The following is a 114,633-nucleotide window of genomic DNA, read 5'->3' on the forward strand; positions in this document are numbered from 1 at the left end:
AACGGTCTGCATGGGAATCACGGGGACGTGGACTGTTTGGTGACAACCACGATGCTCGCCCATGCAGACGTCTTCAAGCCCAAGCGTTTGAGCCACCACGGATTTTTGTGGGGATCACTCAGACTCCGACCCCTATGTCTAATGCGCAGAGAGCGCAACAAAAGGAAAGTGGTAGCAAGCAGCGTGAGTATTGTTTGGTGGAACTTTTCAACTGTCCGGGCTCAGAGCAGTCGAGAGAGCAAGAGCATATACATTCTTATAGTGACGGAGGGGGGAACGGCGAGGAAAATACAGCGCAAGCCTGCCGGTCCTGCAATCGTTTGAAAAGCAATATGCTGCCGAAAGATTTTCGATTGTTTGTCGCTGGAATTTGTGCGAGCGTTAATATTACAGCTTTTTTTGAAGATAGGCGGAGAGGCGGACGATGAGCAGAGAATTTCCAGAAGAATATTCAGATATGATTGATAAGTATGGGTATATGGTGATGAAGGTTGCGCCGTATCCTGAAATCCATAACATACATTTTGCCTACTCTATAGGGCTCTGGGAGAATTTTGGTCATCCGGAAATTGTTGTATTTGCATTTGGGGACTCTCTCTCTCACGCTATTGTTCATGCGATTTCTAAATTCGTCTCGAAAGGTGGGCGAGTAGAAATTGACACGCCTTTGCACGGCATCGCTCCAAGTCCATATATTTTTAAAGAGGTTTCTAAAGAGAATTTTGAAGAGTATCTTGGGTTCGCTTGCTTAAGGTATTCCTCTGACTTTAAGTGTTATCAATGTTTCTATCCCGATCGGAATGGATTTTTTCCTTGGGACTCCCAATATGTGGATGAGAGCGACCCTCAAGATGGATCTCAACCCAGCTTGGAATTCCCTTTACTTCCCAGTAGCGAAATTGATTAACATTAGATGTGATAATATTTTTTGATCTACTGTGTTTTTTGATCGTTCCCACGCGTCGGGTGGGAACGCCGTTTGTAACAGCTGCGCATCACATCTTGTATTCAGCCGAAGTGTAGGGCGTGTTACGTCTGGTAAAGAGCCCGGTGTTCCGGGCGGTTATAAGATTTGGCGAGTTGCAGCTCGTCCTGGGTATCGTTGGTTTAGTTTCGGTGGGCTTTTTGCCCGCCATCGGGGAGTTGGGGAATGATGTTCAAGCAATGGATGGTCGGTCTGCTGGCGCTGTGGAGTGCCGGGGCCTGGGCCCAGGATTTGTGCGCGGTGGTGGTGATCGAGATCGTCCAGGAATTGACCCTGGAGCGGCAGGGCTTCGAGGCCACCATGCGCATCAACAACGGCTTGGACACCATTGCCCTGGACGAGCTGGAGGTGGCCATCCAGTTCGAGGACGAGAGCGGCAACCTGATCAAGGCCAGCTCCGACCCGGATGCCGAGGACGCGGCGTTTTTTATTCGCCTGGACGACAGCCAGGATGTCGAGGCGGTCCAGACCGGCGCAGCCGGCGCGATCACCCACGGCTAAAAAGGGTCGTAGTGATTTATCTTTGATCTGCTGTATTTTATTCCCCTCGGGCTGATTCTCACGCACCGCTTGGGGTTTTAATGCGTAACGCGATACTCCAGGCGTTGCGGTAGGCATCCAGGGCAAGTCACTAACATTTGACTAGGTTGCCGCGGTCTGAACGACTGAAGGCCTGCCAGCGCGGGCCTAAATTCCCTTATCATTCAGTGCTGTACTTCAAGCTCTGGGTGGAATTCGTCGCATGCTGGCTGCCGTCAAACGCTACAAGGGGCTGCTGTCCGGGGCGCTGGCGCGTTACTTTCCGCGCACCACGGCTTACTTGCAGGCCGAGCGCGAGGCGCAGCAGCGCCAGGTGACGCCCGTGCCTGTGACCCAAGGCAAGACGCGAGGGCGGGCGCAGCCAGGCGCGCCAGCGGCTAAACGCAAAAAGCCCGACGGGGGTGAGGGCCCGTCCAAGGCCAAGGAGAAGCCGTCGGCGCGCGCGGGTGTCTACGGACCGGCAGCGATGGCGGTGGCCGCCCCGCAGGTGGCCGCCATGCGCGCCCAGGTGGCTCGGGCGGTGACGGCCGGGGTGGTCAGCCCACCCTCCGAGGAGCAATGGGCGATGATCCTCACCGGCAGCCCCTTGACCCGTATCTTCGCCGGGGCCGGTTCCGGCAAATCCACCAGTCTGGTGCTGCGGGTGGTCTTTATGCTCTGTCATCTGGGCCTCGATCCGGCACGTGTCACGGTGATCTCCTTTACCAATGCTTCCTGCCAGCAGCTGCGCGAACAGCTGCTCAAAGTGCTGGCCTTTTGGCAGTTTCCCTTCGATGCCAGCCAGGCACAGCAGTGCGTGCGCACCTTTCACTCGGCCATGGGCCAGCAGGCGAAGGAGCTGCTGGCCAACCCCGTTTGGTTCGAACAGCTCGACGACCGCCGTGCCGGCGAGCTGGACAACCCCCTGGGTGGCGGACGGTTGCGTCCGGCCCAGCGACGGTTACTGGAGCAGGCGTACCAGCGTTGTTACGCCGAGGACGGGGATTTTCGCCAGTGCATCCATCAGCTATTGGACTTGCCCGCACCCGCCAAGGCCGAAGAGGGCGAGGCGCTCCAGGCTCCTCAAGGCACCTATAAACTCGTCGGGGAGTTGGCCGCGCTGCCGCTGGTGGAAGCCTTTTATGGCCAGGCGGGGTTTATCCAGAGCATCGGTATCCGCCTCGATCGGCTGGATCCCCAGGCGCTGGATTGCGCCGAGACGGAGCGGCTGTTTTGCCAGGCGCTGGTGCCGTTCTGGGCATGCTTCGAGGCGGGCCTGGCCGAGCAGGGCCTGCGCACTTTCGATGGCGCCTTTCAGGCGCTGACCGAACAGCTGACGGTGCCTGGTCAGGCACTGCCGGACGCGGCCCTGGCGCCGCTGAGCCATCTGTTGATCGATGAATTCCAGGATATCTCGCCGCAGATCCTGCAGTGGGTGCAAGCGGTGCAACGCGCCCTGGCAGCGCAGCGCCAGTCGGTCAGCCTGATGGCCATCGGTGATGACTGGCAGTCGATCTATGGCTGGCGTGGCAGTTCGCCGGAGCTGTTTATGGACTTCGACCGGCACTTTCCCTGTCGCGGCAAAGGCCATAAAAGCGCCGTGCTGTTGCTGACGACCAACTACCGCAGCATCGAGCCGGTGGTGCGTGACGGCGAGGCGGTGTTGACGGGCGTGGCGTTCAAGCAGGCCAAGACCTGCACGGCGGTCAAGCCGTTGCAGCCGGGCGACCATGGGGTCAAGTTGGTCAGCGGTTTCGACCTCAAACGCGACCTGCCGCACCTGCTGGAGCAGATTCGCCGTCAATGCGCGGAGGCCCGTGCCCGCCCGGGCGGCGAATCGACCGCGGTGCTGTTGCTCAGTCGGCGCAACGAACCGCTCAAGCTGATCCAGGCGCAGTTGGAGCCGCAGTTGCCGGTCAAGGCCATGACCATCCACCGCGCCAAGGGGCTGCAGGCCGAGGTGGCGATCGTTCTCGACGATGGCCTGCCAAGCGAACCGCACCCGCTGCGCAATGCGCTCTACGCCCATTCGGGTTTTTTCCGTAACAGCTACGACCAGGCGATGGCCGATGAAAGCTTGCGCCTGGCCTATGTCGCCATCACCCGCGGCGTGCGCCGGGTATTTTGGTACACCCGCAAGGTACAGGGCGCCACGCTCGCGCTGGCCAAGCACACCACCGCGCGGACGTAGGGCGGCCTCGGCGCGTTGTGTAGCGACAGCCCGCCGGATTGCAGTCTTGGCGCGTTGTTTAGCGACATCTCGCCGGGGGTGGTTTCGGTACGCCGTTCAGTGCCAGCCCACCAGGTGCCTGTACGGCTTATTGCCTTCGGCGCACTACGGTGGGTCGGCGGTGGTGGCGGCGGCGTTGGGACGCGGGAGCGCCCCGAGTTGCATTCCCACGCGGGAGCGTGGGAACGATCAACGCGGGAGCGTGGGAACGATCAAACGCGGGAGCGTGGGAACGATCAGCGCGGGAGTGTGGGAACGATCAAACGCGGGAGCGTGGGAACGATCAACGCGGGAGTGTGGGAACGATCGGCGTTGGGACGGTGGTGACGGCGGCGTTGGGACGCGGGAGCGTCCGAGGTGGCATTCCCACGCGGGAGCGTGAGAACGATCGGTGTGCCGGCCGGCGGTGGCGGTGGGACGCGGGAGCGTCCCGCGTGGCGTTCCCACGGGGGAGCTTGGGAACGATCGGTGTGCGGGACGTTGGCGGCTGTGGGACGCGGGAGCGTCCGAGGTGGCATTCCCACGCGGAGCGTGGGAACGATCATCAACGTAGGGCGGCATCGGCGCGTTGTTCAGCGCCAGCCCGCAGGATGACGGCCTCGGTGTTTCGTCCAGCACCTGCCCGCCGGACGGCTTACTTCTCCCAGGACCCGTACATGGGGTTGGGCAGCAGGATCAGGCGGCGGCCGATTTTTCTCAGCAACTGCTCGGGTACCGCGCCGGCCTGGGTGACGCCGGCGAAGTCCTGCACGTTGTCACCCACTTCCAGGACGATGTCCAGCGGGCGGTTCCAGGCGTGGCGCGCGGCCCAGCCATGGTCTTTCCAGCACTGCTGGGCGATGCCCTCACGCAGCAGGCGCCGGCGCCGGTCCTTGTCGTTGGCGTAGCCGTACTTGGCCCATTCCTCGGTATTGGTCTTTTTATCCAGCGCCGCGTCGATGCCCAGCAGGCAGATGGCGCTGCGGTCGTCCGGCATGCCGAGGGCGACCAGATTGGCCCAGGTCTCGGGTTCGCGGGCGCGCTCGCGGTTGGTGACGATGGCCAGCTTGCCACCGGCATCGACCACCGCACGGACGAAGTCGAAGGCCCCGGGAATAGCACCGGCCTGCTGCTTGACCACCCATTCGTCCCAGGTCTTGGGGTCGAAGCCGACCCCCAACTGATCGTTGACCTGGTTGTACAGGCTGTTGTCGATCAGGGTCTCGTCGGCGTCGCTGACCACCACCCAGTTACGGTCGTAGCGGGTTTCGGCGATGGCTTCCAGGCGCCGGGTGGCGCTGCGAAAGGCCTCCAGGGCGAGAATCCGGTACTCGGCGGATTTGCGAAACCACTTGGTGCCGTTCTGCACGGTGCCGCTGGCCAGCGGATCGCTGGTCGGCGCGGGCGCTTGGGAGGTCGATGCCGCGGGCGCTGCCAGGGTGCTGGCCGTGACCAGGCTGAGCAGTACAAAGGAGCTAAGTGATGCGATCAGTGGGCGCATGGCCGGGTTTCCTTGGGTCCGTTTCCGAGGGCCTGTTATTCACGGGCGGGGTCTGTGCGGGACACGGCGAGGGTGTTGGATAATTCCGACGCTAGGGACGGGATCGATCCTGCTTGCCGTGGCGGGCCATTCTGGCCGTTGCCGAGTTTAGCTGTCTGTCGAGACAGTTTCCCCGGTCTGAAGGTGGGTCGTGGGGGCACGGATGCCGGAGCGCCAGGCCGCCGCGTGACGAGGGTCGCACTTTTACGCGCAGGGCTTTCTCTAAAGCCCAGGTCCCAGGGTTGCGGTCCTGGCGGGCGGTGGATGCACCCGCCCCCGGCTCCCGGACCGCCCATTCCTGACCTGGAGGATCCGCCCATGAAAGCCCTGTGCTGGCACGGCAAAAAGGATATCCGTTACGACACCGTTCCCGATCCCGTTATCGAGGAGCCCCGCGACGCCATTATCAAGGTCAGCAGTTGCGCGATCTGTGGCTCCGACCTGCATCTCTACGATGGCTTTATGCCCGGTATGAAACAGGGTGACATCCTGGGTCACGAGTTTATGGGCGAGGTGGTGGAGGTCGGGCCTTACAACAACAGGCTCAAGGTGGGGGATAGGGTGGTGGTGCCCTTTACCATCGCCTGTGGCGAATGCGAGCAATGCCGGCGTGGCAATTTTTCGGTCTGCGAGCGCAGCAACCGCCACAAGGACGTCGCCGACAGGGTCTTTGGCCACACCACCGCCGGCCTGTTTGGCTACACCCAGCTCACCGGCGGTTATCCGGGCGGACAGGCCGAATATGTACGTGTGCCCTTCGCCGACGTGGCGCCGGTGGTGATCCCCGCGGGCCTGAGCGACGAGCAGGTGCTGTTTCTCGGCGATATCCTGCCCACCGGCTGGCAAGCGGCGGCGCAGTGCCAGATCGAGCCGAGCGACACGGTGGCGATCTGGGGCGCCGGGCCGGTCGGCCAGTTCAGCATCCGCAGCGCGGTACTGATGGGCGCCGAGCAGGTGATCGCCATCGACAACGTGCCCGAGCGCCTGGCCATGGCCCGTGCCGGCGGCGCCATTACCCTCAATTTCGACGACGAGAGCGTGGTCGAGCGCCTGGCCGAACTGACCCGTGGCAAGGGGCCGGAAAAATGCATCGACGCGGTCGGCATGGAAGCCCATGCCAGCGGTACGCTGGACGCGCTCTACGACCGCGCCAAGCAGGCGCTGATGCTCGAAACCGACCGCGCCCATGTGCTGCGCGAGATGATCTATGTCTGCCGCCCGGCCGGCACCCTGTCGATTCCGGGCGTCTATGGCGGCGTGATCGACAAGCTGCCGTTCGGCGCGGCGATGAACAAGGGGCTGACGTTCCGCATGGGCCAGACCCACGTCAACCGCTGGACCGACGACCTGCTGCAGCGTATCCAGGACGGCCAGATCGATCCCTCGTTTGTCATCACTCACCAGGTCTCCCTGGAGCAGGGGCCCGAGATGTACAAGACCTTTCGCGACAAGCAGGACGGTTGCATCAAGGTCATGCTCAAGCCTTAAGGCGGGCCTGGCGCGAGGCGCGGAAAAATAAAATTCGGCGGCCTGTCGATTTGACCGTCATCGGCTCGACTAGGGTGTGAAGACTCACTCAACCAGGGAGCGTAACGATGAAAGTGATGGTGATCGTCAAGGGCAGCGCGGAGTCGGAGGCCGGGGTGATGCCCAGCGAAGAACTGCTGACTGCCATGGGCCGGTTCAACGAAGAGCTGGTGCAGGCCGGGATCATGCTGGCCGGGGAGGGCTTGCACCCGAGCGCGCGCGGTGTGCGGGTGGCCTTTAGCGGCGCGCAGCGGCAGGTCAGCCAGGGCCCGTTCGGGCGTCCCCAGGACCTGGTCGCCGGCTTCTGGCTGTGGCAGGTCGAGTCCATGGAACAGGCCATCGACTGGCTCAAGCGTTGCCCCAATCCCTCGTCCGGCGACTGCGAGATCGAGATCCGCCCGCTGTTCGACGCGGCGGATTTCGGCGACAGCCTGACCCCCGAACTGCAGGAACAGGAAGCCCGTCTGCGGGCGCAGATGGGTCAATCATCTTAAAAGGAGAACATCATGCAGATCACCCCCTACCTGACCTTCAACGGTCAGTGCGAAGCGGCGTTTACTTTCTATGCCGGCTGCCTGGGCATCCCACTGGAGGCCTTGATGCGGTTTAGCGATGCGCCGGACAGCGAGCAAATGCCACCCCACAACCCGGAGCACATCATGCACGCCCGCCTGGCCCTGGGCGAGCAGGCGCTGATGGGCTCGGACACCTGCGCCGGCCAGCCCTACGAGGGCGTGCGCGGCTGTTCGGTGTCCTTGAACGTCGACAGCGTCGCCGAGGCCGAGCGGCTGTTCTCGGCCCTGGGCGAGGGCGGCAGCGTGCAGATGCCCCTGCAACAGACCTTCTGGGCGGCGCGCTTCGGCATGCTGGTCGACCGCTTCGGGGTGCCGTGGATGGTCAACTGCGAGCAGGATCACTGAAGCCCAGTCGCACCCAAGGGTTCATTTAACCGCACCGATCTGCCAGACATAGGGCGGTTCGGTGCCGTTGATTTCCCAGTCGCCGATGATGCGTTCCTTGTAGATCAGCGGGTTGTGCGAGGCGGCGGTGCGGGCATTGCGCCAGTGCCGGTCGAGCGCCTTGGTTTCGCTGACCGCCGAGGCGCCCAGGGCATTGAACAGGTCCGAGCTGGCGCGTAACACCAGCTCGGCGATGATCACCTGGGCCTTGGCCGACTCGATTTCCGCCGCCACATTGGCTGCTCGCTCGGCCTCGGCATCCCCGCCAAAGCGCGCCTCGTAGGCCTGCTGGGCCGGTTGCGCGGCCCGCACGGCAGTGGCTTCGGCGGCGTACACGCGGGCGGCGATCTGCCCGACCACCTGCTGCACCTGGCTGTCCTGGCTGACCCGGGGCGCGTTGCCATGGCTGTAGACCCGGGTGCGTTGGCTCACCTGCTCGCTGATGTCTCGCAGCACCGCGCGGCCGGTGCCCGCCAGCACCGCCAGCAGCACCAACTGATAGAACGCGGTCTGGTATTTGAAACGCTCGGCGAAGTCGATCAGGTGTTCCGCCTCGACCCGCGCCTGCTCGAACACCGAGGTGCCACTGCCGGTGGTGCGTTGGCCAAAACCATCCCAGTCGTCCTGCTGGCGCACCCCGGGTTGCTGGGTGCGGACCACCGCGATCACATCGGCACCGTTATCCTCGCGTTGCGCATAGACGTCGATCCAGTCGGCGAAGATGCTGCCGGTGCTGTAGTACTTGCTGCCGCTGAGGTGCCAATGGTCCTCATGGCGGCGCACCCGGGTGATCACGTCACCCAGTTTCACGCCGCCGACTTCGGTCCAGGCATTGCCCACCAGCTGGCCGTCGACAAAACGTTGCAGCCAGGCGTCGCGACCGGGCCCGGGCGCGGCGTTCAAACGGTCCTCGACAAAGGCGAAATGCCCGCGCAGGGCCTGGGGCAGGGCCGAGTCGGCTTCGGCCAGTTCGATCAGCAACTGCACCAGTTGTGGTAGCGAGGCGCCGGCGCCGCCGAATTCGCGGGGCACGCGCACGGCGCCAAAGCCGGCCTGCTTGAGCCAGTCGATGGCTTCATGGGGCAGGCTGCGGCTGCGTTCGCGGGCCAGCGCGCCTTCGGCGATACGGGCGAACAAGGGTCGGAAGCGTTGCGCCAACGCCTCGTAGTCGGTGCCGGTGGACAGGGGGTTGAGCGGCTGCGGTTGGCGTTGGGCGGTCATATCGGCGTGCTCCAGTAAGGATGGCAACGGCCGTCCGGCCGTTTCCAGCAGCGTTGCACAGCCCGTGCCCAGTGCCCCACGCCTTCTGTTCCGGGCCTGTGCAGGCCCAACAGGGCGTTGCCGCTGTTGCCGGGCGAACAGCCTGCTGTGGCGCTGTTGGCCAGGCAACAGCGACGCCCACGGGCTCGTCCCCGCTGTTGCTCCAGCCACTGTCCGCCCAGCAACAGCGAATCAGCACCGCTGTGTCCGGGCCAGCACGGCCGACTCCGTTAATTTATCGCAACCATATGAAAAATAACGAAAAAAAATAGTGGCACGGTTGCTGCTCTAAGCCTTGTACCGGTGCCAGTTCGGCATAGGGACGGAGGATGGTTATGAGCAGGTTACTGAGGGTGGTCGCCGTGTCCGGCAGTGTGCAGCAGCCGTCGCGGACCCGGGTGCTGGTCGAGGCCCTGCTGGCGCGCTTGCAGCAGGTGCTGCCGGTCGAGACGCGGTTGGTCGACCTGGCCCGCAGTGGCCCGCAGTTCGCCGGCGTGCTGCAACGTGAGCAGCTGCCCGAGCGTCTGCGCGAGGAGATCGCCGCCATCGAGGGCGCGGACCTGCTGATCGCCGCCAGCCCGGTCTACCGGGCGTCCTACACCGGCTTGTTCAAGCACCTGTTCGACTTCGTCGACCACCGTGCCCTGGTCGGGGTGCCGGTGCTGTTGGCAGCCACCGGCGGCAGCGAGCGGCACAGCTTGATGATCGATCACCAGCTGCGCCCGCTTTTCGGTTTCTTCCAGGCCCAGAGCCTGGCCACCGCCCTGTATGCCAGCGAAGCGGATTTTTCCGACTACCGCATCGACAACCCGGCCTTGCAGGCCCGCATCGAGCTGGCCATCGAACACGCATTGCCCCAGCTGGCTTCCCGCCGGCCGGACGCCTTTTCCTTACGTTCCCACTCGCCTTCGGAGACAGCAGCATGAGCCAGCAACCCATCAAATTCGCCTATTGGGTCCCCAACGTCAGTGGCGGCCTGGTCGTCAGCAAGATCGAGCAGCGCACCAGCTGGGATATCGACTACAACCGCACCCTGGCGCAGATCGCCGAACGCGCGGGCTTCGAGTACGCGCTGTCGCAGATCCGCTTCACCGCCGGTTATGGCGCCGAATACCAGCACGAGTCCGTGGCCTTCAGCCACGCGTTGCTGGCCGCCACCACCACCCTCAAGGTGATCGCCGCGATCCTGCCTGGCCCCTGGCAACCGGCCCTGGCGGCCAAGCAACTGGCGACCATCGACCAGCTGACCAATGGCCGCATCGCGGTGAATATCGTCAGCGGCTGGTTCAAGGGCGAGTTCACCGCCATCGGCGAACACTGGCTGGAGCATGACGAGCGTTATCGCCGTTCCGAGGAATTTATCCGCACCCTGAAGGGCATCTGGACCCAGGACCATTTCACCTTCAAGGGCGATTTCTACCGGTTCAACGACTACAGCCTCAAGCCCAAGCCCCTGGGCCAGCCGCACCCGGAAATCTTCCAGGGTGGCAGCTCGCGGGCGGCGCGGGACATGGCGGCGCGGGTTTCGGACTGGTACTTCACCAATGGCAACACGCCCCAGGCCATTGCCCTGCAAGTCGACGACCTGCGCGCCAAGGCCGCGGCCAACGGCCATTCGGTGAAGGTCGGGGTGAATGCCTTTGTCATCGCCCGCGACACCGAGGAAGAAGCCCGCGCGGTACTGGCGCAGATCATCGAGCAGGCCGATCCGGAAGCGGTGCACGCCTTCGGCGATGCGGCCAAGCAGGCCGGCAAGTCGAGCCCGGAAGGCGAGGGCAATTGGGCCAAGTCCAGTTTCGAGGACCTGGTGCAGTACAACGACGGCTTCAAGACCAACCTGATCGGCACGCCGCAGCAGATCGCCGAGCGAATCGTCGCGCTCAAGGCGGTCGGGGTCGACCTGATCCTCACCGGCTTCCTGCACTTCCAGGAAGAGGTCGCCTATTTTGGCGAACGGGTGCTGCCCCTGGTTCGGGCCCTGGAAGCCCAGAACGCTGCCGCGCAAGCGGCGGCCTGAGGAAGGCGAGCATGGCAGTGTCCAACCCTGGCCAGGCCGATCGGCCCACCTGCCTGCCGCAGTGGCTGCTGTGGCAGGCCCGGCACCAACCCCGGGGCGTCGCCCTGCGCCACAAGCGCCTGGGCATCTGGCAGGTTCGTAGCTGGCAGCAGGCGGCGGAGGAAATGCTGGGGCTCGCCGCCGGCCTGCAGGCGCGGGGTTTCACCGCGGAAGACAGCCTGTTGCTGCTCAGTCGGCCACGCCCGGAAGCACTGCTGCTGACCCTGGCGGCGCAGTGGCTGGGCGGCGTCGCGACCCTGCTCGACCCGCTGGACGAGCATGCCACGCAGGTGGCCGGGTTGCGGCTAGTGGCGCCGCACTTCGTGTTCGCCGAAGGGCCGGACGAACTGCAGCGGCTGCAGACCGCCGAGCTGGCACCGGTCTTGTTGCTCTACGCCGACGAGCGCGTGCGGCTGGGCAACGGGGTTCCGGCGCTGGCCTACGACCGCCTGCTCGGGGTCTCCCAGGGGTTGGCGCGTCCGGCCAGCGTGGCGAACCGCGAGGCGCTGGTGTTTTACCGGTCGGCGGCCGCAGGCGGGCTCGAGTCGCAGCGTATCGAGCACGCCGACCTGCTGCGCGAGGGCCGGCGCCTGGTGCGCGCCGAACGGCTCGGCAACCGTGAGGAAGCCCTGGCTGCCCGGGCCTTTGCCGCCGGTGGTCAGGCGCGTTACCTGCTGGCGCCCTGGCTGATCGCCGGGTTTCGATTGAATTTTCCGGAAAGCCTGGCCACCCGCGACAGCGATCGCCGGGCGTTGGGCCCTACCCTGGTGCTGGGCACCCGGGAGACCTACGGCCGCCTGTACGCGCGGGTGCAACAGCGCCTGCCGGCGGTGGGCAGCTGGCGCCGCCGTTGGCTGGAGGCGGCGCTGGTGGCGCAACCGCGCGGACTGGCCGGCGGCTTCGGCCATCTGCTGTTTCGCCGGCCCTTGCGCGACCTGCTGGGCTTGAGCCGGACCCGGGTCCCCTTGTTGGTGGGCGAGCCGCTGGACGAGCCGGTACGGGCGTTTTTCAGCGCGCTGGGCATCGAGGTGCGTACCTGGCCGGAGGCCGACCGCTGGCAGGCCAGCGCGCCCACGGCGCCCACGGCGCGCGTCGCACCGCCACCCTGGGTCGACAGCCTGGCTCGGCCGGGCTGGAAGGAGCACGCGCATGTCTGATCAAACCACCCCCGCACCCCTGTTGGAACTGGTGGATATCGGCCTGGCCTTTCGCGGTGTGCAGGCCCTCAGCGGCATCGGTTTCGCAGTGGCGCAGGGGGAGATCTGCGCCCTGATCGGGCCCAACGGCGCCGGCAAGAGTTCGTTGCTCAACCTGATCAATGGCGTCTACCAGCCGCAGCAGGGGCAGATCCGCTTCGCCGGCGAGTCGCGCCGCCGCATGCAGCCCCAGGACGCCGCGGCCCATGGCATCGCCCGTACCTTCCAGAACATCGCCTTGTTCAAGGGCATGAGCGTGCTGGACAACGTGCTCTGTGGCCGCACCCTCAAACGCCGCAGCAGCTGGCTGGAACAGGCGCTGCGGGTCGGTCGCGCGCCGCGCGAGGATGACCGCCAGCGCGAAGCGGCCGAGCGGGTGCTGGCCTTTCTGCAAATCCAGCCCTGGCGCGACGCGCGGGTCGGCACCTTGCCCTATGGCTTGCAGAAACGCGTCGAACTCGCCCGGGCGCTGGCCGCCGAACCGCGCCTGCTGCTGCTGGACGAGCCCATGGCGGGGATGAACGCCGAGGAAAAGCAGGACATGAGCCGGTATATCCGGGACATCAACCGCGAATTCGCCACCACCGTGGTGCTGATCGAGCACGACATCGGGGTGGTGATGGCGCTGGCCCAGCACGTGGTGGTGCTGGACCACGGCCACAAGATCGGCGACGGCACGCCGGACGCCGTGCGGCGCAACCCCGAGGTAATTGCCGCCTACCTCGGCAGTCGCGCGGCCTCCTAACCATTGGCAACAGGCACAACAGGCAGGACCGGTGTATGGCGTTTTTTTTCGAAGTACTGCTAGGCGGGCTGATGGCGGGGCTGATGTACGCCCTGGTCGCCATTGGCTTCGTGCTGATCTACAAGGCCTCGGGGGTGTTCAATTTCGCCCAGGGCGCCATGGTGCTGTTCGCCGCGCTGACCTTCGTCAGCCTGGTGGAGCGCGGCCTGCCGTTCTGGCTGGCCTTTGCCATCACCCTGGCGGTGATGCTGGCGCTGGCGGTGATGGTCGAGCGGATGGTGCTGCGGCCGCTGGTCAACAGGCCGCCGATCACCCTGTTTCTCGCCACGCTGGGGCTGTCCTACCTGCTCGAGGGCGCCGCCCAGGCGGTCTGGGGCACCCAGGTGCACGGCCTCGAGCTGGGCATCAGCGATGCGCCCCTGGAGTTGGGCGAGCTGTTGCTGTCGCCGCTCGACCTGTTCTCGGCCGCCACCGCCGGCGGGCTGGTACTGGTGCTGTCGCTGCTGTTCAACCGCACCCGGGTCGGGCTGTCGCTGCGCGCGGTGGCGGACGATCCGCTGGCTGCCCTGGCGGTGGGCATCCGCCTGGAACGCATCTGGGTGTTGGTATGGGCGGTCGCCGGGTTTGTCGGCCTGGTCGCCGGCCTGCTCTGGGGCGCGCGTCTGGGAGTGCAGTTCTCCCTGTCGCTGGTGGTGCTCAAGGCCTTGCCGGTGCTGATCATCGGCGGCTTTTCCTCGATTGGCGGGGCGATCGTCGGCGGGCTGATCGTCGGCGCCGCGGAGAAACTCGCCGAGGTCTATCTCGGTCCGCTGATCGGCAGCGGCCTGGAAAACTGGTTTCCCTACGCCCTCGCGCTGCTGTTCCTGCTGGTACGCCCCGCGGGGCTGTTCGGCGAACGGCCCATCGAACGGGTCTGAATTTCCGCTGCACGATCCAGGGCCGCAGGGCCCCCAAGGAGCACTCGATGTTGTACACCGAAAGCGGCCAGTTCAGCTGCCGCTATGCCCAGGACCGGCGCCTGTTTCGCCTGCGCCAGGATCGCCTGGGCCTGTACCTGTTGCTGCTGTTCGCCGCGCTGGGGGTGCCCTGGCTGGGCAACGATTATTGGCTCAGCGCCATCCTGATTCCCTTTCTGGTGCTGTCCCTGGCCGGCCTGGGGCTTAACCTGCTGAGCGGCTACGCCGGGCAGCTGTCCCTCGGTTCGGCGGCCTTCATGGCCGTGGGCGCGTTTACCACCTACAACCTCGAGGTCCGGGTGGCGGAGCTGCCGTTGCTGCTCAGCCTGCTGCTGGGCGGGTTGCTGACGGCGCTGGTGGCGCTGCTGTTCGGCCTGCCGAGCCTGCGGATCAAGGGCTTTTACCTGCTGGCTTCGACCCTCGCCGCGCAGTTTTTCATCCCCTGGCTATTGACCCGGTTCAGCTGGTTTTCCAACGGCAACGCCTCCGGGGTGATCAGCGCACCGCCCCTGGAACTGTTCGGCCAGGATTTCAGCACGCCGGTGGGCCGTTACCTGCTGACCCTGGGCGTGGTCGCCGCCCTGTTCTGGCTGGCCAACAACCTGGTGCGCAGTGCCCTGGGCCGCAACTGGATGGCGGTGCGCGACATGGACACCGCGGCGGCGGTGATCGGCATCGGCGTGCTCAAAAGCAAGTTGCTGGCCTTCGCCATCAGCGGCTTTTACCTGGGCATCGCCGGGGCGCTCTGGGCCTTCACCTACCTGGGCACGGTGGAGCCCCAGGGGTTCGACCTGAACCGCTCTTTCCAGGTGCTGTTTATCGTCATCCTCGGTGGCCTGGGCAGCTTGCTCGGCAACTTCCTGGGCGCCGCCTTTATCGTGCTGTTCCCGCTGTTGTTGTCGAACCTGGCCGGCCTGTTGCCGCCCGGCCTGATCGATTCCGGGCAACTGGAAAACCTGCAAAAAATGCTCTTTGGCGCGCTGATCATCCTGGTTCTGATCAAGGAACCGGAGGGCCTGGCGCGCCTCTGGCAAGGCCTTCGCGAACGGGCGCGGCGCTGGCCGCTGCGCTCGTGAAACGACCGGTCTTGCCCCCTGTTTATCCATGACCCCAGTGCTTCGATAAGGAACCGTGCAATGTTAAAACACCGCTTCAGCCAGCTGGCCTTGCTCTTGAGCCTGACCTCGGGCGCAGTCCAGGCGGACCCCGCGCAATACTTTCCGCTGCAGAGTTACCGGGTCGGCCCCTATGCTGCCGGCGGCAGCGGATTTTTCGGCGGCTTTATCGATTACCTGCAGTACGTCAATGCCAACGGCGGGGTCAACGGGGTCAAGCTGACCTGGAGTGAGTGCGAAACCGAATACGTGGTCGAGCGTGGCGTGGAATGCTACGAGCGCCTGAAAAAGGGCTTGGACGGGGCCCCTGCCGCGGCGACCAACCCACTCTCGGTGGGCATCGCCTACGCCACCCTGGAGCGTTCCACCGCGGACAAGTTGCCGCTGATCACCATTAACCACGGCCGCACCGATTCCACCGACGGCCGGGTCTTTCCTTATGCCTTCCCCCTGCAGCTGAACCCCTATTCCGAGGTCTCGGCCATCGTCAATTACATCGGCCAGCGGGCCGGTGGCCTGGAGAAACTCAAGGGCCAGAAGATCGTCACCCTCTACCACGGCTCGCCCTACGGCAAGGAAACCAACGAGGTGCTGCAAACCCTGGCCGACCGCTACGGTTTCGAGCTGACCCTGCTGGAAGTGCCGCACCCGGGGAACGAACAGCAATCGCAATGGCTGAATATCCGCCGGGCCAAGCCGGACTGGGTGATCCTGCGCGGCTGGGGCGTGATGAACCCGGTGGCGCTGAAAACCGCGCAGAAGGTCGGTTTCCCGGCCGATCACATCATCGGCAATATCTGGAGCAACTCCGAGGATGACGCCGCCCCGGCTGGCGCCGCGGCCAAGGGTTTTATCGCCATCACCACCCATCCCTCGGGCACCGAGTTCCCGGTGCTGCAGGGTATCCGCAGCGCCGTGATCGATGCCGGCAAGGGCGACCTGGCCGATCCCAAGCGTTTTGGTACCGTGTATTACAACCTCGGGGTGGTCAACGGCATCCTTAACGTCGAGGCCGTGCGCATCGCCCAGGCCAAGTACGGTCAGCAGCCGCTGACCGGCGAACAGGTGCGCTGGGGCTTCGAGCACCTCAAGCTGGACGAGGCGCGGCTGAAGGAGCTGGGTGCCCTGGGCCTGGTGCAACCGTTGCAGCTGTCCTGCGCCGACCACGAGGGCGGCGGCGCGGTGCGCTTCCAGCAGTGGGACGGTCAGCAATGGCAGCTGATCAGCGATTGGGTACAGGCCGATCGGGCGCTGCTGCGGCCGATCATCGAGGCCTCGTCGCTGCGTTATGCCAAGGAAAAGGGCATCACCCCGCGTGATTGCAGCCAGGAAGGCTGATCCCCTGGACCCTGGCGCCGCACTCGACGCGGTGCCAGGGCTTTGCCGACTACCGAGGGAAGCGCCATGCCCCACTCTGCCATTTTGCGCCTCGAGCAGGTCGAGGTGTTGTACGAAGGTATTATCCTGGCCGTGCGCGGCCTGTCCCTGGAGGTCCGCGAGGGCCAGGTGGTGGCGCTGATCGGCGCCAATGGCGCCGGCAAGAGCAGCTGCCTGAAAGCCATCTCCAACCTGGTCACCAGCGAGCGTGGTGAGGTGGCGAGCGGACGGATTTTCTACCGTGGTCAATCGATCGGTGCTACGCCGCCCAGCCAGCTGGCCGCGCTCGGCCTGGTGCAGGTGCTGGAGGGGCGGCGCTGTTTTGCCCAACTGACGGTGGAGGAAAACCTGCTGGTCGGAGCATTTGTCCGGCGCCCGTCGCGGCGCACCCTGAAGGTCGAACTGGAGCGCATCTACGGATTGTTCCCGCGCTTGCGCGAGCGTCGTAGCAGCCTGGCGGGTTATACCTCCGGCGGCGAGCAGCAGATGATCGCCCTCGGTCGGGCGCTGATGGCCAGACCCCGCCTGGTGCTGCTCGATGAGCCGTCCATGGGCCTGGCGCCGCAGATGGTCGAGGAAATCTTCGAGATCGTCGGGCGGCTCAACCGCCAGGAGGGGGTCAGTTTTCTGATCGCCGAACAGAACCTCAGGGTGGCCCTGGGGCATGCGCACTATGCCTACGTGCTGGAGAACGGGCGAGTCGCCGGCCAGGGCGAGGCCGCCGCGCTGGCCGCCCAGGGCGACCTGGCGGCCTTTTACCTGGGCCGCGCGGCGGACTGACCGAATGCCTCAGATCGACAGGTTGTACAAACGGCTGCCCTGGACATCCGGCACCGTCGGCACCGGGCGGCGTTTGTTCACCACCAGTTCGCCGATGCGGATCAACTGGCTGCGAGTGACGTTGCGGCTCAGGCCCAGCAGCTGGGCGGTGTGCACCTGGTTGTAGTGGCAGAAGCGGTAGGCCGCGCGCAGCAGGGCCTCCTCGACTTTCTCGTGGACGCCGCCGCCCTGTTCCTCGAACAACCGCTGGAAGGCTTGGGCCAGCAGGGCCTGGGCCGAATTATCGGGACGCCCGGGATCCTCCCGGCGCTCCAGCCGCAGGCTGGACAGGTGCAGGTCATGGGCCTGGATCAGGTTGTCGCGGCACAGCAGCAGGGTGTGGTGAATGACGTTTTCCAGCTCGCGGATATTGCCCGGCCAGGCGTAGCTGATCAGTTTCTGCTGGGCCGCCTGGTCCAGGGCGATCTCGGCGTAGCCCAGGCGCCGGCTGTATTCGGCGACGAAGTGCCGGGTCAGCGGCAGGATATCGCCCGGCCGTTCGCGCAGCGGGTTGAGCGTCAGGCTGACGACGTTCAGCCGGTAATACAGGTCCTCGCGGAAGTTGCCGGCGTTGATCGCCTTTTCCAGCTGCACGTTGGTGGCGGCCAGCACCCGCACGTTGATCGGGATGCTCTTGCGTGACCCCAGGCGGACCACCTCGCGCTCCTGCAACACCCGCAGCAGCTTGACCTGCATTTCCAGTGGCAGGTCGCCGATCTCGTCGAGAAACAGGGTGCCGCCGTTGGCCTCCTCGAACCAACCGGCCTTGGCGCCGAAGGCGCCGGTAAAGGCGCCTTTTTCATGGCCGAACAGCTCGGCTTCCACCAGGTTGGCGGAAAACGCGCCGCAGTTCACCGCGACAAAGGGGCCGTTGCGGCGACCACTGAGGTTGTGCACATGGCGCGCCACCAGCTCCTTGCCGGTGCCGGTTTCGCCGATGATCAGCACGCTGGCGTCGCTCGGCGCCACCTGCTGCAGGTGCGCCAGCAGGGCTTGGGATTTGGGGTCCTCGAACACCTGGGCGGTGGCCCGGATGGACGTGGCGAGGGCGGGCGAGGGGGGCAGGGTCAGCAGATGCATAGGAGGGCTACGAATAGAAGGTGGGGGTGGGCAGCGATCGGTTCAGGGCCCAATCGCCAAGTTCATGCAGCTTGTAATCCAGCGGGTCGTGCAGGGTCTGGGTGCGCAGGTTGCGCCAGTAGCGGTCCAGGCGCAGGGCGGCGTGGGTGGCCCGCGCGCCACCGACCTCGAACAGTCGACTGGTCAGGTCCAGGCCCGTACGGCTGGCCGCGACCTTGGCCGTGGCGATTGCCAGCGCCAGTTCGCCGCGGGTCTCGGCACTCAGATCCTGCTGTTGCTGCCAGGCGCGGTCGAGCAGGGCATTGGCCCGTTCGGTGAGCAGGCGTACACCTTCGAGCCCGACCCAGAACTCGCCGTAGTGGCGCAGGATGTAGGGGTCTGCGGCGACCGAGTCGGCCGGGGATTTGAACCAGGGACGGGCCTGATGAAGGCTGTACTGGCGGGCGTCCTCGAACGCCCCTTCGCTGATGCCGAGGAACAGGTTGACGAAGATCAGCTGGGCGATCAGTGGCCGCAGGCAGGCGAACGGCGTGCTCAGTGGCCCCGGATCGAGCAGCAGCTCGTTTTCCTCGACGCGCACCCGTTCGAAGGTGGCGCTGCCGCTGTCGGTCTGCCGCTGGCCCATATTGTCCCAGTCGTCGTGCAGGGTGATGCCGCTGCGGCCGCTGGGAATAGCGGCGATCAGCAGCTTGCCGCCGGCGCTTTCGTCCACCGCCGAGGCGATCAGCATCTGCGAATCGCTGGCGCCGGAACAGAAGCTCTTCTTGCCGGAGAACTCTCGCCAGCCGTCGCGGCGGGTGACCCGGGTTCGGGTGTCCAGGGGGTTCAGGGCATTGCCCCAGAACCAGCGTTTGCTCGCGGTCAGCTCGAACCAGGGCTCCCATTGGTCCGGTCGGGAAAACAAGCGGACCGTGGCCAGCATCAGGTGATGGAAGCCGAAGACATGGGCGATGGAACTGTCGGCCCGGGCGAATTCGCGGACGATGTCCAGGGTCTCCTGCCAGCTGGCGCCCAGGCCGCCGTATTGCGGGTCGATGCTCAGGGCCAGCAGGCCGCTGCGTCGCAGCGCGTCGCGTTCGGCCTTCGGCGTGCCGCCTTGCAGGTCGCGCTCGGCTGCCGTCTCGGCGAAGCTGGCGGCCAGCGCGCGGGCGATCTGCAGGGACGACAATGGGGTGGTTAAGGGGTGTACGCTCACGAACCGTTCCTCGTGGGAAGCTGGAAAAGGGCCAGGCAAGGGGTGGCCCCGCTCAGGCGCTAACAGGCTGTTTGGCCTGCGGCAGTTGGTCGTTGGCGATCATCTCGCCGAAGGGACCGGTCAGGTTGCTGATCCCGCGGCCGGCCAGGCTGGCATAGGGTTCGGGCAACAGCGGAAAGACCAGTTCGGCGAAGCGATAGGCTTCCTCCAGGTGCGGGTAGCCGGAAAAGATAAAGGTGTCGATACCCAGGTCGGCGTATTGCCGGATCAGTCCGGCCACCTGCTGTGGATTGCCCACCAGCGCGGTGCCGGCGCCGCCGCGCACCAGGCCGACCCCGGCCCACAGATGGGGGTAAACCTCCAGCTGATCGCGCCGGCCGCCGTGCAGCGCCGCCATGCGCCGCTGGCCTTCTGAGTCGAAGCGGGCGAACGCCTGCTGCGCCGAGGCGATGGTCGCGTCGGAAATGCGTTCGATCAGGCGATCGGCGGCCTGCCAGGCCTGCTCTTCGGTTTCCCGTACGATGACGTGCAGGCGGATGCCGAACTTCAGGTTCCGCCCTTGGCGGGCAGCACGGGCCCGGATGTCGGCGATCTTCGCGGCGACCGCGGCCGGCGGTTCGCCCCAGGTCAGGTAGACGTCGACCTGCTCGGCGGCCAGGTCGTGGGCGGCCTCGGAGGAACCGCCAAAATACAGCGGCGGATAGGGTCGCTGTACGGGCGGGTAGAGTGCCTTGGCGTTTTTGACCTGCAGGTGTTGGCCGGCGTAGTCCACGGCCTCACCTTGCAGCACCCGGCGCCAGATATGCAGGAACTCGGCGCTCAACTCATAGCGCTGGTCGTGGCTCAGGTGCAGGCCGTCACCGCTGTTTTCGTCCGGGTCGCCGCCGGTTACCACGTTGATCAACAAGCGTCCGTTGGACAAGCGATCGAGGGTGGCCGCCATGCGCGCCGACACCGTGGGCGAAATGATGCCCGGGCGGATCGCCACCAGAAAACGCAGGCGTTCGGTCAAGGGTACCAGGGCCGAGGCGACTACCCAGGAATCCTCGCAGGAGCGTCCGGTGGGAATCAGCACGCCGTGGTACCCCAGGCTGTCCGCCGCCTGGGCCACCTGCTTGAGGTAGGGCAGGGTGACCGGGCGGGCGCCCTGGCTGGTGCCGAGGTAATGGCCGTCGCCATGGGTGGGGAGAAACCAGAAGACATTCATCGGCACCTCCTCAGGCGGTTTTCAGCAGGCGTGGGACGGGGGCCGCAAAGAGCGCGGCGGTACGGGCGGCGGCCAGGCGGATGCGGGTCTGCAGCGCCTCGTTGCTGACGCGGTAGTCGCTGAAATCGGCTTCGCTGGCGTAGACGCCAATGGGCAGGGTCATGGCCTGGAAGAAACTGAACAGCGGACGTAACTGGTGATCGATCACCAGGGCATGGCGTTGGCTGCCGCCCGTGGCGGCCAGCAGCACCGGCTTGTCGACCAGGGCGTCGACGCCGATCAGGTCGAACAGGTGCTTCAGGTGGCCCGGGTAGGAGCCGCGGTAAACCGGGGTGGCGACGACCAGCAGGTCCGCGTTCTCGATGGCCTGCAACTGCGCCTCCACCTGCGCGGGCAGCTCCTGGCGCGACAAGGCGCCGCCCAAGGGTCGGGCAATGTCGCCCAGCTCGATGATCCGCGGGGTCAATGGCAGGTGCTGCTGCAGGGCCACGATCAGGGCCTCGGTCAGCGCCAGCGTGCGGGAGGGACGGTAGGCGCCGCCGGAAATGGCGACGAGGTTCAACGGGGTGGACATGGCAAGGGTTCCTGTTGGAAGTAGGGTGTCCGATCCGTGGAGCAAAACCTGTACCATGAATACAAACCTTTATAATCAATAGCCTATGTTTTTCGGAGAACATTTGCCGTGTTGCCAGGCAGGGCAACTGTTGATTCGCTGTTGCCTGGGCAGCAGTGGCCCGCTGTTGCGGGCGCGACAGTTCGCAGGGCAACACCGTCTCGACAGCGCCGGTGTTGCGCTGACTTAAAGCTAAATGATCTAGATCATCTAAAATAAATACTTTTTAGTTATTACTTTAGGGCGTTTTGACTGGGCCATGGCGCCGCGGCGGGATGGCGTTTGTTACCCAGGCCACAGTGCGGCGCGGTTGTCGCTGTCGCGTGCGCCGAGCAGGCTTTACCATCGGCGATCACCCCGTCGTCCGCGCCCGCGCGGTGGAAGTGCCATGAGCGAACCCGCCCTGTTAAAGGACATCTTCAACCCCGCGCGCTTTCGGCAGGTCGCCGAGCAGTTGCGAGTGATCCATCCGGGCTTCGATGCCGCGGCGTTCGTCGCCCAGGGGTTGGAGGGCCTCGAGGGCTTGTCACTGATGCAGCGCCTGCGCCGCATGAGCCTGTGCCTGCGGGCCGGGCTGCCGGACGATTTTGCCGAGGCCTTGGTGATCCTGCGCCAGCTGGCGCCGCGCATCGAGCATGGTTTTGTTACCCTGGTGCTGCCCGATTACGTGGCGCTGTACGGGCTGGAACACTTCGACGAATCGATGGCCGCGCTGAAGTTCTTCACGGTCTTCGGTTCCGCGGAGTTCGCCATCCGCGAATTTCTGCGCCGCGAACCTGAGCGCACCCTGGCCGTCATGCACGCCTGGGCACTGGACGAAACGCCGGCCGTGCGCCGTCTGGCCAGTGAAGGCTGCCGACCGCGATTGCCCTGGTCGTTCCGCCTGACCGCCTTGGTCGAGGACCCCGGCCCGGTGGCGGGAATCCTCGAGCGGCTGCGCCATGACTCCGATCGCTCGGTGCGCACCTCGGTGGCCAATCACCTCAACGACATCGCCAAGGACCACCCTGACTGGGTGTTGAACCGGCTCGAGGCCTGGCCGCTGGACGATTCGGCCTGCGCCTGGATCGCGCGCCATGCCTTGCGCACGTTGATCAAACAGGGCGACCGGCGGGCGCTGACGTTGATCGGCGCCGGGGCCACCGCCCAGGTCGCCCTGCACAGCTTCAGCTTGCAGCCCGGCGAACTGCTGCTGGGCGAACACCTGCAGCTGAATGTCGTCCTGCAGTCGACCGCAAGCACCGCCCAGCGCCTGGTGCTGGATTACCGGCTGCACTATGTGAAGAAGTCCGGGGGTACCTCGGGCAAGGTATTCAAGCTCAAGGAAGTGACCCTGGCGGCGGGCGACACCCTGGCGATCCAGCACCGCCAACACCTGCGCAACCTGACCACCCGGGTGCATTACGCCGGCCGCCACCGGGTGGAGTTGCTGGTCAATGGCGACAGTCTCGCTCAGGGCTTTTTTCAGCTGGCGCTCTAACGCCTGTGGACACTATGCGCATGAGCCACACGCAAAAGGGTGCCATGCAGTATCGCGGGGCTTGGCAAGGGATGAGCTCTAACCCCTTGTAGGAGGCTCGCCCTCGGGCCGAAGCCGTGGTGGGGTGATCCATGGGCAACAGCCAGGTAACCCGGCCCCCTTCGGCGCGAGGGCGCGCCTCCCACAGGTTGTACCGCCACGGAGGCTGGGTACCTGTGTCCCGCGGCTGGCCTGGGGCCATTTTTCGCGGCAACGCGACTCGCAATGGTGATGTCCACAGGCCTTAACGTGGGTCGGCTGAAGGCGTCTTATTGCGGTGCCGGAATGCGTGCAAATTTTTATTCGCGAGGGCTTGCCGAACCCTCGTGAAAGGGAATTAATAGCGAGCTTTTTTCGCGGACGGAAAAAGCCTGGAGTACCCGGTTCCGGGGCTCCTTCTCATGTCGAGTGTCCGAAACCTCCCTGCGCATCCCTTCACGAAAAAGGACGTTCTCCATGCCGTTTTACCGCTGCCGTGTGGCTGCTGCCCTGCTGTGGATCTGTGGGCTGGCGAGCCTGCCTGCCCAGGCGTCGGTTGCCGCGCCCGAGGCCCCTGCCAGCCCAGCGGCCGAGACTCCAAGAGAGGCGGCGCTGGAACTGTTCACCCCACAGGGCGAGATGCGCACGGTGCGCCAAGTTCAGGTGCGGTTTTCGGAAAACATGGTGCGTTTTGGCGACCCGCGTCTAAGCGATCCCTTTACCCTGGCTTGCTCGGTCCCCGGCAAGGGCCGCTGGTTGGACACCCGCAACTGGGTCTACGACTTCGATAAGGACTTGCCGTCGGGTATCCGCTGCGAGGCCTTGGTTGCACCGGGCCTGCAGACGCTGAGCGGCGGGCGGGTGCGGACAGAGGCGACTTACAGTTTCACCACCGGCGGGCCGCAGATCAGCGACAGCTGGCCGGTTGCTGGCATCAGCTACTCCAAGGATCCAACGTTGTTGCTGATCAAGCGCAACCGCGAGGTCGCGCTGGGGCAAGTGCCGGCCGACAGTGGCATCGAAGAGAGTCAACGCTTCATGCTCAAGTTCGACGGGGTGATCGATCGTGCCTCAGTGCAGGCAAACGCCTATTGCCTGGTGCAGGGCGTCAACGAACGCATCCCCGCGCGGCTGCTCGATGCAAAAGAAGAGGCCGGCTATCTGGCAACGCTTAAGGAGGGTTACCGTTCCTGGTGGCGCTCGGTGCATGCCAGCGGCTGGAGCGAGATCCGCCGCACGCCGTACAGCAAGGCCATCCTGGCCTGTCAACGAAGTTTTCCTAACGACAGTCGGGTGACCCTGGTCTGGGGACGGGACATCGCCTCGACCGATGGCATCGCCAACGCCGAGGAAACCCTGCTGGGCTACCGCGTGCGACCGGAGTTCACCGCGCGGTTTTCCTGCTACCGCGAATCGGCGCGCAAACCCTGCAATCCTCTGACCAGCATGACCCTTGAGTTCAGCGAAGAGGTCAGCGAGGAGGTTATTCAGAATGTCCAGTTGGTATCGGCCAGCGGTGTCCAGCAAGCCGCGCCCAACAGCTACGGCGACGGCTATGGCCCCGGTCGTTATGTGCAATTTAACGGGCCTTTTGTGGCCAACGAGCAATTCACCCTGCGGTTGCCAGACGCGATAAAAGGGTACAAAAGCGCCCGCCCCCTGAAAAATGCCGGTCGTTTTCCCCTCAGGGTAGAGACCGGTGAGCTGCCGCCGCTGGCCAAGTTCAGCGCGTTGTTCGGCATTATCGAGGCCCGTGTGGGCGCCGTCCCCTTGACCCTGCGTAACCTTGAGCCGCCCCAAGGGGAAGGCCGACAGGAGCGCCTGCGAGCGCTTCGTTTACCCCATCGTGGCGCCGCCCTGCGCCAATGGTTGGGCCGTCTGCCCTCGGTAATCGACCTGGGTGGGCCATTCGGCCATCTGCTGATGTGGGACGCGGTTTCAAATGCGGTGCCTTTTGCAGTGGCGCAACTGGCATCGATACCGGGCGAAACGGTCAAGGCGCAGTTGTTGACGCTGCGCCTGCCGGACGACGAGGCCGCCCTGATCGGCTGGTTGAAAAAAGCCCAGGCCTTCGAACAGCAGCCCTGGGATTTTTCCTATCAGTCGACTGGCCGCCAACCGACGGCGTCAGACAAGCCCAAGCCGGTCGATCCGCGCAGCGTTTCGCTGATCGCCGGCGAGCCTGGTGTGCAACGCAGCCCCCTGCCGCGGGTACTTGGCGCCAAGGCGTTCGAGGTGATAGGTATCCCGGTGCCGACCCCGGGGCTCTATGTGCATGAAGTGGAGAGTACCTACCTGGGCCGCTCACTGCTGCAGCAAGAGCGGCCGATGTATGTGCACAGCACGAGCCTGGTCACCGACCTGGCAGTGCATCTCAAGCGCGGCGCGAGCAATTCGCTGGTTTGGGTGACGTCGTTGGACCAAGGGACTCCGATAGCCGATGCCAGGGTCACGGTGCATGACTGCAATGCAGGCGAGCTGCTCTGGAGCGGCACCACCGACGCCCAGGGGCTGGCCAGAGTGGACGCGCAATTGCCCGCCACTCAGCGTAGTGATCAGAGTTGGGTGCAGGGCTCGGTAGCGCAGCAAAGCTGCGGGGGGGCCAGCATGCTGGTCAGCGCCCGCAAAGGGTTGGACCGCGGATTTGTGCTGTCCAGTTGGGACGAAGGTATCGCGCCCTGGCGCTATGACCTTGCATCCTTGTATGGGACGCCTGGCACCGGTAGCCAGCGAGCCCATAGCGTCCTCGACCGCAGTTTGCTGCGCCCCGGCGAAACCCTGCATATGCGCCATGTGCTGCGTGGTACGACGCCGACGGGATTCAAGGCGCCGGAGCAGGTGCCGGTCAAGGTGATCATCCGCCATCAGGGCAGCGGCGACGCTTACGAGCTGCCGACCCCGTTCGACCGGCACGGCAATGCCGAAGGGGAGTGGCGTATCCCGCCTGCGGCCAAACTGGGGGATTACAGCCTTTACCTGCAGATGGCCCCTGGCAGTGAATTGTACAGCGGCCATTTCAAGATCGCCCAATTCCGCCTGCCCTTGCTCAAGGCGCGCCTGCAATTGCCCGGCGGTCCCTTGGCGTACCAGCCCAGTCTGGACGCGGACATGAACTTGGCTTACCTCAATGGCGGTGCTTTTCCCGAGGCGCCGGTGACGCTGCGCGGAGTGGTGGACGAGGCGTTTCTGAGTTTCCCCGATTATGCGGACTATTCGTTCCGCACCTGTGTCGATGAAGAGGGTAACGACCTCTGTCCGCCCATGTCGGACTTCGAGTCCCGCGCGCTGCTGGACGAAACCAGTAGCACGCTCGACGAGCAAGGCGGCGGTCGAGAGTCCATCTCGATTCCGTCGCGGGTGAATCCGGCGGATGTGCGCATCGAGATGGAGTTCGCTGACCCCAGCGGCGAGACTCAGACCGTGGCGGCCAGCAGTCAGTACTGGCCGGCCGATTACATGCCAGGGCTCAAGGTGCAGGCCTGGGGCAAAACCAGCGACCGCCTAGGGGTCGACGTCATAGTCCTGGATACCCAGGGCAAGGTGGTGAAGGACGCCGCGGTGCGGGTCGATCTTTTCCTTAACGAGACCATCAGCACCCGCGAAAAAACCGCTGGGGGTTTCTATAGCTACAACTCCCGTTCCGAGCTCAAGGGCCTGGACGCCCAGTGCCAGGGTCGTAGCGACGCCCAGGGGCGCCTGCATTGTGATATTGCCACCACCGCCTCGGGGCAGTTGCGTTTGCGGGCGGTGGTGACCGACAGTCAGGGGCGTTCAGGCACATCATCCAGTGATACCTGGATCAGCGGCAGCGAGCCCTGGATGTTCGCTCAACAAGACAACGACCGCATCGACCTGATTCCCGAGAAAAAACACTACGCGCCCGGTGAGCCGATGCAGTTCCAGGTGCGCATGCCGTTCCAGCAGGCCACGGCGCTGGTCACGGTCGAACGCGAAGGCATTATCGAGGCGCGGGTGCAGCAGTTGACCAGCCGCTCACCGGTGATCGTCCTGCCGTCGCGGGGGGACTATGCGCCCAATGTGTTCGTATCCGCGCTGTTGGTGCGTGGGCGGGATGCGTCGGTGGCCCCCACCGCCACCATCGACCTGGGTAAACCGGCCTTTAAAATGGGCCTGACCGAAGTGCGGGTTGGCTGGGATGCCTTTCGCCTGGGGGTCAAGGTCGAGAGCGACAAACCGCGTTACCGGATCCGCGAAACCGCGGCGGTAGGAGTCAAGGTCAGCGCGCCCAAAGGCGAGGTATTGCCGGTCGATACCGAAGTGACCCTGGCCCTGGTCGACGAAGCGCTGCTGGAGCTGGCGTCCAACGACAGCTGGGACCTGTTGAGCCGCATGATGGTGGAGCGCACTCTGGAAGTGGGGACTTCGACCTCGCAATTGCAGGTGGTCGGCAAGCGTCATTTTGGCCGCAAGGCCGTGCCCTCGGGAGGCGGGGGCGGAAAAGGCGGGGCGACCCGGGAGCTGTTCGACACCCTGGTCTATTGGAAGGCCCGCGCCACAGTGAACAGTCAGGGCACCGCGACTTTCAATGCGCCGTTGAACGACTCCTTGTCGGGCTTTCGCCTGGTCGCCATCGCCTCGTCGACCGAGCGGTTCGGCACCGGTCAGAACAGCATCCAGACCTACCAGGACCTGCAACTGATCAGCGGCCTGCCGCCGCTGGTTCGCGACGGCGATCGCTTCACGGCTGGCTTTACCCTGCGTAATGCCAGCGCGCAGTCCCAGACCGTCGACTTCAGTGCCCAGGCACCGGCATTGGCGATAGCCCCCTTGCAACAACGGGTGGTGCTCAAGGCCGGCGAGTCGCGCATCCTGGGATTCGATATCGAGGTGCCCAAGGGCTTGCAGCGCATCGCCTGGACCCTGTCGGCCACAACTGAACTGGCCAGCGACCAAATCAAGGTCGAGCAGCGGGTCGAGTCGCTGGTCCCCGAACAGGTGGTCCAGGGCACCCTGGCTCAACTGAGCGGTGTCGAACCCTTTGTCCTGCCGCTGAAAAAACCGACCGACGCTTTGGATGGCGGGGGGGTGGAGATCCGCCTGAACGCCCATCTGGGTGACAGCCTGGGCGCGGTGCAGCGCTATTTCCGCGACTATGCCTACAACTGCCTGGAGCAGCAGACCTCGCGAGCCATCGCCCTGAACGACCCAGCGGCCTGGCAGAAGGTTGTCGACTACTTGCCCACTTACCTGGACGACGATGGCTTCGCCAAGCTGTTCAGCACCTTGCAGCGAGGCGATCCCCTGGTGACCGCCTATGTGCTGGAAATCATCCATGAAAGCGGCCGGGAACTGCCAGCCGCAACCCGCGACCGCATGCTGGGCGCGTTGGCGGGGTTCGTCAGCGGTCGGCTGGCGCCACCGGTGTGGAATTTTTCACCCCTGGACGATTCGGCGCGCAAACTCAAGGCCATGAGCGTACTGGCCCGCTACCAGCGCTTTGACCCGGTCAGCCTGGACAGCCTGAGCCTGCAGCCGCAGCTCTGGCCCACCGCCATGTTGCTCGATTGGCTGACGTTGCTGCAATTACAGCCGCAGCTGCCGCAACAGGTGGAGCATCTGCAGCAGGTCAGCGGCATCTTGCGCACACGCCTGAGCCAACAGGGTACCGCGTTGCAACTGAGTCAAAATGAAAGTAACCAGTGGTGGCTCTACAGCAGCACCGACGCCGCCGCGGCAAAGCTGTTTCTCGCTGCGCAGACGTTGCCGGGCTGGCAGGACGACCTGCCCAAGCTGCTCAACGGGCTGAACCTGCGCAGTCACAATGGCGTCTGGGACACTACCCTGGCCAATGCCTGGGTGACCCTGGCGATGCGCAAGTTCAGCGAACGCTTCGAACAGCAGCCGATCACCGGCAGTACCCGGCTGAGTCTGGCTACCCAGCAGCATGAGCTGCCCTGGCCGGCGGCGCAGGACAAGCCCCATCGCCTGGATTGGCCGGCGACGGACAGCGCGTTGAGCGTCCGCCAGGACGGCAGCGGCAAGCCTTGGGTGAACGTGCTCAGCGTGGCGCGCATCCCGATCCTGAAGCCCTGGTCCAGCGGCTATCAGGTCAGCAAACGGCTGATTCCCCTGCAGCAGAAACAAGACGATCAGTGGTCGGTGGGCGATGTGGCCCTGGTGTTCGTCGAAATCGATGCGCAGACCGACATGGGCTGGGTGGTGGTCAATGACCCGATTCCCGCCGGCGCTTCGTTATTGGGCCGTGGGCTGAGTCGCGACTCGGCCCTGTTGCAAAATAAAATCTCCGAGCTGGGGTATTTTGATTATCTGCGTGAACCGGACTTCGCCGAATACCTGCAGGACAGCTACCGCGGCTACTACGCGCGGGTCGGCAAGGGAAGGCTGGTCGCGGCCTATGTGCTGCGGTTGAATCAGGCGGGCAACTTTTCCTTGCCACCCACCCGGGTCGAAGCCATGTATGCCCCGGAGATGTTCGGCCTGCTACCCAATGAGCCTTTTGTGGTGAAGCCCTGATATGCGGCGCAGGGGCATCGGTTACCTAGGGCTGTCGTTGCTGGCATCGGTACTGCTGGCGCTTGGCTTTTGGCCAAGTGTCGAGGTTCCGGAGTTCACCCGCGTGCGCGACAGCAATGCCTCGTCCTATGCGGTCATGCTGGATCGACAGGGCCGTCCCCTGGTGCGTCGACGCGTCGATTTCGACACCAACAGGTTGGACTGGCTGCCCTTGCAGAACATGTCGCCCGCCTTGCTCGAGGCCGTGCAGTTCGCCGAGGACCGGGACTTTCAGCAGCACGCGGGCATCGACTGGGCGGCCACCGCGCAAGCGGCTTGGCAGCTGCTGCAGGGTGACCGATCGCGGGGTGCCAGCACTCTCAGCATGCAGTTGGCCGGTTTGCTCGAGCCCGACCTGGGCTGGCGCACCGGCGGCCGCAGCCTGCTCGGCAAGTGGCGGCAGATGCGCTACGCAAAAGGCCTGGAGGCGCGCTGGTCGAAGGCGCAGATACTCGAGGCCTATCTCAACCTGGTGCCCTTTCGCGGCGACCTGACCGGTGCCGAGGCAGCCAGTGCGGCGCTGTACGGCAAACCGGCATTGACCCTGGACAACGACGAGGCCTTGCTTTTGGCGGCCCTGCTCGCCGCGCCAGCGGCCAGCGTCGAACGCGTGGCCCGGCGTGCTTGTGTGCTGGCCGCCCATGGTTTCGCCAATGCCAGCTGCGAACACCTCGAGTACCTGGCAGCGACCCGTTTGCAACGGCGGCGCATCCCTCTGGATGAAACCCCCGAATTGGCGGGATTGGCGCATCGCCATTTGTCCAGTGCCCAGCGACGGGTTGCCACCACCCTGGACGCTGATGTGCAGGCCCATACCTTGGCGCGGGTGCGGGCACAGCTAGCGGCGTTGCAGGGCCGTGAAGTCAACGCTGCCGCTGCGTTGGTGCTGGATAACGCCAGCGGCGATGTGCTGGCCTATGTGGCCAATGTCAGCAACCAGGATGATGGTCGTCTGGTCGATGCCATCACGGCGTTGCGTCAGGCCGGCTCGACGCTCAAGCCCTTTCTCTATCAACTGGCGTTCGAGAAGCGCCTGCTGACCGCCGCATCGCTGTTGGACGACAGCGCCATTCGCCTGCCGACGCCCCAGGGGCTGTATATCCCGCAAAATTATGAAAAGGATTTCAAGGGCCTGGTCACGGCCCGCACGGCATTGGCCAGCTCGCTGAACGTCCCCGCGGTGCGGGTGCAGTTGTTGGTCGGGGTCGAGGATTTCTGGGCGCGGTTACGGGCGTTGGGCTTTGACAGCCTGACCGAGGAACCGGGCTTTTATGGGCATGCACTGGCGCTGGGTGATGGCGACGTCAGCCTCTGGATGTTGGCCAATGCATACCGCAGCCTGGCGCAGGGCGGGGTGTGGAGCCCCGCGCACCTGTTGCCCTCGGTGCCACCCGGCGTTGCCATCGGGGTGATGGACCCGGGCGCCAGTTTTATCGTGGCCGATATCCTCCAGGACCGCCGGGCCCGCGCCCTGACCTTCGACTTCGAGAATGCGCTGGCCACGCCCTTCTGGAGCGCGGTAAAAACCGGTACCAGCAAGGACATGCGTGACAACTGGTGCATCGGCTTCTCAGCGCGCTACACCGTGGCGGTATGGGTCGGCAACCTGGATGGCGCGCCGATGCGCGACGTATCCGGTATCAGCGGAGCGGCACCGATCTGGGCGGATATCATGGACTACCTGGAAGGCAACCGGTGGCAGGTACAAACACCCACGCCCCCGGCGGGGCTGGTGACCCAACAGGTGCACTTTTCAGGGCTCGATGAGCCCGATCGTCGCGAATGGTTCCTGCCGGGCACGTCGATGAGCGAGGTCCGTTACGCCCTCGCCGATGGCCTGCGGATCGCCTATCCGGCGAATGAAACCCTGTTTGCCATCGACCCCGACATCCCGGCGGACCGTCAGTCGATCCATTTCACCAGCAATGTTCCCAACCTGGGCACCTCGTGGAAGCTCAATGGTCAGTGGCTCGCAAACGGCCATAGCGTGCAATGGAGCCCTGCACCTGGACGTTTTCGCTTGAGCCTGCACGACGACCAGGGTGAGGAACAGGATGCGGTGGTATTCACTGTCCGTGGGCACGCGCGCGAACACCTCAGAGTGCCAGCTGGCGACTGACATAGTCGAGAAAACAGCTGATGCGCGCGGCCAGCGCGGTGTTGCGGTAGTAGACGGCGTGGATCGGTTGCCGCACTTCCAGGGTGTCACGCACCAGCAGTTGCACCAGGTCGCCGCGCTGGCGATCGGCTTGGGTCATAAAGTCCGCCAGGCAGGCGATGCCGGCGCCTGCCAGGGCCAGCTGGCGCAGGGTCTCGCCGCTGGAGGCCAACAGCGTCGGGCGGATCGGCCAGCGGTCGCCGAGCGGGTGGCGCAGCGGCCAGTGGTTGAGGCTGTCGGGCTGGGTAAAGCCCAGCAGGCTGTGCTGCCGCAGGTCCTCGGGGGTTTTCGGTTTGCCGTGGGCCTTCAGGTAGGCCGGGCTGGCCAGGACCCGCAGGCGATTGCTGCCCAGTGGCCGCGCATGCAGGCTCGAGTCACGCAGCGCGCCGATGCGAATGGCGACATCGGTGCGCTGTTCCAGCAGGTCGATCAACTGGTCGTCGCTGTTGAGCTCCAGTTCGATCTGCGGATAAAGCGCCCGGAACCCGGCGATCAGCGGCACGATGACATGCAGCATAAAGGGCGCGGCAGCGTTGACCCGCAGCTTGCCGGCCGGTGTCTGCCGACGCAGCGCCAGCTGCTCCTCGGCCTGCTCCACGGCTTCGAGAATCTGCCGGGCCTGGGTGAGGAACAGCCGGCCTTCCTCGGTCAGCTCCAGGCGTCGGGTGGTGCGGCGCAGCAACGTGGTTTCGAGTTTTTCCTCGAGCCGGCTGAGGGCCCGGCTGATGCCGGAGACGGTTTGCTCCAGCTGTTCGGCGGCGGCGGTGATGGAGCCGGCGTCGACCACGCGGACAAAGGCCAGCAGTTCGTCGAGGGTCGTTTTCATTGTTGAATATTAGTCAATTATCTTTGCCAGGTAACCGTATTTTTCCTCAAGGATGGCCGGGGCACACTGCAGCGCTTACCCTCCTGGAGTGCGTTCCATGCCCCTTGCCCTGTTGGCGCTGACCCTTAGCGCCTTTGCCATCGGTACCACCGAGTTCGTCATAGTCGGGCTGTTGCCCACCATCGCCCAGGATCTGGGCGTCGACCTGCCGTCCGCCGGCTTGCTGGTCAGCCTCTACGCCTTGGGCGTGGCGATCGGCGCGCCGGTGCTGACCGCGCTGTCGGCGCGGATGCCGCGCAAGCTGTTGCTGTTGGCCCTGATGCTGTTGTTCACCCTGGGCAACTTGCTGGCCTGGCAAGCGCCCGGCTACGAGTCGCTGGTGATCGCCCGGATCGTCACCGGCCTGGCCCACGGGGTGTTTTTCTCCATCGGCTCGACCATTGCCACCAGCCTGGTGCCCCGGGAAAAGGCCGCCAGCGCCATTGCCATCATGTTCACCGGCCTGACCGTGGCGCTGGTCACCGGGGTGCCGCTGGGCACCTTTATCGGCCAGCATTTCGGTTGGCGCGAGACCTTCCTGGCGGTCTCCGGGCTTGGGCTGGTGGCGTTTGTCGGCAGCCTGGTGTTTGTGCCCGCGACCATCGCCCACGCCGCGCCGGCGGCCTTGCTGCAGCAGCTGCAGGTGCTCAAGCAACCCCGCCTGCTGCTGGTCTACGCGATGACCGCGGTGGGCTACGGCGGCACCTTCGTCGCCTTCACCTACCTGGCGCCCATCCTGCAGGACATCTCCGGCTTCGCCGCCGGCAGCGTCAGCGGGGTGCTGCTGGTGTATGGCATCTCGGTGGCGGTGGGCAACCTCTGGGGCGGCAAGCTGGCGGATCAACAGGGTCCGGTCAGGGCGTTGAAGCTGATCTTCCTGTTGCTGGCCGCCGTGCTCCTGTTGTTGACCTTCACCGCCAGCCATCCCTGGCTGGCGGTGGGCACGGTACTGCTGTGGGGCGCGGTGGCCTTCGGCAACGTGCCGGGGCTGCAAGTCTATGTGGTGCAGCAGGCCGAACGCGTGGCACCCCAGGCGGTGGACGTCGCCTCGGGGCTGAATATCGCCGCGTTCAACCTCGGCATCGCCGCCGGTGCCTGGGGCGGTGGCCAGATCGTCGAGCACCTGGGGTTGATCCATACCACCTGGATCGGTGCGTTGGTGGTGCTGCTGGCCTGGGCCCTGACGGCCTGGAGCGGGCGCCTGGACCGTCAGCAGGCCCCGCCCGTAGCCGCTGCGGCGGGCCTGGTCCGCGGCCAGCCGGCCTGAGGCCTGGCCCGGCGCGGTGGCGGCCCGACCAAACTTCAGGCGTCAGCAGTGGCGTCCTAGCGTTTCCAGGGGCGCTTTATGCGTTTGAACTGCTTCCAGCGCTGGCGCAGCGGTTTGATCTCGTCGGCCTGCAGTGCGACGAGTCGCTCCTTCAGCCAGTCGACGTCCGGCTGCAAGGCCGGTTGCTCGGGCAGCAGCCGGTCCAGCAAGGCTTCGGCGACGTGGGCGTCGTTCAGTTTACCGAGTTCATCCTGCAAGCCGGACAGCGCCTCGACGTAGTTACACAGCCTTCTCTTCGGGTACAGGGACTGAAAGAATTCGCAGGCATAGCGCAGGCGCTTGGCCGCGATACGCAAGCGGTGCAGGCGCTGCGGCTCGGCCTGCTTCAGGCCTCGGGCGCGTCGCAGCAAGCGCCCGTGGGCCTGCTTCAGACGCTTGTCGGCGAAACTGTCCAGGGCCTTGTCCAGCCGCCGCGGGTCGCCGTCGGGGGCGTCGCGCCAGGGCCGCTCCTCGAGCCAGGCGCCGAAGGCCAGCAGCAACTCACTGTAGGCGGGCGACGTTACTGCGCGGGAGGCCGCCTGATGGGCCTGGGTGGCCTGCTCGGCCAGGGCGTGGCGCAGCGCCGTGAGGTCACGGGGATCGTCGCGCCGGGTGCTGGCCCAGGGCAGGGTCGAGCCCAGCAGCACATCCCAATCCCGTGCCACCCCCAGTTGGGCGGTCAGCTCCTCCAACTGTGTCTGCAGGGAGGCAGGGCAGGGGATGGCCCGCTCGAACAGGCGCAAGGCGCTGCGCAGCCGCCGCAACCCGACCCGCATCTGGTGCAGGCTGTCGGGCGCGCGGGATTTGGCCACCCCGGGCTCATTGGCCTGGACCTGGGCCAGGCAATTGCTGATCACCGCCCGGAAAGCCTGTTCAACCCGACTATCGGCGCTCAAGCTAAGCGCTGTCGCCTTGACCGCCGGGTGGGTCTGGCGGGCCAGCAGGGCGTAACCCAGGTCGGGTTTGCTGCGGTTGTCCAGGCGCAGCGGTAGCACCTTTATCAGCTCGAGAGCCAGTCGGAACAAACTGGCCGGTTGCCCGGAGCGCAGCTCCAGCTCCAGCTCGCCGATCGGTAGCGACAGGTCGCCGCAGGTCAGGCTGCCCTCGTCCAGAGCGGCCTCGACTTCCTCGCCGGTCGGCAGGTGCAGGTTCCAGACCGTACGACTGACCTGGGTGCTGAACAGCGGTTGCAGGTCGAGCTGTTGTTCCAGGTGCTGCAACAAGGGCTGCCAGTGGACATGGCAGCCGATCTGTTGCCGTAACTGCTCGAGGTCGGGCTCAGGGCCGTCCACGAAGGTCTCCCATTCCTCGCGCCGGTGCAGTCCCGCCAGGGTACTGAGCTCGGCCTTGAAGGTCTGACGCCAGCGCTGATGGCTCTGGCGCACCCGCAGGTGGGCCTTTGCCTGGCGGATCAGCAGGTCCGGCGTGTCGTAGTAGGTCGCCGTCATGTCCGTCTGCTGCGGGGGCTGGCGGCAGTATTGGGCCAAGAGCGGGTGGTCTTTCAGGCGGCCCACATTGTCCGGTTCGACGCGCAGTTTGAGTTCGCTTTCCATGTCCAAGGGTCTCCCTGAAGTGCGCTCTAGGGCGCTGTGTCCAGCAGATGACCCGACAAAAACGAAATCAATGGCGGACCGGACGACCGGTCGTCGCTCCTTGCCACGCAGGCGAGGCTTAATCGGTGAGGCGGCGTACCTGACGCGCCGGTTTCGGCCCGTTGGCCAGCAAGCGGTCGGTTTCCTTTTTGACCACCGCATAACACTCGCAGCTCAGCTGTTCGAGCAACGGCCGGTCCAAAATGGCGATACGCCCGCGGGCATACTGGATGGCACCCAGACGCTGCAGTTTGCCGGCCGCTTCGGTCACGCCTTCGCGCCGTACCCCGAGCATGCTGGCGATCGACTCCTGGGTCATGTTCAGCTCATTGCTGGAGAGCCGGTCAAGGGACAGCAGCAGCCAGCGGCAGAGCTGCTGGTCCACTGAATGGTAGCGGTTGCAGACCGCGTTCTGCGCCATCTGCGTCAACAACGACTGGGTATAGAGCAGCAACATCTGCAGGCAATCGCCGTGACGGTTGAACTCCTGTTTCAGGCGTTGGCCGGGCAAGCGAAATGCGTGCCCCGCAGTCTGTACCAGGGCTCGGCTGGGGGTGGTCTCGCCGCCCATGAACAGCGCGACACCGATGACCCCCTCGTGACCGACCACGGCAATTTCCGCCGAGGCACCGCTTTCCATGACGTACATCAGTGACACTATGGCATCGGTGGGAAAATACACGTGGCCCATGCTTTCGCCAGATTCGTGGAGGACTTTGCCCGACGGCAGATAAACCAGATCCAAATAAGGAGTTAGACGTTCAAGCACCGGGGGTGGCAGGGCGGCAAGTAGATGATTGTCTTGTGGAATCGGCGTAGTGGGCATAGATTCGACCGTTTTTATGATCTCCGAAAGAGGCCTTGTTCCATTCAGAATAATCAACCGACCGACAGGCTGTATGTACGCTAACGCACACAGGCGCAAGCGCTAACGACCGGTAGGAAGCGCCGTTGTTATCGAATTTTTTGCGCCACCGACGGTTGACTCAGGCGGTTCGCCAACGGGCCTGCGCAAGTCGCTGGATCGCTCTGGAATGCGGCTTGCAGCCATTATGGATCCGTGTTTCACTCCGTCGCTGCCACCCTCTGCATGGCCGTAAGAGCAAAGCGGGCCTCGTAACCCATCAAGAAGTTCGCTGCAATAAGCTGACAAAGTGCCATCTTTTGCTATGGTGATTTCGTTATGAGAGCAAGTGCCTACTAAAGGCCCAACGCTTCTGTGCAATATGAGTACGACAGGGAGCAATGATTGGCGCGATATGTTCGCCAACGTACAGAGCGCGCACACTTTTACGTCTAAGGTCACGTGACAGGGGCTGTATAGGCAAGGTTGTCAATTGCTCGTACAGGGAGTGTATGTGCGAGCCGCATGGGCCCAGGCGCTGAGTCCTTGGTGCAGCTTGCAAACCGGACAGGTAACAGTGCCATGGATAGCAACTTTCACACCGGTTTTTCCAAAGACCCTGCTTTTTCGATCCAGCCGCCCCGGGTGGGCCACCTGCTCGGGTCCCTGCTGCTGATTGCCCTGTTGCCCGCCCTGGCCGCGGCCTATGAGGCGGTGCCGGGCGAGCCGTTGTCGAGGCCGGCGACTGCGCTGGTCGCGGTTCAGGATGACGCCATGTGGGTGCTGCTGATGGAGGAACCCTCGTCCTATATGCAACGCACCCACGAGCGGCTGGTGAACCGCGATTTCCAGGCGGCCGCCGGTGACCTGCGCCGGGTCGGCGCATACTTGCGCCTGGCCGCAGGCAATGCCGGTGAGCACTACCGCAGCGGCTTGCAGGCCGCTGCGGTGGAGTTGGACGCGGGCGCCGAACGCCTGATTCAGCGGCCTGCCGAGAGGGGGGACGAGCCGCAGGCGCTGCACGCGGTGTTCGCCCGCGCGGAAAATGCGATTGCCGCCGATCAGCATGCCAAGGCGTCGACCGCACTGGCGGCGCACAGGCCGGACGTGGCGGGTCGTTACCTGTCGGCGTCCTTGCAACACCTGGAGAACGCCGGTCGCTGGGCCGGAGCGCAGGCCGCCACCTCAGCCAGCGGCGACGGTCAGGCCGTGCGGGCGCTGGCTGACCAGATGCTGCGCGGCCACGTCGACGCCGGACAGCAGGCTCACGACGGGCTCAACTGGGTGCGCGACGAAGTGCAGAAGCTCGAGCAGGTGTTGAGCCCCCGCACGCCCACGGCCTTCGGCGACTGGGCGCCAATGCCGCAGGCGGTCCAGCGCCTGCGCTTCTGACTCGTGGCCTGTTTGGTGAGTTGGTTAACTTAAGTTCGGATGCCTGGGGGGCTGAGACAAGGCGCTGCGACGAGTCATAGCCCGCTATGGCGAAGAGCAGCAACGCCGTATCAGGACGTCAGGCGGCGAAATTATCTAATCGAACTAGGCAAACAGGCCACTAGGCCTCGCTGACCGGCGTTTGCACCTGTTTGGCGGCGTGCCGGGCGCCCAGCCGCATGGCTGCTGTGACCAGCCGTTGATACAGGGCCGGCAGCAGGCGTTGCACGCCGTCGAGCAGGCGCGCATCGGCGCCGATCAGGATGCGCCGACGGTTGGCCAGCACCCCGCGCAGAATGACCCGTGCGGCCTGCTCGGGACTGGTGCGCAGGAACTGGTCGGTAAACTGCCGGCGGGCCTGCTCGGCATCCTGTCCGGTGATCTGCAGCAGGCTGGCGTTCATCCGGGCGGTGTTGGCGATATTGGTCTTGATCCCACCGGGGTGCACGCAACTGGCCGAGACGCCGCCGTTGGCCAGGTCCAGCTCCTGGCGCAAGGACTCGGTAAAACCGCGAACGGCGAATTTGCTGGCGTTGTAGGCGCTCATCCCCGGCTGGGCGAACAACCCGAACACGCTGGATACGTTGACCACGTGGCCGAGCCCGCTGGCCTTGAGATGCGGTAAAAACGCCTTGGTGCCGTGCACCACGCCCCAGAAATTGATCGACATTACCCACTCGTACTCGTCGTAGTCGTTGCCTTCGACGGTACCGCCCTGGGCCACGCCGGCGTTGTTGAAGATCAGATTGACGCGCCCGTGGTCATGCACCACCTGATCGGCCCAGGTCTGCATTGCCTCGCGGTCCGCGACGTCGAGGCGTTGCTCTGTGACATTTACCCCCAGGGTACGGGCCTGAGTTGCGGTCTCGGCCAGACCGTCTTGGTTGACGTCCGCCAGGGCCAGGTGGCAGCCCTGGCGCGCCAGGGCATAGGCCAGCGCCCGTCCGATACCGGAGCCGGCGCCGGTGATGGCGGCTACTTTATTTTCGAAGGATTTCATCGGGCTACCTCAGCGGTGGGAAGGGGAAGCAGGGCTGGCGTGGTACGGGTCGGGTGCGCCGCGTTGGCATGGCAGTAGTGGTAGGCCGCGGCGTCGAAATGCCGGGTCAGCCGACGAAAGCGCCAGGTGAATCCGGGCCAGACCGTGCAGTTGCGGCCGCTGACCGGGTGCAGGTACCAGCTCATGCAACCGCCGGCATTCCATACCGTCCGGCCCAGTCCCTGCTGCAGCTTGGCATTGAAGCGATCCTGCACCGGGCGCTTGACCTCCAGGCTCTGCAGGTGCCGCTCCTGCAACCAGCGCAGCGCACCGAGCACATAGTGGATCTGCGACTCGATCATATAGACCATGGAGTTGTGACCCAGCCCGGTGTTGGGCCCCATCAGGAAAAACAGGTTGGGAAAGCCGCTGGTCAAAGTGCCCTTGTAGGCGTGCGGACCCTCGGGCCAGGTGTCCAGCAGGTCGACACCGTCGCGGCCAAAAAGGGTGCCGCGGGGCAGCGGATCGCTGGGCGTGAAACCCGTACCGAAGATGATCGCGTCCACCGGATGTTCCACGCCGTCGCGGGTAAGGATGCTGTGGGCGCGGATCTCGGCGATGGCGCTGGTGGTCAGCTCGACATTGGGCTGGCAGAGCGCCGGGAAATAGTCGTTGGAGATCAATACGCGCTTGCACCCCATGGTGTAGTCCGGGGTGACCTTGGCTCTTAGCTGCGGGTCCTGGATCTGCTTGGCGATAAAACGGGTGCCGATCCACTGCGCCAGTTTCATGATCTTCGGCGCCCAGGTAAAGCCGATCACCCGGCTTTCCAGCACCGTGTACAGCAGCCCGCGCCAGGCTTTCTGCAGCAGCGGCAAACGTTTGAAGCGCTCCCGTTCGTGCTCGCTGATGGCGCGATCGGGTTTGGGCATGATCCAGGGCGCGGTGCGCTGGAATACCGTCAGCTGTTGCACCAAGGGCTGAATCTGCGGAATGAATTGGATCGCCGAGGCGCCGGTGCCGATCACGGCCACCCGCTTGCCGCGCAGGTCATAGTCGTGACGCCACTGCTGGGAGTGGAACTGCATGCCCTGGAAGTTGGCCAGGCCTTCCAGCGCGGGGATCGAGGCGGTGGACAGGGCGCCCATGCCGGACACCACGAACTGCGCGCTGTAATGCTGGCCGGCCCGATCCTCGAGGTGCCAGCGCTGCTGCGCCTCGTCCCATTGCAGGCGCACGATGTCGGTCTGCAACAGGGTTCGGTCCTGCAAGGCATATGTGTGCCAGCAGTGTTCCAGGTAACCGCGAATCTCCGGTTGACGGGCGAACATCCGCGTCCAGTTCGGATTGGGTTCGAAGGAAAACGAATACAGGTGCGATTGCACGTCGCAGCCGCAACCGGGATAGTCGTTGACGCGCCAGGTGCCGCCGACGCCAGCCTGCTTTTCGAATATTAAAAAATCCGTTTCGCCGGCCTGCTGCAAGCGAATGGCCATGCCCAGGCCGGAAAAGCCGCTGCCGACTATGGCGATCTTGCAGTGCCGGACCCTATCGGCAGGGGACAAGGGTGCATTCATGGCCAACTCCTCTTGCTCTTGTGATTATGCGGGGGTGACTGCTGGCGTATACAAGTGTCTACTTAAGGTAGGCGGTTGTATACTTCCCGGCAAGATGGCCTCCGGCAAGCCAACTTTTAGACGGGACACAGAGGAGAAGGTCGGATGGAACCCGCGATGACCGAGCCTGCATCGGTGTTGAACAACCCCAACGAGGCCCCTGGTAAACGCCTGCTGATGGCCGCGGCGTTGCGTCTGACCGCGCAGACCCGCAGCCTCAGCAGCCTGGGTTTACGCGAACTGGCGCGGGAGGCGGGGCTGAATCCCAATACCTTCTACCGGCACTTTCGCACCTTGGACGACTTGGGCCTGGCTATCATCGACGACATGGCGACCTTGCTCCGGCAACCCTTGCGCGACCTGCGTCATCAGGCGGCGCGACGTGCCGATCAGGCGGCTGCGGGCGCGGTGCAGGGCCAGTTGCTGGGCATCGACCTGGAGCGCGGCCGCCAGGTCTGCCGGGAGACGGTGCAACTGTTCTTCGATTTCGTGGGCACCCATCCCCAGGTCTTTATCGTCGGCATGCGTGAGCTGCATGGGGCTTCGCCTGTGCTGCGCGAGGCGTTGCGCCGGGTCATGGAGGATTTCGCCGAGGACATGGCGAGCGACATCGCGCAATTGCGGTTGCTGCCCAGCCTCGCGCCCGAGGCCGTTCGACAGGTGTCGGTGCTGCTCAGTCGGCAACTGTTCCAGCAGTCGCTGGACTATATCGAGCGGCCGACCCAACGCATGCTGATCTGCGCTCAGGCGCAGGCGCAGATCCTGATGATGTTCGCCGGCGCGACGCTGCTGCAGACCCTGGGGGCCCTGGAGTTGCCGCTGGCCGACGGCGGCGCGTGACCCGCCCGGGGTGTTCGCGGGCGCGGCGGCCTGGAGCTAAACGCGATCCGGGTGGGTTACGCGGCGCGGTAAGTTGATCGGGGGCTGGTTGATTCAGCGCATGCGCCGCCAACCCATCCTACGAAAGGCGATTCGCGTGGTTCGATGGCGCTCGGGTAGGGCGGGCGCGACCCGCGGGCTTTAGCGGGGTTGCGATGCTATTCCCGGCGCTATACCGCGCAGCCGGGTATCCAGGCACGGCGATCCGCGTGGGTTACGCGGCGCGGTAAGTTGATCGGGGGCTGGTTGATTTGGCGCAAGCGCCAGCGGCGGGCTGGCGCTGAACGGTGCGCCGAGACCGCCCTACGTGAGGTTTTTTGGCAATTCCGCAGGCACACCGCACTCCTTCAGTCCGTCATGCCCGCGCAGGCGGGTATCCAGGCAGGGCGGTCTGGAATCCGCCCGACATCCGCGTTTGCTTAGCTGTTGGACGGATCGATGCCTGCCAGTTGGCCAAGCACCGCTGCCATGCCCGCCAGCTCCGCCGCGGGCACGTTCTTCAGTTGTTCGTGGCTGATCTGGTCGATGATCGAGCGGGCGTTGCGCATCAGCTCCTGGCCGGTCGGGGTGACGACCGCGTAACCCACCCGGGCATCGCGCGGGTCGGGCTCGCGGCTGATCAAGCCAATTTTCTCCAGCGGCAGCAGGGTACGGGTGACACCAGACGCGGTCAGGCCCAGGCGCTCGGCCAGGTCGACCCGCCGCAAGCGTGCGGCCGGAGCGCGGCTGAGGTAGTACAACACCTGATAATCGGAAAAGCTGATGCCGTGGTAACTGCCGAGCGCACTGTCCAGCCGGCGGATCAGCACGGCATGGGCACGGGCCAGGCGCAAGCAAAAATCGGTGGTCGGGGCGCAGGCCTGAGAGGGCTCGGTGCTGAGGTGTTCAGTGGACATATATCGCTCCTGTACGTGATATGTACTTGACCAAGCAAGTATATATTGATGGGCCGTACTGGCAAGGCTTTTCTGCTGAGCCGTTCACCGACGATCACGAGGCAGGAGCGGCCAGGTCGCGCGAGCTGGATTCCCGCGCAGGCGGGAATCCAGTGGTTCGTACAGATGCCGGTACAGGCACCGCTCCATAGCTGTTCTGCCTGTGTCGAAATCGGCCGGCGCCGAAGGCGGCCATACACCGGGCGTCGACGACGACCGCGGTGGGTCATTACTCCGGTGTGGTCTGGCTGCCAGGGGCCCCGGAAGCCGTGTTCTCGTGCTTGGCCAGGGCATGGTGCTGGAAGGCCTGGGCGATGTTCAGGCGCAGTTGCTCGTCGTCCCAGGGTTTGGTCAGGAATTTGTAGATGGCACCCTGGTTGATGGCGTCGGTCACCGACTTCAGGTCGGTGTAGCCGGACAGTACGATGCGAATGGTGTCGGGATAGAGCTCCTTGACCTGGCTGAGAAACTCGGTGCCGTTCATTTCCGGCATGCGCTGGTCGGAGAGAATCACCTGCACGTCGTTCTTCGCCAGCAGGCTAAAGGCCTCCCGTGCATTGTTGGTGCTGAGGATGCGGTAACCGTCGCGACGCAGCAGGCGGGTCAGCGCACGCAGGATGTTTTCCTCGTCGTCCAGCAGCAGCAGGGTCTGCCGCTGCTCGTCCGCCCTGGGGTTGTCCAGCGGCACGTTAGCCAGGTCGGCGCGTTCGTGCAGGAACACCTGCAGCAGCGCGAACGGCATGGGTTTGGCAAAGAAATAACCCTGGAATTCGTCACACTGGTTCTTTTTCAGAAAGGCCACCTGCGCCTCGGTTTCCACGCCTTCGGCGATCACCCGCAGTTTCAGGTGATGGGCCATGGAAATGATACCGAGGGTAATGGCCGCGTCGTGGTGATCGCTGATGACCTCCTGGACAAAGGAGCGGTCGATCTTGACTTTGTTGATTGGCAGGCGCTTGAGGTAGTTGAGGCTGGAAAAACCGGTGCCGAAATCATCGATGGACACCCGGATCCCCAAGCTCTTGAGGCTGTGCAGGGTATGGATCGCGCGTTCGGCATTGTCCAGCAGCACGGTTTCGGTGATTTCCAGCTCCAGCAGGTTGGCCGGCAATTCGCTGTTTTTCAGGGCCGTCAGCACGTTCTCGATAAAACTGGCGCGCTGGAAGTGCACCGGTGAAATGTTCACCGAGACCACCAGATCACCGCGGCCCAGGTCGTTCAGGGCCTTGCCTTGCCGGCAGGCCGTCTCCAGTACCCACAGGCTCAGGGGGATGATCTGTCCGGTGTTCTCGGCGATCGGAACGAAGTGCGCCGGAGAGATGAAACCCTGATCGGCATGGTTCCAGCGCAACAGCGCCTCCATGCCGATGACCCGTCCACTGCGGGCGTCGATCTGCGGTTGGTAGTAGAGCTCAAACGCGGCGGCCTCGATCGCTTTCTGCAACTCGTTGCGCAGATTGACCCGTTCGCTGACCTTCTGGTTGAGGTCCGTGGTGTACCACTGGTAGTTGTTGCGGCCCTGTTGCTTGGCCTTATACATCGCCAGGTCCGCTTGCTGGATCAGCTGCATCGGCTCCTCGACAGCACCGTCGGTGAGGGTGATGCCCATGCTGGCGGTGATATGCAATTCCACGCCCTGGACCCGGTAGGGGCGGGCCAGGCTTTCGATCAGGCGGTCGGCCACCAGTACCGCATCTTCCTCGCGGGCCAGGTCCGGCAGCAGTACGACGAACTCATCGCCGCTCAGGCGCGCGACCGTGTCGCCTGGGCGTACCTGCTGGTTCATGCGCAGGGCCACCTCGATCAGGATCTGGTCGCCGACGGTATGCCCCATGGTGTCGTTGATCGGCTTGAAACCGTCCAGGTCGATAAACATCACCGCCAGGCTGCGCTCGTAGCGCCGGGATATCTGGCAGCCCTGGTTCAGACGGTCTTCCAGCAGCGATCGATTGGGCAGGCCCGTCAGCACATCATGGCTGGCGTTGTAGGCCAGTTCGGATTCGAAGCGGCGTTGTTCGGAGATGTCGTTCTGCACGCCGATGAAATGGGTAATCTCGCCCTGTTCGTTGGGCACTGGCGAGATGTACAGGGCGTTCCAGAACATCGAGCCGTCCCGGCGAAAATTGCGCAGCACGGCATACACTTCGCGTTGATCGTGCAGGCTCTGGCGGATCTGCAGCACCGCGTTCTGACCCCGCTCATCACCTTGCAAAAAGCGGCAATTGCGCCCCAGCACCTCGGCGGCCGGGTAGCCGGTAATGCGCTCGAAGGCGGGATTGACGTAGGTGATGGGGTGATCCGGCGCCAGTGCGTCGGTGATGATCACCCCGTTGTGGATCGCCTCCAGGCTGCGTTGCAGCAGGCGCAGGCGTTTATCGGATTCCTTGCGCTGGCCGATGTCGCGCAGCGACAGCAGGCGCATGCTGGTGCCTTCCCATTCGGTCTGCGAACACTGGATCTCGACGTCCAGGCCGCTGCCGTCGTCCAGCGTCAAGCGCCACTCGTAGAGGTTGCCCTGGTCCTCCGGCAGGTCGAAACGCTGTTCCAACAGGGTTTCCAGCGGTTGATGCAACAACTGTTTGGACGCCGGATTGGCGTAGCGCACCTGCCCAAGGGCGTCGATAACCAGGATGGCATCGCGGTTGTCGGTCAGCAGCTTGCGGAACACCTTTTCCTTGCGCCGCGCCAGCTCGCCGGCCCGCAGTTTCTCGGTGACGTCCACCGCCAGCACCAGGCGCGCCGGCAGGCCGTCGAAGTCGAAGTCATGCATCAGGATCTCGACTTGCACGCTGCTGCCGTCTTTGCGCCTGTGGGTCCAGACGCCCATGTCGCTGCGTCCCGCCGCGACCTGGGGATAGAAGTCGAGCAAGCGTTGCTGTTCGTCCGCGGCGCGGATGTCGAGCAGGGTCATGCTGAGGAATTCGGCCTGGCTGTAACCGTAGAGCCTGAGCGCCGCCTGGTTGATCGCCAGAAAGACCAGGCTGTCGCGGTGAAACACATACATGGGCTCCGGGTTGGCTTCGAACAGCAAGCGGTAGCGGGTTTCGCTGTCGGCCAGGTCCTCGACCACCTTGGCCCGGTTAAAGGCGTAGCGAATGCTGCGTGCCAGCATGCGGCTGTCGATCTGGCCCTTGACCAGGTAGTCGGCCGCGCCTTTTTCCACGGCCTGGGCGTCCAGCTCGTCGTCGCCTTGGCCGGTCAGCAGGATAATCGGCGTGCGTACCCCGGCTTGTTGCGCCTGGGCGATCAACTCCAGGCCGGATTCGGGGCCCAGCCGATAATCGATCAACACCAGGTCATGTTGCTGGCGCTGGATGGCCTGCAGGCCTTCGGCATAGTTATTCACCCAGTCCAGTTGGTAGCGCAGCGACGGCGCCTGGCTCAGCAGGTCACGGGTAATCAGGAAGTCGTCTTCGTCGTCTTCGATCAGCAACAGGCGCAGGGGCGGGTCAGCGTCGTTCATGGGCTCGGGGCGTCGTCCGGAAGGGCTACCAGGTCCAGCCAGTGGTGGCCGAGGGTCTGCATTTGATCCACCAGTTCGCTGAAACTCGTGGGTTTGCTGACGAAGGCGTTGACGCCGCTGGCATAGCAGCGACGAATGTCCTCCTGGGCCGCGGATGTGGTCAGGACGACCACCGGCATCATGCGCAGCTCGGGGTCGCTTTTGATGGCCGTGAGCGCTTCGCGACCGTCCATCAGCGGCATGTTCAGGTCCAGCAGGATCAAGCCCGGGCGCGGGTAGCGCCGGCTGTCGGTATAGGGTGCGCGGCGCTTCAGGTAATCCAGCAGTTCGACGCCGTTGTGGACAAAATGCAATGGGGTGCTGGCGCGGGTTTCGCGAAACGCTTCCTGGATCAACAGGCAATCGTCCAGGTCATCGTCGGCGACCAACACCGGGAGGGTGGATTGTTCATGCATGCGGCGGTCCTTGCTCAAGGGCTCTGAAGCGAATACGGAAGACCGTACCCTGTCCCGGAACACTGCTGGCGGTAATGCTCGCGGCGTGCCGTTCGACGATTTTCTTCACGATCGCCAGGCCGATACCCGTGCCGGGGTAGGCGTCGCGGCCGTGCAGGCGTTGAAACGGGTTGAAAATCCGGTCGAGGTATTTTTCCTCGAAGCCGATGCCCTGGTCCTCGACGCACAACAGCCAGTGCTCGGGCCCGTCCGCTTGAGCATAGATGCGAACCCGCGGCGCCACACCCGGCGCATGAAACTTCAGCGCATTGCTCAGCAGGTTCTGCAGCAATTGGCGCAGCTGGGTCGGGTCGCCCAGCACGGCGGGTAGCGGGCCGCAATCCAGTCGCGCCTGGCTGCTTTCCAGGCTGGTTTCCAGGTCCTGCAGGACCTCGTTCAACACCTGTTGGAGCTCGACCGGTACGAACGGCTGGGCGCGGCTGCTGAGCCGCGAGTACTGCAGCAGGTCGCGTATCAGCGACTGCATGCGTCCAGCGGCTGAACTCATGCGCTGCAGGTAGTCGCGTTGTTGCTCGTCGAGCCCCTGGGCGGTGCTTTGCAGGCGCTCGGCAAAGGCCTGGATCTTGCGCAGGGGTTCTTGCAGGTCATGGGAGGCGACAAAGGCGAATTCCTGCAGCTCGCGGTTGCTGCGTCCCAGTTCCAGCAGGGTGTCCTGCAGCACGTGCGCCGCCTGTTTGGCGGCGCTGATGTCGCGGGCCACGCAGTAGATCACCTGGTCCTCGCCCAAGGCGGCACTTAGCTGCAGCCAGCGCTGCTGACCCTGGAGGTCGATGGCGCGGCTTTCCAGGGCCTCGATCATCCCGGCGTTCTGCATATGCTGCAGCGCGCTTCTGAACAAGGGGCGATCCTCGGCCTGGATCAACTCCATGTAAGGCTGGCCGATCAGGCAATCCGGCGGGTAGCCGAGCACGCTGATAAAGGCCGGGTTGACCTGGATAAAACGTCCGCGCAGGTCGACCATGCAGAACATTTCCAGCGACAGAGTGAAAAATTGATCCCGCTCGCGCATGGCCTGAGTGGCCAGGCGCTGCAGGTTGATATCGCGAAACGCCAGGACCCAGCCGCCGGCTCCGTCGTTCGCCTGCAGGGGGGCGCCGGAGTAGGCCAGGAACGCGGGCTGGCCATCGCGCGGCAGCGAGAACTCGCCCTGACGTAGCGGCGTCTCGTGAACGGTCCAGGTGTCGAACGGCAGCGGTAATACCTGGTCCAGCGGCTGCCCCAGCAACTGGCTGGCGGGCTGCCCGATCAGCGCCGCTGCCGCCGGGTTGACGAAACTCAGGCGCCCCTGCAGGTCGCTGGCGATCAGGCCTTCGGCGATGCTGTCGGTGATGGCCGAGGTGAAGCCGAGCTGGGCCTGCAGCCGCTGTTCGCCGCTGACCACGGCCCGTACCAGGCGATGGTTCTCCAGCACCGCCATGGCCATCTGGGCGAATTGCAGGGCGATGGCCAGGTCATCCGCGTCGAACTCACCCTGCAGCTTGTCCGACAGCTGCAGCAGGCCGACGGCGGGCCCTGCGGGCGCCTGCAACGGAACGGCCAGGCAGCCGCGCAGCGGTGGATGGCGCAGCGGCTCGAGGGCCAGCGCGCGCCAGCGCGGATGCTCGAGCAACTGTGCTTCGGTCAGCAGCAGCGGCTGGGCCGGGCCGTCCATCAGTTCGTAAAGCCCGCCGAGGTCGAGCATGCCGGGTGCCTGAGACCAGTTCGCGTACTTTTCGGAAAACGACACCGCTGCGTTCGGCGTGGCGCTGTCATCGGCGGGGCTCAGGCTGAGCACGGCCTGGTGGGCACCGATCAGCAGGCGCATCTGCTCGACCATATGTTCCAGCAGCGTCGGGTCGTCGAGCCGGCCATTGAGGCTCACCGCACTCTCGCTCAGGCCATGCAGCAGGTGGGCGCGGTGCTGGGAATGGCGCAGCGCGTCGCGCAGGTCCCGGTGGACCCGGTTGCGTTCGCTGACATCCTTGGCGATGCCAAAGACCCCGACTATCTGGCCTTCGACCATGATCGGCAAATGGCTGACATCCAGCTCGATGCGTTCGCCACGGCGATTGCGCGCCTGCAGCTCATAGCGTTGTGCCTGGCCGGCCAACACCGCCTGGAAGTGCGCCTTGACCGCGGACAGGTCTTCGTCCACCAGCAGCAGTTCGAAACCCTGGCCTATGACTTCGTCTTCACGGTACCCGGCCAGGTCGCACGCGGCCTGGTTGAGGCTTTCGAAGCGTCCCTGACGATCCTGGGAAAAGACCGGGTCGGGGTTGAAGGTGAACAGCGAGCGATAACGTTGTTCGCTCTCCTGCAGTCGATGACGATCGAGTTCCCGTTCGATGGCGATGGCCGCTAGCTGCCCCGCGGTACCCAGCAATTGCAGCTGTTCGTCGTCCGGCTCCAGGGGGCGTCCGTGGTAGAGGGCGAAGGTGCCCAGCACGGCGCCTTGGTGGGCGATCAACGGAATTGCCCAGCAGGCCCGCAGGCCATGCTGCAGTGCCTGATCGCGCAGCGCCTCCCAGAGCGGGTCCGCGGCGATGTCGCTGACCAGCACCAGCCGTCGGCGATATACCGCGGTGCCGCAGGAGCAGGCTTGCGGGCCGATCGGCAGGCCGTCGAGCGCCTGGCGAAACGTCTCCGGCAGGCTGGGCGCGGCGCCCACGCGCAACTGCCGTTGGGTCTTGTCCATGCGCATGATGACGCTGCGCGCGCTGGGGTCGAGGGCTTCGGCCATGGCGCAGATGTGGCGGAAGATCTCCGGTAACGGTTGATCCGTGGAAATCAGGCTGAGGATGTCGCGCTGGTCCTGGGCATAACTTTCATTGCGCACCAGGGGACTGATGTCGTGGGCCACCGCGAACAGGGTACGGTCGACCGGCGACCAGCCCAGGGACCAGAGCAGGTGCACGCTGCTGCCATCCTTGCGCAGACAGCGGTTACGTATCGCTGGCTGGGTGTGGCCGGCGAGGGTCGCTTCGATATGGGCCTGGGTCCGGGACCGGTCCTGGGGCACGACCCGTTCGTAGAGGCTCTGGCCGAGCAGTTCGTCCGGCAGATAGCCCAGCACCGTCAGCACCGAGGGGCTCAGCTGGATAAAGCAGCCTTGCTCATCGATGCAGCAAATCAGGTCCAGGGAGTATTGCATGATGCGTTCGTTGAGCGCCTGCAGGCTGGCCTGGCGCAGCGCGCTGGCTTCCAGCGCCTGGTTGGCTTCGCGCAGGTGACCGGCACGTTCCATCGCCAACCCCGCCAGGCGCTGGCTGATCAACAACAACCAGCTGAAGCCCAGCCCGAGCAGCATGGCCAGGATCGGCAGCCAATGGGCGCTGCCCAGGCGGCTGCCCGGCGGCAGGTAGCTGACCAGCCGCATTGGCAGTTGTGCGGGCTGCTGCAGCCGCTGTTGGCCGACTGCCAGCAGGCTGGGCACAGTCCCGTCGCTGGAGTCGAACACGACTTGCTGGTCGGCGAACACGCGCAGGACGAATCCGTCGAAATCCGGGCCCAACTGGGCCTTCAACATCCCCGGCAGGTTCAGGCTGGCGATCAGCAGTCGTTGCCCGTCCGGGGTCTTCAGTCGTGTGGCGAGCAGCACATGCTGATCGCCCGCTACCGCGGGGCCGCTCATCTGGGGTGCCTCCTGGTCGGCGACCTCCTGCAGCCAGCGGCGCTGGCCGGCTTGGCGCAGAAAGTCGTCCAGCCAGCGGGCGGCTGCCGGGTGCCGGCTACGCACGGCCTGGGGTTGCAGGTCGGCATCGAGCACGGCGAACAGGTCGATGTTGGGGAAGTCCCGCAGGTAGCCCTGGGTTTCCTGAGTCCAGGCCAGCGCCGATGAGCCCGGGCCGAGGATCTGCCGGCGTTCGGCGATGCGTTGCAGCAGTGACAGGCGCGCCTGCAGGCTGCGCTCGATGCTCAGGTGCACATTGGCCAGCAGCAGCTCACTTTGCTGGCGGGTCGACTCCAGCGTCTGCTGCGTCAGGGCATACCAACCCAGGCAGGTCAGCAGGCTACCCAGGCAACCGCCCAACAGGCTGCGCCGGTCGAGACCCGGCAAGGCATCCGGCGTCAGCCGCGTCAGCAGCAGGCTGGCCAGCCCCAGCAACACGCTGAACAGCATGGCCACCGGACTGGTCAACGGCTCGATGCCGAGGGTCAATCCCGGCCAGCGTTGGGCCAGCAGCACCAGCACGACCATGCCCAGGCACGTCACCCCGACGGCCCAGGCGAACAGGCGGCCCGCCACGCCCCATCGAGCGCCGAACAGGGCAAGGGTCAGCAGCGCCAACGGTACCAGTGTCTCGTTGCGCAGGCCGGTCAGGCCGCTGACGGGGGACAGATCTGCGTTCAGGGCCAGGGCCGCGCCGTTACGCCACAGGCTGTAAAAAACCAGGACCAGCAGCAGCGCGCTGGCCAGGCGGAGCGAGGTCCGCCACTGGCGGGCGCTACCCAGCAGCAGCAGGCCCAGCAACTGCAGGGCGACCGCACCTGCCGGCAGCACCTGGGTATCGAAACGTGTGGCCTGTCCGCTGTAGCAAAAGCCCAGCAGGCTGATGACGCCGGTGCCCACCAAGGCAAAGGCCAGCGTGTGCAGGTAGGCTTGTATGACCACCTGCCGGGTCGGGGTAAGAGGTGCAGGCGTGATCCGCAACCGCATCAGCGCAATCAGTCCAGGTCGTCGAGCAGTACCGATCCGTCGGCGTCGCGCAGCACACGGGTCAAGCCCGGGTTCTCCGCCTCCAGGCGCATCAGCTCCTGCTGCTGACGCTCCAGCGCGCCTTGCTGCTGACGGACCTGCTTGAGCAGGCGCTGGTTCTCGCTGCGCAGCTGGTGCAGGTCGATGGCTGAGCGCAGCGCGGTGACGATTTCATAATCCTCCCAGGGCTTGGAGAGGAAGCGGTAGATCTCCGCCTGGTTGATCGCCTGCATCAGGGTCTGGCGATCGCCGTGCCCACTGAGCAGCAGGCGCATGGCGTGGGGTTGGCGCTGCTTGGCGAACTGCAGGTAGGTGATGCCGTCGAGTTGCGGCATCTTCAGGTCGGAGACTATGACCGCGTAGTCATGCTCGGTCAGCGCGGCCAGAGCCAGGTCGGGATCGGTGAACAGGTGTACATCCCAGCCCTGGGGCCGGAGCAGGCGGTGCAAGGACTTGAGCACATGCTCCTCATCGTCCAGCAATTGGATGGTGATCATCGGGTTTTCTCCTGCTGGGCGCCGCCGGCCTGCTCGGGTTGATGGACAAAAAGGGTGTACTGCGCACCTTCGGTGGCTTCGAAGGCGATTAATTTGTCGATCAGCAGGCGCGTCAGCTGTTTACCTTCGTTGAGTAGCAGCATGCCGTTGGCCGCATGAAGGTTGCGTGCCAGGACCATGCCGGGGGCCAGGCGTCGGGTGTCCAGGGAAAGGATGCTGGCATCGGCCAGCACCAGGTCGGGTGCCAGATCGGTACACAGGGTGATAAAGCGTTCGCACAGCTCCGGGTCGTAGAGGGTGCCGGCGTATTTGCGAATCAGCAGCAGGGCCTCGTCGCGGTTGAGATGACGCTCCAGGAACAGCCCGCACTGCAGCTCGATAAAATCCACCGCCAGCTTGATCAGCCGCGAGCCGAACGGAATCGCCTGCTCCTTGAGATGGTCGGGAAATCCCCGACCGTCCCAGCGTTCCTGGTGATGGCGAATCAGGTGGGCCGCGTCCTGCAGCGGCTCCAGGGTCATCAACAGGTTTTCGCCAATGGTCGGGTACTGTTGGTAGCGCTGGCGCTCTTCGCGGTACATCACGTCGGATGGCCGGCTCAGCAACTGATCGTCCCAGCTCAGCTTGCCGAGGTTGTAGAGCGCGGCGGCCATGCACAGGTCGCGGCTGGGGCCTTCGCCGAGGTGGTGGTGCTCGGCATAGGCGCGGACCAGGGCGATGATCGGTGCGTTGGTTTGTTTGTCCTTGGGCAGCCGTTGGTTGAGCAGCAGGGAAAAGACCTCGGTGGCGGTCATATAGCCGCGCTTGAGTTCCTCATAGGCGAGGTCGAGCATGTCGGCGGTTTGTTGCAGTTCGCCGGTGCGATCCCTGACCCGTTGCTCGAGGGTGGCGTTGAGCTCCTGCAGGCGCTGGTTCTGCTCCAGGTTCAGACGTTCGAGGCGTTCGCGTTCGCGTTCGACGTGTTGGTAATGCAGGGCTTGTCGAATGACCAGACGCAGCTCGTCGTCGTTCCAGGGTTTGCTGATGTAACGGTAGATCTGCCCCTGGTTGATGGCCTTGATGGTGGTGCTGATATCGGCGTAACCGGTCAGCAGGATACGCATGCAGTCCGGCCAGCGCTGCTGGATTTCACTGAGCAGGGTCGCACCGTCCATGCCGGGCATGCGTGCATCGGAAATCACCAGGTCGACCTGCTTTTCCCGCATCAGTTGCAGGGCCGGCTCGCCGCCGTTGGCCAACAGCAGGTCGTAAGGTTCGCCACGCAACACCCGGCGCAGGCTGTTGAGGATGTTTTCCTCGTCGTCGACCAACAGCAGGGTGAAGCGGCCGTTCAACTCAGTCATGGGCGCGGCCCACGAGGTGCGAGCGATGGAGATAAACCCGGCACTGGATTTGCGACACGACAGGCGCTACAACCTAAGCTGCCCGGCACAAGAGTAGGATTGCTTTCCATTGCAAGCTCCCGACTGATAGAGAGAGGGTGGAACGGGAGGGTCAGGCTGTTCACTGAGCCTAGACGAAGGTGCTGGATGGGCACCCGGTTCGTTGGCGTTCCGCGTGCAGTGCGTCGCCCGAGGTGGGTTCAAGGCGACTATTTCCCCGCTATCAGGGTAGACCATGGCGATAAATGCAGCTGATCAGCAGGTCATTCACTACGAATTCCAGTTTCCCGATGGCCGTTCCTGGGAGCATCGGGTCTTTCTGAAAGAAGCGGATGCGCCGGTGGCCGAGGGGCCCCTGCCTGACTGGACGCGCCTGGCGTTCCACCAGTGCGCACATTGCCCATTGCAGGTCGAGCAATCGCCCCATTGCCCGCTGGCGGTCGCCCTGGTGGGTCCCGTGCAAGTGCTGTCCCAGTCACCGTCTTACGAACAGGTCGACGTGATCGTGCGTTGGCGCGGTCGCGAAATTCGCCAGAGCACCTCGCTGCAGCGGGCAGTGGGCTCGTTGTTGGGCGCCCTGGGCGCGACCTCGGGGTGCCCGCACACCCGTCGGCTCAAAGCCATGGCCTGGTTCCACTGGCCCTTCAGCAGTTCCGACGAGACGCTCTACCGTTCCCTGGGCACCTACCTGCTGGGCCAGCACCTGCGGCAGCTGCGGGGACTGCCGGCGGACTGGTCGATGAATGGCTTGCGTGAGTTGTTCCGCAACCTGCGCCAGGTCAACCTGGCGATGGTGGGGCGCCTGCGCGCCGCGGCGGACGAGGACTCGAGCCTGAACGGCCTGATCCTGCTCGACCTGCTGGCCGCCGATACCCTCTATGCCCTGGACCAGTACGATGGCGAGCTGGATGGGTTTTTCCAGGAGTTTTTCGACTAGGGCCTGTGGACATAACCCTCGCGAGTCGCGTTGCCGCGAAGCAGGGTTCCAGGCAAGGCGCGACACGCAGGCAATGGCCATTCCCTTGCCCAGTTTCGCAACGCGGCATGGGGCACTTAATTCGCGCAACCCGCAGGGCCGGACCGCGCCAGGCCGGGCCTGTTTTGATGCGATAAGGGATTACCCGTTGTCCGTTCTGACGCCCACGACGTCTCGTTTCATGCTCGGTAGCCTTTCAAAACCAGGGTCGGCGCGGCCGTGCGGTAGTGTCCACAGGCCCTAGCCCCCGACAGCCGCTCGGTGGCGCTTGGTGGCGACGGTGGGCTGTTGGTGGAGAGCGCGCAGAGACCACCTTACGTCCTTACCGAACAGAGCCCGTGTTCGCCCAGGCTACAAGGTCGGCCCAACCCATTTCGCCGTGGCGGGTCGTCGCGGCGTAGGGTGGAAAACGCTGTTTGATCCACCGCGCCTCAGGGGAACACAGGCCCGAACGGCGAAAATCCAGGCGCGAGGTGCTCAGGCGTGCTGCTCCCCGTCGATGCCCAGGCGCTGCTTCCAGTGCCGCTCAAGCGCCTGGCTGTCGTGGTCGTTGGGGTGGAAGCCCGGTCGGTAATAGTCCAGGTACCGCCCCAGCAGTGGTGTGAGCAACCCGTGACGCCAGCCGAACAGTACGCCCAGGCCGTGTTTCCAGGAGCGCCAGTTGAACAACTGGCCGTCCTTGCGCAAGAGCCGGAGCTGGAAGGCCGTGACGATGCAGGTAAAGAACAGGGTACTGACCAGCATCATGGCGATCCGGGTGAAGTAACCGCCTCCAATTTGCTGGTAGGCGTCGTAGGCCACGGCCTTGTGTTCATTTTCCTCCACCGCGTGCCACATCCACATGCGGTACATCTTGGGATCGTCGATGGTGGCCGTCACGTCTTCGCGGGCGAGTAACTGGGCACCCATGGTGGCGGTGAAGTGCTCGTGGGCGCAGGTGACCGCCAGTTGCTGCTTGGTCGTCATCACCCGCTTGAACAGGCGGATGATCAGGGCCAGGCGGTTTTCCAATGTCTGCAGGTCGATGCCGTGTTCGACCGCATAGTCGTTGTAGGTCGCATGTTCCTTGGAGTGCATGGCCTCCTGGCCGATAAAGGCGCTGATTTCCTTCTGCAACTGCGGATCGCTGATGCGCCCGCGCACCGCCCTGACGCTGTCGACGAAGAATTTCTCGCCATGGGGAAAGAGTGACGACAGGGTATTCATAAAGTGCGTGCTGAACGGTTCGCCGTGCATCCAGTACTTGGGTGTCTGGGCAAAATCGAAGTCCATGCGCCGCACCGGGAAGCTGGCGCGCGGCAGGGGCAGGGTGGTGCTGGTCATAAGATAACCTCGCGGCCGCCGCCGGGGCGGCGCTTGTTGTTCTAGGGACAGCCGACAGCGTTAACTGTGCCATTGGCTGATGTCACTATTGAACAAAAGCACTGTACCGGCGAGCCCCTCGGGGCCAACTTTCGACGGGTTAAGCGGTCGATGCCACTGCGATCGACGCGCCAGGGACCGGCGCGTAGAGGGCGATTGGCAGCAGGCTCAGGTGTTGAGGTTGCCGCCGGCGAGGGCGCAGAGCTGGATGGGGTCGAGGATTTTCACATCCTTGCCTTCGGCAAGGATCAGCCCGTTTTGCTGAAAGCGGGTGAACACCCGCGAGACGGTCTCCACCGCCAGGCCCAAGTGGTTGCCAATTTCATTGCGCGACATCGCCAGGCGAAAGTGGTTGGCGGAGAAGCCGCGGGCACTGAAGCGCGCCGACAGGTTCACCAGCAGCGTGGCGATGCGCTCGTCGGCGGTTTTTTTCGACAGCAGCAGCATCATCTGCTGGTCGTCGCGAATTTCCCGGCTCATCACGCGCATCAACTGGCGACGCAATTGCGGCAGCTGCACCGTCAGTTCGTCGAGTTTGTCGAAGGGGATCTCGCAGACCGAGGTGGTTTCCAGCGCCTGGGCCGAGACCGGGTAGGTCTCGCTGTCCATGCCGGATAAACCGACCAGTTCGCTGGGCAGGTGAAAACCGGTGATCTGCTCGTCACCACTGTCCGACACGCTAAAGGTGCGCAGGCTGCCGGCGCGCACCGCGAATACGGCGGTGAAGTGATCGCCTTGGCGAAACAGGTAGTCGCCTTTTTTCAGCGGGCGCCCGCGTTTGACGATCTCATCCAGTGCATCCATGTCCTTCAAGTCCATCGACAGCGGCAAGCAGAGCCCCGACAGACTGCAGTCCTTGCAGTGTACGGGCGTGCTGGTACGGGCTTTGGGGGAGTCGGACATCGGGGTTCCTTCCTGGCGTGCATTGGGCCCAAGGATAACCCAGCGTGGCCAAACCCGGCCAGCGGCCAAACGGCGCAGGGCGTCTGGCTCAAGTTCCCGCAGGCCCGGCCGATAGGTGCCCATGGAGACCAAGGGAGCAGGGCGATGAAAGTGGCAGCGAGCGCAATGCTGGATAACCTGAGCCTGGCGGTGCAGCGCCAGGCGGGACCCAGCGCAGGTGCTTCAGCGGACGAACAGGCCGCCAAGGACAGTTTTATCGGGGACTTTCGGGTCACCCTGTCCGAGCTGGGTCGCAACCGCGCAGCGGCCAAGGACCAGGACATCGACGACAGCAGTCTGCCAGACAGCATCAAGGAAACACTCAAGCTGATCCGTGCCCTCAAGGCGCAGATCGCCGAGAAAAAGGCCGAGTTGCAGGCACTGATGCGCGATCAGTCGCTGGACGAAACGCAGCGCCTGCAGCGCGCCGATGCCCTGCAAACCGAACTGTCGTCGCTCAGCAGCGCCCTGCTTGGTGCCAATGCCACCCTGATCAAGCTGATGCGCGAATCCAACCTGAGCCCGGAGCAAGTGCAGCAAGCCGGCAGCCTGGCGATGGTCTAACCAGGCCGATTTCCGGTCTTAGATCACCCGGGAAAACCGCTCGCGGGTCTGCTCGGTCAGGTAGCGATCGAACAGCATGCACACCGAACGCACCAGCAGCCGACCCTGGGGGCGGATCTCGATGCCGTCGGGCTTCAACTCGAGCAGCCCGTCACGGGCCATGCCTTGCAACGCCGGCCAGAGCTCAACGAAATAGCCTTTGAAGTCGATGGCAAAGGCCGCCTCGATGCGGGCGAATTGCAGGCTGAACTGGCAGATCAGCTGCTGGATCACCGCGCGCCGGATCGCGTCATCCGGGCTGCACAAGACGCCGCGCCGGGTCGCCAGTTGTCCCTCGTCGAGGCAGCGTTGGTAGCGGTCCAGCTCGACTTCGTTCTGGCTGTAGAGGTTGCCGACCTGGCTGATGGCCGAGACCCCCAGGCCGATCAGGTCGCAATGGCCATGGGTGGTGTAGCCCTGGAAGTTGCGCCGCAGGCTGCCGTCTTCCTGGGCCACCGCCAGCTCGTCATCGGCCAGGGCGAAATGGTCCATGCCGATATAGCGGTAGCCGGCGGCACTCAGCTGCTCGATGCTGCGCTGCAGCATGGCCAGTTTGTCCGCCGCGCTGGGCAGCTCCTGCTCGTTGATCCGCCGTTGCGGCTTGAAGCGCTCAGGCAGGTGGGCGTAGTTGAACACCGACAGCCGATCCGGCTGCAACGCGATAATGGCCTCGACCGTGCGGGCGAAACTCGCGGGGGTCTGTTTCGGCAGGCCGTAGATCAGGTCGATATTGATCGAGCGAAACTGCAGGGTACGGGCCGCATCGACGATGGCGCGGGTCTCCTCCAGGCTCTGCAGGCGGTTGACCGCGCGCTGCACGTCCGGGTCCAGGTCCTGCACGCCGAGGCTGACGCGGTTGAAACCCAGCTCGCGCAACAGGCCCATGGTCGCCCAGTCCGCCTCGCGCGGATCGATCTCGATGCCGTAGTCACCGCTGTCGTCGTCCAGCAGTTGCAAGTGCTGGTGTAAATGGCTCAGCAGCCGCCGCAGTTCGCCGTGGCTGAGGAAGGTCGGGGTGCCGCCGCCCAAGTGCAACTGCTCGACTACCTGCCCCTTGCCCAGTTGGGCGCCGATCAGTTCGATCTCGTGCTCCAGGCGCTCGAGGTAGGGCAGGGCACGCCCGCGGTCCTTGGTGATGACCTTGTTGCAAGCGCAGTAGTAGCAAATATGCGCACAGAACGGCACATGCACATATACGGACAGGGGCCGTCTTGCCTTGTGGCTGGCGCGCAGGGCCTGGGTGAAGGCCGCGTGATCGATGCCGTCGTGAAACTGCACCGCGGTGGGGTAGGAGGTGTAACGCGGGCCGGCCTGGTCATAACGGCGGATCAGGTCAGTGTCCCAGTGCGGCGTCGGTAACATGGTGGGGTTCCCCGGTATGCATTCAGTGCCGGGAAGTCTAGGGCGTGGCGCGTTGGCGCCTGTTGATCTGGATCAGAGGAGCAGCTGCAAGCGGCAAGCCACAAGCTGCAAGTAAAAGCGCGCGGAGAGCGTCTTGCGCTTGGTGTTTCCGCTTAAAGCTTGCGGCTGCTTCTATCCCTTGCCGCTTAACGCTTGAAGCTACTGGCTGCCTCAATGCCCCATCAACCAGTGCTGGTGAGGTCCCGGCAGGGTCCAGAGGCCGAACAGCAGCACCAGCACCCCGCCGGCCACCCGCACCCCGCGGCGGCGTAGCAGGGCCGTCAGGCGCTCGGCGGCCAGGCCGGTAGCCAGCAGCACCGGCCAGGTGCCCAAGCCGAAGGCCAGCATCAACAGGGCGCTGTTCAGCGCGTTGCCCTGGCTGGCAGCCCAGAGCAGGGTGCTGTAGACCAGGCCGCAGGGCAGCCAGCCCCAGAGCGCACCGAGCAGCAGGGCCCGCGGCAGGCTGTCGACCGGCATAAAGCGCCGGGTCAGCGGCTGGATAAAGCGCCAGAGGCCACGGCCGAGGGCTTCGATGCGGGTCAGCCCGCTCCACCAGCCGGCCAGGTACAGGCCCATGGCGATCAGCAGCAGCGCCGCGATCACCCGCAGCAGCATCACCGCCGGGCTGTTGGCCAGCGCCCAACCCGCGAGCCCGAGCAACAGGCCGGCGGTGGCATAGCTGGCAATACGCCCGAGGTTATAGGCCAGCAGCAGGCGAAAGCGCCGCTGCCGCTGCTCCGCCGGAATGGCCAAAGTCAGGGCGCCCATCAGCCCGCCGCACATGCCCAGGCAATGGCCACCGCCAAGCAGGCCGAGGATCAGCGCCGACACCAGCAGCGGGGCGAGCTCAGCCATCGAGCCGGTCGTCCGTGGGCGGCTGGCCGGCCTCGCGCACGCCCGCGCGGTGTTGCGGATCCTCGTCATCGAACAGGATGCTGTGGGCCGGACCGTCCATGTCATCGTACTGGCCGCTGTCCACCGCCCAGAAGAACAGCCAGATGGCCAGCGCGACTATGACGATGGCGATCGGGATCATGATATAGAGCGCGGGCATGGGGTCTCCGTGTGGGCGGGGCTGCGTCTCGTTGGGCGAGTCAGGCGCAGCGCGTTGAGCACCACCAGCAACGAGCTGAGCGACATGCCGAGTGCCGCCCAGAGCGGGGTGACCCAGCCGAGCGCGGCGAACGGCAGCACCAGGCCATTGTACAGGCTGGCCCAGGCCAGGTTCTGGATGATGATACGCCGGGTGCGGCCGGCCATGGCGAACGCCTGCACCAGGCTGTCCAGGCGATTGGACAGCAACACCGCATCGGCGCTGGTCTTGGCCAGGTCGGTGGCCGACCCCATGGCCACGCTGATCTCGGCGGCGGCCAGCACCGGGACATCGTTGATCCCGTCGCCGAGCATCAGCACGCGCCGCCCCTGGTGCTGCAACTGGCGCAGCACCGCCAGTTTGGCGTCCGGGGTCAGGCCCGCGCGTGCATCCTCGATGCCCAGCTGGCGCGCCACCTCGGCGACCATCGGCGAGCTGTCGCCGGACAACAGCAGCACCTGCCAGCCACGGGCGCGGCAGGCGGCCAATAGGGCCGGCGCGTCCTCGCGCAGCCGGTCATCCAGCACCAGCCAGGCCAGCGGTCCTTGTTCGTCTCCCAGCAGCAGCCACTGACCCTGGATGCCGGGGATGGCGGGGGCGGGGTGATTGCCCAGCGCCGCGACGAACGCCGGCTGGCCGATGCGTAGCCGCCGCCCGTCCACCTGGCCCTCGAGGCCCAATCCGGGATGGCTGCGGACCTCGCCGGCGGCCCGCGGGGCACGGCCAAAGGCCCGCGCGATGGGGTGTTCGGAGCGGTTTTCCAGGGCCGCGGCCAGGGCCAGGCAGGCATCGGCGTCCAGCTCGCGCAGCGGCTCAATGGCGCGCAGCGTCAGGCGGCCCTCGGTGAGGGTGCCGGTCTTGTCGAAGATCACCGTGTCGATCTGGTTGAGGCCGTCCAGCACATGGCCGCGGGTCAGCAGCAGGCCCAGGCGGTGCAAGCTGCCCGTGGCGGCGGTGAGCGCCGTGGGCGTGGCCAGCGACAGCGCGCAGGGGCAGGTCGCGACCAGCAGGGCCAGCACTATCCAGAACGCGCGCTCAGGGTCCAACTGCCACCAGATCAGCCCGACGAGGGCGGCGACGCTCAGCACGATCAGCAGGAACCACTGGGCGACCCGGTCGGCCAGTTCGGCCAGGCGCGGTTTTTCGCCTTGGGCGCGCTCCAGCAGGCGCACGATCGCCGACAGCCGCGTGTCCTCGCCGAGGGCCTGGACCTGCACGGTCAACGGCCCTTCGACATTCAGGGTGCCGGCGGTGACCGGGTCGCCGATCCCGCGTGGCAGCGGCAGGTACTCGCCGGTCAGCAGGGATTCGTCGAGGCTGGAGTGGCCTTCGAGGATGCAGCCGTCGGCCGGCAGCAGTGCTCCGGGCGGCACCAGCAGGGTATCGCCGACGCGCAGCTCGCTGAGCAGAATGCGCTGGCTGTGGCCTTGCGCGTCGAGTCGCAGGCAGGAGGGTGGCAGCAATTGCACCAGATTGGCGGTGGCCGCCGCGGTGCGTTCCCGGGCACGCCGCTCCAGGTAACGACCGGCCAACAGGAACAGGGCGAACATGCCCACCGCGTCGAAGTAGAGTTCGCCGCGACCGAGCAGGGTCGACCAGATGCCGGCGCCGTAGGCCCCACCGATGGCCAGCGAGACCGAGACGTCCATGGTCAGGTGGCGGGTGCGCAGGTCGCGCAGCGCGCCCTTGAAGAAATCGCCACAGCAATAGAAGACGATCGGCGTGGTCAGGAACAAGCCGACCCAGCGCAGGATCAGGTCCAGCTCCGCGCTCAGGTCCAGGTTGAATTCCGGCCAGGTGGCCATGCTCGCCATCATCACCTGCATCCACAGCAACCCGGCGACGCCGAGCTGGCGCAAGGCGCGGCGGTTCTCCAGGACCCTGCGCTCGGCGGCCTGGTCGGGTTGGTAGGGGTGGGCGGCGTAACCGATCCGCCGCAGGCTGGCGAGCAGCTCGCTGAGGGGCAGGCGGCTGGCATCCCAGCTGACGTGCAGGCGCTGGTTGGACAGGTTGAGGTTGGCCTGGTCGACCGCGGGCAGGGCCCGCAAGTGGTGTTCGATCAGCCAGCCGCAGGCCGCGCAACTGATGCCATCGACCATCAGGCGAATGCTGGCCAGTTCGCCCTGGTGCTCGATAAAGGGCTGCTGGACGTCCGCGCGGTCGTACAGGGCCAGCTCGTCAGCCAGCGCCGCGGGCAGCGCCTCCGGGTTGCTGGCGGTTTCGCTGCGGTGGCGGTAATAGCTATCGAGTCCGCCGGCGACTATGGCCTCGGCCACCGCCAAGCAGCCCGGACAGCAGAGGGCCCGCGTCTGTCCCAGGATCGCCGTTTCGAAGCGCCGTCCGCCGGGTACCGGCAGGCCACAGTGATAACAGGGCGTCGGCTGGCTCATTGGGTGAACATCCGCCGCCCGAGCGGGTTACTGCGGCAGCGGCAAATCATAGGTCTGGCCGCTCGCCAGGGTCTGCTCCTCGAACAGCCGCCATTGCTTGCCGCCTTCCTGGCCGAGCACTTCGACAAAGCGCCGGCCCGTCACCGCGTCCTGCATCTGGCCACGGTAGCGGTTGCCATCGACGGGTTGCAGGACGATGCGACGGTCCTTTTCCGGCTGGGTCGGCGAGATCAAGTTGAGGGTCAGCTCGGTCGGGTGGCTGTTGCCGCTCAGCTCCAACTCGGCGGTGCCGGTCTCTTCATCCAGGCGCAGGCGCGCCTTGAGCTGCAGGCGCTTGGCCAGGTTCTCGCGTTCCAGCGACTGGTTGATGCCTTTGCCGGCGTCGTAGTAGTTGGTCGAGACCAGGCTGTCGGCGAACCAGATGGAGGCGGTCAGCAGGCTCAGGCCAAGCACCACGGCGAAGGCCAGGATGCCAATGATGAACCAGGGCCAGAACTGCTTGTGCCAGGGAAGAACGGGCGCTTCGGGTTGCATGGGATTCCTAGGTTAACGGACGCTGGGGCCGATAAAGCGGCTGTCGGCATCGTTGTGGATACGGGCATCGTCGACGGACTCGATGCGAAAGAGAATCTCGTTGGTGCTCGACGGCAGTTGTTCCGGGTCGATGGACAGTTCCACCGGCACCGACAGCACCTCGCCGGCCAGCGCGCGGATTTCCCGTTTGCCCTCGTAGGCCAGGCCTGGCAGGCCGCTGGCCTTGACCACGAAGGTCTGGTCGGTTTGCGCCTTATTCATGATTTTCAGCGTGTAGACGTTTTCGATCCGGCCTTGTTCGTTCTCGCGATAGAGCACCCGGTCCTTGAGCACATCGAGTTCCACCAGCGGCCGCTCGACCACCGCATACACGAATACTGAGCACATGGCGAGCAGGGCGACGGCGTAGCCGATCAGGCGCGGGCGTACGACCTGGGTCTGCTGACCCGCCAGGTTGTGCTCGGTGGTGTAGCTGATCAAGCCGCGCGGGTAGTCCATCTTGTCCATGATGGTGTCGCAGGCATCGATGCAGGCGGCGCAGCCGATGCACTCGACCTGCAGGCCGTCGCGGATGTCGATGCCGGTCGGACAGACCTGCACGCACATCAGGCAGTCGACGCAATCGCCCAGGCCCTGAGCCTGGTAGTCGGCGTTCTTCTTGCGCGGCCCACGATGTTCGCCACGCCGAGGGTCGTAGGAGACGATCAGGGTGTCCTTGTCGAACATCACACTCTGAAAGCGCGCATAGGGGCACATGTAGATGCATACCTGCTCGCGCAGGTAGCCGGCGTTGCCGTAGGTGGCGAGGGTGAAGAAACCGACCCAGAACAGCCCCCAGCCATCGAGGCGCAGGGTGAAGAGGTCGGGGATCAACTCGCGAATGGGCGTGAAGTAGCCGACGAAGGTGATCGCCGTGGCCAGCGATACCGCGACCCAGATGCCGTGCTTGGCCAGCTTGCGGCCAAACTTGGACGCGCTCATGGGCGCCTTGTCCAGTTTGATGCGCTGGTTGCGGTCGCCTTCGGTGACCTTTTCCGCCCACATGAACACCCAGGTGAAGACACTCTGCGGGCAGGTGTAACCGCACCAGATACGCCCGGCCCAGACCGTGATAAAGAACAGCCCGAAGGCGCTGATGATCAGCAGGGCGGAGAGCAGGACAAAGTCCTGGGGCCAGAAGGTGGCACCGAAGACGTGAAATTTGCGCGCCGGCAGGTCCCACCAGACGGCCTGGCGGCCGTTCCAGGTCAACCAAACGGTGCCGAAATAGAGCAGGAACAGCAGTCCGCCACCGACCACCCGCAGGTTGCGGTAGATGCCGGTGAAGGCGCGTGTGTAGATTTTTTCGCGTTTGGCGTAGAGGTCGACACTGTCGACGACCTTGACCGGGGTGATGTCTTGGACGGGAATCTTGTCGCTCATCGGGGCGTACCACTGCGGTTGGTTGGTGCCCCGGCCGATACGTGCCGACCGGGGTCAATTGACCTGCTGCGTATGGTACGCCTGACGAGAACCTGACGGCTGCGACAGGACGTCGCGGCCGCCAGCTCGGCCCTTAGGGCTTTTCGGTTCTCTGCGACAGGCTGTACACGTAGGCGGCCAGCAGGTGCACTTTGTCATTGCCCAACTGGTCTTGCTGCGCCGGCATCTGGCCGTTGCGGCCGTAACGCAGGGTCTGCTGAACCTGGGCGAAACTCGAACCGTAGAGCCAGGTGTGGTCGGTCAGGTTCGGCGCGCCGAAACCGTGCTGACCCTTGGCCTCGGGACCATGGCAGACTACACAGTTGGTCTTGAAGATCTCTTGACCTGCAGCAAGGTCCGCCTCGACACCCTCGGGGGTTTTCAGGCCGGAGAGGCTGCGCACGTAGCCGGTGACGTTCTTGATCCCGGTTTCACCGAGAATATCCTTCCAGGCCGGCATTGCCGCGATACGACCGCCCATGATGGTGGTCTTGATGGTGTCCGGCTCGCCGCCGTACAGCCAGTCGTTGTCGGTCAGGTTGGGGAAGCCATAGGCACCCTTGGCGTCGGAACCGTGGCAGACCGAGCAGTTGGAGGCGAACAGGCGGCCCCCCATCTTCAGGGCTTTCTCGTCCTGGGCGACCTGGGCGATCGGCATGCCAGCGTACTTGGCGAACAGCGGGCCGTATTGCTTGTCGGCCTTGAACATCTCCTTTTCCCACTCGTGCACGCCGGTCCATCCGGTCTTGCCGTCCGCGAAGGGTTGTTTGGTCTCGCCGTCGACATGTTCGAAACCGGGCAGAATGCCTTTCCAGTTGCCCATGCCGGGGTAGAGCACCAGGTAGCCGATGGCGAAGATCAGGGTCACCACGAACAGCATGAACCACCACTTGGGCAGCGGGTTGTCGTATTCCTCGATGCCGTCGAAGGCGTGCCCGACCGTGTCTTCGGTGGCATCCTTGCGCTGGCCTTTACGGGTGGCCAGCAATAACCATGTCAAGGCGATCAGCGTAAAGCTGGTCAGGCCAATGACGTACCAATGCCAGAAAGTGGTCATTCGCTCTTACTCCCAGAAGCTTGCTCGTCACGCTCTTCAGATTCGGTCTTGTCGGCGAAGGGCAGGTTGGCGGCATCGTCGAAGCTTTTCTGGCGCTTGCCGTTGTAGGCCCAGAGCACCAGGGCGATAAACGCGACGAACACCACCACGGTGCCCAGGCCGCGCAAAATCCCGATATCCATGAGTGCGTTACCGTTTGTTCTTGATTGAAGTGCCCAGGACCTGGAGGTAGGCGACCAGCGCATCCATCTCGGTCTTGCCGACTACCGCTTCCTTGGCACCGGCGATGTCCGCATCGCTGTAGGGCACGCCCAGGGTGCGCATGGCTTCCATGCGCTGTGCGGTGTGTTTGCCGTCGAGCTTGCGTTCGACCAGCCAGGGGTAGCCGGGCATCTTCGACTCGGGCACCACGTTGCGTGGGTTGTACAGGTGCGCGCGGTGCCATTCGTTGGAGTAACGACCGCCGACCCGGGCCAGGTCCGGACCGGTACGCTTGGAGCCCCACAGGAACGGGTGCTCCCAGACGCTTTCACCGGCGACCGAATAGTGGCCGTAACGCTCGGTCTCGGCACGGAACGGACGGATCATCTGCGAGTGGCAGCCGACACAGCCGTTGGCGATATAGATATCGCGGCCTTCCAGCTCCAGCGCGGTGTAGGGCTTGAGGCCCTCCACCGGCTCATTGACCGAGGCTTGGAAAAACAGCGGGACGATCTGCACCAGGCCGCCCAGGCTCACGGCCAGGACCATGAACAGGGCCAGCAGACCGACGTTCTTTTCGACTAATTCATGTTGCTTCACGGTCGGTCTCCTTAAGCCATCTGCGCGGCGGCGTGCATGTCAGCCGTTCGCGCGACGCGCACGGTACGCCAGGTGTTGTAGGCCATCAGCAACATGCCGGTGAGGAAGATCGCACCGCCTGCGGCACGCACGATAAAGCCGGGGTGACTGGCTTCCAGGGCTTCGACGAAGGAGTAGGTGAGGGTGCCGTCTTCGTTGACCGCACGCCACATCAGGCCCTGGGTGATGCCGTTGACCCACATCGAGGCGATGTACAGCACGGTGCCGATGGTCGCCAGCCAGAAGTGCGCGTTGATCAGGCCGATGCTGTGCATCTGCTTGCGGCCGTAGACCTTCGGGATCAGGTGGTACATGGCGCCGATGGAGATCATCGCGACCCAGCCGAGAGCACCGGCGTGTACGTGGCCGATGGTCCAGTCGGTGTAGTGGGACAGGGCGTTGACCGTCTTGATGGCCAGCATCGGACCTTCGAAGGTCGACATGCCGTAGAACGCCAGCGAGACTACCAGGAAGCGCAGGATCGGGTCGGTGCGCAGCTTATGCCAGGCGCCGGAGAGGGTCATCATGCCGTTGATCATGCCGCCCCAGCTGGGTGCCAGCAGAATGATCGACATGGCCATGCCCAGGCTCTGGGCCCAGTCCGGCAGCGCGGTGTAGTGCAGGTGGTGCGGACCGGCCCAGATATACAGGGTGATCAGCGCCCAGAAGTGCACGATGGACAGGCGATAGGAGTAGATCGGACGCTCGGCCTGCTTCGGCACGAAGTAGTACATCATCCCCAGGAAACCGGCGGTGAGCAGGAACCCCACGGCGTTGTGCCCGTACCACCACTGGATCATCGCGTCGGTCGCGCCGGCGTACATGGAGTACGACTTGAAGGCGAACACCGGGATGGCCATGCTGTTGACGATGTGCAGCATGGCCACGGTCATGATAAAACCGCCGTAGAACCAGTTGCCGACATAGATGTGCTTGACCTTGCGCTGCACCACGGTACCAAAGAAGGTAATGGCGTAACTGATCCAGACCACGGCGATCAGCAGATCGACCGGCCATTCCAGTTCGGCGTATTCCTTGGACGAGGTCAGGCCCATGGGCAGGGTGATGACCGCCAGCACCATGACCGCCTGCCAGCCCCAGAACGTGAAGGCGGCCAGGCCATCGGAAAGCAACCGCGCTTGCGAGGTGCGTTGCACCACGTAATAAGAGGTGCCGAACAGGGCGGAACCGCCGAAGCCGAAGATCACCAGGTTGGTGTGCAGAGGGCGCAGGCGACCGAAGGTCGTGTATTCCAGACCGAAATTCAGCTCGGGCCAGACCAGTTGGGAGGCGATCAGTACACCTATAGCCATCCCAATGACGCCCCAGATCACCGTCATAACGGCGAACTGGCGGACCACCTTATAGTTATAAGCAGTCGGTTTGATTGCTGTGCTCATGCTTGGGGTTCCACGGTTAATGGAGTTTTCTAGGGACAAAAAAATCGGCGGCAGTATGTAGAAAGCAAGTGGCCATTGCAAACACACACGCCTGTCCAATCAAGGTATTAGCGGCCATGGGCGGGGATACCACGCGCGAAAATTCGCGCTTGCCGGGACGCCGGGCGCCATCGAGGGCGCAGTGCAGAAGAAGGGATCGCCTTGGAATTCTGGACCGGGGGCGACTGCGGATCAGTCTAGCCCAGGTTAAGGCGTTTTGGCTGCGGGGGCATAAACGGGTGCGACACTCAGTCGCAGCGTCACCTGGCCGAAAGCTCGGTCCGGGGCGGTATTGGGCGATTGGCGGGAGCGCGGTCGGCCGTCGGGGCCAACCGCGTTTTTTCAGCTATTGGGCGGCTTGCTCGGGGTTCTGCTGCGACAGGCTCAACACATAGGCGGCCACCAAGTGGACCTTGTCGGCGCCCAGGTACTGCAGCTGCGCCGGCATCTGGCCGTTGCGGCCGTGACGAATGGTCTGTTGCAGCTGGTTCAGGCTCGCGCCATAGATCCAGCCACCGGCGTGGGTCAGGTCCGGCGCGCCCAGCAGCGGGTTGCCCTGGCCGGTGGCGCCGTGGCAGGCCTGGCAGTTGCCGCTGAACAGCTGGGCGCCGGCCGCCAGATCGGCGTTGTGGCCCTGGGGCAGGTCGAGGCCGGCCAGGTCCTTGCGCACGTAGGCGGCCACGTTTTTAACCCCGTCATCGCCGAGGATCGCCCCCCAGGCCGGCATCATCGCCATGCGACCGTTGAGGACGGTGGTCTCGATGCTGGCGGACTCGCCGCCCCAGCGCCAGTGACGGTCGGTGAGGTTGGGAAAGCCGACCGCGCCCTTGGCATCCGAGCCGTGGCACACCGAGCAGGAGGTGGCGAACAGGCGGCTGCCCATCTTCAAGGCCTGGGGATCCTTGGCCACGTCCTCCAGGGACATCGCCGCGTACTTGGCGTAGATAGGCCCGTACAGGGCATCGGCCCGGTCGACCTCGCGCTGCCACTCCTTGACCTGGGTCCAGCCGTCGTAACCGGGCAGCAGGCCTTTCCAGTTACCCAGGCCGGGGTAGAGCACCAGGTAGCCGATGGCGAACACCAGGGTGCCGAGAAACAACATAAACCACCACTTGGGCAGCGGGTTGTCGTATTCCTCGATGCCGTCGAAGCTATGGCCCATGGTTTTTTCGCTGACACCCTTGGCCTCGCCCTTGCGGGTGGCGAAGATCAGCCAGATCAGGGCCAGCAGGGTGGCGACGGTGAGCAGGGTGATATACCAGCTCCAGAAAGTGGTCATGGCTGAGGGCTCCTCACTACAGGCTGGGGTTCATCGGCAAAGGGCAGCAGGGCTGCCTCGTCGAACTGGCTGCGGCGTTTGCCGCTGTAGGCCCAGAGCACCAGGGCGCAGAAGGCCACCAGCACTACCAGAGTGCCCAGGCCGCGCCAGGTGCCGACGGAGATCGGATCGAATGGCATGGGCTTACCTCTTGTTCTTCAGCGAGGTGCCCAGCACCTGCAAGTAGGCGACCAGGGCGTCCATTTCGCTCTTACCGGCCACCGCGGCCTGGGCCCCGGCGATATCGGCATCGCTGTAGGGCACGCCCAGGGTGCGCATGGCTTCGAGCTTGGTGGCGCTGTTCAGGCCGTCCAGGTGGTTCTCCACCAGCCAGGGGTAAGCCGGCATTTTCGACTCGGGCACCACGTTGCGCGGGTTGTACAGGTGCGCGCGGTGCCAGTCGTCCGAGTAGCGGGCGCCGACCCGGGCCAGGTCCGGACCGGTGCGCTTGGAGCCCCAGAGAAAGGGGTGATCCCAGACGCTTTCGCCGGCCACCGAGTAGTGGCCGTAGCGCTCGGTCTCGGCGCGGAACGGGCGGACCATCTGCGAGTGGCAGCCGACGCAGCCTTCGCGGATATAGATATCGCGGCCTTCCAGTTGCAGCGCGGTGTAGGGTTTGAGGCCCGCCACCGGTTCGTTGACCTCGCTCTGGAAAAACAGTGGGACGATCTGCACCAGGCCGCCGATGCTCACGGCCAGCACCATAAACAGGGCCATCAGGCCGACGTTTGTCTCCAGCACTTCATGCTTTTTCATCAGTGGGCTCCCGCGACAACGAACTGCGCGGCCGTTTCGTACTCGGCCGGGTTGGCGGCACGCACGGTGCGCCAGGTGTTGTAGGCCATCAGCAGCATGCCGATCAGGAACACGGCGCCGCCGATCATGCGCACCACGAAACCGGGGTGGCTGGCTTCCAGGGCTTCGACGAAGGAGTAGGTGAGGGTGCCGTCTTCGTTGACCGCGCGCCACATCAGGCCCTGGGCGATGCCGTTGACCCACATCGAGGCGATATAGAGCACGGTGCCGATGGTCGCCAACCAGAAGTGCGCGTTGATCAGGCCGACGCTGTGCATCTGCTCGCGGCCGAAGACTTTCGGGATCATGTGGTAGAGCGAGCCGATCGAGACCATGGCCACCCAGCCGAGGGCGCCGGCGTGTACGTGGCCAATGGTCCAGTCGGTGTAATGGGACAGGGCGTTGACCGTCTTGATGGCCATCATCGGGCCTTCGAAGGTCGACATGCCGTAGAACGCCAACGAGACCACCAGGAAGCGCAGGATCGGGTCGCTGCGCAGCTTATGCCAGGCCCCCGAGAGGGTCATCATGCCGTTGATCATGCCGCCCCAGCTGGGGGCCAGCAGGATCAGCGACATGGCCATGCCCAGGCTCTGGGCCCAGTCGGGCAGGGCGGTGTAGTGCAGGTGGTGCGGACCGGCCCAGATATACACGGCGATCAGCGCCCAGAAATGCACGATGGACAGCCGATAGGAGTAGACGGGACGGCCGGCCTGCTTGGGCACGAAGTAGTACATCATCCCCAGGAAGCCGGCGGTCAGGAAGAAGCCCACGGCGTTATGGCCGTACCACCATTGCACCATGGCATCGGTCGCTCCGGCGTACACCGAGTAGGACTTGGTCAGGCTGACCGGCAGTTCCAGGTTGTTGACGATGTGCAGCAGCGCCACGGTCAGGATAAAACCGCCAAAAAACCAGTTGCCCACGTAGATGTGCTTGACCCGGCGCTTGACGATGGTGCCGAAGAAGGTGATCGCGTAGCTGACCCAGACGATGGTGATCAGGATATCGATCGGCCATTCCAGTTCCGCGTATTCCTTGGAGCTGGTGTAGCCCAGCGGCAGGCTGATCGCCGCCAGGACGATGACCAGTTGCCAGCCCCAGAAGGTGAATGCCGCCAAACCGTCGGAAATCAAGCGCGCCTGGCTGGTACGCTGCACCGCGTAGTAGGAGGTGGCGAACAGCGCGCAACCGCCAAAGGCGAAGATCACCGCATTGGTGTGCAGGGGGCGCAGACGGCCGAAACTGGTCCAGGGCAAGTCGAGGTTGAGCTCCGGCCAGACCAGTTGCGCGGCGATAAAAACGCCGAGGGCCATACCGACGATGCCCCATACCACCGTCATAATGGCGAACTGGCGGACCACCTTGTAGTTGTAGGCGGTACTGCGTGTTGTGTTCATGTCTGGGTTCCCACAGTTACGGGCCGATTTTTTTTCTGATTGAGCGGCGTTCGACGCCCAGGCTTCTCTCACCGTCTAGCGCGGTGGTTCGAGGACCGGGGACGAACCCTTCGAAAGCGAGGCAAGCATGCGTAAAGCACCGATCTCCGGTATTGACGAGGATCAATACCCGCACACTCTGCAGGGGCAGTCTCCGCCACTGTGGGAGCGCCCCTCCACGCCGGCGCACGCCACCCTGATCCTCGCCCACGGTGCCGGTGCGCCGATGGACAGCGATTTCATGACGGGCATGGCGCAGCGCCTGGCCGCGCGGGGCGTGGCGGTGCTGCGCTTCGAGTTCACCTATATGGCGCGGCGACGGGAAAATGGGGTGCGACGTCCGCCCAGCCAGCAGGCGCTGTTGCTCGAAGAATGGCGCGGCTGGTACGCCTGGGTGCGACAGCAGGTCACGGGACCGCTGGCCATCGGCGGCAAGTCCATGGGCGGACGCATGGCCAGTCTGCTGGCCGACGAGTTGGGCGCCGATGCCCTGGTTTGCCTGGGTTACCCCTTTCACCCGGTGGGCAAACCGGACAAAACCCGGGTGGCGCACCTGGCCGAGCTGCAAACCCCGACCTTGATCGTGCAGGGCGAACGGGATGCCCTGGGCAACCGCGCCGACCTGGCGGAATACCGTTTGTCAGCGGCGATCGAGGTGACCTGGTTGGCCGCCGCCGACCACGACCTGCATCCCTTGAAAGCCTCGGGGTTTAGCCACGCCCAGCACCTGGACAGTGCCGCCCAGCGGGTAGCGGATTTTCTTGGCGCCCTGCGCTGAGTAGGTAGGGCGGGCAGCGCCCGCCGGTGTTGGCCGTGTTTGGCCTGCTGCCACGAAGCGCGGGCGCTGCCCGCCCTACAACACTGCGATCCGCCACGGGTGATCGTTCCCACGCTCCGCGTGGGCACGCCGTCGGCGACGCTCCAGCGTCCACTCTTCCGGAGGCCTGGCAGGCGTGGGGCTGGCCTCGCCCACGGTAGGCGTTGAGGGTAGGGCGGCGTGCGCGACGTTTTGGGCGGTGTCGTGCAATAGGGAGGAAACAACCTGGATACCCGCCTTCGCGGGTATGACGGCGGGTAGGGCGGGCAACGCCCGCCGGTGTTGGCCGTGTTTGGCCTGCTGCCACGAAGCGCGGGCGCTGCCCGCCCTACAACACTGCGATCCGCCACGGGTGATCGTTCCCACGCTCCGCGTGGGAACGCCGTCGGCGACGCTCCAGCGTCCACTCTTCCGGAGGCCTGGCAGGCGTAGGGCTGGCCTCGCCCGGGTAGTGCGGCGTGCGCGACGTTTTGTGTGGTGTCTTGCAATAGGGAGGAAACAACCTGGATACCCGCCTTGCGGGTATGACGGCTGGAGGGCGGGTGCCTTCGCCGCCGTTCCCGCGCAGGCGAGAACTCTGAGGCGCTAGGGGCAATGGCTACCCATCTCAGGCCCGTAGGCGGTACATCACATCGGTTCTGAGCACATATTTGCTGCCACTAAGAATGGGCGAACCCTGGTGCAGCAGCCCATGGCTGAAGATCAGCGCCGTGCCGCGCGCCGGTTGGATCTTCTCTTCACGGAACTCGGTCAGGCCGCCTTCGTAGCCATCGTTCAGGTAGATCATAAAAGTCAGCTGACTGCATTCCTGCTCGTCGCGCACGTAGGAGCCGTCGCGGTGCCATTTGAAATACTGGCCGCTCTGATAACGGTAGAAACGGAAACGTTCGTTGAACCCCAGCAGCGCCCAGTCGCCCCATTGCTCCGGCAAGTGCGGCCGGGCGTGTTGAAACAGGCGCTGGGCCAGCAGTGGGTCGTCAAACAGCACGCGGTCGTTATTGCGGATGCCCTTGAACAGGATCTGGCCATTTTGCGTCTGGATCAGCGCCTCTTCGAAACCCTGTTGCTCACCGCGCTCGATGAGAGCCGCGCACTCTTCGCCAGTGAGAAAGTCCGGCAGGGTCCAGGCCTGGCACGGGTGGTCGATTTTCAGCATGTGGGTCACGATCCAGGTTTCGCCATTGATTGAGGCGCTGCGACGCTACTGACTGGAGGCGAATTTGTCCATGGCCCGCGCAGAGGACTGAGCGAGCCAGGTTGATTTACCACGCCGCGCGGTGAGAGCCGCCCGCCGTCTTAGCGGTTAAAACGCTCCACCAGCGCGTATTGACCCTGGGCCGTGGCGGTCAACGCCTGGCTCAGGTTGGCGGTGTTGCTGGCCTGGCCGGAAGTCTGTTCGGCCAACTGGGCGATGGTGGTGATGTTCTGGTTGATCTCATCGGCCACCGCGCTTTGTTCCTCGGCGGCCGCGGCGATCTGCTCGGCCATGCTGGCGATATTGGCCACCGCGTCGCTGATGCCGATCAGGGCCTCGTCGGCCTGCTGCACGCGCTCGACCCCCTCGTCAGCCTGGCGCCGGCCGATGTTCATGGTCAGTACCGCTTCCTCGGCGGTGCGCTGCAGCTTGGCGATCAACTGATGGATCTGCCCGGTGGACTCGGCGGTACGCTGCGCCAGCGAGCGCACCTCGTCGGCGACCACGGCAAAACCGCGGCCCATCTCGCCGGCCCGCGCCGCCTCGATCGCCGCGTTGAGGGCCAACAGGTTGGTCTGGTCGGCGATGCCTTTGATCACATCGACCACACCGCCGATTTCGTTGCTGTCCTGGGCCAGTCGCGTGACGGTTTCACCGGTATCTCCGACCGACGCCGAGAGGCGCTGGATCGCCTCGCGGGTTTCGGCAGCGATGCTGCGGCCCTTGCTGGTCAGGGCATTGGCGTCCTGGGTGGCGATCGCGGTGCGGGCCACGTTGCTCGCCACCTCCAGCGTGGTGGCGGCCATTTCGTTGACGGCGGTGGCCACCTGCTCGGTTTCCACCCGCTGGCGTTCCAGCCCGGTGGAACTGGCGTGGGCCAACTGGTCGGCCTGCTTGGCCTGCCGCATCAGGTTCTGCGCGGTATCCTGCAGGCGCGTCAGGCAGGTTTTCAGGCGCGCCTCCTGGCTGAGCATGGCCATTTCCAGGCGCGCCTGGACCCCACTGCTGTCGGTATACATCTGCGCAATCAAGGGGTCGGAGGTGGCCTGCTCGGCCAGGTGCAGCAGGCGCTTGATGCCGCGGTTCTGCCAGGCCAGACCGGCCAGACCGAGTGGCACCGAGAGCCCGGCGGCCAGCAGAAAGCCCCAGTGGGAGTCGAGCCAGGCACCGACCAGGAAACCGATCTGGCTGACCAGGATAAACGGCAGCCAGTCCTGCAGCACCGGCAGCCAGCGTTCGCTGCTGGGGATCGCCGACTTGCCCCCGTTGATCCGCTGGTACAACGCCTCGGCGCGCCGCACCTGTTCGGTGGTCGGTTTGATCCGCACCGACTCGTAGCCCACCAGCTTGCCGTTTTCCAGCACCGGCGTGACATAGGCATTGACCCAATAGTGGTCGCCGTTCTTGCAGCGATTCTTGACGATGCCCATCCAGGGGCGGTCTTTTTTCAGGGTGGTCCACATATGGGCGAACACCGCCGCTGGCACGTCCGGGTGGCGCACCAGGTTATGCGGGGCGTTGATCAGCTCGTCGTGGCTATAACCGCTGATCTCGACAAAAGCGTCGTTGCAGTAGGTGATCTGGCCCTTGAGGTCGGTGGTGGAAATCAGCCGCTGCTGGGCCGGGAAGGAACGGTCACGCTGGGTAATGGGCTGATTGTTACGCATGAGATTCTTCCAAAGGGGCAATGCCGGTGTCATCGGCCGCCAACGACTGAAGTTGAATAAATATTTTGACGCCAAGTAAATGCCGTTTTGCGGCCCTGCTGTTATAGGCCGTCATTGGCGGGCAATCAACTGACGCAGCACATAGTGCAGGATCCCGCCGGCCTTGAAGTATTCGACCTCGTTCAAGGTGTCGATCCGGCACAGCACTTCGACCTGCTGGCTGTCGCCCGAGTCCCGGCTGATCTGCAGGGTCAGGGGCATCAGCGGGCGCAGCTCGACGCCGTCCAGCCCGAGGATATCCACCCGCTCGCTGCCGTCCAGGCCCAGCGTCTGGCGGGTCTGGCCCTGGGTAAACTGCAAGGGCAGCACGCCCATGCCGACCAGGTTGGAGCGGTGAATGCGCTCGAAGCTCTCGCTGATCACCGCCTTGATCCCCAGCAGGTTGGTGCCCTTGGCGGCCCAGTCGCGGGAGGAGCCGGTGCCGTATTCCTTGCCGGCGATAATCACCAGCGGAGTGTTTTCGGCCTGGTAGCGCATGGCGGCGTCATAGATCGGCAGTTTCTCGCCACTGGGGATATGCCGGGTATTGCCGCCTTCCTCGCCGCCGAGCATCTCGTTGCGGATGCGGATATTGGCGAAGGTGCCGCGCATCATCACCTGGTGATTGCCGCGCCGCGACCCGTAGGAATTGAAGTCGCGCGGCTGCACGCCATGGGCCCGCAGGTACTCACCTGCCGGGCTGGCGTCCTTGATATTGCCGGCCGGCGAGATATGGTCGGTCGTCACCGAGTCGCCGAGCAGGGCGAGGATCCGCGCCTGGCGGATGTCCTGCACCACGGGCGGGGCGCTACCGATCTCGGCAAAAAACGGCGGGTGCTGGATATAGGTCGAATCGGCCTGCCAGGCATAGGTCTTGTCCGGGGCAATGGCAATGGCCTGCCAGGTCGCATCGCCGCTGAAGACCTGGGCATATTCGCGGTGGAACATCGCGGTGCTCACCTGTTGCTGGGCCTGGGCGATTTCCTGCGGGCTGGGCCAGATATCGCGCAGGTAGACCGGCTGGCCGTCCGTGCCGTGGCCCAGTGGCTGGGTCTCCAGATCGATGCGCACGCTGCCGGCCAGGGCATAGGCCACCACCAGGGGCGGCGAGGCCAGCCAGTTGGTCTTGACCAGCGGGTGCACCCGGCCCTCGAAGTTGCGGTTGCCGGACAACACCGAGGCCACCGTCAGGTCGGCCTGTTGCACGGCCTTTTCGATGTCCGCCGGCAGCGGGCCGGAATTGCCGATGCAGGTGGTGCAGCCGTAACCGACCAGCTCGAAGCCGAGCCGGTCGAGGAAGGGCGTCAACCCCGCCGCGGCCAGGTACTCGGTCACCACCTTGGAGCCGGGCGCCAGGGACGTCTTGACCCAGGGCCGGCGCGCCAGGCCCTTTTCCACGGCCTTTTTCGCCAGCAAGCCGGCGGCCAGCATCACGCTGGGGTTGGAGGTATTGGTGCAGGAGGTGATGGCCGCGATCACCACGGCGCCGTCTTCCAGACGCAGCGTCTGGCCCTGGTACTGATAGTCGACCCCGCCCACCTGCTGGGCGTTGCCGACCGCCACGCCACCGCCGCCTTCGCTTTCCAGGCGGCCTACCTCCTGGCGGGTGGAGTTGCGCGACAGCGCGACGAAATCCTCGAAGGCCTGGCTGACCTGGCCGAGCAGCACGCGGTCCTGGGGGCGCTTGGGTCCGGCGAGGCTGGTGCGCACCTGGCCCAGGTCCAGCTCCAGGCTGTCGCTGAACAGCGGCGTCTGGCCCGGCTCGCGCCACAGCCCCTGGGCCTTGCAGTAGGCTTCCACCAGCGCCACGCTGTCCTCCGGGCGGCCGGTCAGGCGCAGGTAATCGAGGGTGACCGCATCCACCGGGAAAAAACCGCAGGTGGCGCCGTACTCGGGCGCCATATTGGCCAGGGTGGCGCGGTCGGCCAGGGGCAGGTCCGCCAGGCCATCGCCATAAAATTCGACGAACTTGCCGACCACGCCCTTGCTGCGCAGCACCTGGGTCACGGTCAGCACCAGGTCGGTGGCGGTGATGCCCGGGGCGAGCTTGCCCACCAGCTGCACGCCGATCACCTCGGGGATCAGCATGGACACCGGTTGGCCGAGCATGGCCGCCTCCGCCTCGATGCCGCCCACGCCCCAGCCCAACACGCCGAGGCCGTTGATCATGGTGGTGTGCGAATCGGTGCCGACCAGGGTGTCGGGAAAGGCGTAGGTGACACCCTCCTGCTCGTCGGTCCAGACCGTGCGGGCCAGGTATTCCAGGTTGACCTGATGGCAGATGCCTGTGCCGGGCGGCACCACGCGGAAGTTGTCGAAGGCCTGCTGGCCCCAACGCAGAAAGGCGTAACGCTCGCCGTTGCGTTGCATTTCGATACCCACGTTGCTGGCGAAGGCTTCGGGCGAACCGAAGTGGTCAACCATCACCGAGTGGTCGATCACCAGGTCGACCGGCGACAGCGGGTTGATCTTGCGCGGGTCGCCGCCGGCCTTGGCCATGGCGTCGCGCATCGCGGCCAGGTCGACCACGGCCGGCACGCCGGTAAAGTCCTGCATCAGCACCCGGGCGGGGCGGTACTGGATCTCCCGGGTCGAGCTGCGGGTCTTCAGCCAGTCGGCCATGGCCTGCAGGTCGACGCCGCGCACCGTACTGCCGTCTTCCCAGCGCAGCAGGTTTTCCAGCAGCACCTTCAGCGACATCGGCAGGCGCTCGATCGGTCCCAACTGTTTGGCGGCCTCGGGCAGGCTGAAATACTGGTAGGTGCGACCGGCAACCTGCAGGCTGCGGCGGCAATCGAGGCTGTCCAGGGACGGCATGGCGCATCTCCTTGCGGCCCCATGGCACGGGGCCTGGCTGATTCATGCGGGGACTCGCGCGGTCGCCGCCGCGGGCAGGGCGGACGGCGACACTGCAGAGCCTAGTGCAGCAGGGTTTTGCCGACCTGTCAGGCCGCCTGTGCCTCTCACTGGACCCACTGGCGACGCCGGGGGTTCCAACTCCGTTATGATGGGCGGCTTGAGGAGAGCCCGATGACCACGATATTCATGCACTGCCGCCCCGGTTTCGAAAGCGAAGCCTGCGCCGAGATCAGCGAACATGCCGCGCGCCTGGGCGTGGCCGGTTACGCCAAGGCCAAGGCCAGCAGCGCCTGCGCCGAGTTCGTCTGCAGCGACCCGCAGGACGCCGAGCGGCTGATGGACGAGTTGGCGTTCGCGAGGCTGATCTTTCCGCGGCAGTGGGCCCGCGGCGAGTTTATCGACCTGCCGGAAACCGATCGCATCAGCGTGCTGCTCGTGCACCTGCAGGGCCTGCCCGTCTGCGGCAGCCTGTGGCTGGAAGTGCTGGACACCAACGATGGCAAGGAGCTGTCGAATTTCTGCAAGAAATTCGAGGCGCCGCTGCGCAATGCGCTGAGCAAGGCCGGCCGGCTGGTGGAGGACCCGAAAAAACCACGGCTGCTGCTGACCTTTAAAAGTGGCCGCGAGGTGTTTGTCGGCCTGGCCGAGGCGCATAACTCGGCCATCTGGCCGATGGGCATCCCGCGCTTGAAGTTTCCCCGCGCCGCGCCAAGCCGGTCGACCTTGAAACTCGAAGAGGCCTGGCATCATTTTATCCCACGCGAGGAGTGGGACGAGCGCCTGGCTGCCGGCATGACCTCGGTGGACCTGGGTGCCGCGCCGGGCGGCTGGACCTGGCAGCTGGTCAACCGCGAGATGCTGGTGACCGCGATCGACAACGGCCCGATGGCCGAAAGCCTGATGGACACCGGCCTGGTCGAGCACCTGCAGGCCGACGGTTTCACCTACAAGCCGCGGCGTCCGGTGGACTGGATGGTCTGCGACATCGTCGAGAAGCCGGCGCGCAACGCCGCATTGCTGGAGGCCTGGATCGGCGAAGGCCTGTGCCGCGAGGCGGTGGTCAACCTCAAGCTGCCGATGAAACAGCGCTACGCCGAGGTGAAGCGTCTGCTCGAACGTATCGAGGAGGGCTTCAAGGCGCGCGGGGTGCGGGTGGCCATCGGCTGCAAGCAGCTGTACCACGACCGCGAGGAAGTCACCTGCCACCTGCGCCGCCTGAGCAAATAAGCGCGAGGTCTGGGACCTCATGGGCGCTCACGGCTGGCCGTATGCTGCAGACCCTATCGGCCCGCGCGGTATAACCCGTCGGCCGGCCCGGTGCTCGGCGTCCCCGATCCGTTCCCCGCGCCTGGCGAAACGCTGCGGTGCGACACGGTTGCCCGGGGCCGTTCGGGATACCCTCCATCGTGCCCGACCCGGGGGTGACGCACCCTGGGACCACTCAATGGACGGAGGCTGTAAAAAACATGAATCGTATATTGCTGGTGACGGCGCTGTTGGCCGCCTTCACTGCGGCGGTCCACACCTTGGTGGGGACCGCGGAAATCCAAGGGCCTTTGCTGCAATCCGCGCTGCCCCAGGAGTTGAGCTTGTTGCTCTATGCCTGCTGGCACCTGGTCTCGGTTACCTTGACCCTGTCCGCCGTCGCCTTCTTTATCGCGGCCCGCACCGCACCCGGGTCACCGCAGCCGCTGACCCAGGTACTGGCCTGGATGTGGCTGTGCTTCGGTCTGGTCTTTATCGCCGTGGCGTTGCTCTATGCGGATGCCGCGATGCTGCTGAAACTGCCCCAGTGGTCACTGCTGTTGCCCGTCGGCGCCCTGGGACTGTGGGGTTGCGCCCGTAGGCAGTAGGGTATTCGCCTGCTCGTGTGCGGGCATGGGGTGGCGAGGTTCGCGCAGGGGCCACATCGCGTTCGAGAATCACCCTGGCGGGTGACCGAAACCGCCACTTGGGCGACAATGGCCGCCGGTTTTCTGGAGACTGCCATGTCCGAGTTCGATAAGGTGCCGGCCGACGGCCTGCTCGATGCCACTGGGTTGTTTTGCCCCGAGCCGGTGATGTTGCTGCACAATAAGGTGCGTGACCTTCCGGGCGGCGGGCTGCTCAAGGTGATCGCCACCGACCCCTCGACCCGCCGCGATATTCCCAAGTTCTGCCTGTTTCTCGGGCATGAACTGCTGCAGCAGGAGGAGCAGGACGGCACCTACCTGTTCTGGATCCGCACCAAGACTGCCTGAAGCGCTTCGAGGGGGATGACATGGGCTGGTACTTCGCCTACGGCTCCAATATGAACCCGGCGCGCATGGCCAGCCGTGGCCTGCTTTTCGACCTGATGCTGCCGGGCCGCCTGGATGGCTTTGCCCTGTGTTTCAACAAGCGCGCCGTCGACCGTCCGGGCCATGCCTACGCCAATATCCGCCAGCAGCCTGGGGCGGTGGTCGAGGGGGTGTTATACCGGCTGCACCGGCTCGACGAGATCGAAAAGATGGACCCCTTCGAGGGCACGCCGATCTATTACAGCCGCGAGCGCCTGACCGTGCAGACCGCCCAGGGGCCGCAACCGGCCTGGGTCTATATCGCCAACCCGGCACTGTGGCAGGAGGGGCTGATGCCCAGCCGGGAATACCTGGATCACCTGCTGGCTGGCAAGGCCCATCTGTCCGCCGCCTACTGGGCGGCGCTGGCGGCAGTGGCGACCCACCCGGACTAACGGGTCCAGCCGCTACCCGTCAGTTGCTAATGCCGGACAGACTCATTACCGTACGCCGCCATTCGATGGCTACCAGGACTGGGCTCACTTGCCGTCGTTCCCGCGAAGGCTGGAACCCAGGTGCGAAAAGGTCTCTGGATAGCTGCATGCCTGGGGTTGACGGGTGCTGGATGGCACAGGTGGCTGGATATGGGCCGGAAAACGCTGAAGATGCCCTAAGGACAGGTTAAACCAATGCGTGTGCTGTTTATCCACCAGAACTTCCCTGGGCAGTTCCGCCCGCTCGCTCGCGACCTGCTGACCCAGCCCGGCGTGGACCTATTGGCCATCGGCCGGGATACCGCACCAGGGCTGGCGGGCGTACGCCTACTGCGCTACAAACCGCAGCGCGCCGCCGGCGCGCAGAGCCACCCCTACCTGCGCACCGTCGAAGACGCGGTGCTGCATGGCCAGCAGGTGCTGCGCCTGCTGCTGGAGCTCAAGGGCAAGGGCTACCGGCCGGACGTGGTGCTGGCCCATCCCGGCTGGGGCGAGACCCTGTACCTGCGCGAGGCCTTTCCCGAGGCCCGCCTGGTGCATTTTTGCGAGTACTACTATCACACCCAGGGCGCCGACGCGGGCTTCGATCCGGAGTTCCCGTTGAGCCTGGACGGCGCGGCGCGCATTCGCACGCGCAACGGCCTGCACCTGCTCAACCTGGAAAATTGCGACCTGGGCATCAGCCCGACCCGCTGGCAGCACAGCCTGCACCCGGCCGCCTACCGGGACAAGATCGCGATCATCCACGAGGGTATCGACACCGCCCAACTGGGGCCGAATGCGGACGCCAGCCTGACGCTGCCCAATGGCCAGGTGCTGCGCGCCGGTCAACCGGTGGTCACCTATGTGGCACGCAACCTGGAGCCCTATCGGGGCTTTCACACCTTTATGCGGGCGCTACCGCGGCTGCTGCAACGCCATCCCAGCTGCCAGGTCGTGGTGGTGGGCGGCGACGGTATCAGCTATGGCAGCCCGCCCAAGGACGCGCCGAATTGGCGCGCCCAGTTGCTGGCGGAAAACCCGGTCGATCCGCAGCGGGTGCATTTTCTTGGCAAGCTGCCCTATGACACCTACAAGCAGGTGCTGCAGGTCTCGGCCGCCCATGTCTACCTGACCTACCCCTTTGTGCTGTCCTGGTCGCTGCTGGAGGCCATGGCCAGCGGCTGCCTGATCCTGGGATCGGACACCGCGCCGCTGCGCGAAGTGATAGAACCGGGCCAGAACGGCCTGCTGGTGGAATTCTTCGACAGCGCCGCGCTGGTCGACACCTTGCTGCAGGCGTTGGAACAGCCGCAGCAGTACAGCGCGCTACGCCGCCAGGCTCAGGTCACGGCCCAGGGTTATGGCGTGGCAGCGGGCATCCAGCAGTACCGGCGGTTATTGAATATCGACTAGGGCGGTACGCCGACTGCGAGCCACTGGCCCCTGGCCTTTAACCCCACGCATTGTTTCACCGAGCATTTCAACAGCACCACCCATAAGGACGTTATATGAGCTCGATTTTATTTGTACTGGCAACCTTCACTGCAAAACCCGGCCATGCCCAGCAGGTACGTGAAGCCATTACACGGGCGCTGGCGCCCACTCGCGCCGAGCAAGGCTGTATTTGTTATGACCTCCTGGTGGATAACAGCAATGACCATCGATTTGTGCTGAAAGAGGAGTGGCAGAGCAAGGCCGACCTGAATGCACATTTTCTGACGGAGCATTTCAAGGTAATGGTCGAGTGTATTACGCCATTGGCCGAGGTTGAAATTGCCGAGTTGAATTTTGTCGCATAAATCTCAATGGCCTGATAATGGTTCAAGGTCGTTTATAGACAAGGGATAGCCGGTTATGCCAGGGGTTTTATGGGCTAATATGATGGGGTCGTAATTAATTTTATATTTACTACGACCCCATTTACACGTTGTGTCCCTTGCTTCTTTACTTCGCCAGCCGCTCGGCGCCATGCTTTTTATGGCTACCCGTCCGGATGCAATGGACGTGGTCGTGCTTGTCCATGTTCAAATCACGCTCTCTAGTTCGTACTGAAGTCGACGATATCGGCTGCAGACGCTCCGCTGTGCCTGACCGTTGTCGCCGTGGGCTATTTTTTGGCGAGGCGGAGCGAAACCGTTGTCTGTCCCCGATTACCCCGATTACCCCGATTTAATACATAAAAGAGGACTTGTAATGACTGCGCCTGACGATGAGGTTCTGATTGAACATCCAATGATCTGGATGGTTGCCTTGATGGCGCTGGCTGTCGGTCTGTTTTTGCTAGATTCCCGCCTGACAGGTTACAGCATCTTATTGATGCTGATTGCTTCGGTAATTTTTGGGGTTAGGAGAAGAAAATACTATCCGCTAGGAAGTCTTTTTATAAGGCTGATTGCTGTGACGCAGCTTCTGGCAATAGTATTGGCGAATTTTTCTGAGTCTATACCAGGAGTGATTAAGCTGATGTCCGGATTTTTTGATGATTATTTATCGTTGCTTATGTTGGGTGTAAGTTGGATGAGTGAGGATTTAATAGCTGATGGCTACTTCGATAGGGTTGTTGAAATCAAAGGATTTTCAGCAGTCATATTCCTTGTGAGTGTATTGTTAGCTCGGGGTTATCTGGTGGCTGCATTTTCCGTGGGCGAAGTTTGGAAAAAAATAAAGGCGCCTCTTCAGGAGGATAAAAACTGGCTGAATAGGAATTTGGTGTTACTAATTTTTGTGGTTGTTTTCGCTGCAGTTGCATTATATATGGATTGGTATAACCCGAAATGTACAAAGCGCTGCATGCAAGTGGAGGTGTTTAATTTTCCTATCTTTAGCATGCTATCGGTAACTTTCTCGATGACCTTTTTCTTTATTGGTCTTATGATAAGTGCGTATCGGGTACGGGCAGTTCGGTTAAAATACGGAAAGAAGGATCAGGTCAATGAGTGATGATATATTTGCCGATCCAGCTGGCGCAAAAGGGAATCCGGAATATGAAGAAGCAAAGGCTCATTTTGAAAAAATAATGCGGGTCTGATTACTGCTTTAGAGGGGTATTTAGAACTTGCGACGACAAGTCTTGATGCTGCAACTGGTGCATTTAGCTTTGGTGGGGTATTAGGGGACAGACCCCGAATGCCTGATGGTATTAGGGGACAGACCCCGAATGCCTGATCGGGTCTAAGCTTCTGGCATCATCCTATGGAAAAGGAGTTTCCATATGCCACGTCGAGCGCGTGTGCTACTGCCTGGAGTCACCTTGCACCTGATCCAGCGCGGTAACAATCGGTCGGCCTGTTTTTTCGCCGAGGACGACTATCTTTTCTATCTGGAGCACCTTGGCGATCAAGCAAAAAAGCATGGCTGCGCGGTGCACGCGTGGTGCCTGATGACCAATCATGTTCATCTGCTGCTGACCCCCGCCAGGCAGGAAAGCGTCGGCCGGTTAATGAAGGGGCTTGGTCAGCGTTATGTGCAATATATCAATCGGACCTATCGCCGCAGCGGGACATTGTGGGAAGGGCGCTTCCGCTCCTGCTTGATGCAAGAGGAGCGCTATGTGCTGGCCTGCTATCGGTATATCGAAATGAACCCGGTGCGGGCTGCCAGGGTGGTCCATCCGGCGGACTATCGCTGGTCGAGTTATCGAATAAATGCCCAGCTCGAGGAATCGGCGTTTACAGAGCAGCATGCCCTCTACCGCGCCTTGGGCGAGTCGGAAGAGGAGCGGGCGCAGGTCTATCGTGAGCTTTTTCGCCATCGACTCGACCCCGGCATGGTGGATCAGATTCGTTCAGCCACCAACGGCAACTATGCCCTGGGCAGCTCCAGGTTTGGCGCCGAGGTGGAACGCGCTCTGGGGCGCAGGGCGACCCGCGGGCAGCCAGGACGACCGAAACACGCCCACGAAGCGCCGTAAAACCATGGGGAGTCACAGCGTGCTGCGATGGCGTGTGCGTTCGCGCATAAAAATCCCAAAAATGGGCGGCGCCTGCTCTGGATTGAGTTCGTTTGCTTCTGGCCTTTTGCTATGATGGCGCGCCGCATCTATTCGGGTGCGCAAGGCCAGGGATTGCCATCTCCATCGTCCGTTGTATCCCTTGTCTTGTTTCCCGCCAGCCGCTCGGTGCCATGCCTTTATGGCTGCCCGTCCGGACGCAATGGACGCGGTTGTGCTTGTCCATGTTCAAATCACGCTCTCTGGTTCGTACTGACGTCGACGATATCGACTGCAATCGATTCGCTGTGTCTGGCCGTTGCTGCAGAGGGCTGTTTTTTTGAGGAAGCGGAGCGAAACCGTGCTCTGTCCCCGATTATGCTCTTTTTCAGGAAATATCGATTTGCCAAGTGTCCGGAGTTATCAATAGATGGGCAACGCAAGTAAGAGCCGGGTTTGCCTCGCCTCGCTGTGTGCTAATTAAAAAGGATAAAATATAATGAGATTGATGCGAAGTCGAGTTTTCTACTTTTCTATTGGGGTGCTGATTACTTGGTGTAGTGGTCCCGCTAGCGCTGTTGGCGATAATCGAGACATAGTAGAATTTTACTCTGATTTGCGTAAGGATGTTATAATAGCCGAGTCGAGAGATATTAAAGGGGCCTTGTCAAGAGCTAGACCTGAGGGTTTTTTCCAAAATGCCGGATCAATAGGTTCGGTTATTTGTAATGAATTAATCGGCTCGCTAAATAAGGCTGGCTCATACATTGGAAATGATATTTCCGACTGGCTTTCTGAGAGCGATAAAAAACTTAGGTTTCATGCTTTACCAGACTCTAGAAGTCTACCGTCTCTGTGGGGCGGCAGGAAAGAAGTTGAATATTTGGCAAGCGATATAGATGGGGATGGAAGTGAAGATTATATTTACAGGCGTACGGGAATAGTTGGCAGTCAAAGCTATCAGAAAGTAATGATTGTTGAGCGCCCACTTCATTTGGACTCAGGGTCGCTGGATTTATATATTGACGCCTGCAGTAAATTGAAGCCGCTTAATAAGCCGTGCAGTGGGGTGTCGGATGTTATTTCATTTTTAATTGATACGCCGAAGGATAAAAAATCTCCTGATGAGTGGGCCTCTACTACTCAAAATCCACTTTCGTACTTTACTGGAGATAAGGAGTCTGCAAAATTGATTTTCCCAGGCGGAGATAATATAGCAAGGCGTAATCTCGGTACGAGTGCCAGTGTTCACTGGGAGTTATATAAAATTGACCATGGGGTATTGTTGGTTTCCGTTCCAATGTCTAGCTTTGCCCCACCAGAACTTCTTGCATTTACCCCAAAAAAAAATTCTCCAGGGAAATTGCAATGCGTGATTGCGCCGATTTCATGGTAGTGCGAATATAACCCACTAAGAGAATTGCTCCATGGCAACTGCTGTAGATAAGCTCGGCGAGCTTCATTATAATTATAGTGACTATCAGACGGGAAGCGGAATCCCAAATGAATTTGATGATCTAGTAATCTGGGAGTTGATAGATCTTGAAAATGCGAATTATACTCCTTTATTCATGCGGTAACTGCAGATAATGGACAGGTCACTGCAACTATCGGCTATGGCCTGGATGTAGACAGATATGGTACTTGGAGTGAGGTGCGCCAGCTTATTGTTTTTGGGCTTGGTGGGCAAGGCAATATAACAGCGGCTCAGAGTGATGGATTAGAGCTTCTTAGTCAATATAAGGCCGGCGTTTCTGCTTGGAGTGCTGAAAATATCGCAGCCATGTCCAGAGGGGAGGAATCTCCTGCGGGACTCTGGACGCAGCAACAATCTAATGCGATTGCAAGTTTATCATTTACTGCGGCACAGGCAGAGTCCGTATTACGCGCAATAACGTTTGGCAGCGACGCTGCCGGAGTTAGCGAGCAGAGATCAGTCATTGGCGACGTGCGCCGTTTGATCACTGAAAATTATGATATCTCAGAGGCTTTTCCAGAGAGTGCCGAGCTGGCCTCCTTAATAATCATGAGATTTAGAGGGGATTTTACCGGGTTTGGTAATCCTATTAATATATTTACAGATCCCAGGTATGAAAGCCCTGGAGCCCGAAGAGCAGAGTTCTGGTGGCGAATTATCGATAAGATAAGCAACGTTCCAGCCGGCATGGCTGGAATTTCGGCGCGATTAGAACTAAACGCTCGTATGTTTGGTGCGCTTCCAGAAAATTCTAGCGAAAGCAGTAATCAGCAGGTACTAGAGGTTCTGTCGCATCTTTTCCGTATCAGACTAAACGATGGAATGGCGGAGTCCACGAGCAGTGTCATAAGAGACAATTTTTCAGCAACATTAACTGCTGGAATAAAACTGTTGACCAGTACTTTTGTTGCTGAAGGTGATGGTTTTCAGGTCGTGCAGCTAGCTAAAGAGTCCGGAGAGGCACTACAGATAATTCCTTTTGCCGAAAGCAACAGTTTGTTTCGAAATTTGATGGTCGGAAACGATAAATCCGACACTCTGACTGGTGGCAATCATACTGACTATTTGTGGGGAATGGGTGGCGAAGATTCGATAAAAGGTGGCGGTGGAGATGACTACCTTTTTGGTGGCGCCGGTAACGATAGCTACCAATTCTCCCGTGGAGACGGCTTCGACACCATCGAGGACAGCGATGGCTTGGGCAGCCTGAGGATCGCTGGGGCTAATCATACCCTGGTGAAACAGTTTATTGCTGGCGCTGATACCTGGGTCAGTCAGGATACCAAGGTCAAGTTCGTGCTGTCGGGCGACGACCTGTTGGTGCTCTATGGCGATAACGACAGCATCCTGATCCGCAACTATCAGCCGGGACGCTTGGGCATCCACCTGGATCAGAGTGACTTGCTCCATCCATTTTCCAACGGTGCGCTGTCGACAACCGGCGGTACGGATAATCCCGATCATTTGGAAGGCAGCGCCGCGGCCAACCGGCTGCTCGGCTTCCAGGGTGTCGATCGCCTGTTCGGTTATGCCGGTGACGATCAGCTGTTTGCCTATAACGCAGGCGCCTTTGGCCCGGCCAACACGCCCACCTGGTCCGAGGGTATTACCGGCGATTGGCTGGATGGCGGTAAGGGCAACGATGGGTTGCTGGGTTCGGACGGTATCGATGGGCTGTTCGGCGGTGGTGGGGCAGACACCCTTATTGCAGGGGGTGGCGACGATGTCATCTTCGCCGACGGGGTGACTACAAACCTGCAGCATAATTTGTCGCTGGAGCATTTCCACGTCCCCATCGGCAACGACAGTCAGCGGTTCGTCCTGGTCTCGGGGTTGATCGGCGGGCCGGGCGAAGGCGAGCACGGCAATGACCACGTAATTGCTGGCGACGGTAACGATTTTGTCGATGGATACTTCGGGGATGATTATCTCGAGGGCAATGCCGGTGAGGATTATATAAGCGGTAGTGCCGACGACGATATCCTGCTTGGCGGTGCCAATAACGATACCTTGCTGGGCGATGGCTTCGATGGCGAGGCGCCAGACAAACCTAATTTGAGATTGCCAGGCAGCTTTCATGGCGACGATCTGTTGATTGGCGGCGAGGGTGAGGACCGGCTGTACGGCAATGGCGGGCATGACCGTCTGTTTGGCGGCGCTGGACTGGATATCCTCTTTGGCGACGACCAAACCACACCCGGCCAGTTTCACGGTAATGACAGCCTGGACGGCGGCGAGCAGAACGACACCCTGGTCGGCATGGGCGGCCAGGACTGGCTCAGTGGCGGTGACGGCGACGATGCCCTGGACGGCGACCTGCTGGAGCTCGACGGTAGCTGGCACGGCGCCGATGTGCTGCAGGGCGGCAGCGGTAACGACACCCTCTATGGCCAGGGCGGCGGCGACAGCCTGTCCGGCGGTGCCGGCAACGATAGGTTGGAGGGCGATAACCAGGAATTGGGCAGCGCCTACCAAGGCCAGGACGACCTGGAAGGTGGTGCGGATGACGACCAGCTGTGGGGCGGCGGCAAGAACGATACCCTGCGTGGGGGCAGCGGCCTGGATTACCTGGACGGGGGCCGCGACGACGATCGCCTGGCCGGACAGGCCGGCGCCGATACCCTGATGGGTGACCAGGGCAATGACAGCCTGATCGGCGGCGCCGACGATGACCAACTGAACGGCGGCGAAGGGGATGACCGTTATGAGTTCGCCCAAGGCGACGGCAACGACACCCTGGAAGACGAAAGTGGCAGCAACAGCGTGCTGTTTGGCCCGGGCATCAGCCGCGATTCGTTGACCTTCCAGCGCTCGTTCAGTCTGGAGGGGACGGCCTACCTCACCGTCAACTACGGCGCCAGCGACCAGTTGCATATCCTCAAGGGCCAGGAAGGGACGATCTCGCGGTTCGATTTCGCCGATGGCTCCAGCCTGGCGTTGAGCGAGGCCCTGGCAGAGTTGGGCGGGGTTTCGTTGTTCGCCACCGACGCCGGCGGGCTGCTGTCGGGCAGCGAGGACGCCGATGTGTTGATCGGTGGCATCGGCGCGGACATCCTGGTGGCCCTGGGTGGGGACGACAAGCTGTATGGCGCCGATAACGACGACCGCCTCGACGGCGGTGCCGGGCTGGACACCTTGCGCGGCGGTGCGGGCCAGGACGTGCTCGCCGGTGGCGCCGATCAGGACGCCCTGAGTGGCGACCTGGGCGATGACCACCTCAACGGGGACGAGGGCGATGACAGCCTCGAGGGGGGCGCCGGTAACGACCTGCTCAGCGGCGGCTTGGGCAACGACCAGCTGGAGGGCGGTGCGGGTGCCGATACCCTGGAAGGCGGCGAGGGGGTCGACACCTATGGGCTCGAACAGCACCTGGGCCAGGACCTGGTGCGCGACAGCCAGGGCGAGTATTCGCTGCTGCGGCTGGTCGACAGTTTCGCCACGGCGGACCTGATGGCCCGCCAGGAGGGTCAGGACATCCTGATCGAACACCAGGACGGCAGCCATGGCATCCGCCTGGAGGGCGCTGCCGCGTCGAACTGGCGGGTGATCGATGGCGAAGGCGCCGAGCTGAGCATGGACGCCTTCCTGGGCGGACTGTCACTGCAGCGGTCGCCCGGTTTCTGGGAGCGCAGGTTCCAGCGCGACGTGCGCCGTGAGGTGCAGGAGCAGTATCTGCGCAACGGCTTGGTCCTGGAGGGGGATGGGCTCTACCACCGCCACGAGCGTGGCGATAGCTCCGAACGCGATACCGGTTACAGCATGACGTTTATCGCGGAAACCGGGGAGCGGCGGGTCGCACGCAGCGAAGTGTCCACCTCCAGCAGCGTCGTGGTGTCGCGGTCGCGGCTGAGCGGTGCCCCGGGCTCGACCTCCTCGTTGTTGACGCCGGGCGCCAGCGGTGCGGGCAACTATGTCACGGCCGCGGACCTGGGGCGGTTGCGCGAAGTGCAGGGTGGAGAATACGAAGCGTCGGTGGAATATATGGCGCCGGTCTATTCCAGTGTCGAAAGCTCGCTGCTGTTGGGGATGTTCAGTGGTAGCGCGAGCGGAGTGAGCACGACTTCGCCGGGTATCGTCAGCACTCCTACGCCCTATACCAAGGAAACCACGACCATCCTCGAGCAATACAAGATCGCCACCGGCCTGGATGACGGCGGCCTTTATAGTGTTGGGTCCGGCAATATGTTCCACGGTGGCAGCGGGCAGGACATTGTCCTGGGGGAGAGTGGCGCCTCGCTGGCTGTGTTCCTGGACGGCGGCAGCGGCGACGATGCGGTCGTAGGCGGTGAGGGTAACGATATCCTGCTGGGCGGCCAAGGTAACGACCTGCTGTCCGGCGGCTCGGGCCAGGACACCTACCTGTTCAGAAACGGCGAGGGGGTGGATATCGTCAACGACCTGCCGCTGCCTCAATATGCCTACTCCGATTTTCTCTTCTGCTACAAGCCCGAGGTGGGCAGCAGCGTCGCTGATGAAGTGGTGTTGCCGGACGAGGCTACGACGGAAAACCTGCAGCTGGCCTGGGGCAGCGTATTGGCGGAAGTAACCACTGGCAAGGCCGAGTGGTTCGAACCCAGCCTGGATCCGGGGTTTCAACCCGAACTCGTCCCCTTTTTCACCGCGTCGCAAGAGCAGCCGCCGATCCGCGCCTTTCGCCAATGCATCACGCTGGATATCGCCTGGGGCACCGGGCAAATGATCCGGGTGGTTATGCCGCCGCCGGGCAGCCCGGCGGGTTTTGGCATCGAGCAGTATCGTTTTGCCGACGGCAGCACCTGGAGCCTGACGCAGTTGCTGGCCCGGGGAAACCTGGGCGCGCCGCCGGATATCGCCCATAGCAACCAGCTGCTGCGCAGCGAAGATGCCCGGGACCCCGAAAGCTGGCGGGTTGCCGACTTGGGCTTGCTGCTGAATTATGCTTTGCCGCTTCAGGGTATGTATGGCGATGACACCCTGCTCGGCGGCGAGCGGGATGACTTTCTGCTCGGCAGTGAGGGCAACGACAGTCTCGAGGGTGGCGAGGGGCAGGACTTCCTCGATGGCGGTGCGGGCGAGGATGAATTGAATGCCGGCGCCGGTGACGATGTGCTGGACGGCGGCGCGGGCGCCGACCGGATGGTCGGCGGCCTGGGCGATGACCACTTCCGTGTCGACTCGATCGCCGATACGGTCATCGAGGGGGCGGATCAGGGAACCGATACCGTCAGCGCCAGCATCAGTTACACCCTTGTTCATGCGGAACATCTGTTCCTGCTGGGCACGGCTGATCTCGATGGCGCAGGCAACGAAGCGGACAACAAGTTGCGCGGCAACGACGGTAATAACAAGCTGCTGGGTCGGGCGGGCGACGATTCCCTGTCTGGCGGAGCTGGGCAGGATCGCCTGGACGGTGGGGAGGGCCAGGATGAGTTGTTTGGCGGCGAGGGTAACGACCTGTTGCTGGGCAATGTGGGCAATGACAGGCTCGGCGGGAGCGATGGCGATGATCGGCTGCTCGGTGATGAGGGCGACGATACGCTGAGCGGCGACGCCGGCAACGACACCCTCAGCGGTGGCCTGGATGCTGATACCTACTGGTTCGACCGGGGCGCCGGTCAAGATCTGATCGACAACCTGGATGCCGGCAGCGGCGGCACCGACGGCATCGAGTTTGCCGAGGGTATCCTGGCCGAGGAGGTTGTGCTGACGCGCGCGGCCGACGACCTGCTGCTGTCGATCAAGGACAGCACCGACAGCATTCGGGTCAGCCAGTATTTCACGGGCGGCGTGGCCAGCGATGCCACCTTGGAGGAGATCCGTTTTGCCGATGGCACACGCTGGGGCCGGGACTACGTCGAGGCAGCCGTGGCGCCGCCGCAACCGGCCAACCTGGCGACGGTGGAGTCTTCCAGCAGTCGGACCCTGGGGGCGGGCGAGGGCGATTTGCTCCTGTTGGGAGAGGCGGCCATCGATGGCACGGGCAATGCCTTTAACAATCGTCTGACGGGCAACCGGGCCAACAATACCCTTAACGGGCGCGCGGGCGCCGATACCCTGATCGGGGGGTTGGGCGATGACACCTATGCGCTCGACTCGCGACTGGACCGCGTGGTGGAATTTCAGGATGAAGGCATCGACTTGGTCAAGGCCACCGTCGACCACAGCCTGGGCGAACACCTGGAGCAGCTGATGCTGTTGGGCGATGCCGTCGAGGGGATCGGCAATGGCCTGGACAACCAGCTCAAGGGGACCGCCGGCGCCAACCGACTCTCCGGCCTGGCGGGCAATGATTACCTGCACGGTGGTGTGGGCGATGATCTGTTGTTGGGCGGCGAGGGTGACGATGACCTGCATGGTGGGGACGGCCAGGACAGCCTGGAGGGCGGCGCCGGTAACGACGCGCTCACCGGCGGGGCGGGCAGCGACACCTATCGCTTCGGTCGCGGCGCAGGCCAGGACAGTGTCCGAAACTACGACAACGGGCTGGACGTGGTCGACCAGTTGCTGTTTGGCGAAGCGATCGAGGTTGAAGACCTGTGGTTCAGCCGCAGCGGCAACCATCTGCAGGTCGACCTGCTGGGGAGCGACGACCGCGTGACGTTCAGCGAGTGGTACTCGGGCAGCAGCGGCTACTTCCACCTGGACCAGTTCAAGACCGCCGACGGCCAAATGCTGCTCGACGCTCAGGTGCAGAACCTGGTGAACGCCATGGCGGCGTTCGGCGTGCCGGTGGGGGGAGAGGTAAACCTGTCCGGCAGTCAGCGCGAACAGCTCAACGGGGTGATCGCGGCCAGCTGGCAGTAATCTGGAGGCTTGGCCTGTTGGAATAAAAAGCCCCTCTCACCAGGGGCAAATTATCGGCCAGGTTTCGCCGGCAGCGGTATGGTGCCAACCTCTCACTTGCCGTCATACCCGCGCAGGCGGGTATCCAGCCCTGTGCACCGACGGGCTCCGGTTCGCCGGGCGCCAAGGCGACCCGGGCCTCGCTTTTGGGCGCCGGCGCTCCGGCCCAGCACAGCGTGCGCCTCAGGCCTTCCCCTCAAACGCCTCGTGGCTGCGAATACGCCGCCGGGCGCTGCGTTGCAAACGGATGCCCAGCATCAGCGCGGCGCAGGTCAGGCCGGCGATCAGGCCTTGCCAGAGGCCACGCGGGCCGCTGGGTTCGCCGAACCAGTCGGTCAGGCCGAGGACGTAACCCACCGGCAGGCCGATGCCCCAATAAGCGAACAGGGTCAGGATCATGGTCACCTTGGTGTCCTGGTAGCCGCGCAAGGCGCAGGCCGCGGTGACCTGCACGGCGTCGGAGAATTGGAACAGGGCGGCGTAGATCAACAGCCCGGTGGCCACCAGGATCACGCTGACATCGGGCGTGTAGAGTTGCGCGATATGTTCGCGGCTAAGCAGGATGGCGCTGGCCGAGACGCAGGCATAAGCCAGCGCCGCGCCCATGCCCACCCCGGCGGCGAACCGCGCGTCCCGGGGCGCCCCGCGGCCCAAGGCCTGGCCGACGCGCACGGTCACGGCCATGCCCAGGGAGTAGGGGATCATAAAGACCATGGAGGCGAAATTCAGCGCGATTTGATGGCCGGCGACCACGGTCGCGCCCAGGCTGCCAATCAACAGGGCGATGACGGCGAAGATGCTCGACTCGGCGAAGATCGACACGCCGATCGGTACCCCGATCGACAGCAGGCGCTTGATCACCGACCAGCGCGGCGGCTCGAAACGGTTGAACACCCGGCAGCTGCGGTAGACCGCGGCCAGGTTGATCCAGGCAAACATGCCCAGCAGCATGCACCACATCACCAGGCCGGTGGCCCAGCCACAGCCGACGCCGCCCATGGCCGGAAAACCGAACTTGCCATGGATCAGCACGTAATTGGCGGGAATATTGATCAACAGGCCCAGCAGCCCGAGCACCATGCTCGGGCGGGTATGGCCCAGCCCGTCGCTGTAGCAGCGCAGCACATGGTACAGCGCCACGGCCGGGAAGCCGCAGGCGACGCCGCGCAGGTAACCCATGGTCGGCTCGATCAGGCTGGGGTCGACGGCCATCACCTGCAGCACCCACTGGGTGTTCCACAGCACGAGCGCCGAGGCGCAGCCGACCACCAGGGCCAGCCACAGGGCCTGGCGCACCAGGGGGCCGATCTCGCCGTGCTGGTTGGCGCCGAAACGCTGGGCCACCTTGGGCGTGGTGGCCAGCAGCACGCCGGTCATCAGCAGGTACACCGGCACCCAGATGGAGTTGCCCAGGGCCACCGCGGCCAGGTCGCGGGGGCCGACTCGGCCGGCCATCACGGTGTCGACGAAGCCCATGGCGGTGTTGGCCAGCTGCGCGATGATGATCGGCAGGGCCAGGCTCAACAGGGCGGCGAGTTCGCGCCGGGTACGGGCAAATCCTGTGGGATAAAGGTTCACGGGTACATCCATCAATCGTCGTGCGCACTGTACGGCAGTGGTGGCCGGGCACTCGCACCGCCCGGTGGCCGCTTTGCGCGGGCACCCTTGCCAGGCGGGGTCGGCAGGACGCGTCAGTCTACTCCCTGACGCCTTGGTCAGGAAAGAGCCGAACGCAGCGCTACTGTAGCCGCCGCCGGCGGTGGCGCAGTCGCACTTACCCTGGGGCCGCGCCTCCCACTAGAATGGCGCACGTCCTTTTTGGAGCCCGCTCCCATGCGTTTGCTTGCCGATGAAAATATTCCCCTGCTGGACGAGTTCTTCGCCGGTTTCGGTTCGATCCGGCGGATGCCCGGCCGGGCCATCGACCGCGCGGCGGTGCGCGACGCCGATGTGCTGCTGGTGCGCTCGGTGACCCGGGTCGACGGAGCCCTGCTGCAGGGCAGTTCGGTCGGCTTTGTCGGTACCTGCACCATCGGCACCGATCACCTGGACCTCGGTTATTTCGCCGAGACCGGCATTGGCTGGGCCAGCGCTCCGGGCTGCAATGCCCGGGGGGTGGTGGATTACGTGCTGGGCAGCGTATTGACCCTGGCCGAGGACGAGGGTGTCGACCTGGCCCAACGCACCTACGGCGTGGTCGGCGCCGGTCAGGTCGGAGCGCGCCTGGTGCGGGTACTGCGCGGCCTGGGGTGGCGGGTGCTGGTCTGTGACCCGCCGCGGGCCGCGGCCGAGGACGGCGATTTCGTCTCGTTGCCGACCATTCTCGCGCAGTGCGATGTGATCAGCCTGCACACGCCGCTGACCCGCGACGGTGAGGATGCGACCTTACACCTGCTCGACGCCGAACGCCTGGCGCGCCTGCGGGCGGGTACCTGGCTCATCAACGCCAGCCGCGGTGCGGTGGTGGACAATGCCGCCCTGGCGGCCGAACTGCGCCGTCGGCCCGACCTCAAGGCGGTGCTGGATGTGTGGGAAGGCGAACCCGAGGTGGACGTGGCGTTGGCCGGCTTGTGTCGCCTGGCCACCCCGCATATCGCCGGCTACAGCCTGGACGGCAAGCTGCGCGGCACCGCGCAGGTGTATCAGGCCTTCTGTGAGCACCTCGGCCAGGTGCCGGCGGTCAGCCTGGCGCCGCTGATGCCGCCGCCCTGGCTCGACGCACTGGGCCTGGCGGTGGCAGCGGACCCGGCCTGGGCCCTGGCGACTCTGTGCCGGGCGGTGTACGACCCGCGCCGCGACGATGCGGATTTCCGCCGCAGCCTTCACGGCGATGCCGCGTCGCGTCGCGCGGCCTTCGATGCGCTGCGTAAACACTACCCGCCGCGCCGGGAGATCGACGGTTTGCGGGTGCGCCTGGATGGCCCGGCGCCGGCCCTGGAACAGCTGATCGAGGCGCTGGGCGCAACGCGGGTCTGAGCTCGCCAATCAGGTGCTGGCCGCCGCGCTGGCCTCTTGCGCGGCCTCTTCCACACGTAGCGCCTGGCTCAGACCGTCGCAGCTGCGGTGCCAGTCGAGCACCCAGTCCGGCAGCGCGGGCGAGACCGGGCTGACGCCCATGGCGCTGGCGAATTCATCGGGTTTCAGCGGGCCGCTGGCCGCCTTGAACAGCCCGCGGATACTCACCAGGCCGAGCACCCGGCCGCCGCGCACGAAGTGGTGCTCGATAAAGGTCCACTTGTCGTCCCAGCCGAGCAGGCGGGTCTGCAGCTCGAAACGCTGGAAGGGTGGTCCAGGGCGATTTCCTGGAAGCGTGTGGCGACGCCGGCGGCGAGCAGCCAGGCATTGCGTTCCTGCAAGGGTATAGCAAGACCATGGGGCGGCTGGGCTGGGCTGGGCTGGGCCGCTGTCGCGAAAGCTGATATGCCGCTGCGAGGCGCCGCTCACTTCTGCAAAGGTCAGCTGGCTTAGGCCTCTGCGTTGGCGCCAGGTTTTCAGCAGCGCGCCGAAGCCCGCTGAGCTGCGCAGCGGGACGGCGATAGTGCTATCGGACATGACGGAGGCCTCGTGCAGGTCGCCGCGGTGGCGGCGAATCGGACACCAGGCTCCGTTCTACCGGGGCGGACCAGGGGCGGCAATTACCTCACAGGTAATCGCCGCGCGGCGGGGACCGACACTGCGTTTCCGGTTCAGGCGCGTTTGGGCGCCGCGCACCAGACTTTTTCCAGTTCGCGGCAGGCGCGCTGGATCATGCGTTCGGTGATGGGAATCTCCCGGCCTTGGGCATCGATGACCGCGCCGCCGACCGGCGTTTGAGCGGGCAAGGTGACCACGGAGGGGCTGTGGCTGAGGGTTGGTTGAGTCATGCGGCTCTCCTTGATCAGGGCAAAGGGTGGTGCCCCCGGTTTCACGGACCGGGGCGAGCAGGGGTAACGGTGGCATATGACGCAAAACCGTCAATAAAAATGCTAACGAGCGTGGACTTGCAGTTGCCGTGCCAGCAGTCTTGGACGAATTCATGGAAAATGACTGCGCTGCGTTCGTGGAGTTCAATGGGGTCGCTATGTCGGTTTTTCACCTGGGTCTGATCATCAATCCACTGGCTGGGCTGGGCGGCAGCGTGGCGCTCAAGGGCAGCGACGGGGTCGCCGCGCAGGCCCTGGCCCTGGGTGCCGAGCCCCGGGCCACGGCGCGCACGCGCCTGGCGCTGGAGAGCTTGCTGCCGGTGGCCGAGCGCCTGGAATTCGTCACCTTCGCTGGCGCCATGGGCGCCGACCTGCTGCAGGAAATGGGCTTTGCCTATCGCCTGCTCGGTGCGCCGCTGGGCCAGACCAGTCGGGCCGAGGACACCCGGCGCGCGGTCCAGGCCCTGCAGGAGGCGGGTGTGGCCTTGATCCTGTTCGCCGGCGGCGATGGCACGGCCCGTGACGTCTGCGCCGTGGCCAGGCCTTCGCAACCGGTACTGGGTATCCCGGCCGGGGTAAAGATCCATTCCGGCGTGTATGCCATCAGCCCGCGCGCCGCCGGCGCCTTGACCCTGCGCCTGGTCGAGGGTGGCCTGGTGCGCCTGGCCAGCGGCGAGGTCCGCGACCTGGACGAGTCCGCGCTGCGCGAGGGCCGGGTGGCCGCGCGCTGGTACGGCGAGCTGACGGTGCCGGAAGAGGGCGGCTACGTGCAGCAGGTCAAGCAGGCCGGGGTCGAGTCCGAGGAACTGGTTCTGGTGGAACTGGCCGCCTGGCTGGAGGAAAGCTGGTCGCCGCAGGTGCGTTACGTGTTCGGCCCGGGTTCGACGATGCATGGCCTGGCGCAGAACCTGGGCCTGGACACCACGCTGCTGGGGGTGGATGTGATCGAGGATGGCCGGGTGATCGGTCGCGACGTGACCGAGGCGCAGCTGTTTGCTCTGGTCGACGGCCATCCGGCCTGGTTGCTGGTCACGGCGATCGGCGGTCAGGGGCATATCCTCGGGCGCGGTAACCAGCAGATCAGCCCACGGGTGGTCAGGGCCATCGGGCTGGAGCAACTGCGGGTGGTGGCGACCAAACGCAAGCTGGGCACGCTGGAAGGCCGCCCGCTGCGGGTCGACAGCGGCGACCCGAGCCTGGACGATGCCTTTCCCGATGCCGTGCGGGTCTGGGCCGGGTACAAGGACGAATTGTTGTACCCGCTGCAGTAGCGGCGCTGAGCCAGCCGAATCTCAGTGGCGGGTCTTGCTCAAGATGTCAATCATTAAGGAACGGATCCATGGTGCCCGATCTCCCCAATGCCGATGCGCGGGCTCGTACCCGGCGTTCTCAGCAGTACTTCAACCGTTTCAGTCTGTTCTTCTACGATCGGCTGCTGTACGGCCTGGTGTCTCGGCGCGCCTGGAGCTGCCCGCCGCCGGAGCTGGATCGGCATTACGCGAGGTCGATTAGCCAGAATCACTTGGAAGTCGGGGTGGGTACCGGTTATCTGCTGGATCGGGCCACAGGCTTGGGGCCCACCCCGCGTCTGGCCTTGCTGGACTTGAGCAGCAGTTGCCTGGAGAAGACCGCCAGGCGGGTGGCCCGTTATGCCCCCACGCTTTACCAACGCAATCTGCTGGAGCCGATCGTCCTCGATGCCCCTGGTTTCGATTCCATCGCGGTAAACTTTGTTTTGCATTGCGTGCCAGGCGGTTTTGCCGCCAAAGGAGTGGCCTTCGACCACCTGAAACCTTTGCTCAACCCGGGCGGTGTGTTGTTCGGGGCCACCGTGCTGAACCGCGGCGTGCAGAAAAAGCCCTTTGCCCGGCTCTGCCTGGCGTTGCTCAATGGCTTGGGGGTGTTCAACAACCGCGCCGATGATCTGCACGAGTTGCGTGCCTGCCTGCAGCGGCAGTTCAGTCAGGTCGAGGTGCGGGTGATGGGCGTCACGGCGCTTTTTGTGGTGCGGGTATGAGTCTGGGAGCGAAGGCATGACGGGTAGCCTGCACGGCATCGGCGCACCGGCACATAACGCGGGGGGCGAGGGCGAGCTGTTCAAGCGGATCCTCGGCGAGCGCTGGCGGGCCTTGCACCCGGATATCCAGCGGCGCTTCGAATGCAATCCGCTTCCGGGGCAGCCCTTGTTGTACAGCGGTCGGTTGGAGGAACTGAGCTGTTCTTTCTGGGGGCGGCTGTTCGGCCTGCTCACCTGGCCATTGATCAAGGGCGCCTTGATCCCCCATACGGCATTGGATTTTCCGGTGGATATCCGTGTCTACAGCAAGCCCGCTTGCAGCCATATCTTCAAGGAGCGCACCTACCGCTTGCCGGGGCGCAAACCCATCCTGTTCACGTCCCATATGAAACAAAGCCCGGCCGGCGAGGTACTGGAGTATGTCGGCCTGGGGCTGGGCATGAAGCTGCGGGTGTTCGAACAGGAGCACAATTTGCATTTTCAAAGCGACGGCTATTTCTGGGACCTGGGCTTCGTGCGTGTGCCGGTGCACGCCTGGCTGTCGCCCGGGGTTACCTACCTGAGCCATGTCAACGAAGGACCCAACCAGTTTCGTATCCGCATCGATATCATCCACCCGCTGCTGGGCCGGATGTTTACCCAGGCCGGAGTCTTCAGCGCGGTGCCGACGCCATGACCGGAACCACTGTTGGCCGGCTGCTGCGCGCGGGCCTGTTCGCTTTGCTGGCGCTACCCAGCGTGTTGCACGCGCTGGAGCCCCAGGCGTTGCCGGCGGCGGCGCGCCAGCAGGTGGGAGTGACGTTATTCTACGACCCCAGCTATCGGCGCCTGGCCTACCCGGGGGGCGATGTGCCGAAACTGTTCGGGGTCTGCACCGACGTGGTGATCCGCGCCCTGCGTCTGCAGGGCCTGGACTTGCAACAGGCGGTGCACCTCGACATGCGTGAGCATTTTGCCGCCTATCCCAAACAGTGGGGGCTGCGCAAACCCGATGCCAATATCGATCATCGTCGGGTGCCCAACCTGATGACCTATTTTTCCCGTCGCGGCTGGGCGCTCCAACCGAGCCAGAGCCCCGAGGCCTACCGTGCCGGTGATATCGTGACCTGGGATCTGGGGCGTGGGGTGACCCATATCGGCATCCTCTCCGACCGACAGACTGTGGTTGGCGTCCCCCTGGTGCTGCACAATATCGGCTTCGGTGCCCGCGAAAATGACATCCTGTTTAACTATCCGATCCTGGGGCATTACCGCTTACCTTCGCCGTGACGGATCGCTGCAGCGATTGCCAGGGCTGAAGTAGGCGGACAGGGCAATTGCGGGTGGCAGAGAGCCAGTATTATCATCGCGACACGCTGTACCTTGCCTGGGGACCCCATGACTTCGTTTGCCAAACATGCTTTTGCCCTGCTGGGGTCCCTGTGGCCATTGTCCGCCTCGGCGCTGACCCAGGACGACGTGAAAGAAGCCAAGAGCTTTATGCTCAACAACAGCGTCTACGTGCTCTACCACGAGATCGGCCACCTGTTCGTCGGTGAATTCGAACTGCCGGTGCTGGGTAAAGAGGAGGATGCCGCGGACAATGTGGCGACCCTGATGCTGTTGGCCGAGGACACCGACGCCTCGGCCGCGGCGCTCAACGATGCTGCCAACGGCTGGTATCTGTCGGAGTACTCCGACGAGGCGACCCATTACGAAAACGCCGACTTCTACGATAACCACAGCCTGGATATCCAGCGTTCCTATGCCATCGTCTGCCTGATGGTTGGCAGCGATGCCGAGAAGTTCGGCGAGATCGCCGATGAGTTCGACCTGGACAAGGACCGCCAGGAGGGCTGCGCCAGTGATTTCGCCCAGGCGGTCACCAGTTGGGACTCGTTACTGGCCAGTTCCGTACGCGACGGCAAGGCCGGCAAGGCGATCAAGGTGGAGTACGAGTCGGGCGGCGATGACTACCAGGAGGTGGCGAATATCCTCAAAGGCGCCAAGTTCCTCGAGCAGGCCGCCGCGCTGGTCACGGAAAGCTATGTGCTGCCACGCAAGATTACCTTCACCGGCAAGGTCTGTGGCGAGGCCAATGCCTACTACAGCCCCGGTTCGGCCGAGGTGATCTATTGCTATGAGCTGGCGGACTATTTCTATGGCCTGAAGGTCAAGGACATCGCGGCGAACGAGGAGGGCGGCGACGAGGAGGCCGATGACGAGGAGGAGGTCGCCGTCGAAGAGGAGGATGACGAACAGGCCGATGAGGAGTCGCCATCCGCCAGCGGGATTCGCGGCACCTTGTCCACCGAATGATGCCGTTAAACCCAGAGCCCGCCGGGCTGGCACCCCATCTGCAGGCCGCGGACGCCGTGGTGCTGTTCGATGGCGTGTGCAAACTGTGCAATGGCTGGGCGAAATTCCTGATTCGCCATGACCCCAAGCGGCGCTTCAAGCTGGCCTCGGTGCAATCGCCGGAAGGTCAGGCGATCCTTGCGTTCTACGGCCTGCCCACCGACCGGTTCGACACCATGGCCTATGTCGAGGGCGCGCACCTGTATGTGCGCAGTGACGCGGTGCTGCGTATTCTGGCGCAGCTGCCTCGCCCCTGGCGCTGGCTGCGGGTACTGCGTAGCGTCCCGCCGGGCCTGCGCGACTGGCTGTACGATCGCATTGCCTTGAACCGCTACCGGCTGTTTGGCCGGCATGCCAGCTGCCTGTTGCCGCATCCCGATCATCGCGAGCGCTTCCTGCGTGCCGACCCCTGAGCTCGCCAGGCTCAGCCAATTGGCATTGATCGCCCGGGTGGCGCGGCTTGGGTTGGCGGCCGTGTTTATCTACCACGGCCTGGTACCGAAAATTATCTGGCTCAGTCCCCAGGAAGTGGCCATGATCGCGGCCCACGGCCTGGGCGACCAGGCCAGCTGGTTGGCGCCGCTGGCCGGTGTGCTGGAGGTGCTGCTGGGCCTCGCACTGCTGCTGCCCGGCCGGCGCGGGCCGTTGCTCCTTGCTGCGCTGGTGTTGCTGGCGCTGTTGCTGGACGTCGCGTGGTTCGTGCCGTCGCTGTTGGTGCAGGCCTTCAATCCGCTGTCGACCAACTTAATGGCCTTGTGCTTGTGCGCGGTGGCCTACCTGGCGGAGACACCGGCGCGTCCAGCGGCCAACCCCACCTGATCAAGGACAGTAGAAGATGGAGTCGCAAACGAAGGCATTCAGGGTCGTGGTGATCGGCGGCTATGGCAATTTCGGCAGCGTGATCGTCCGCCGCCTGTGCACCCTGGCCGGTGTGACGGTGCTGATAGCCGGGCGTGACCTGGCCAGGGCCGAAGCGCTGGCCGTGCAGACCGGCGCGCTGGCGACCCGACTGGATACCGCTGAGGTCGGTTTGGCGCAGCGCTTCGTCGAACTGGCAGTGGATGTAGTGATCTCCACCGCCGGGCCCTTTCAGGGGCAGGACTATCGGGTGGCTGAAGCGGCGATGGCGGCCCGTGCTCACTACATCGACCTGGCCGATGGGCGTCAGTTCGTCTGCGGCATCACGGCCCTGGATGCCGAGGCGCAGCGTCAGGGCGTGCTGTTGTGCAGCGGTGCAAGCTCGGTACCGGGTCTTAGCGCAGCGGTAATCGACCGTCTGCTGCCGCGCTTCAGTCGGCTGGACAGCATCAATTTCGGCATCAGCTCTTCGGAAAAGACCCCGGGGTTGTCGACCCTGGCCGGGGTGCTGGATTATTGCGGTAAACCCCTGCAACAATGGCACGCCAGTGCCTGGCGCACGGTCTACGGCTGGCAAGGGCTGCGGGCTTACGACTTCGCCGCGCCCCTGGGGCGCCGTTGGACCATCAACTGCGATATTCCCGACCTGACGCTTTTCCCCAGCCGCTACCCGGGGGTGCGCAGCGTGCGTTTTTCCGCCGGCGTGGGGTTGCGGGTCACCCAGGCCGGCACCTGGCTGTTGTCCTGGCTGGTACGCGGTCGCTTGTTGCGCAGCGCGGTGCCCCTGGCACGCTGGTTGCGGCGCGGCGCGGTGCTGCTGGAGCGGTTTGGCGACGGTCTGAGCGGCATGTTCGTACGCCTGGAGGGGCTCGATCCGGAGGGGCGGGCCTTGTTATTGCGCTGGGAGTTGATTGCCCGGGGCAATGATGGCCCGGCCATTCCCTGCATGGCTGCTGTGGCGCTGGTGCGTAAATTGCTCGCCGGTACCTTGACGACCCGCGGGGCCATGCCGTGCATGGGCCTGCTCAGCCAGGATGAATATCTGGCCGAATTGGTTGGCCTGCGCATCACCGCCCACGATTTTGAAGACACAGGTGCGCCGCACGCGGAGGTTGTGCCAGCGTCGAGGTAATGGCTCACCCGTGTGCCCGGCGGTATTTCACTTTACTTGGACAGAATTTCATCATGGACAGATTGCTTTCCCAGGGCCAGCACAAGGCCATTCATTTGGTCTGGCGGTTCGTCAACCCCTACCGTGGACAATTGCTGGGGGCCTTGCTGGCGCTGGTGTTTACCGCGGGTACCACCTTGTTTATGGGGCAGGGGATCAAGGTGCTGGTGGACCAGGGGTTCGCCACCCAGTCGACGGCGATGCTCAACCGCTCGATCCTACTGTTCGGCCTGCTGGTGGTGGCGTTGGCCATCGGCAATTTTTCCCGGTTTTATCTGATCTCGTGGATTGGCGAACGCTTTGTCGCCGACCTGCGCAAGCGCGTGCTCAATCACCTGTTGGGGCTGCATCCCGGGTTCTACGAAACCAACCGCAGCTCGGAAATCCAATCGCGGTTGACCGCCGATACGACGCTGCTGCAGGCGCTGATGGGTTCGACCCTGTCACTGGCCTTGCGTAACCTGCTGATGTTGATCGCGGGCAGTGTATTGCTGGTGCAAACCAACCCCAAACTGTCGGCCATCGTGCTGGTGGCCTTGCCGTTGGTCATTGTCCCTATCCTGCTGTTTGGCCGACGGGTTCGGCGGCTGTCCCGACTGAGCCAGGACCGGGTGGCCGATGTCGGCAGTTACGTGGGCGAAACCCTGGATCAGATCAAGACCGTGCAGGCCTATAACCACCAGGAGCAGGACAAGGCGCGGTTTTCCCGGGCAGTGGAACAGGCCTTCGACATCGCGCGTGAGCGAATAGCGGTGCGGGCGTGGCTGATCACCCTGGCGATCCTGCTGATTCTCGGGGCGGTCGGGGTCATGCTCTGGGTGGGTGGCATGGACGTGATCGCCGGCCGTATTACCGGCGGGGAACTGGCCGCCTTCGTGTTTTACAGCTTGCTGGTGGGCAGCGCGTTCGCCACCCTCAGCGAAGTCATCGGTGAACTGCAGCGCGCCGCGGGTGCCGCCGAGCGGATCGCCGAGCTGATGCAGGCGCGCAGTGAAATCGTCGCGCCCAGCCAGGGCTTGTTGCAGTTGCCGGTGCCGATCAGTGGGCGGATCAGCCTTGAACAGGTGCATTTCGCCTACCCGATGCGCCTGGACCGGCACGCCATCGATGGCCTCAGCCTGACCATCGAGCCGGGCGAAACCCTGGCGCTGGTGGGGCCCTCGGGAGCCGGAAAGTCGACCCTGTTCGATCTGCTGCTGCGCTTTTTCGACCCCCAACAGGGGCGCATCCTGCTCGACGGCCTGCCGATTGCGCAGCTGGAGCCCCATGCCCTGCGCGGTTGTTTTGCCCTGGTGTCGCAGCACCCGGCGCTGTTTTTCGGCAGCGTGGCCGACAATATTCGTTATGGTCGACCCGAGGCCAGCGGGGCCGAGGTCGAGGCCGCCGCGCGGGCGGCGCATGCCCACGGTTTTATCATGAACCTGCCAGAGGGCTACGCCACCCAGTTGGGTGAAGATGGCGTGGGCCTGTCCGGCGGACAACGCCAGCGCCTGGCGATCGCCCGTGCACTGCTGATGGATGCGCCGATCCTGCTGCTGGACGAGGCCACCAGCGCGCTGGATGCCGAAAGCGAGCACCTGATCCAGCAGGCGCTGCCCAGCTTGATGAGGGGGCGCACCACCTTGGTGATTGCCCATCGGTTGGCGACGGTGCAAAACGCTGACCGCATCGCGGTGATGGACCAGGGCCGTATCGTCGCGGTCGGTACCCATCGACAACTGATCGCCAGCAATGCGCTGTATGCGCGCCTGGCCGCGTTGCAGTTCAGCGTGTCCGCTGCGGCCGCGCTGTGAGCCGCGAGCCGAGACCGCTCAGCGCGCGCGTGGCTTGATGGTCAGAGCCGTGCCCAGGGATGCCAGCACTATGGCCAGGATCGCCAGCCATTGGCTGAGGCTCAGCTGCTCGTTCAGGTAGAGCAGCCCGGACATCGCCGCGATGGCCGGCTCCATGCTCATCAGGGTGCTGAAGGTGCGGGTTGGCAGGCGGGTCAGCGCCATCATCTCGAGGGAGAACGGCAACGCCGCCGAGAGCAGCGCCACGCCCAACGCCAAGGGCAGCAGGGCGAGCGAAAACAAGGCACTGCCGGCATGGGCGACGCCGATCGGCAGGACGATAAGCGCCGCGATCAACATCCCCAGCACCACCGTATGCGGTCCGTGGGCGGCCCCGGCCTTCTGCCCGAAGACGATGTACAGCGCCCAGCAGGCCCCGGCGCCCAGGGCCTGGCAGGCGCCCAGCAGGTCCACCGCGTCACTGGCCGCGCCGATGGGCAGCAACAGCGCCAGCCCAGCCATGGCCAGCGCGATCCAGCCAAAGTCGATCAGGCGCCGCGACGAGAGGATCGCCAGTACCAGCGGCCCGGTGAACTCCAGGGCCACCGCCACGCCGAGCGGGAGCCGTTGCAGCGACAGATAGAACAGCAGGTTCATGCAGCCCAGCGCAGTGCCGTAGGCCAGCAGCGCCGGTAGGTTGGCGCGTGTCAGGGTCGCCCGCCAGGGGCGCAGCAACGCCACCAGGATCAGTGAACCCAGGGTCAGGCGCAGGGCCGAGGTGCCCAGCGCGCCGATCTCGGGGAACAGGCCCTTGGCCAAGGCGGCGCCGGCCTGGATCGAAATCATCGCCACCAGTAGCAGACCGACGGGGAACAGCAAGGCCATACGGGAAGTGCTGGGCATCTGGGGTCCTGGATTTGGGCGGGAGCGGCGTTGCAGCGGGCATAAAAAAAGCCGGCCCGAGGGCCGGCCTGGATCAGGATCACCGAACTCAGCGGTATTCGCACAGGTAGGCGGTTTCCACGGCGACCTTGAGCTGGAACTTGCTGTTGGCTGGCACGGTGAACTGCTCGCCCGTGGCGAACGAGGTCCAGGCGTCGCTGTCCGGCAGCTTGACCGTCAGCGCGCCAGCGACCACGTGCATGACTTCCAATTGGTTGGTGCCGAATTCATAGTCCCCAGGAGCCATTACGCCAATGGTGGCGGGGCCTTCGGCCATGGTGAAGGCGATGGATTTAACGGTGCCGTCGAAGTACTCGTTGACCTTGAACATGGGGTGAATCCTCGAAAGGGGCTGAAAAGGGCGGCCAGTATGCCGAAGGCTGGCGGATGCGTCACCGGGATTATCGCCCGCCGGGAGCTTGGGGGTGGCCAACACCGCCCCGGCTGGCCCAGGCCGTCCGTTGGGCGGGCAACCCCCCCCCAGTCGGGGCGTCGCCGCACAACAGCGCCTAACCGGGCATTACCAGCGGCAGCAGCCGCGCGGTATTGCGCGCGTCCTCCAGGGCGCGGTGCGGCTGACCCTGAAAGCTGAATCCGGCCAGCTGCAGCGCGGTGTTGAGCCCCACGGGGTGCCGCAAACGCCGGGCCTGGGCAAACGCCTGCTTGAGGTTGAGGTGAGGCAGTTGCGCCAGGATGCTGTCGAGCCGGTGCCTGCCCCACTCCTGTTCGAGTTGCCGACGATCGTAGTCGCCCCAGCTGACCCAGCCCGCCAGGCGCGCACGGTGGCCAACCAGCCAACGCTCGAACAACGGCCAGACCCCGGTCAGGGGCGCCGCCGCATCGATATCGGTCTGGTTGATGCGCGTCAGCTCGCGGCAGAAGGGGGTCAGGTGGGGGCGGCGCTGCGGATAGACAAAACGCTGGAAATGATCCAGCTCGCGGCCATCGGCGGTCGCCAGCGTGGCACCGATTTCGATGATCTCCATATCGGCCAACGGCCAGCCGCCTTCATCGGTGGTGGCTTCCAGGTCGATGACTATCCAGTGTCCCATAGGCGCTCCCTTGCACTGCTGGCAGTATGCAAGGGCGCCTGGACGGGGTAAACCCGTGCAAGGCTTTTCTTGCCGGGGCGTTCGCAAACGACAGCCAACTGCGCCTAAGCTGTCGACTTGGACCCTGGAGGTGGCAGATGGCAACAGTGGCATTTATCGGGTTGGGCACCATGGGCTTTCCCATGGCCGGGCATCTGGCGTGCGAAGGGCATCAGGTCTGTGTCTACAACCGCAGCCCGGCCAAGGCCGAGCTCTGGTGCGAGGAGTTCGCCGGTGACAGCGCCGCTACCCCGCGGCAGGCGGCGCAGGGGGCCGAGCTGGTGATGATCTGTGTCGGCAACGACCCGGCGTTGCGGGCGGTGGTGTTGGGGGAGGAGGGCGTGCTGGCGGGCATGGCAGCGGGCAGCATCCTGATCGACCACACCACGGCCTCGGCCGATATCGCCCGCGAGCTGGCGGTGCTGGCCGCCGAGCGGGAAGTGGGGTTTCTCGATGCACCGGTGTCCGGCGGCCAGGCCGGCGCCGAAGCGGGCCTGCTGACCATCATGGTCGGCGGCGAGCCGGTGTTTTTCGAGCGTGCCGCGCCGGTACTCGAGAGTTACGCCAAGCAGGTGCAGCGCATGGGGCCAGTGGGCAGTGGGCAGTTGACCAAGATGGTTAACCAGATTTGCGTGGCCGGGGTGCTGCAGGGTTTGGCCGAAGGCTTGCACTTCGCCCGTTGCGCCGGTCTCGACGAAGCGGCGGCCATGGCGGTGATCAGCCATGGGGCGGCGCAGTCCTGGCAGCTTGAACACCGTCATCAGAGCATGTCCCAGGGGCAGTTCGACTTTGGCTTCGCCGTCGATTGGATGCGCAAGGATTTGGGGCTGCTGTTGCAGGAAGCGCAGCGCAATGGCGCGCAATTACCCCTCGCCCGGCTGGTCGACCAGTTCTATGCCGAGGTCCAGGGCATGGGCGGCGGGCGCTGGGACACCAGCAGCCTGATCGCCCGGCTCAACCGCGGAGCCTGATTCGCTGCCCGAGCAGTGCCGTGCCGCGGCGTTGCTCAGGCCGAGCGGAAGATGAAAAACACCGCGCCCAGCATGCACAGGCCGGCCCATAAATAGTCGAGCTTCAAGGGCTGTTGCATATAGAAAATGCTGAAAGGTACGAACACCGCCAAGGTGATCACCTCCTGCATGATCTTCAGTTGCCCCAGCGACAGCTCGCCATAGCCGATCCGGTTGGCGGGCACCATGATCAGGTACTCGAACAGCGCAATGCACCAGCTGACCAGCGCGGCGATCAACCAGGGCTTGGCGCTCATGGTCTTCAGGTGACCGTACCAGGCGAAGGTCATAAACAGGTTGGACAGGCAGAGCAGGGCGGCGGTCTGTAACCAGATGGGCATGATGGTTGTTCCTCGACGCTAAAGCTGGGCAGCCTACCGGCCCCCCGGATCGCCAACAAGAGGGCGCCCCGCCCCGCGGGCAAGTCCACTCGGGGGTGTGCCAATTGCGCGGCGTCGGGAGTAAGATCGCAGCCCCGTGGATTACGAGACCATTGCCGTGATGACCTGCCGTTCGGGCTGTGGCGCCTGTTGCGTTGCGCCCTCCATCAGTTCGCCGCTCCCCGGCATGCCTGACGGCAAGCCGGCAGGCGTCGCCTGCCTGCACCTGCTGGCGGATTACCGGTGTGCGCTGTTCGGTCAAGCCGGGCGGCCCGCCGTGTGCGCCGAGTTCGGCGCGGCCGCCGAGGTCTGCGGCGATGACCGCGAGCAGGCGATTCGCCTGATCGGTTGGCTGGAACAGGCCACGACGCCGGGACCTTTGCATTGAGTGACGCTCGCCGGCCGCGGGCGCTTGCCGAAACCTGAAACAGGAGATTCAAGATGAACGCGCTGCCTCGAATGGCTGTGACTATTGGGCTGGGCCTGCTGTTCGCTGCGGGGGTGCAGGCTGAGGACTGGAAACTGGTCAAGGACGAGTCCGGTATCCAGGTGTATCTCAAGGAAGTGGTGGGCTCCCAGTACAAGGCCTATCGCGGGGTGGCCACCATTGCCGCGAGCATGGCCAAGGTGCGTGCCCTGCAGGACGATGCCGGTGGCGCCTGTGCCTGGATCCACGAATGCAACCAGCAGAAACTGCTCAAGCACGAGGGCGCCGAGAGTTGGACCTACACGCGTTTCAACACCCCCTGGCCGGTGGCGCCGCGGGACTCGGTGCTGCATATCACCAGTCGTGAGGAGGCCGATGGTAGCCTGACGCGGGTGCTACAGGGCGTGCCTGAGTACCTGCCCGAGGAAGACGGCTTCGTGCGGGTGAGCAAGGTCGAGGGCGTGTGGAAGCTGACGCCCAAGGGGCCCGGTAGCGTCGAGGTGATCTATGAGGTGCACAGCGAACCGGGCGGCAGCGTGCCATCCTGGCTGGCCAACAGTTTTGTGGTGGATGCGCCCTTCAATACCCTGGAAGGCTTGCGCCAGCGCGCGGAAAAGCCCTGAGCAGGGTTCGCGCATAAAAAAGGCTGCCCGAAGGCAGCCTTTTTGTGCGTAAAGGACCGCTTACTTGCGTTGGTCCAGCGGTTCAATGTCGCGTTGCGGGTAGCCGGTGTAGAGTTGGCGCGGACGGCCGATCTTGTACGGGCTGGAGAGCATTTCCTTCCAGTGCGAGATCCAGCCGACGGTCCGCGCCAGGGCGAAGATCACGGTGAACATGCTGGTCGGAATGCCGATCGCCTTGAGGATGATCCCCGAATAGAAGTCGACGTTCGGATACAGCGAGCGTTCGATAAAGTAGGGGTCGGTCAGGGCGATCTCTTCCAGGCGCATGGCCAGTTCCAGCTGCGGGTCGTTGGTGATACCCAGTTCGCGCAGCACTTCATCGCAGGTCTGCTTCATCACGGTGGCGCGCGGGTCGCGGTTCTTGTACACGCGATGGCCAAAACCCATCAACTTGAACGGATCGTTCTTGTCCTTGGCCTTGGCGATAAAGGTGTCGATGTTCGACACGTCACCGATTTCGTCCAGCATGCTCAGCACCGCTTCGTTGGCGCCGCCGTGGGCCGGGCCCCACAGCGCGGCGATGCCGGCAGCGATACAGGCGAAGGGGTTGGCGCCCGAAGAGCCGGCCAAGCGTACGGTGGACGTCGAGGCGTTCTGTTCATGGTCGGCGTGCAGGATAAAGATCCTGTCCATGGCCTTGGCCAGTACCGGGCTGATCGGTTTGATCTCGCACGGGGTGTTGAACATCATGTGCAGGAAGTTTTCAGCGTAGGTCAGGTCGTTGCGCGGGTACATCATCGGCTGACCCATGGAGTACTTGTACACCATCGCGGCCAGGGTCGGCATCTTCGCCACCAGGCGGATCGCCGAGATCTCGCGGTGCTGGGCGTTATTGATGTCCAGCGAGTCGTGGTAGAAGGCCGACAACGCGCCAACCACGCCACACATCACCGCCATCGGGTGGGCGTCGCGACGGAAGCCGTTAAAGAAGTTCTTCAGCTGCTCGTGGACCATGGTGTGGTTCTTCACGGTGCTGAAGAACTGCGCTTTCTGCTCGGTGGTCGGCAGTTCGCCGTTGAGCAGCAGGTAGCAGGTTTCCAGGTAGTCGGACTGCTCCGCCAGCTGCTCGATGGGGTAGCCGCGGTGCAACAGAATGCCCTGGTCGCCATCGATATAGGTGATCTTCGACTCGCAAGAGGCGGTCGACATAAAGCCAGGATCAAAAGTGAAACGGCCCGTGGCAGTCAGCCCCCGTACATCCACTACATCGGGACCCACGGTGCCGGTTAAAATGGGCAGCTCGACGGGGGCTACGCCCTCGATGATCAACTGTGCTTTTTTGTCAGCCATGTGTGGCCTCCTATTTATGCTTGAAATCAGCGGACTACCCCCCACGCAGGGACCGCAACACTATAGAGAGATAAATTTGAAAGTCAATTTGCGCTAACCCAGGCGGCAGAGGGGTTCCAGGGCTATTCGGGGGGGGCGCAAGGGGCTGTTTACGCCATTTCCAGGCGGCGCGCAATGCGCTCTTCGGGGCAGGCCTGCGCGTTGTCATTAGTAACCTAACTGTCTATACTCTGCGACCGACCGCCAGGGCTTTAGGGCCTGTATTTGGCGGTCGTCACTCCTTGGGTGATGGGTACCTGACCAGTCCACTTCCCGACAACTTTGCCCTGATTGTTAGGGGCTCTCAGTGTGAAAAAAGCCGTGAATAGCCAAAGACCTGTAAACCTCGACCTTAGGACTATCAAACTTCCAATCACTGCTTACACGTCCATCCTTCACCGCATTTCCGGTGTCATCCTTTTCGTCGGCCTTGCCATCATGCTCTATGCATTCGACAAGTCGCTGAGCTCCGAGGAAGGCTTCCAAGAGGTGAAGGCGTGTCTGGCCAGTCCACTGGCCAAATTTGTGATCTGGGGGCTGATGTCCGCGTTGCTCTACCACCTGGTGGCCGGTGTGCGCCATCTGATCATGGACCTGGGTATCGGTGAGACGCTGGAAGGCGGCAAGCTGGGCTCGAAAATCGTTCTCGCCATCTCCGTGGTGCTGATCGTGCTGGCAGGGGTATGGATATGGTAACCAACGTCACGAACCTATCCCGTTCGGGGCTTTACGACTGGATGGCCCAGCGGGTCTCCGCGGTCGTGCTCGCGGCTTATTTCCTGTTCCTGCTGGCATACATCATCGCCAGCCCGGGCCTGGGCTACAGCGAGTGGCATGGTCTGTTCTCGCAGAACTGGATGCGCATTTTCAGCTTGTTGGCCCTGGTGGCCCTGGGCGCACACGCCTGGGTCGGCATGTGGACCATTTCCACCGATTACCTGACCCCGATGGCGTTGGGCAAGTGGGCGACTGGCGTGCGTTTTCTGTTCCAGGCCGTGTGTGGCATCGCCATGTTCGCGATGTTCGTCTGGGGCGTGCAGATTCTTTGGGGTATCTGATTCATGGCTAATATAAGTACGCTTTCCTTCGACGCCATCATCGTCGGCGGCGGCGGTGCTGGCATGCGTGCCGCGCTGCAACTGGCACAAGGCGGCCACAAGACTGCCGTTGTCACCAAGGTCTTCCCGACCCGTTCGCACACCGTGTCCGCCCAGGGCGGCATCACCTGCGCCATCGCTTCGGCTGATCCAAACGACGACTGGCGCTGGCACATGTACGACACCGTCAAAGGGTCGGATTACATCGGTGACCAGGATGCCATCGAATACATGTGCTCGGTCGGCCCGGAAGCGGTGTTTGAACTGGAACACATGGGCTTGCCGTTCTCCCGTACCGAACAGGGCCGCATTTATCAGCGTCCGTTCGGTGGCCAGTCCAAGGGGCCGGACAATCCGACCCAGGCCGCCCGTACCTGCGCCGCAGCCGACCGTACTGGCCATGCCCTGTTGCACACCCTGTACCAGGCCAACCTGAAGGCCAACACCGTATTCCTCAACGAGTGGTACGCGGTGGACCTGGTGAAGAACCAGGACGGCGTCATCGTTGGCATCATCGCCATCTGCATCGAAACCGGCGAGACCTCCTTTATCCGTTCCAAGGCTACCGTACTGGCCACCGGCGGTGCGGGCCGCATCTACTCGTCCACCACCAACGCCCTGATCAACACCGGTGACGGCGTCGGCATGGCCCTGCGCGCGGGCGTGCCGGTGCAGGACATCGAAATGTGGCAATTCCACCCCACTGGCATCGCTGGCGCGGGTGTGCTGGTGACCGAAGGTTGCCGGGGTGAAGGCGGTTATCTGATCAACAAGCACGGCGAGCGTTTCATGGAGCGCTACGCGCCCAACGCCAAGGACCTGGCTGGCCGCGATGTGGTCGCCCGCTCCATGGTCAAGGAAATCATCGCCGGCAACGGCTGTGGTCCGGATGGCGACCATGTCATGCTCAAGCTCGATCACCTGGGCGAGGAGGTGCTGCACAGCCGCCTGCCGGGTATCTGTGAGCTGTCCAAGACCTTCGCCCACGTCGACCCGGTGACGGCGCCGGTTCCCGTGGTGCCGACCTGCCATTACATGATGGGCGGCGTCGCCACCAACATCCATGGCCAGGCCATGACCCAGGATGCCAGCGGCAACGATGTGATCATTCCGGGCCTGTTCGCCGTGGGCGAGGTGGCCTGTGTGTCGGTGCACGGTGCCAACCGCCTGGGTGGCAACTCGTTGCTCGACCTGGTGGTGTTCGGCCGTGCGGCCGGCTTGCACCTGGAAAAGGCCCTGAAAGAGGGCGTCGAGTACCGCAATGCCAGCGCGACCGATATCGACGTGGCTCTGGCTCGCCTGAACGGCCTGAACGCGCGCACCACCGGCGAAGACGTGGCCCCGCTGCGTAAAGAGCTGCAGAGCTGCATGCAGAACTACTTCGGCGTGTTCCGTACCGGCGAATACATGCAGAAGGGCATCGCCCAGCTGGCCGACCTGCGTCAGCGCATCGCCACCGTCAAGATCGCCGACAAGAGCCAGGCGTTCAACACCGCCCGGATCGAAGCGCTCGAACTGCAGAACCTGCTGGAAGTGGCCGAAGCCACGGCCATTGCGGCCGAAACCCGCAAGGAATCCCGTGGCGCCCATGCCCGCGAGGACTTCGAAGACCGCGACGACGAAAACTGGCTGTGCCATTCCCTGTACTTCCCGGGTGAGAAACGTGTTGCCAAGCGCGCTGTGAACTTCGCGCCGAAGACCGTTCCTGCTTTTGAACCCAAAGTGCGTACTTATTAAGGGTAGCCACCATGTCTCTTGGTAAAACTTTGCAAGTCAGCGTTTATCGCTACAACCCGGAAAAAGACGCCGCGCCCTTTATGCAGGACTTCACCGTCGAGATCGACGGCAAGGACCTGATGGTGCTGGACGTACTGGCGCTGGTCAAGGAACAGGACGAGGGGTTCTCCTACCGTCGCTCCTGTCGCGAAGGGGTCTGTGGCTCCGACGGCATGAACATCAACGGCAAGAACGGCCTGGCCTGCGTCACCCCGCTGTCCGCGGTGGTCAAGGGTAACAAGCTGGTGGTGCGCCCGCTGCCCGGCCTGCCGGTCATTCGTGACCTGGTGGTCGACATGAGCATCTTCTACAAGCAGTACGAGAAGGTGAAACCCTTCCTGCAGAACGATACGCCGGCACCGGCCATCGAACGCCTGCAGACCCCGGCTGAGCGGGAGAAGCTCGACGGGCTGTACGAGTGCATCCTGTGCGCCTGCTGTTCGACGTCCTGCCCATCGTTCTGGTGGAACCCCGACAAGTTCCTCGGTCCGGCCGCGTTGTTGCAGGCCTACCGGTTCCTGGCTGACAGCCGCGATACCAAGACCGAAGAGCGCCTGGCCGCGCTGGACGATCCGTTCAGCGTGTTCCGCTGCCGCGGCATCATGAACTGCGTCAGTGTGTGCCCGAAGGGCTTGAACCCGACCAAGGCTATCGGCCATGTGCGGAACATGCTGCTGCAAAGCGCGACCTGATACGGTTTGACCGCAAGACCCGTGGTGACGAGTGGATTTCGTCGCCACGGTTGACTCGAACCTGCGCCCACAAAGCCAGGGTTCTTACTCGAAAAATTTGACGACCAGCAGGGGCATCCGGGCTGGTGCCCGGACTATCTGCGGGATCCGAAGTGGGCTGAACCGGTCGCTGTCACAGGAACGGTGCAGACCCCTGCGGTTTCCACGCCGGTGGTGTCCCCTTACCGAGGGTGACCTAGCATGCAAGAAAGCGTGATGCAGCGCATGTGGGACAGTGCCCACCTATCCGGTGGTAACGCTGCCTACGTGGAAGAGCTCTACGAGCTCTACCTGCACGATCCCAACGCCGTGCCCGAAGAGTGGCGCACCTATTTCCAGAAGTTGCCGGCTGACGGCAACGCTGCTACCGATGTGTCGCACTCCACGGTGCGCGACCATTTTGTGTTGCTGGCGAAAAACCAGCGGCGCGCGCAGCCGGTCTCCGCCGGCAGCGTCAGCAGCGAACACGAAAAGAAACAGGTGGAAGTGCTGCGTCTGATCCAGGCGTATCGCATGCGTGGTCACCAGGCGGCCAAGCTCGACCCGCTGGGCCTGTGGCAGCGCACCGCGCCGGCCGACCTGTCGATCAATCACTACGGCCTGACCAATGCCGACCTGGACACCATCTTCCGTACCGGTGGCCTGTTTATCGGCAAGGAAGAGGCGACCCTGCGTGAAATCCTCGAGGCCTTGCAGCAGACCTACTGCCGCACCATCGGTGCCGAGTTCTCCCATATCGTCGATTCCGAGCAGCGCAGCTGGTTCCAGCAGCGTCTGGAAAGCGTGCGCGGTCGTCCGGTGTTTTCGGCCGAGGTCAAGAGCCACCTGCTGGAGCGCCTGACCGCCGCTGAAGGCCTGGAAAAATACCTGGGCACCAAGTATCCGGGTACCAAGCGTTTCGGCCTGGAAGGTGGCGAAAGCCTGATTCCCTTGCTCGATGAGTTGATCCAGCGCGCCGGCTCCTATGGCACCAAGGAAATCGTCATCGGCATGGCCCACCGCGGCCGTCTCAACGTGTTGGTCAACACCTTCGGCAAGAACCCGCGTGACCTGTTCGACGAGTTCGAAGGCAAGAAAGTCGAAGGCCTCAGTTCGGGCGACGTGAAGTACCACCAGGGCTTTTCGTCCAACGTGATGACCACCGGCGGCGAAGTGCACCTGGCACTGGCCTTTAACCCCTCGCACCTGGAAATCGTCTCTCCGGTGGTCGAGGGTTCGGTGCGCGCGCGCCAGGACCGGCGCAATGACAGCACCGGCGACAAGGTGCTGCCGGTATCCCTGCACGGCGACGCGGCCTTCGCCGGCCAGGGCGTGGTGCTGGAAACCTTCCAGATGTCCCAGACCCGGGGCTTCAAGACGGGCGGCACCGTCCATATCGTGATCAACAACCAAGTC

At 64.0% G+C, this 114,633-nt stretch carries 96 protein-coding genes and 1 pseudogene (1 of these 97 only partly in view); 53 read left to right on the plus strand and 44 right to left on the minus strand.

The window, feature by feature from the left end; all coding sequences use genetic code 11:
• Positions 1-134 precede the first annotated feature (134 nt).
• The 4 genes from ABWY06_RS00005 (at position 135) to ABWY06_RS00020 (ending at position 3,695) form a co-directional block, all read left to right on the plus strand.
• The gene (locus ABWY06_RS00005; protein WP_353923605.1) at positions 135-428 is read left to right on the plus strand and encodes an HNH endonuclease; all 294 of its coding nucleotides are present in this window, start codon (positions 135-137) and stop codon (positions 426-428) included.
• On the plus strand, positions 425-907 hold the full coding sequence (locus ABWY06_RS00010; protein WP_353923497.1) for a DUF4262 domain-containing protein: 483 nt from the start codon (positions 425-427) through the stop codon (positions 905-907). The genes ABWY06_RS00005 and ABWY06_RS00010 overlap by 4 nt, the downstream gene beginning before the upstream one ends.
• A gap of 243 nt (positions 908-1,150) precedes the next feature.
• Complete coding sequence (locus ABWY06_RS00015; RefSeq protein WP_353923498.1) at positions 1,151-1,486, plus strand: hypothetical protein; 336 nt, start codon at positions 1,151-1,153, stop codon at positions 1,484-1,486.
• Between the two features lie 241 nt (positions 1,487-1,727).
• Positions 1,728-3,695 carry a UvrD-helicase domain-containing protein gene (locus ABWY06_RS00020; RefSeq protein WP_353923499.1) on the plus strand — a complete coding sequence of 656 codons (1,968 nt, stop codon included), beginning with the start codon at positions 1,728-1,730 and terminating at the stop codon, positions 3,693-3,695.
• Between the two features lie 673 nt (positions 3,696-4,368).
• On the opposite strand, the gene ABWY06_RS00025 is transcribed toward ABWY06_RS00020, so the two are convergent.
• Positions 4,369-5,214, minus strand: coding sequence for an HAD family acid phosphatase (locus tag ABWY06_RS00025; RefSeq protein ID WP_353923500.1), 846 nt, complete (start codon positions 5,212-5,214; stop codon positions 4,369-4,371).
• Positions 5,215-5,571: 357 nt separating this feature from the next.
• Between ABWY06_RS00025 and ABWY06_RS00030 the strand changes: the two genes are divergently transcribed.
• From ABWY06_RS00030 to ABWY06_RS00040, 3 genes are all read left to right on the plus strand, one after another.
• The gene (locus ABWY06_RS00030) at positions 5,572-6,741 is read left to right on the plus strand and encodes a zinc-dependent alcohol dehydrogenase (RefSeq protein WP_353923501.1); all 1,170 of its coding nucleotides are present in this window, start codon (positions 5,572-5,574) and stop codon (positions 6,739-6,741) included.
• Between the two features lie 107 nt (positions 6,742-6,848).
• The gene (locus ABWY06_RS00035; RefSeq protein ID WP_353923502.1) at positions 6,849-7,274 is read left to right on the plus strand and encodes a YciI family protein; all 426 of its coding nucleotides are present in this window, start codon (positions 6,849-6,851) and stop codon (positions 7,272-7,274) included.
• Positions 7,275-7,286: 12 nt separating this feature from the next.
• Complete coding sequence (locus ABWY06_RS00040; RefSeq protein WP_353923503.1) at positions 7,287-7,700, plus strand: VOC family protein; 414 nt, start codon at positions 7,287-7,289, stop codon at positions 7,698-7,700.
• A gap of 21 nt (positions 7,701-7,721) precedes the next feature.
• On the opposite strand, the gene ABWY06_RS00045 is transcribed toward ABWY06_RS00040, so the two are convergent.
• The gene (locus tag ABWY06_RS00045; protein WP_353923504.1) at positions 7,722-8,960 is read right to left on the minus strand and encodes an acyl-CoA dehydrogenase family protein; all 1,239 of its coding nucleotides are present in this window, start codon (positions 8,958-8,960) and stop codon (positions 7,722-7,724) included.
• A gap of 374 nt (positions 8,961-9,334) precedes the next feature.
• Between ABWY06_RS00045 and msuE (ABWY06_RS00050) the strand changes: the two genes are divergently transcribed.
• The 8 genes from msuE (ABWY06_RS00050) (at position 9,335) to ABWY06_RS00085 (ending at position 17,224) form a co-directional block, all read left to right on the plus strand.
• A complete protein-coding gene (msuE, locus tag ABWY06_RS00050) occupies positions 9,335-9,925 on the plus strand; it encodes an FMN reductase (protein WP_353923505.1) in 591 nt (196 codons plus the stop codon).
• Complete coding sequence (gene sfnG / locus ABWY06_RS00055) at positions 9,922-11,016, plus strand: dimethylsulfone monooxygenase SfnG (RefSeq protein WP_353923506.1); 1,095 nt, start codon at positions 9,922-9,924, stop codon at positions 11,014-11,016. The genes msuE (ABWY06_RS00050) and sfnG overlap by 4 nt, the downstream gene beginning before the upstream one ends.
• An 11-nt stretch (positions 11,017-11,027) precedes the next feature.
• On the plus strand, positions 11,028-12,212 hold the full coding sequence (locus tag ABWY06_RS00060) for an AMP-binding protein (protein ID WP_353923507.1): 1,185 nt from the start codon (positions 11,028-11,030) through the stop codon (positions 12,210-12,212).
• The gene (locus tag ABWY06_RS00065; RefSeq protein ID WP_353923508.1) at positions 12,205-12,996 is read left to right on the plus strand and encodes an ABC transporter ATP-binding protein; all 792 of its coding nucleotides are present in this window, start codon (positions 12,205-12,207) and stop codon (positions 12,994-12,996) included. The genes ABWY06_RS00060 and ABWY06_RS00065 overlap by 8 nt, the downstream gene beginning before the upstream one ends.
• A gap of 35 nt (positions 12,997-13,031) precedes the next feature.
• The gene (locus ABWY06_RS00070) at positions 13,032-13,913 is read left to right on the plus strand and encodes a branched-chain amino acid ABC transporter permease (protein ID WP_353923509.1); all 882 of its coding nucleotides are present in this window, start codon (positions 13,032-13,034) and stop codon (positions 13,911-13,913) included.
• A 47-nt stretch (positions 13,914-13,960) separates the two neighbouring features.
• Positions 13,961-15,028, plus strand: a complete 1,068-nt coding sequence (locus ABWY06_RS00075; protein ID WP_353923510.1) for a branched-chain amino acid ABC transporter permease — start codon at positions 13,961-13,963, stop codon at positions 15,026-15,028.
• 60 nt (positions 15,029-15,088) lie between these two features.
• Positions 15,089-16,405, plus strand: a complete 1,317-nt coding sequence (locus ABWY06_RS00080; protein ID WP_353923511.1) for an ABC transporter substrate-binding protein — start codon at positions 15,089-15,091, stop codon at positions 16,403-16,405.
• Between the two features lie 66 nt (positions 16,406-16,471).
• Positions 16,472-17,224 (plus strand): ABC transporter ATP-binding protein, encoded by a 753-nt coding sequence (locus ABWY06_RS00085; RefSeq protein WP_353923512.1) that lies wholly within the window; start codon positions 16,472-16,474, stop codon positions 17,222-17,224.
• A gap of 9 nt (positions 17,225-17,233) precedes the next feature.
• On the opposite strand, the gene ABWY06_RS00090 is transcribed toward ABWY06_RS00085, so the two are convergent.
• From ABWY06_RS00090 to msuE (ABWY06_RS00105), 4 genes are read right to left on the minus strand one after another with little or no spacing between them, the layout of a single operon-like run.
• A complete protein-coding gene (locus ABWY06_RS00090) occupies positions 17,234-18,343 on the minus strand; it encodes a sigma-54 interaction domain-containing protein (RefSeq protein WP_353923513.1) in 1,110 nt (369 codons plus the stop codon).
• Between the two features lie 7 nt (positions 18,344-18,350).
• Positions 18,351-19,538: an acyl-CoA dehydrogenase family protein gene (locus ABWY06_RS00095; RefSeq protein WP_353923514.1), complete on the minus strand. Its 1,188-nt coding sequence runs from the start codon at positions 19,536-19,538 to the stop codon at positions 18,351-18,353.
• A gap of 52 nt (positions 19,539-19,590) precedes the next feature.
• Positions 19,591-20,745, minus strand: coding sequence for an FMNH2-dependent alkanesulfonate monooxygenase (ssuD, locus tag ABWY06_RS00100; RefSeq protein WP_353923515.1), 1,155 nt, complete (start codon positions 20,743-20,745; stop codon positions 19,591-19,593).
• 10 nt (positions 20,746-20,755) lie between these two features.
• The gene (gene msuE / locus ABWY06_RS00105) at positions 20,756-21,319 is read right to left on the minus strand and encodes an FMN reductase (RefSeq protein WP_353923516.1); all 564 of its coding nucleotides are present in this window, start codon (positions 21,317-21,319) and stop codon (positions 20,756-20,758) included.
• Between the two features lie 427 nt (positions 21,320-21,746).
• On the opposite strand from msuE (ABWY06_RS00105), the gene ABWY06_RS00110 reads away from it, so the two are divergent.
• The 3 genes from ABWY06_RS00110 (at position 21,747) to pbpC (ending at position 31,509) form a co-directional block, all read left to right on the plus strand.
• Complete coding sequence (locus tag ABWY06_RS00110) at positions 21,747-22,838, plus strand: DNA alkylation repair protein (RefSeq protein ID WP_353923517.1); 1,092 nt, start codon at positions 21,747-21,749, stop codon at positions 22,836-22,838.
• Between the two features lie 495 nt (positions 22,839-23,333).
• Positions 23,334-29,351 (plus strand): alpha-2-macroglobulin family protein, encoded by a 6,018-nt coding sequence (locus ABWY06_RS00115; RefSeq protein WP_353923518.1) that lies wholly within the window; start codon positions 23,334-23,336, stop codon positions 29,349-29,351.
• A gap of 1 nt (position 29,352) precedes the next feature.
• On the plus strand, positions 29,353-31,509 hold the full coding sequence (gene pbpC, locus ABWY06_RS00120; RefSeq protein WP_353923519.1) for a penicillin-binding protein 1C: 2,157 nt from the start codon (positions 29,353-29,355) through the stop codon (positions 31,507-31,509).
• On the opposite strand, the gene ABWY06_RS00125 is transcribed toward pbpC, so the two are convergent.
• Positions 31,487-32,374 carry a LysR substrate-binding domain-containing protein gene (locus tag ABWY06_RS00125; RefSeq protein ID WP_353923520.1) on the minus strand — a complete coding sequence of 296 codons (888 nt, stop codon included), beginning with the start codon at positions 32,372-32,374 and terminating at the stop codon, positions 31,487-31,489. The genes pbpC and ABWY06_RS00125 overlap by 23 nt on opposite strands.
• A gap of 97 nt (positions 32,375-32,471) precedes the next feature.
• Between ABWY06_RS00125 and ABWY06_RS00130 the strand changes: the two genes are divergently transcribed.
• Positions 32,472-33,680 (plus strand): MFS transporter, encoded by a 1,209-nt coding sequence (locus ABWY06_RS00130; RefSeq protein WP_353923521.1) that lies wholly within the window; start codon positions 32,472-32,474, stop codon positions 33,678-33,680.
• A 56-nt stretch (positions 33,681-33,736) separates the two neighbouring features.
• On the opposite strand, the gene ABWY06_RS00135 is transcribed toward ABWY06_RS00130, so the two are convergent.
• Positions 33,737-35,272 carry a CYTH and CHAD domain-containing protein gene (locus tag ABWY06_RS00135; protein ID WP_353923522.1) on the minus strand — a complete coding sequence of 512 codons (1,536 nt, stop codon included), beginning with the start codon at positions 35,270-35,272 and terminating at the stop codon, positions 33,737-33,739.
• 118 nt (positions 35,273-35,390) lie between these two features.
• Positions 35,391-36,137: a Crp/Fnr family transcriptional regulator gene (locus ABWY06_RS00140; RefSeq protein ID WP_353923523.1), complete on the minus strand. Its 747-nt coding sequence runs from the start codon at positions 36,135-36,137 to the stop codon at positions 35,391-35,393.
• A 600-nt stretch (positions 36,138-36,737) separates the two neighbouring features.
• On the opposite strand from ABWY06_RS00140, the gene ABWY06_RS00145 reads away from it, so the two are divergent.
• Complete coding sequence (locus tag ABWY06_RS00145) at positions 36,738-37,547, plus strand: hypothetical protein (RefSeq protein ID WP_353923524.1); 810 nt, start codon at positions 36,738-36,740, stop codon at positions 37,545-37,547.
• A 160-nt stretch (positions 37,548-37,707) separates the two neighbouring features.
• Here the strand turns inward: ABWY06_RS00145 and ABWY06_RS00150 are convergent, their stop codons facing one another.
• Both ABWY06_RS00150 and ABWY06_RS00155 read right to left on the minus strand, forming a co-directional pair.
• Positions 37,708-38,586, minus strand: a complete 879-nt coding sequence (locus ABWY06_RS00150; protein WP_353923525.1) for an SDR family NAD(P)-dependent oxidoreductase — start codon at positions 38,584-38,586, stop codon at positions 37,708-37,710.
• Complete coding sequence (locus ABWY06_RS00155; protein WP_353923526.1) at positions 38,583-40,142, minus strand: flavin-containing monooxygenase; 1,560 nt, start codon at positions 40,140-40,142, stop codon at positions 38,583-38,585. Before ABWY06_RS00155 ends, ABWY06_RS00150 begins: the two co-directional genes overlap by 4 nt.
• A 156-nt stretch (positions 40,143-40,298) precedes the next feature.
• On the opposite strand from ABWY06_RS00155, the gene ABWY06_RS00160 reads away from it, so the two are divergent.
• Positions 40,299-41,021, plus strand: coding sequence for a TetR family transcriptional regulator (locus tag ABWY06_RS00160; protein WP_353923527.1), 723 nt, complete (start codon positions 40,299-40,301; stop codon positions 41,019-41,021).
• A 458-nt stretch (positions 41,022-41,479) separates the two neighbouring features.
• Here ABWY06_RS00160 and ABWY06_RS00165 read toward each other — a convergent pair whose 3' ends face one another.
• The 6 genes from ABWY06_RS00165 to nosR all read right to left on the minus strand — a co-directional run bounded on the left by ABWY06_RS00165 (position 41,480) and on the right by nosR (position 52,488).
• The gene (locus tag ABWY06_RS00165) at positions 41,480-41,956 is read right to left on the minus strand and encodes a MarR family winged helix-turn-helix transcriptional regulator (protein WP_353923528.1); all 477 of its coding nucleotides are present in this window, start codon (positions 41,954-41,956) and stop codon (positions 41,480-41,482) included.
• A gap of 268 nt (positions 41,957-42,224) precedes the next feature.
• Complete coding sequence (locus tag ABWY06_RS00170) at positions 42,225-45,458, minus strand: EAL domain-containing protein (protein WP_353923529.1); 3,234 nt, start codon at positions 45,456-45,458, stop codon at positions 42,225-42,227.
• A complete protein-coding gene (locus tag ABWY06_RS00175) occupies positions 45,455-45,913 on the minus strand; it encodes a response regulator (protein ID WP_353923530.1) in 459 nt (152 codons plus the stop codon). The genes ABWY06_RS00170 and ABWY06_RS00175 overlap by 4 nt, the downstream gene beginning before the upstream one ends.
• The gene (locus ABWY06_RS00180; RefSeq protein ID WP_353923531.1) at positions 45,906-50,609 is read right to left on the minus strand and encodes a PAS domain S-box protein; all 4,704 of its coding nucleotides are present in this window, start codon (positions 50,607-50,609) and stop codon (positions 45,906-45,908) included. Before ABWY06_RS00180 ends, ABWY06_RS00175 begins: the two co-directional genes overlap by 8 nt.
• 8 nt (positions 50,610-50,617) lie before the next feature.
• Complete coding sequence (locus ABWY06_RS00185; protein WP_353923532.1) at positions 50,618-51,145, minus strand: response regulator; 528 nt, start codon at positions 51,143-51,145, stop codon at positions 50,618-50,620.
• Positions 51,142-52,488, minus strand: coding sequence for a response regulator c-di-GMP phosphodiesterase, NosR family (nosR, locus tag ABWY06_RS00190; RefSeq protein WP_353923533.1), 1,347 nt, complete (start codon positions 52,486-52,488; stop codon positions 51,142-51,144). Before nosR ends, ABWY06_RS00185 begins: the two co-directional genes overlap by 4 nt.
• A 274-nt stretch (positions 52,489-52,762) precedes the next feature.
• Between nosR and ABWY06_RS00195 the strand changes: the two genes are divergently transcribed.
• Positions 52,763-53,464 (plus strand): DUF6901 family protein, encoded by a 702-nt coding sequence (locus ABWY06_RS00195; RefSeq protein ID WP_353923534.1) that lies wholly within the window; start codon positions 52,763-52,765, stop codon positions 53,462-53,464.
• 516 nt (positions 53,465-53,980) lie between these two features.
• Here the strand turns inward: ABWY06_RS00195 and ABWY06_RS00200 are convergent.
• The gene (locus ABWY06_RS00200) at positions 53,981-54,826 is read right to left on the minus strand and encodes a metal-dependent hydrolase (protein WP_353923535.1); all 846 of its coding nucleotides are present in this window, start codon (positions 54,824-54,826) and stop codon (positions 53,981-53,983) included.
• A gap of 207 nt (positions 54,827-55,033) precedes the next feature.
• Complete coding sequence (gene fnr / locus ABWY06_RS00205; RefSeq protein ID WP_353923536.1) at positions 55,034-55,768, minus strand: fumarate/nitrate reduction transcriptional regulator Fnr; 735 nt, start codon at positions 55,766-55,768, stop codon at positions 55,034-55,036.
• Positions 55,769-55,912: 144 nt separating this feature from the next.
• Here fnr and ABWY06_RS00210 point away from each other — a divergent pair, with 144 nt between their 5' ends.
• A complete protein-coding gene (locus ABWY06_RS00210; protein ID WP_353923537.1) occupies positions 55,913-56,371 on the plus strand; it encodes a hypothetical protein in 459 nt (152 codons plus the stop codon).
• An 18-nt stretch (positions 56,372-56,389) separates the two neighbouring features.
• Here the strand turns inward: ABWY06_RS00210 and hemN are convergent, their stop codons facing one another.
• The 14 genes from hemN to ccoN (ABWY06_RS00280) all read right to left on the minus strand — a co-directional run bounded on the left by hemN (position 56,390) and on the right by ccoN (ABWY06_RS00280) (position 70,138).
• Entirely contained in the window at positions 56,390-57,772 is a 1,383-nt protein-coding gene (gene hemN, locus ABWY06_RS00215) for an oxygen-independent coproporphyrinogen III oxidase (protein ID WP_353923538.1), read from the minus strand.
• A 210-nt stretch (positions 57,773-57,982) separates the two neighbouring features.
• Positions 57,983-58,666 (minus strand): sulfite exporter TauE/SafE family protein, encoded by a 684-nt coding sequence (locus tag ABWY06_RS00220; protein WP_353923539.1) that lies wholly within the window; start codon positions 58,664-58,666, stop codon positions 57,983-57,985.
• Positions 58,659-58,865 (minus strand): cbb3-type cytochrome oxidase assembly protein CcoS, encoded by a 207-nt coding sequence (ccoS, locus tag ABWY06_RS00225; protein ID WP_353923540.1) that lies wholly within the window; start codon positions 58,863-58,865, stop codon positions 58,659-58,661. Before ccoS ends, ABWY06_RS00220 begins: the two co-directional genes overlap by 8 nt.
• Positions 58,844-61,294: a heavy metal translocating P-type ATPase gene (locus ABWY06_RS00230; protein ID WP_353923541.1), complete on the minus strand. Its 2,451-nt coding sequence runs from the start codon at positions 61,292-61,294 to the stop codon at positions 58,844-58,846. Before ABWY06_RS00230 ends, ccoS begins: the two co-directional genes overlap by 22 nt.
• Positions 61,295-61,321: 27 nt before the next feature.
• Positions 61,322-61,828, minus strand: a complete 507-nt coding sequence (locus ABWY06_RS00235) for a FixH family protein (protein WP_353923542.1) — start codon at positions 61,826-61,828, stop codon at positions 61,322-61,324.
• A 12-nt stretch (positions 61,829-61,840) separates the two neighbouring features.
• A complete protein-coding gene (gene ccoG / locus ABWY06_RS00240) occupies positions 61,841-63,250 on the minus strand; it encodes a cytochrome c oxidase accessory protein CcoG (RefSeq protein WP_353923543.1) in 1,410 nt (469 codons plus the stop codon).
• Positions 63,251-63,383: 133 nt separating this feature from the next.
• Positions 63,384-64,346 (minus strand): cytochrome-c oxidase, cbb3-type subunit III, encoded by a 963-nt coding sequence (gene ccoP / locus ABWY06_RS00245; protein ID WP_353923544.1) that lies wholly within the window; start codon positions 64,344-64,346, stop codon positions 63,384-63,386.
• Complete coding sequence (locus ABWY06_RS00250) at positions 64,343-64,528, minus strand: cbb3-type cytochrome oxidase subunit 3 (RefSeq protein WP_353923545.1); 186 nt, start codon at positions 64,526-64,528, stop codon at positions 64,343-64,345. The genes ccoP (ABWY06_RS00245) and ABWY06_RS00250 overlap by 4 nt, the downstream gene beginning before the upstream one ends.
• A gap of 7 nt (positions 64,529-64,535) precedes the next feature.
• Positions 64,536-65,147, minus strand: a complete 612-nt coding sequence (gene ccoO / locus ABWY06_RS00255; RefSeq protein ID WP_353923546.1) for a cytochrome-c oxidase, cbb3-type subunit II — start codon at positions 65,145-65,147, stop codon at positions 64,536-64,538.
• An 11-nt stretch (positions 65,148-65,158) separates the two neighbouring features.
• Positions 65,159-66,586 carry a cytochrome-c oxidase, cbb3-type subunit I gene (ccoN, locus tag ABWY06_RS00260; protein WP_353923547.1) on the minus strand — a complete coding sequence of 476 codons (1,428 nt, stop codon included), beginning with the start codon at positions 66,584-66,586 and terminating at the stop codon, positions 65,159-65,161.
• 385 nt (positions 66,587-66,971) lie between these two features.
• Positions 66,972-67,904: a cytochrome-c oxidase, cbb3-type subunit III gene (gene ccoP / locus ABWY06_RS00265; protein WP_353923548.1), complete on the minus strand. Its 933-nt coding sequence runs from the start codon at positions 67,902-67,904 to the stop codon at positions 66,972-66,974.
• Complete coding sequence (locus ABWY06_RS00270) at positions 67,901-68,068, minus strand: cbb3-type cytochrome oxidase subunit 3 (protein ID WP_353923606.1); 168 nt, start codon at positions 68,066-68,068, stop codon at positions 67,901-67,903. The genes ccoP (ABWY06_RS00265) and ABWY06_RS00270 overlap by 4 nt, the downstream gene beginning before the upstream one ends.
• A 19-nt stretch (positions 68,069-68,087) precedes the next feature.
• Entirely contained in the window at positions 68,088-68,699 is a 612-nt protein-coding gene (gene ccoO, locus ABWY06_RS00275) for a cytochrome-c oxidase, cbb3-type subunit II (protein WP_353923549.1), read from the minus strand.
• A complete protein-coding gene (ccoN, locus tag ABWY06_RS00280; protein ID WP_353923550.1) occupies positions 68,699-70,138 on the minus strand; it encodes a cytochrome-c oxidase, cbb3-type subunit I in 1,440 nt (479 codons plus the stop codon). Before ccoN (ABWY06_RS00280) ends, ccoO (ABWY06_RS00275) begins: the two co-directional genes overlap by 1 nt.
• A 127-nt stretch (positions 70,139-70,265) precedes the next feature.
• Here ccoN (ABWY06_RS00280) and ABWY06_RS00285 point away from each other — a divergent pair, with 127 nt between their 5' ends.
• On the plus strand, positions 70,266-70,955 hold the full coding sequence (locus tag ABWY06_RS00285) for an alpha/beta family hydrolase (protein ID WP_353923551.1): 690 nt from the start codon (positions 70,266-70,268) through the stop codon (positions 70,953-70,955).
• Between the two features lie 646 nt (positions 70,956-71,601).
• Here the strand turns inward: ABWY06_RS00285 and ABWY06_RS00290 are convergent.
• From ABWY06_RS00290 to acnA, 3 genes are all read right to left on the minus strand, one after another.
• Positions 71,602-72,150 (minus strand): prolyl hydroxylase family protein, encoded by a 549-nt coding sequence (locus ABWY06_RS00290; RefSeq protein ID WP_353923552.1) that lies wholly within the window; start codon positions 72,148-72,150, stop codon positions 71,602-71,604.
• Between the two features lie 140 nt (positions 72,151-72,290).
• A complete protein-coding gene (locus ABWY06_RS00295) occupies positions 72,291-73,856 on the minus strand; it encodes a methyl-accepting chemotaxis protein (protein ID WP_353923553.1) in 1,566 nt (521 codons plus the stop codon).
• A gap of 111 nt (positions 73,857-73,967) precedes the next feature.
• Positions 73,968-76,712, minus strand: coding sequence for an aconitate hydratase AcnA (acnA, locus tag ABWY06_RS00300; RefSeq protein ID WP_353923554.1), 2,745 nt, complete (start codon positions 76,710-76,712; stop codon positions 73,968-73,970).
• Positions 76,713-76,925: 213 nt separating this feature from the next.
• Here acnA and rlmM point away from each other — a divergent pair, with 213 nt between their 5' ends.
• From rlmM to ABWY06_RS00355, 11 genes and pseudogenes are all read left to right on the plus strand, one after another.
• Positions 76,926-77,981: a 23S rRNA (cytidine(2498)-2'-O)-methyltransferase RlmM gene (gene rlmM, locus ABWY06_RS00305; RefSeq protein WP_353923555.1), complete on the plus strand. Its 1,056-nt coding sequence runs from the start codon at positions 76,926-76,928 to the stop codon at positions 77,979-77,981.
• A 239-nt stretch (positions 77,982-78,220) separates the two neighbouring features.
• Complete coding sequence (locus tag ABWY06_RS00310; RefSeq protein ID WP_353923556.1) at positions 78,221-78,607, plus strand: hypothetical protein; 387 nt, start codon at positions 78,221-78,223, stop codon at positions 78,605-78,607.
• 135 nt (positions 78,608-78,742) lie between these two features.
• Positions 78,743-78,994 carry a sulfurtransferase TusA gene (tusA, locus tag ABWY06_RS00315; protein WP_353923557.1) on the plus strand — a complete coding sequence of 84 codons (252 nt, stop codon included), beginning with the start codon at positions 78,743-78,745 and terminating at the stop codon, positions 78,992-78,994.
• 20 nt (positions 78,995-79,014) lie between these two features.
• Complete coding sequence (locus tag ABWY06_RS00320; RefSeq protein WP_353923558.1) at positions 79,015-79,467, plus strand: gamma-glutamylcyclotransferase family protein; 453 nt, start codon at positions 79,015-79,017, stop codon at positions 79,465-79,467.
• Between the two features lie 234 nt (positions 79,468-79,701).
• Complete coding sequence (locus ABWY06_RS00325; RefSeq protein ID WP_353923559.1) at positions 79,702-80,901, plus strand: glycosyltransferase family 4 protein; 1,200 nt, start codon at positions 79,702-79,704, stop codon at positions 80,899-80,901.
• Between the two features lie 95 nt (positions 80,902-80,996).
• The gene (locus ABWY06_RS00330; protein ID WP_353923560.1) at positions 80,997-81,287 is read left to right on the plus strand and encodes a putative quinol monooxygenase; all 291 of its coding nucleotides are present in this window, start codon (positions 80,997-80,999) and stop codon (positions 81,285-81,287) included.
• A gap of 394 nt (positions 81,288-81,681) precedes the next feature.
• Positions 81,682-82,428, plus strand: a complete 747-nt coding sequence (locus ABWY06_RS00335; RefSeq protein ID WP_353923561.1) for a hypothetical protein — start codon at positions 81,682-81,684, stop codon at positions 82,426-82,428.
• A gap of 310 nt (positions 82,429-82,738) precedes the next feature.
• Positions 82,739-83,398 (plus strand): transposase, encoded by a 660-nt coding sequence (locus ABWY06_RS00340; RefSeq protein ID WP_353923562.1) that lies wholly within the window; start codon positions 82,739-82,741, stop codon positions 83,396-83,398.
• Between the two features lie 517 nt (positions 83,399-83,915).
• Positions 83,916-84,812 (plus strand): hypothetical protein, encoded by an 897-nt coding sequence (locus tag ABWY06_RS00345; protein WP_353923563.1) that lies wholly within the window; start codon positions 83,916-83,918, stop codon positions 84,810-84,812.
• Between the two features lie 1,092 nt (positions 84,813-85,904).
• A pseudogene (locus ABWY06_RS00350) lies at positions 85,905-86,006 on the plus strand (hypothetical protein); the annotation flags it as partial.
• 123 nt (positions 86,007-86,129) lie between these two features.
• A complete protein-coding gene (locus ABWY06_RS00355) occupies positions 86,130-91,676 on the plus strand; it encodes a calcium-binding protein (RefSeq protein WP_353923607.1) in 5,547 nt (1,848 codons plus the stop codon).
• A 222-nt stretch (positions 91,677-91,898) separates the two neighbouring features.
• Here ABWY06_RS00355 and ABWY06_RS00360 read toward each other — a convergent pair whose 3' ends face one another.
• The gene (locus tag ABWY06_RS00360) at positions 91,899-93,293 is read right to left on the minus strand and encodes an MATE family efflux transporter (RefSeq protein ID WP_353923564.1); all 1,395 of its coding nucleotides are present in this window, start codon (positions 93,291-93,293) and stop codon (positions 91,899-91,901) included.
• A 255-nt stretch (positions 93,294-93,548) separates the two neighbouring features.
• On the opposite strand from ABWY06_RS00360, the gene pdxB reads away from it, so the two are divergent.
• Positions 93,549-94,691 (plus strand): 4-phosphoerythronate dehydrogenase PdxB, encoded by a 1,143-nt coding sequence (gene pdxB, locus ABWY06_RS00365; protein WP_353923565.1) that lies wholly within the window; start codon positions 93,549-93,551, stop codon positions 94,689-94,691.
• Positions 94,692-94,700: 9 nt separating this feature from the next.
• Here the strand turns inward: pdxB and ABWY06_RS00370 are convergent, their stop codons facing one another.
• Positions 94,701-95,267: a hypothetical protein gene (locus ABWY06_RS00370; protein WP_353923566.1), complete on the minus strand. Its 567-nt coding sequence runs from the start codon at positions 95,265-95,267 to the stop codon at positions 94,701-94,703.
• A 134-nt stretch (positions 95,268-95,401) separates the two neighbouring features.
• A complete protein-coding gene (locus ABWY06_RS00375; RefSeq protein ID WP_353923567.1) occupies positions 95,402-95,578 on the minus strand; it encodes a PA1571 family protein in 177 nt (58 codons plus the stop codon).
• A gap of 197 nt (positions 95,579-95,775) precedes the next feature.
• Between ABWY06_RS00375 and ABWY06_RS00380 the strand changes: the two genes are divergently transcribed.
• The 9 genes from ABWY06_RS00380 (at position 95,776) to ABWY06_RS00420 (ending at position 103,793) form a co-directional block, all read left to right on the plus strand.
• Complete coding sequence (locus ABWY06_RS00380) at positions 95,776-96,888, plus strand: ATP-NAD kinase family protein (protein WP_353923568.1); 1,113 nt, start codon at positions 95,776-95,778, stop codon at positions 96,886-96,888.
• 68 nt (positions 96,889-96,956) lie between these two features.
• Positions 96,957-97,634 (plus strand): class I SAM-dependent methyltransferase, encoded by a 678-nt coding sequence (locus tag ABWY06_RS00385; protein ID WP_353923569.1) that lies wholly within the window; start codon positions 96,957-96,959, stop codon positions 97,632-97,634.
• Between the two features lie 16 nt (positions 97,635-97,650).
• Positions 97,651-98,310: a DUF4166 domain-containing protein gene (locus ABWY06_RS00390; protein WP_353923570.1), complete on the plus strand. Its 660-nt coding sequence runs from the start codon at positions 97,651-97,653 to the stop codon at positions 98,308-98,310.
• The gene (locus ABWY06_RS00395; protein WP_353923571.1) at positions 98,307-98,903 is read left to right on the plus strand and encodes a DUF1287 domain-containing protein; all 597 of its coding nucleotides are present in this window, start codon (positions 98,307-98,309) and stop codon (positions 98,901-98,903) included. The genes ABWY06_RS00390 and ABWY06_RS00395 overlap by 4 nt, the downstream gene beginning before the upstream one ends.
• A 108-nt stretch (positions 98,904-99,011) precedes the next feature.
• The gene (locus ABWY06_RS00400) at positions 99,012-99,932 is read left to right on the plus strand and encodes a DUF4344 domain-containing metallopeptidase (protein ID WP_353923572.1); all 921 of its coding nucleotides are present in this window, start codon (positions 99,012-99,014) and stop codon (positions 99,930-99,932) included.
• Positions 99,932-100,384, plus strand: coding sequence for a thiol-disulfide oxidoreductase DCC family protein (locus tag ABWY06_RS00405; protein WP_353923608.1), 453 nt, complete (start codon positions 99,932-99,934; stop codon positions 100,382-100,384). Before ABWY06_RS00400 ends, ABWY06_RS00405 begins: the two co-directional genes overlap by 1 nt.
• Complete coding sequence (locus ABWY06_RS00410; protein WP_353923573.1) at positions 100,371-100,790, plus strand: DoxX-like family protein; 420 nt, start codon at positions 100,371-100,373, stop codon at positions 100,788-100,790. The genes ABWY06_RS00405 and ABWY06_RS00410 overlap by 14 nt, the downstream gene beginning before the upstream one ends.
• A 16-nt stretch (positions 100,791-100,806) precedes the next feature.
• Positions 100,807-101,961: a saccharopine dehydrogenase family protein gene (locus ABWY06_RS00415; RefSeq protein ID WP_353923574.1), complete on the plus strand. Its 1,155-nt coding sequence runs from the start codon at positions 100,807-100,809 to the stop codon at positions 101,959-101,961.
• Positions 101,962-102,014: 53 nt separating this feature from the next.
• Positions 102,015-103,793, plus strand: coding sequence for an ABC transporter transmembrane domain-containing protein (locus ABWY06_RS00420; RefSeq protein WP_353923575.1), 1,779 nt, complete (start codon positions 102,015-102,017; stop codon positions 103,791-103,793).
• A gap of 18 nt (positions 103,794-103,811) precedes the next feature.
• Here ABWY06_RS00420 and rhtA read toward each other — a convergent pair whose 3' ends face one another.
• From rhtA to ABWY06_RS00435, 3 genes are all read right to left on the minus strand, one after another.
• The gene (gene rhtA, locus ABWY06_RS00425; RefSeq protein WP_353923576.1) at positions 103,812-104,675 is read right to left on the minus strand and encodes a threonine/homoserine exporter RhtA; all 864 of its coding nucleotides are present in this window, start codon (positions 104,673-104,675) and stop codon (positions 103,812-103,814) included.
• A gap of 88 nt (positions 104,676-104,763) precedes the next feature.
• Positions 104,764-105,045 carry a pyrimidine/purine nucleoside phosphorylase gene (gene ppnP / locus ABWY06_RS00430; protein ID WP_353923577.1) on the minus strand — a complete coding sequence of 94 codons (282 nt, stop codon included), beginning with the start codon at positions 105,043-105,045 and terminating at the stop codon, positions 104,764-104,766.
• A gap of 178 nt (positions 105,046-105,223) precedes the next feature.
• Complete coding sequence (locus tag ABWY06_RS00435) at positions 105,224-105,766, minus strand: 3'-5' exonuclease (RefSeq protein ID WP_353923578.1); 543 nt, start codon at positions 105,764-105,766, stop codon at positions 105,224-105,226.
• A 137-nt stretch (positions 105,767-105,903) separates the two neighbouring features.
• Between ABWY06_RS00435 and ABWY06_RS00440 the strand changes: the two genes are divergently transcribed.
• The gene (locus tag ABWY06_RS00440) at positions 105,904-106,776 is read left to right on the plus strand and encodes an NAD(P)-dependent oxidoreductase (RefSeq protein WP_353923579.1); all 873 of its coding nucleotides are present in this window, start codon (positions 105,904-105,906) and stop codon (positions 106,774-106,776) included.
• A 35-nt stretch (positions 106,777-106,811) separates the two neighbouring features.
• On the opposite strand, the gene ABWY06_RS00445 is transcribed toward ABWY06_RS00440, so the two are convergent.
• A complete protein-coding gene (locus tag ABWY06_RS00445) occupies positions 106,812-107,156 on the minus strand; it encodes a DMT family protein (protein ID WP_353923580.1) in 345 nt (114 codons plus the stop codon).
• Positions 107,157-107,316: 160 nt separating this feature from the next.
• Here ABWY06_RS00445 and ABWY06_RS00450 point away from each other — a divergent pair, with 160 nt between their 5' ends.
• Together ABWY06_RS00450 and ABWY06_RS00455 are read left to right on the plus strand one after the other, a co-directional pair.
• On the plus strand, positions 107,317-107,583 hold the full coding sequence (locus ABWY06_RS00450) for a YkgJ family cysteine cluster protein (protein ID WP_353923609.1): 267 nt from the start codon (positions 107,317-107,319) through the stop codon (positions 107,581-107,583).
• A gap of 53 nt (positions 107,584-107,636) precedes the next feature.
• Complete coding sequence (locus ABWY06_RS00455; protein WP_353923581.1) at positions 107,637-108,245, plus strand: START domain-containing protein; 609 nt, start codon at positions 107,637-107,639, stop codon at positions 108,243-108,245.
• Between the two features lie 60 nt (positions 108,246-108,305).
• Here the strand turns inward: ABWY06_RS00455 and gltA are convergent, their stop codons facing one another.
• Positions 108,306-109,595 carry a citrate synthase gene (gene gltA, locus ABWY06_RS00460; RefSeq protein ID WP_353923582.1) on the minus strand — a complete coding sequence of 430 codons (1,290 nt, stop codon included), beginning with the start codon at positions 109,593-109,595 and terminating at the stop codon, positions 108,306-108,308.
• 348 nt (positions 109,596-109,943) lie between these two features.
• On the opposite strand from gltA, the gene sdhC reads away from it, so the two are divergent.
• The 5 genes from sdhC to ABWY06_RS00485 form a co-directional block, all read left to right on the plus strand.
• Complete coding sequence (gene sdhC, locus ABWY06_RS00465; protein ID WP_353923583.1) at positions 109,944-110,330, plus strand: succinate dehydrogenase, cytochrome b556 subunit; 387 nt, start codon at positions 109,944-109,946, stop codon at positions 110,328-110,330.
• A complete protein-coding gene (gene sdhD / locus ABWY06_RS00470; RefSeq protein ID WP_353923584.1) occupies positions 110,324-110,692 on the plus strand; it encodes a succinate dehydrogenase, hydrophobic membrane anchor protein in 369 nt (122 codons plus the stop codon). The genes sdhC and sdhD overlap by 7 nt, the downstream gene beginning before the upstream one ends.
• Before the next feature lie 3 nt (positions 110,693-110,695).
• The gene (sdhA, locus tag ABWY06_RS00475) at positions 110,696-112,468 is read left to right on the plus strand and encodes a succinate dehydrogenase flavoprotein subunit (RefSeq protein ID WP_353923585.1); all 1,773 of its coding nucleotides are present in this window, start codon (positions 110,696-110,698) and stop codon (positions 112,466-112,468) included.
• A gap of 11 nt (positions 112,469-112,479) precedes the next feature.
• A complete protein-coding gene (locus tag ABWY06_RS00480) occupies positions 112,480-113,199 on the plus strand; it encodes a succinate dehydrogenase iron-sulfur subunit (protein WP_353923586.1) in 720 nt (239 codons plus the stop codon).
• Between the two features lie 240 nt (positions 113,200-113,439).
• Positions 113,440-114,633, plus strand: partial view of a 2-oxoglutarate dehydrogenase E1 component gene (locus ABWY06_RS00485; RefSeq protein WP_353923587.1) — the 5' end (the start) only. It continues 1,638 nt past the right edge of the window; only the first 1,194 of its 2,832 coding nucleotides appear in the window; its start codon is at positions 113,440-113,442; the stop codon falls past the right edge of the window.

The organism is Pseudomonas sp., assembly GCF_040514055.1.
GTDB lineage: Bacteria > Pseudomonadota > Gammaproteobacteria > Pseudomonadales > Pseudomonadaceae > Aquipseudomonas.

Coding starts and splice junctions, on each gene's coding strand:
- ABWY06_RS00005 (WP_353923605.1), top strand. CDS start 135: ATGTCTAATGCGCAGAGAGCGCAACAAAAGGAAAGTGGTAGCAAGCAG.
- ABWY06_RS00010 (WP_353923497.1), top strand. CDS start 425: ATGAGCAGAGAATTTCCAGAAGAATATTCAGATATGATTGATAAGTAT.
- ABWY06_RS00015 (WP_353923498.1), top strand. CDS start 1,151: ATGATGTTCAAGCAATGGATGGTCGGTCTGCTGGCGCTGTGGAGTGCC.
- ABWY06_RS00020 (WP_353923499.1), top strand. CDS start 1,728: ATGCTGGCTGCCGTCAAACGCTACAAGGGGCTGCTGTCCGGGGCGCTG.
- ABWY06_RS00025 (WP_353923500.1), bottom strand. CDS start 5,214: ATGCGCCCACTGATCGCATCACTTAGCTCCTTTGTACTGCTCAGCCTG.
- ABWY06_RS00030 (WP_353923501.1), top strand. CDS start 5,572: ATGAAAGCCCTGTGCTGGCACGGCAAAAAGGATATCCGTTACGACACC.
- ABWY06_RS00035 (WP_353923502.1), top strand. CDS start 6,849: ATGAAAGTGATGGTGATCGTCAAGGGCAGCGCGGAGTCGGAGGCCGGG.
- ABWY06_RS00040 (WP_353923503.1), top strand. CDS start 7,287: ATGCAGATCACCCCCTACCTGACCTTCAACGGTCAGTGCGAAGCGGCG.
- ABWY06_RS00045 (WP_353923504.1), bottom strand. CDS start 8,960: ATGACCGCCCAACGCCAACCGCAGCCGCTCAACCCCCTGTCCACCGGC.
- msuE (WP_353923505.1), top strand. CDS start 9,335: ATGAGCAGGTTACTGAGGGTGGTCGCCGTGTCCGGCAGTGTGCAGCAG.
- sfnG (WP_353923506.1), top strand. CDS start 9,922: ATGAGCCAGCAACCCATCAAATTCGCCTATTGGGTCCCCAACGTCAGT.
- ABWY06_RS00060 (WP_353923507.1), top strand. CDS start 11,028: ATGGCAGTGTCCAACCCTGGCCAGGCCGATCGGCCCACCTGCCTGCCG.
- ABWY06_RS00065 (WP_353923508.1), top strand. CDS start 12,205: ATGTCTGATCAAACCACCCCCGCACCCCTGTTGGAACTGGTGGATATC.
- ABWY06_RS00070 (WP_353923509.1), top strand. CDS start 13,032: ATGGCGTTTTTTTTCGAAGTACTGCTAGGCGGGCTGATGGCGGGGCTG.
- ABWY06_RS00075 (WP_353923510.1), top strand. CDS start 13,961: ATGTTGTACACCGAAAGCGGCCAGTTCAGCTGCCGCTATGCCCAGGAC.
- ABWY06_RS00080 (WP_353923511.1), top strand. CDS start 15,089: ATGTTAAAACACCGCTTCAGCCAGCTGGCCTTGCTCTTGAGCCTGACC.
- ABWY06_RS00085 (WP_353923512.1), top strand. CDS start 16,472: ATGCCCCACTCTGCCATTTTGCGCCTCGAGCAGGTCGAGGTGTTGTAC.
- ABWY06_RS00090 (WP_353923513.1), bottom strand. CDS start 18,343: ATGCATCTGCTGACCCTGCCCCCCTCGCCCGCCCTCGCCACGTCCATC.
- ssuD (WP_353923515.1), bottom strand. CDS start 20,745: ATGAATGTCTTCTGGTTTCTCCCCACCCATGGCGACGGCCATTACCTC.
- msuE (WP_353923516.1), bottom strand. CDS start 21,319: ATGTCCACCCCGTTGAACCTCGTCGCCATTTCCGGCGGCGCCTACCGT.
- ABWY06_RS00110 (WP_353923517.1), top strand. CDS start 21,747: ATGAGCGAACCCGCCCTGTTAAAGGACATCTTCAACCCCGCGCGCTTT.
- ABWY06_RS00115 (WP_353923518.1), top strand. CDS start 23,334: ATGCCGTTTTACCGCTGCCGTGTGGCTGCTGCCCTGCTGTGGATCTGT.
- pbpC (WP_353923519.1), top strand. CDS start 29,353: ATGCGGCGCAGGGGCATCGGTTACCTAGGGCTGTCGTTGCTGGCATCG.
- ABWY06_RS00125 (WP_353923520.1), bottom strand. CDS start 32,374: ATGAAAACGACCCTCGACGAACTGCTGGCCTTTGTCCGCGTGGTCGAC.
- ABWY06_RS00130 (WP_353923521.1), top strand. CDS start 32,472: ATGCCCCTTGCCCTGTTGGCGCTGACCCTTAGCGCCTTTGCCATCGGT.
- ABWY06_RS00135 (WP_353923522.1), bottom strand. CDS start 35,272: ATGGAAAGCGAACTCAAACTGCGCGTCGAACCGGACAATGTGGGCCGC.
- ABWY06_RS00140 (WP_353923523.1), bottom strand. CDS start 36,137: ATGCCCACTACGCCGATTCCACAAGACAATCATCTACTTGCCGCCCTG.
- ABWY06_RS00145 (WP_353923524.1), top strand. CDS start 36,738: ATGGATAGCAACTTTCACACCGGTTTTTCCAAAGACCCTGCTTTTTCG.
- ABWY06_RS00150 (WP_353923525.1), bottom strand. CDS start 38,586: ATGAAATCCTTCGAAAATAAAGTAGCCGCCATCACCGGCGCCGGCTCC.
- ABWY06_RS00155 (WP_353923526.1), bottom strand. CDS start 40,142: ATGAATGCACCCTTGTCCCCTGCCGATAGGGTCCGGCACTGCAAGATC.
- ABWY06_RS00160 (WP_353923527.1), top strand. CDS start 40,299: ATGACCGAGCCTGCATCGGTGTTGAACAACCCCAACGAGGCCCCTGGT.
- ABWY06_RS00165 (WP_353923528.1), bottom strand. CDS start 41,956: ATGTCCACTGAACACCTCAGCACCGAGCCCTCTCAGGCCTGCGCCCCG.
- ABWY06_RS00170 (WP_353923529.1), bottom strand. CDS start 45,458: ATGAACGACGCTGACCCGCCCCTGCGCCTGTTGCTGATCGAAGACGAC.
- ABWY06_RS00175 (WP_353923530.1), bottom strand. CDS start 45,913: ATGCATGAACAATCCACCCTCCCGGTGTTGGTCGCCGACGATGACCTG.
- ABWY06_RS00180 (WP_353923531.1), bottom strand. CDS start 50,609: ATGCGGTTGCGGATCACGCCTGCACCTCTTACCCCGACCCGGCAGGTG.
- ABWY06_RS00185 (WP_353923532.1), bottom strand. CDS start 51,145: ATGATCACCATCCAATTGCTGGACGATGAGGAGCATGTGCTCAAGTCC.
- nosR (WP_353923533.1), bottom strand. CDS start 52,488: ATGACTGAGTTGAACGGCCGCTTCACCCTGCTGTTGGTCGACGACGAG.
- ABWY06_RS00195 (WP_353923534.1), top strand. CDS start 52,763: ATGGCGATAAATGCAGCTGATCAGCAGGTCATTCACTACGAATTCCAG.
- ABWY06_RS00200 (WP_353923535.1), bottom strand. CDS start 54,826: ATGACCAGCACCACCCTGCCCCTGCCGCGCGCCAGCTTCCCGGTGCGG.
- fnr (WP_353923536.1), bottom strand. CDS start 55,768: ATGTCCGACTCCCCCAAAGCCCGTACCAGCACGCCCGTACACTGCAAG.
- ABWY06_RS00210 (WP_353923537.1), top strand. CDS start 55,913: ATGAAAGTGGCAGCGAGCGCAATGCTGGATAACCTGAGCCTGGCGGTG.
- hemN (WP_353923538.1), bottom strand. CDS start 57,772: ATGTTACCGACGCCGCACTGGGACACTGACCTGATCCGCCGTTATGAC.
- ABWY06_RS00220 (WP_353923539.1), bottom strand. CDS start 58,666: ATGGCTGAGCTCGCCCCGCTGCTGGTGTCGGCGCTGATCCTCGGCCTG.
- ccoS (WP_353923540.1), bottom strand. CDS start 58,865: ATGCCCGCGCTCTATATCATGATCCCGATCGCCATCGTCATAGTCGCG.
- ABWY06_RS00230 (WP_353923541.1), bottom strand. CDS start 61,294: ATGAGCCAGCCGACGCCCTGTTATCACTGTGGCCTGCCGGTACCCGGC.
- ABWY06_RS00235 (WP_353923542.1), bottom strand. CDS start 61,828: ATGCAACCCGAAGCGCCCGTTCTTCCCTGGCACAAGCAGTTCTGGCCC.
- ccoG (WP_353923543.1), bottom strand. CDS start 63,250: ATGAGCGACAAGATTCCCGTCCAAGACATCACCCCGGTCAAGGTCGTC.
- ccoP (WP_353923544.1), bottom strand. CDS start 64,346: ATGACCACTTTCTGGCATTGGTACGTCATTGGCCTGACCAGCTTTACG.
- ABWY06_RS00250 (WP_353923545.1), bottom strand. CDS start 64,528: ATGGATATCGGGATTTTGCGCGGCCTGGGCACCGTGGTGGTGTTCGTC.
- ccoN (WP_353923547.1), bottom strand. CDS start 66,586: ATGAGCACAGCAATCAAACCGACTGCTTATAACTATAAGGTGGTCCGC.
- ccoP (WP_353923548.1), bottom strand. CDS start 67,904: ATGACCACTTTCTGGAGCTGGTATATCACCCTGCTCACCGTCGCCACC.
- ccoO (WP_353923549.1), bottom strand. CDS start 68,699: ATGAAAAAGCATGAAGTGCTGGAGACAAACGTCGGCCTGATGGCCCTG.
- ccoN (WP_353923550.1), bottom strand. CDS start 70,138: ATGAACACAACACGCAGTACCGCCTACAACTACAAGGTGGTCCGCCAG.
- ABWY06_RS00285 (WP_353923551.1), top strand. CDS start 70,266: ATGCGTAAAGCACCGATCTCCGGTATTGACGAGGATCAATACCCGCAC.
- ABWY06_RS00290 (WP_353923552.1), bottom strand. CDS start 72,150: ATGCTGAAAATCGACCACCCGTGCCAGGCCTGGACCCTGCCGGACTTT.
- ABWY06_RS00295 (WP_353923553.1), bottom strand. CDS start 73,856: ATGCGTAACAATCAGCCCATTACCCAGCGTGACCGTTCCTTCCCGGCC.
- acnA (WP_353923554.1), bottom strand. CDS start 76,712: ATGCCGTCCCTGGACAGCCTCGATTGCCGCCGCAGCCTGCAGGTTGCC.
- rlmM (WP_353923555.1), top strand. CDS start 76,926: ATGACCACGATATTCATGCACTGCCGCCCCGGTTTCGAAAGCGAAGCC.
- ABWY06_RS00310 (WP_353923556.1), top strand. CDS start 78,221: ATGAATCGTATATTGCTGGTGACGGCGCTGTTGGCCGCCTTCACTGCG.
- tusA (WP_353923557.1), top strand. CDS start 78,743: ATGTCCGAGTTCGATAAGGTGCCGGCCGACGGCCTGCTCGATGCCACT.
- ABWY06_RS00320 (WP_353923558.1), top strand. CDS start 79,015: ATGGGCTGGTACTTCGCCTACGGCTCCAATATGAACCCGGCGCGCATG.
- ABWY06_RS00325 (WP_353923559.1), top strand. CDS start 79,702: ATGCGTGTGCTGTTTATCCACCAGAACTTCCCTGGGCAGTTCCGCCCG.
- ABWY06_RS00330 (WP_353923560.1), top strand. CDS start 80,997: ATGAGCTCGATTTTATTTGTACTGGCAACCTTCACTGCAAAACCCGGC.
- ABWY06_RS00335 (WP_353923561.1), top strand. CDS start 81,682: ATGACTGCGCCTGACGATGAGGTTCTGATTGAACATCCAATGATCTGG.
- ABWY06_RS00345 (WP_353923563.1), top strand. CDS start 83,916: ATGAGATTGATGCGAAGTCGAGTTTTCTACTTTTCTATTGGGGTGCTG.
- pdxB (WP_353923565.1), top strand. CDS start 93,549: ATGCGTTTGCTTGCCGATGAAAATATTCCCCTGCTGGACGAGTTCTTC.
- ABWY06_RS00370 (WP_353923566.1), bottom strand. CDS start 95,267: ATGTCCGATAGCACTATCGCCGTCCCGCTGCGCAGCTCAGCGGGCTTC.
- ABWY06_RS00375 (WP_353923567.1), bottom strand. CDS start 95,578: ATGACTCAACCAACCCTCAGCCACAGCCCCTCCGTGGTCACCTTGCCC.
- ABWY06_RS00380 (WP_353923568.1), top strand. CDS start 95,776: ATGTCGGTTTTTCACCTGGGTCTGATCATCAATCCACTGGCTGGGCTG.
- ABWY06_RS00385 (WP_353923569.1), top strand. CDS start 96,957: ATGGTGCCCGATCTCCCCAATGCCGATGCGCGGGCTCGTACCCGGCGT.
- ABWY06_RS00390 (WP_353923570.1), top strand. CDS start 97,651: ATGACGGGTAGCCTGCACGGCATCGGCGCACCGGCACATAACGCGGGG.
- ABWY06_RS00395 (WP_353923571.1), top strand. CDS start 98,307: ATGACCGGAACCACTGTTGGCCGGCTGCTGCGCGCGGGCCTGTTCGCT.
- ABWY06_RS00400 (WP_353923572.1), top strand. CDS start 99,012: ATGACTTCGTTTGCCAAACATGCTTTTGCCCTGCTGGGGTCCCTGTGG.
- ABWY06_RS00405 (WP_353923608.1), top strand. CDS start 99,932: ATGCCGTTAAACCCAGAGCCCGCCGGGCTGGCACCCCATCTGCAGGCC.
- ABWY06_RS00415 (WP_353923574.1), top strand. CDS start 100,807: ATGGAGTCGCAAACGAAGGCATTCAGGGTCGTGGTGATCGGCGGCTAT.
- ABWY06_RS00420 (WP_353923575.1), top strand. CDS start 102,015: ATGGACAGATTGCTTTCCCAGGGCCAGCACAAGGCCATTCATTTGGTC.
- rhtA (WP_353923576.1), bottom strand. CDS start 104,675: ATGCCCAGCACTTCCCGTATGGCCTTGCTGTTCCCCGTCGGTCTGCTA.
- ppnP (WP_353923577.1), bottom strand. CDS start 105,045: ATGTTCAAGGTCAACGAGTACTTCGACGGCACCGTTAAATCCATCGCC.
- ABWY06_RS00435 (WP_353923578.1), bottom strand. CDS start 105,766: ATGGGACACTGGATAGTCATCGACCTGGAAGCCACCACCGATGAAGGC.
- ABWY06_RS00440 (WP_353923579.1), top strand. CDS start 105,904: ATGGCAACAGTGGCATTTATCGGGTTGGGCACCATGGGCTTTCCCATG.
- ABWY06_RS00445 (WP_353923580.1), bottom strand. CDS start 107,156: ATGCCCATCTGGTTACAGACCGCCGCCCTGCTCTGCCTGTCCAACCTG.
- ABWY06_RS00450 (WP_353923609.1), top strand. CDS start 107,317: ATGACCTGCCGTTCGGGCTGTGGCGCCTGTTGCGTTGCGCCCTCCATC.
- ABWY06_RS00455 (WP_353923581.1), top strand. CDS start 107,637: ATGAACGCGCTGCCTCGAATGGCTGTGACTATTGGGCTGGGCCTGCTG.
- gltA (WP_353923582.1), bottom strand. CDS start 109,595: ATGGCTGACAAAAAAGCACAGTTGATCATCGAGGGCGTAGCCCCCGTC.
- sdhD (WP_353923584.1), top strand. CDS start 110,324: ATGGTAACCAACGTCACGAACCTATCCCGTTCGGGGCTTTACGACTGG.
- sdhA (WP_353923585.1), top strand. CDS start 110,696: ATGGCTAATATAAGTACGCTTTCCTTCGACGCCATCATCGTCGGCGGC.
- ABWY06_RS00480 (WP_353923586.1), top strand. CDS start 112,480: ATGTCTCTTGGTAAAACTTTGCAAGTCAGCGTTTATCGCTACAACCCG.